This is a genomic window from Hoeflea sp. 108, from assembly GCF_000372965.1.
In the GTDB taxonomy this organism is placed as follows: Bacteria; Pseudomonadota; Alphaproteobacteria; order Rhizobiales; family Rhizobiaceae; genus Aminobacter.
Genome location: NZ_KB890024.1, coordinates 1,815,717 through 1,926,869, shown reverse-complemented (window position 1 = coordinate 1,926,869; position 111,153 = coordinate 1,815,717). Strand labels below are relative to the sequence as shown.

Below are 111,153 nucleotides of genomic sequence, written 5' to 3'. Positions count from 1 at the left end.
CCAAGCTGGCATAGGTCATGCGGCCGAGGATCTCCCTGCCGGCATGGCCGGGATTGACGGGAAAGACCTCGTAACCCTTGTCGATCAGGTACTTAGTGACGAAGTAGCTCGGCCTGACGTCGTTGGCCGAGGCCCCCACCACCGCGATCGTCCTGACCGTGTTCAATATCTCGGCGACATAGGCATCGTCATAGGCATCGTGGTTCATAGCCGTCCTCGCTCGACGGTTCCGGATACCGCCTTTCAGGCTGTCGCGCAAACCGACGCGTCAGGCGGCAAGCGTCTGGCCGCCGTCGGCGAGCAGGGTCTGGCCAGTGATCCAGCCGCTCAGCGGCGACGCCAGGAAGAGGATGACGCGGGCGATGTCCTCTGGGGTGCCGAAGCGTCCGAAGGGGAAGCTTGCCTGCGTCCTGGTGTAGAGGTCGGGATTGTCGACGCGGCATTTGTTCCACCAGCCACCTGGGAATTCGAGCGAACTGGGGGCGACGCAGTTGGCGCGAATTCCTTTCCTGGCCAGCGCCGCTGCCTGCGAGCGGGTGAAATGCATGATTGCAGCTTTGGCCGCCGCATAGGCTGGCGTCATCGGTGCTGCGGCGAAGGCGGTGCGCGACGAGATGTTGACGATTACCGGATTGGTGCCCTTTTCAAGATGAGGTTGGGCGGAGCGGGAAACACGCACGGTGGCAAGCACATCGATGCCGAGGCTCGCGGCCCAATCGTCCTCCGCGCCGGAACTCGCCTTGCCGGTGGCGTTGTTGACCAGGATGTCGATGCCGCCAAGGGCTGTGGCGGCATCGGCGACATAGGCCTCTATCGAGCCGAGGTCGGCGAGGTCGCACAGCCCGGCATGGGCGGTGACACCATGCGCGGCAATGCGGCCTCGGGCCATTTCCAGGTCGGCCGCGCCGCGTGCACAGATCGAGACCGAAGCGCCGACCGCAGCGAAAGCGAGTGCGGTGTGCAGGCCTAACCCCCTGCTGCCGCCGGCAACGACCACACGGCGCCCCTTCAGACCGAGATCGAACATTTTTTAGGCTCCCTGAAAATCCTCGCGGGCAAACCTATCCGCAAAAATTTCATGCTCAAGCAGAAAATTACCTTGCACTGACAGTCCGCGTCGCCATGGTACCGAATCTGAATGCCCGACGAAGCCGCATTCCATTGCCGGTCCTGCGACAGCAGGAGGCGGCGCCGGATGGCAAGCCACGGATGGGAAAGCTGTGGTTTGAAGGCACGGAGGCACGTTACAAATGACTGGGAATAGCGAAGATAGGCCGGGCGAACAGGCAGGCTCGGATGTGCGGAAGATGACATCGAACGAACCGGAAGAACTGGCGATGCCGGAGGCCGAAGGTGCGGTGCGCGAGCTCAACCGCACTGCTCGCAACGCTTCGGGCCGTAAGCCGAGCCGCAAGACCGAAGGCGTGCAGGAAAAGATCCTCGACGCCGCTGCCAAGGTGTTTGCCCAGAAGGGCTACCAGCTGACCAAGCTCAGCGATATCTCGGACGAAATCGGCCTGCATGTGACGGCGCTTCGCTATCACTTCCCGACCAAAGACGTGCTGGTCGAGGAGATGATCAACAGCCTGACCCGGCAACTGCACATCAGGCTTCTGGCAACGCTGCAGCAGATGCCGCCCGAGGCGCGCTATCGCGAGCGTATCGAGGCGGCCGCGATCACCTATCTCAACACGACGCTTACGAAGCTCGACTACATCGCCGCCCATGGCAACGTCATCAACCAGATCCCTCAGGACGTGCGCGACAGGCATTTCGGCCTGCTGAACGAGACCAACAAGATCTGGCGCGACCTGATGGCGGCGGCGGCCGAGGCGGGTGAATTGAGGTCGGGCATAAATGTGTCGCTCGCCAACCAGGTGCTTCAGGGCACCCTGATCTGGACCCGCGAATGGTACCGGCCGGGTGCACTGACGCCGACAGACCTGGCGGTGCAGATCCTCGACATCCTGTTCGACGGCATGTCCCCACGCGGCCAACCGACGTCATAACGGTCAGCGCGCTGCCGCCTTCGGCGAGAAATGAGTCTCGAGCTTTCCTTCGAGGCCCTTGAACGCATCGGCATCTTCAGGCGGCGGCAGCTGGGCCGAGATGACAGGCCATTTGGCCGCATAATCCTTGTTCATCTTCAGCCACTTCGCGGCGCGTGGGTCGGTGTCGGCGAGAATGGCGTCGGCCGGGCACTCGGGTTCGCAGACACCGCAGTCGATGCACACCTCGGGATCGATCACCAGCATGTTCTCGCCCTCATGGAAGCAATCGACCGGGCAGACCGCCACGCAGTCGGTGAATTTGCAGCGCACACAGGCGTCGGTCACCACATAGGCCATTTGTCATCCCTCCAAAGCGGTGGCCGGAAGCTAGCGAACATTTTTTACACTTCAACAGGAAATTTCTTGTTGGAGTAGAAAAAATGTCTTGCGCCCGGGACCGGATGCCCGTAGCTCTAGGGCCACGAGTAACCGGGAGGGGTTAGTTGGAACTCGACCTTTTCATTTCTGGCATCGGCGGCCAGGGCATCCAGCTTGTCGGCAAGTCGCTGGCGCTTGCTGCCATCAGGGACGGCAGACATGTGATGCTTGCCGGCGAGTATGGCGGCCATATGCGTGGCGGCAGTTCGGTAGGCACTGTTGTCATTGGCGCCAAACCGCTGAAGGCGCTGCCGATCCTGCCGCATGCCGGCTCAGCCATCGCCATGTCGCACCTGTTCTGGGAGCGTGTCGGCTCGCGGCTGCGGCCCGGCTCGCTGGTGCTCGCCGAAGAGACAATCGCCGCCGACCTGCCCGACATGCAAAGGCACCGGATGGTCAAGCTGCCGGCCACAGCGATTGCCACCGAACAGGGCAGCCGCATGGCCGCCGGCATGGTGATGCTGGGCGCCTTCGCGGCCCTGACCGGCGCGGTGAAGATCGACAGCGCCGTGGCTGCCATGGCCGAGCAGATCCCGTCCTATCGCCGCCAGCACATCGACGCCAATGAGCGGGCGATCCGCGCAGGGGCGGCCGCTGTCACGCCGTTGGCCTTCGCCGTCGACTTCGACGCACGGGAGGTCGCATGAGACAGGTCACGCGCGGCACACTCGTCATCGATGCCGATCGCTGCAAGGGCTGCGAACTCTGCATCGTCGCCTGCCCTCCCCGGGTGCTGACCATGTCCAGGACAGGCAATGCGACAGGTTATCTCTATCCCGAACTCTCGCCCGGCTGCACCGGTTGCACTGCCTGCCAGCAGGTCTGCCCCGACTTCGTCTTCGAAGTCTACAAGTACCACGAGCCGATCGTTTCGGGCTCGGACGCCGAAAGGATGCAGTGATGACGATGCGCTTGATGGACGGCAGCGAAGCGATCGTCGAGGCAGCGATCCAGGCGGGCCTGCGGTTCTATGCCGGATATCCGATGTCGCCGGCGACCGAGCTTCTCGAATACATGGCCGAGAAGCTGCCGCACCATGACGGTGTTTGCATCAACGCGGCGACCGAGATCGAGGGCGTCAACATGGCGCTGGGTGCCGCAGCGGGGGGCTTCCGCGCCGCCAGCGGCTCCTGCGGCCAGGGCCTGGCGCTGATGCAGGAGGCGATTGCCGAAGCCGCGCTCAACGAGACGCCTGTCGTCATCTTCAACATGGCGCGCAACCAGCAGGACTATTTCCAGGCGACCCGCGGTGGCGGCTGGGGAGACTACCGCACCATCACGCTGGCGCCCAAAGACCTGCACGAGGCGGTCGAACACGCCCAGCTCGCCTTCCACCTCGCCGACAAATACCGGGTACCGGTCATCTTCATGGGCGACAATCTGCTTGCCCGCACGCAGATGGGAACGACGCTGCCCCAGCTTGACCTCGAGCCGCTGCCACCCAAGGACTGGCAGCTCGACGGCACCTCTGGCGGCACCGGCAAGTCGCGGCAGATCTGGACCTTCGGCTGCGGCAAGACCAACGACCCCGGCCCCGGCCCGAGCAAGCACTGGGAGCGGATCGCCGCGAAGTTCGACGCCATCGCCGAAGTCGAGGCGCGTCATGAGCAGGGTTTCGTCGAGGACGCAGAGACGCTTGTCGTGGCCTTCGGCTCCGGCGGCAAGTTCGTCGAACATGTGGTGCGAGAGATGCGCGCCGACGGCCACAAGGTTGGCTATTTCAGGCCGATCACTCTGTGGCCTTTCCCGGGTGACGCGCTGGAAGCGGCATCGCAGGACTGCAAGCGCGTGCTGGTGTTCGAACTCAACGCCGGCCAGATGATCGACGACGTCAGGCTCAACGTGCGCGACCGCAAGCTGGTCAAGGCCATCGGCGGTGTCAGCTTCGACGAGTCCGGCCTGAACCTCGGCCCCCTCATGGATGCGACGGTGATCCGCGAACGCATCGAGCTAGCCGTCAATGGAGCCAGCCAATGAGCATCGTGATGACCACGCGCCCGCCCGAGGCGCCGAGCAACAAGGTGGCTGCGTTCAAGCCGACTTTGCTGCAGACGGAAGAACACCACCTCTGCCCCGGTTGCGGCGAACCGGTGGCCATCCGCCTCGTGCTTGAAGTGATCGAGGAGCTCGGCCTAGCTCAAAAGAACGTATCGATCATCGGGCACGGTTGTTACGGCTCCTTCATCATGACGATGGACGTCGACTCCACGCTCTGCCTTCACGGACGCGCCCCAGCTGTTGCCACCGGCCTCAAGCGCATGCGCCCGGAGGTTGCCGTTTGGACATTGCAGGGCGATGGCGACATGACCAGCGAGGGCCTGGCTGAGATCCTGCACGCCACGGCGCGCGGCGAAAACATCACCTGCATCCTGCTCAACAATGGCGTTTTCGGCGACACAGGCGGCCAGATGACCGCATCTTCAGTCATCGGCCAGCGCACCAAGAACACGCTGGAAGGTCGTGACGCCGCCTATCACGGCCATCCGATCGTCATCGGCGACATGGTGGCTGCCATGCCCGGCTCGGCCTATGTGGCGCGCGGCTCAGTGCATAACGCGGCTTCCATCGCCGCCACGCGGCGGCTGATCCGCAAAGGCTTCCAGCGGCAGATGGAAAAGAAAGGGCTCAGCCTTGTCGAGATCCTGACCATGTGCCCGACCGGTTGGTTCGTGCCCGCCTCTGGTGGAGCCGACTACATGATGGAATCGCTCGGCAAAACCTATCCGCTGGGCGAGATCAAGGACATTTCGGCTGCGGAATGAAGCAATGCTGCGTCTGACCCATCGCATCCTCGACCTCGCCGTCAGCTCGACGCCCAACGCGCTGGCTGCGTCGCTGGACGAACACACGGTGACCTTCGCCGAGGTCGACAAGGCAGCAAACGCGATGGCGCGGGCGCTGCAGTCGCTCGGCATCAAGCGCGGCAGCCGCGTCCTATTCCAGGCGGAGATGGCGCTCGACCATCTCGCCTTCTATTTCGCCACCCAACGGCTCGGGGCTGCCTTCGTGCCGCTGAACCCGGCGCTGTCGCGCGAGGAAATCAGGCCCATCGCCGCATATATTCGCCCCGACCTTCTGGTGCTCGATCCGGCGCGCCAGAACGCCGGCAATTTCGGGACGTCGCTCGCCGACATCGCGGTCGCCATCCTTGGAGCAGGTGAAACGGCAACAGCAGGCGTCAATCTCGATGCCCTCGCGGTCAAGGCGAGCGCGGCCCCCTTGCCCGAGTTCGGTGTCTCGGAAGAAGACACCCACGCCATTTTCCTCACCAGCGGCAGCACCGGCCTGCCAAAGGGTGTGGTTGTTTCGCACAAGGCGAGCTGGCTGCGCTCGTATCTCGGCGCCTCGCGTTTCGTCACCTCGGGTGGCCGCGGCGAGCTGATGACCTTTCCGATGTTCCACTGGGCCGGCTGGAACTATCTGATGGAAAACTGGGCGCACCGGCGTGCCGCCCATTTCGTCAGCCGCCCCGACGGCGACATGCTCGCCCGCGCCATCGACCGCTGGAAACCGGCGTTCCTTTACTGCATCCCGGCGATCTGGGAACGGTTGCTCGCCTCCAACGTCGCCTTCGACGGATCTGTCGTGCGCTCAGCGGCGTCGGGCACGTCGCGGTTCGATCCGGTGCTGATGGACCGTATCCGCGAACGCTTCCCCCGCGCCTATCGGGCGGCGATGTACGGCTCGACCGAATTTGGCGCGGCACTTGGCCTCAACGATTCCGACATAGACCGCAAGCCGGGCTGCGTCGGCCTGCCATTGCCCGGCAACGAGACGCGTATCGTCGACGGCGAACTGCAACTGCGCTCGCTAAGCATGATGGACGGCTATTTCGAGCTGCCGGAGCAGACGGCCGAAGTGTTCGTCGACGGCTGGTACCGCAGCGGCGATCTCGCCGAAGCCGACGAGGAAGGTTTCCTGACGATCACCGGCCGTCGACGCGAGGTCATCCGCTCGGGCGGCGAGACGGTGGCGCCTGCCGAGGTCGAGCTGGCGCTCGCCGGCTGTCCGGGCATCCGCTCCGTCGCAGTCGTCGGCCTGCCGGATCCTGTGTGGGGGGAATTGGTCTGCGCTGCCGTCGTGCTCGACCAGCCCGGCCAATGCCCAAGCCTCGACGCCGTCCGCAACCATCTCGGCCAATCGCTGGCGGCCTTCAAACATCCGCGCCGCATCGTCGCCGTCGACGAGCTGCCGAAGACGCCGGCAACCGGACAGATCATGCGCTCGCGGGTCAGGGAGTTGGTCCTGCAAATGCACTGACACGGATTTTCAACCCGGGGAGGAGGAAGCCCCGGTCTTTTGGGAGGAAGACATGAAATTGAACAGAAGACATTTTCTAGCGACTTCGGCCGCCGGCATCGGCGCGCTCGCCATGCCCGGCGTCCTGCGGGCACAGCAGGGCGAGACGGTTCGCATCGGCCTGATCACCACGCTGAGCGGTCCGGGCCAGCTCTATGGCAACTACATCAAGGACGGCTGCGAGATCGCCGTCGAACGGCTGAACGCAGCCGGTGGCGTCAACGGCGCCAAGATCGAACTGGTGGTGCGCGACGACAAGAATTCGCCCGAAGGTGCTGTGACCGCATTCCGCGAACTGACCGGCAACGGCATCAAGCTGTTCGCCCAAGGCACGTTCACGGCCAATCTGCTCGGCACACTACCGCTGCTCGAGGAGGCTGATGTCACCATGGTGATGGTCGGCGCATCAGCGCTGGCGCTGACGCACGAGGCCTTCAATCCGCGCGCCTTCCGTCTCGGCTTCTCGTCGCCTATGTGCTTCGGCGGCTACGGCAACCTCATGGCCCAGAAACATCCGGAGATCGAGAAGTGGGCGATGCTGCGGTCCGACGTGACCGCGCTGGCCGACATCACCAACGCCTTTTCGAACGGCCTCAAGGCCGGAACGGAAAAGGCCGGCCGCAAGGTCGAGGTCCTCGATCCGGTGCTGGTGCCCTATGGCGGCGCCGACTTCCGCAACCAGATCTCCAACATCATCGGCTCCGGCGCGCCGGGCCTGTTCAACGTGCTGCAAGGCGCCGACGCCATCAGCTACTACAAGCAGGCGCGCACCTTCAGCCTCGACGAGAAGTTCAAGGTGCTGTGCGACTCCGCCAACGAGTTCGCCATCGCCAAGGCGATGGGCGCCAACACGCCGGCGTCGCTGTGGAGCTGGACCGGCTGGTATCCGGCGGCCAACAAGGACAACGCCGTCAGCGACGAAGTTCACAAGGCCTATATCAAGCTGCGCGGCGACGAATATCCGAACTGGTACATCGGCGTTTCGCACGACAGCATCCTGACGATTGCCAACGCGGTGGCCAAGGCAGGCTCGCTGGATGCAGCCAAGCTGGTGCCGACGATCGAGGCCGAGACGCCGCAGGGCGCGCTGGGCAAGATCCATTTCCGCAAGGAAGACCACGCCTTCGCCGGCGACCTCACCTACATCCGCTTCGGCCGCGACGACAAGAATGCCAATGGCTGGAGTGTGTTCGAGACGGCACAGCTTCCGGGCGCCGAGTTCCTGGAGCGGGCAACCCCCGGCTCCAAGCTCAACTAAAGGGCGGAAAAGTCAGATGTTCACGCTGGTCAACGGTCTCACGACCGGGATGGCGGTGTTTCTCGTTGCCGCGGGGCTGACCCTCGTCTTCGGGATCATGCGCATCCTCAACTTCGCCCATGGTGCCTTCTTCATGATCGGCGCCTATGTCGCAAGCACGCTCGTCGGCTCGGCGCCGCGTTCGGTCCTGGCGCTCATTGCCGCGGCCGTCGTTGCAGCGCTCGTGGTCGGCGTGCTTGGGATCGTTGTCCAGCGTTTCGTCCTCCGGCGCATTCAGCATGTCGACGAGCACTACATGCTGATCGCCACCTTCGCGGTGATGCTTGTCTGCGTCGGCTTCGTCAAACTGATCTGGGGGCTGGAATTCCTTTCGGTCGACCCGCCCCCCGGCATTGACACAGGCGTCGACATATTCGGCCTGTTCGTCCCCTCCTTCTCCTTGTTCATCATCGGTTCGGGCGTCGTCGTCTTCCTCGTGCTCGACTTCGTCATCCACCGCGCCTGGACCGGCAAGATGATCACAGCCATTGCCCGCGACGGCTGGATGGCTGAGCTCTTGGGCATCAACGTGCCGGCCGGCATCATGGCGGCCGTCGGCGGCAGCTTCGCGCTGGCCGGACTGGCCGGCGGGCTGCTGCTGCCCAACCAGACGCTGTCGCCGGCACTCGGCGACACCTTCCTGCTGCTCGCCTTCATCACCGTGGTCATCGGCGGCCTGGGCAATGTGCGCGGCGCCTTCATCGCCGCCATCCTGCTTGGCCTCATCGACGGCCTCAACACCATGTTCCTGCCGGCCTATCCGGGCGTTGCCATCTATGTCGGCATGGTCGCCTTCCTCTTGATGTGGCCAAACGGTATTCTGGGGGAAAGCCGGCTATGAATCGCACACTTTCCGGCCTGCTGCTGGGCCTTGTTGGCGCCGTCCTGATTCTGCTCCCGCTATGGGCCAATTCCGGACTGGTCTTCCTCGCCGGCACGACCATGGTGGTCGGCGTCTTCGCACTCTCCTGGAACCTCCTGTTCGGCTATGCCGGCCTCGCCAGCTTCGGCAGCGGCGGCCTGTTTTCCATCGGCGCCTACACGATGGCAGTGATGCTGCGCGGCGGGTTTGAAGGGCAGTTCCTGCTGCTGATCGCGCTGTCGACGCTGGTCGGCGGGGCTGTGGCATTCGCCATCGGCTTTGTTGCACTCCGGCGCTCGACCGGCATCTTCCTCGCCATCCTGACGCTGGCACTGGCCGAACTGCTGCGCATCACGCTCGCCAAGATCCACTGGCTCGGCGCCGAAGACGGCATACCAAGCATCGTGCGGCCGAACTTCTCCGTCGGTCTTGCCACGGTCGATCTCTCCAGCGGCAACCACTACTACTGGTTCATGTGCTTCGCCTGCGCTTTGCTGGTTGGCCTTTGCTGGTGGATCGCACATGGCCGTTTCGGCCGGACGTTGCGAACCATCCGCCTCGACATCGAACGCGCCGCCTTCATGGGCGTGGACACGCATCGCTACCGGCTGGTCGCCTTCACCATCTCGGGTGCGATTGCCGCCTGCGCCGGTGCTCTGTTTGCCCCCTGGGCGCAGATCGTCACACCCGACATCGGCAACATGATGCGCTCGACCCAGCCGATCCTGTTTACCCTGCTCGGCGGCGCCTCATCCTTCTGGGGCCCGATGATCGGCGCGTTCCTGTTCTCGGCCATCGAGTTCTCGACCCGCACGCTGGTCGGCATCCAGGAAATCATCACAGGCGCCATCCTGCTCGGCGTGGTGCTGCTGTTCCCGACTGGCGTTGCCGGCGCCTGGAACGCGCTTGTCGCCCGCCTGACCCGGCGCGAGGAGGCCAAGATCGCCGCACCCGCCCTCCAGACGGTCAAGGAGTGAGCCCATGGCAATGATCCGACTGCGCTCCGTCGACAAGAGCTATGGCGCGCTCAAGGTGCTGCATGGCGTCGACGCCGAAATCTCGGAGGGCGAGACCTTCGCCATCATCGGCCCCAATGGAGCCGGCAAGACCACGCTGTTCAAAGTGATGACCGGCGAAGTCGGCTGCGAGGCCGGCACGGTCGAATTCCTCGGCAAGGACGTGACGAGAGACCCCGCCTACAAGCGTACGCGCGCCGGCATGGGCCGCACATTCCAGGTCGCGCGCGTGTTCAAGGAGATGACGGCGGAGGAAAACATCGTCGTCGCCATCGAGGCGCGGCTGAAGAACGCCGGCCAGTCCGACGCGCCGTGGTATCAGGTCAGGCCGTCGCGGGCAGCGCGGGACGAAGCCCGTGACCTGCTTGCGAGGCTATCTCTCGACCGCAAGGCTGGAACGCATGCCGCCGAACTGTCGCATGGCGACAAGAAACGGCTCGAACTCGGCATCACGCTTGCCGGACGCCCCAAGGTGCTGATGCTGGACGAGCCGACCGCCGGCATGTCGCCGAGCGAGCGCGTCGGGGTCACCGAACTGATCCGCAGCATCAGCGGCAAGGACAGCGGACTGACCGTCGTCATGACCGAGCACGACATGGGCGTCATCTTCGGTCTGGCCGACCGGATCATGGTGATGAACCAGGGTCGTAAGATCGCCGAAGGCAGCATCGACGACATCCGCGCCGATCCCGTCGTGCGCGACGTCTATCTCGGCAAGGAAGCGCATCATGCTTGAGGCAAGTCGCATCAACGCTTTCTATGGCGGCAGCCATATCCTGCACGGCGTCGATCTCGACGTCCCTGCTCTCGGCAGAGTGGCCGTCATCGGCCGCAACGGCGCAGGCAAGTCGACATTGCTGAAGTCGATCATGAACGCCGGCCCGACCGTCAGCGGCGAGGTTCGCTGGGAGGGCCAGTCGATTGCGGGCCTACCCACCTTCAAGCGGGCGCGGCTCGGGCTGCAGCTGGTGCCGGAGGACCGCCGCATCTACCAGCATCTCAGCGTGCGCGAGAACATCAAGATGGCCGCCTATGCCACGGCGCCAGGGCGCACGCCCATTCCGGCGCAGCAGATCGTCGACCGGTTTCCGATGCTGCAGCCGATCGCCGAACGCGGCGGCGGCCAGATCAGCGGCGGCCAGCAGCAGATGGTGGCGATTGCGCGGGCGATTGCCTGCCGGCCGCGCCTGCTGCTGCTCGACGAGCCGACCGAGGGGCTGGCCCCTGCCATCGTCGAGCAATTGGCGGTAAGCGTGCGCGAGATGTGCGAGGCCGAGCAGGCAGCACTGCTGCTCTGCGAGCAGAACATCTGGTTCGCGCGCCAGACCACCGACACCGTACTGGTGATGGACACCGGCCGCATCGCCTTCCGCGGCAGCTGGCAGGATTTCGACGCCGACCCCGATATCAAGCAGCGCCATTTGGCGGTCTAGCGCTCCTCCCACCAAGACAAGAAGCCAAGCCCGTGCGGGCCCCACCCCTAAGCCAAGGAGCACAGGGAATGAGCAACCTTACCCAACAGCAAGTGCTGAGCGTGCATCATTGGACCGACACGCTGTTTTCTTTCACGACGACGCGCGATCCCTCGTTCCGTTTCGAGAACGGGCAGTTCGCGATGATCGGGCTGGAGGTTGACGGCAAGCCGCTGCTGCGCGCCTACAGCGTCGTCAGTCCCAACTACGACGAAACGCTCGAGTTCCTGTCGATCAAGGTTCCCGACGGCCCGCTGACCTCGCGGCTCCAGCATCTTGCTGTCGGCGACAGCATCGTGGTGGGACGCAAGGCTACGGGCACGCTTTTGCTCGCCAACGTGCGGCCTGGCCGCAATCTCTATCTGTTCAGCACCGGAACCGGCCTCGCTCCCTTCATGAGCCTGATCCGCGACCCCGAGACCTTCGAGCGCTACGAACGCGTCGTGCTCGTCCATGGCTGCCGACAGGCCAGCGAACTGGCCTATAAGGAGCAGATCACCGGCGAATTCCCCGAAAACGAATATTTCGGCGCGTTGCTGTCCAAGAAGCTGATCTATTATCCAACAGTCACCCGTGAGCCCTTCCGCAACCGCGGTCGCACGACGGACCTGGTTCGCTCCGGCGCGCTGTTCAGCGACATAGGCCTGCCGACGATGAGCCCGGCCGAAGATCGCGCCATGCTCTGCGGCAGCCCCGCCTTCATCGCCGACATGCGCGAGATCCTGGAAGGCCTCGGCATGAGCGAAGGCAACAATGCAGCCCCTGGCGAATATGTGGTCGAAAAGGCCTTCGCCGAGCGGGGCTAACCGCTGCCGCCACCTCAACACCTCACGGCAGCGAGATGGTGCCGTCGTCGGCCAGGTGGAAATCGGGATTGTGGGCGACCTCCCAGAGATGGCCTTCAGTGTCGGCGAAATAGCCGTACCAGCCGCCCCAGAAGGCGCGCTGGGCTGGCTTGACGATGCGACCGCCGGCCTTTTCGGCTGCGGCCAGGACTTCGTCGACCTCGGTGTCGGAGCGTGTGTTGTAGGCGAGCGATACACCGGAAAAGCTGCCCTTGCCGGCAGCTATGCCGGCATCGTCGGCCAGATGCTCGTGACCCCACAGTCCGAGCACCAACCCGCCCATCTGGAAGAAGGCGACGCCATCGGTTATGGCTTGGTTCCGCTTGAGCCCCATCGCCTCATAGAAACGCACGGCGCGGTCGAGGTTCTCGACGCCAAGGGTGACAAGCGAAATCCTTGGTTCCATGTCCAGCGACCTCCTCTATGCGCGTAAGTCCGGCCATCTTGCGAGATGACGCCAAGCGCGCCTTGATCCCTTGATCAGGGTCAACCCAGCGACCCGTGCCTATTCTCCTGTCCAGAGCGGATCACGCTTTTCTATGAAGGCGCCGATTCCTTCCTCGGCGTCCTTTGCCAGCATGTTCTCGACCATCACGCGCGCCGCGTGGTCATAGGCCTCGGCAAGGCCCATCTCGGCTTGCGCATAGAACGCTTCCTTGCCAAGCTTAAGCGTCAAAGACGATTTAGAAACAATGGTTTGGGCGTATTTGCCGACAATGTGATTCAGGTATTCGCGTGGCACGACACGATTGACCAGGCCGAAATCGCGCGCGGTGGTCGCGTCGATCGTCTCGCCGGTCAACAGCATCTCCATCGCCTGCTTGCGCGAAACGTTGCGTGACAGCGCCACCATCGGCGTGGAGCAGAACAGGCCGATGTTGACGCCCGGCGTGCAGAAGGCGGCCTGATCGGTGGCGATGGCAAGGTCGCAGCTGGCGACAAGCTGCAGGCCCGCGGCGGTGGCGAGACCGTCGACTTCAGCAATGACCGGCTTGGGGTGGCGAACGATCGACTGCATCAGCTCAGAGCATCTGGACATGGTCAGCTCGAAGAAGGCGCGGCCGTGGTCGGTGTCCTTGCGGTGCGCTGTCATCTCCTTGAGGTCGTGGCCGGCGCAGAACACCTTGCCCGACGCCGCGAGCATGATGACGCGCACGGCCTTGTCGTCACGAGCACGGTCGAGCTGGGCCTGAAGGGCAGCCATTGTGTCGAGCGACAGGGCATTGGCAGGCGGGTTGGCGAGCACGAGGCGCAGCACGCCCTTGTCGAGGCTGGACCAAACAGGCCCGTCGGAAGTGGTGCGCGCCAGGGTGACGATTTCTGCCATAGTGTCCCTCTTAGGATTCGAGCAGCCTAGAATCGCCTGCATCGGATCCTACGCATATACGCATGCGCTCGAATTTTGGTTCCCAACTATGTGACTGGAGCGGCGCCAAAGGTTCGAATGCAACCAGACGTTTACGCCGGCCAAGCGTGCCGGCCCGGAAGATGGGTCCGCAAATGCCGGAACAGAACGGATTGAAGCCTGTGATGACCGCGACCGAGGTCAACGCGCTGTTGCGGAGCGCCTATCCCCAACTCAACGATCAATATGACTTCTACCAGGTGACCGAGGTGTTTCCGGGCGGCTGCACGGTGCGGCTCAATGCCGACGAGCGCCATCTCAGGCCCGGCGGCACGGTTTCGGGGCCGTCGCTGTTCACACTTGCCGACATCGGCGGCTATGTCTGCGTGCTCAGCCATTCCGGTCCCGACGCGTTGTCGGTGACGACCAATCTCAACATCAACTTCATGCGCAAGGCGGAAGCCGGGCCGATCGACGGCCATTGCCGTATTCTCAAGCTCGGCAAGAGCCTGATGGTGTTCGACATCGACATCGTCGCCGGACCCGACCGCCACACTGTGGCGCATGCAACAGGCACCTATTCGATCCCGCCGAAGCGCTGAGCCTAAAGGCGGGACCCTCGTTACGCTGCGACCTGGGCCGTGATGCGAGCGGCAATATCGCCGGCAGACTGCTTCAGCGACCGCGGCGCCCTGCCCGCTAGCAATTCGACGTCGCCGGTGACAGATGACGTCCATCCTTGCGCAACCGGATGGAAGATCGCCGCCAACAATTCGGCGTAGCCTTGCGTCAGGCCGTTTGCGACCGCTTCCATAACGAAGCTGCGATCGTCGACGGGACTATATCGGATCGGCCGCCCCAAGGCTTCGGACAAGAGCGCCGCTGCGTCGGCATAACCGTATGCCGCAGGCCCCGTCAGCGCGAAGGCCTTGCCGTCAAAACGGTCGGTGGTCAGCGCACCGGCAGCGGCTGTTGCAACATCGACGGCATCGATGAAGCTCGTCTTGCCCTCGCCTGCCGGCACGCGGATTTCGCCGCGTCGCAGGTCATTTGCCCAGTAGGTGGCGAAGTTGTCGCTGAACCAGTTGGGGCGCAGGATGACAAAAGGCGCACCGGAACGCTCGAGCTTCAGCTCCAGCTGGCGGAGCGGGATGGCATCGCTTGCGTCGACACCAAGCGCTGTCTGCAACACGATCTTGATGTTGCGCGCCGCTGCCGCTTCCACCACGGGCCCGAGCAGGCCGACCGGATCGAGATAGCCGGTCGGCGACAGGGCAAAGATGCGGTCTACCCCTTCAAGGGCGGAAGCAAGCTTGTGCGGGTCGGCAAGATCGAGTTGCACGACCTCGGCGCCAGCTACGAGTTGGGGCGTGGCGTGGCGGCTGGCAGCCTTCACCTTCTCTCCCCTGCGCAGCAGTTCGGCCACCAGCAGCGCCCCGACATTGCCGGTTGCGGCCAGAACCAGGATTTTTCCTTCAGACATTTCAAACTCCATCCAGTTTCCATTGGAAAGCGACTTTCCAATGGATGGTTGATAGCCAGATGATACAGAGGTAGAAAGAAGGCACTTTCCGGTAATGAGGTGCCCGAGCTCGCCACCAGGTTACCTCCAGGAAATCGCCCCAGGGATGCCGCGATGCCCGTCTATGACGTCTACGCCAAGAACTGCCCGACCAGGATGCTGCTCGACCACATCGCCGACAAATGGACAGCGCTGGTGCTGTGGAAGATCGCCGAAGGCCCGGTGCGCTTCAACCAGTTGCGCCGCGACGTCGAGGGCATTTCGACCAAGGTGCTGTCGCAAACACTGAAACGGCTCGGCCGCGACGGGCTGATTTCGCGCGAGGTCTTCGCCACCGTGCCGGTGACGGTGGAGTATTCGATCACACCGCTGGGCCAGACACTTTCCGACAAGATCTCGATCATCGCCGAATGGGCCGAAACCAACATCGAGGCAGTGCTGGCGGCCCAGGAACGCTTTGACAAGGACACTGACGACGAGTCAGCGGCCACCGCTGCCGGAAGCGCCAGGCGCGGCTTGATTCAGGCCGCCGGCATGCGGTAAAATAATACCACTCTTCTATTTAATTGTTTTCACTTATCTTTTCGCCTTTGGGATCCAATCTCATCGGCTTGACGATGCGAAACCCCTCGCCTATAAGCCCATTCGAAACAGCGGCCCGCAATGGTCGCCGTTTTGTTATTGGCTGATGGCTCCGGCTTCTTGCCAATGAAAGCAACAAGAAACGCCTTCTCCGGAAGGTCCCAAACGAAAGCATGTAACCATGGCAACCTTTTCGCAGAAGCCTGCGGACGTGGTGAAGAAGTGGGTGCTGATCGACGCCGAGGGTCTCGTCGTCGGCCGTCTCGCCACCATCGTCGCCAACATCCTCCGCGGCAAGAACAAGCCCACCTTCACGCCTCACGTCGACGACGGTGACAATGTCATCATCATCAACGCCGACAAGGTCGTGTTCACCGGCAAGAAGTACACCGACAAGGTGTATTACTGGCACACCGGCCACCCCGGCGGCATCAAGGAGCGTACCGCTCGCCAGCTGATCGAGGGCCGTTTCCCCGAGCGCGTGCTCGAGAAGGCCGTCGAGCGCATGATCCCGCGCGGTCCGCTTGGCCGTCGCCAGATGAAGAATCTCCGCGTCTATGCAGGCGCAGAACATCCGCATGTCGCCCAGCAGCCCGAGACGCTCGACGTCGGCGCGCTGAACGCGAAGAACAAGAGGGCTTGATAATGGCTGATCTTTCCTCGCTCGCAGAGCTCGGCACCGTCGCCGCCGCCCAGCCGGCTGCTCCGGTCCACGTCCAGAAGCTCGACAAGAGCGGCCGCGCCTATGCCACCGGCAAGCGCAAGGACGCCATCGCCCGCGTCTGGGTGAAGCCCGGCTCCGGCAAGATCATCGTCAACGGCAAGGAATTCGCGGCATACTTTGCCCGTCCGGTGCTGCAGATGATCCTGAACCAGCCGATCGTCGCGGCCAACCGCGTCGGCCAGTACGACATCATCGCCACCGTTGTCGGCGGCGGTCTGTCGGGCCAGGCCGGTGCTGTTCGTCACGGCATCTCGAAAGCACTGACCTACTACGAGCCGGCGCTGCGCGGCGTGCTCAAGAAGGGCGGCTTCCTGACCCGCGACAGCCGTACGGTCGAGCGTAAGAAGTACGGTAAGGCCAAGGCCCGCCGTTCGTTCCAGTTCTCGAAGCGCTAAGCTTCCCGGAACCAGAATTTGGAAAGGCCGCCTCCGGGCGGCCTTTTCTTTTTGGCGTGCCGTCCCGACCGTGCGGCCCTATGATGTGCCCTGCTGGCGCCTGAACGCCCTATGGGAGACATCCATGGCCCGCATGCTCGCATTGGCGACCGCCCTGGCCATCGCCTTTCCCGCCGCAACGGCGGATGCCGCCACGAACAGGTTTCTGAAACGGGCGACGACGTTCGACAGCTGTTGGATGCGCGCGCATGAAAAGGCGCTGGAAAAAGGCGCCGACGAGCACAAAGCTGCCAAGAAGGCAGACAACCACTGCCGCAAGCAGGGCAAGCGACTGCTCAAGGAAGGTGGGTCGAAGTACTCGCTCAAGGAGAGGCGCAAGAACCTCCGGCAATCGGCTGAGTAACGCAGGCCGTCAGTTGGTCGGCGGCAGCACCGCCTGCCCCACAACCGAGGCGACCGGCTCCTCGATATCGGAGTAAGGCACACGATAGCCGTTGGCGGCCAGCCAATTGATGGCAGCGCGGGGCTCGTCGGTCTGGATCATGGTGGCACCACGCTCCGCCCAGAAGCCGAAGACCTCGCTTGGAAAGCCTGCCGCCACCGCCAGTTCATCGCCGCGACCGCCGGAGAGATAGCCACCGGGCTTGTTGACGATGGCGTGCGTGTCGACCCAGATGTGCCAGTTGCCGCGGACGGACGCGGCCTTCACGCGCGCCGAAAACAACGGGCCGCCGGTGTCCGTCATACCAACTGCGTCACCGCGCCAGGCGATCATCTCCACGGCGCTGGCGGCGAAGGCCTTGCCAGCCGCCTCGACGAAGGCGGGATCGCGCACGGCATCGTCGGCCATGACCGGCATGAACTGAAAGCCATTTCCCACCTTAGCCATGATCGCCTTGACGGAGGCGACCCGCTCGGCGTTCCAGAGGTTGGCCTTGACCACCACCTGCGCTTCCATGGCCATGGCGCGCGCCAGCGCCACCATGTCGACCAGGTCGGCGGTTTCGAGCTTGTTGTCGAGATTGACCAGGATCTTGCCTTTGGCGACCGCCAGATACTCCTGCAGCGTCGGCACCGGCTCGGCGGTGACAGCTCCGGTGCCTTCGACGACGAGGCGGCATTTCCTCAGTTCAGCCATCCTGTAGGCGAGCACCTCGCCCTTACAATCGGTGGTGCGGTCGAGCCAGCTGTCATGCATGACGACCAGTTCGCCGTCGCTTGAACGCCTGATGTCGATCTCGACCATCTCGGCGCCCAGCGAGATCGCGTCGCGCAAGGCGGCAATCGAGTTCTCGGCGAAGCGGCGTTTGCCGTCCTGCAGGCCGCCGGCCCTGTGGGCCACAACCATGACGTGGTCGCGCCACTGGTTGGCATTTTCGAAGCGCTCGAGAATCTGGTCGACGCGAGTGTCGGCATGGCCCGGTGTCGCCAGCCCCAAGGTCAGCAAGAACGAGACTACGCCTGCCAGAACTGCCCGCATGGGAATCGCTCCATCGCTGAAGATGCCGGAAACGACCTAGGCGGCGGCGATGACACGGGCGTGAAAGGCGCATGACAGGGGGATGAATGCGGGCTGTCACATGCTTTTCGCCATGGGGCTGGCATGTTGGGCCGGGCTTCTGTAGTTCTTGCGCCTCGAAATTGCGAAAGCCGAGAAAGGAGATTGCCCATGCCCTCTTCGTCGATCGATCACGCCTTCACCGCGCGAACCCAGAAGGGGCGCTCGGGTGATCCGACCTATGCAGGGGCATTGTCCTTCATGCGCCGCAAATATTCGAAGAACGTTGCTGGGGCCGACGCGGTCGTCTGGGGTATCCCCTTCGACGCAGCCGTTACCAACCGGCCGGGCGCGCGTTTCGGCCCGCAGGCCATCCGCCGCGCCTCGGCGATCTTCGACTGCGACCCGCAATACCCGTTCAACCGCGACCTGTTCGAAGACCTCTCGGTCATCGACTATGGCGATTGCCTGCTCGACAGCGGCAACCACCAGAAGACGCCTGGCGCCATCGAGCGCGAGGCCGCCAAGATCCTGAAGTCCGGCGCTTTCCTGCTGACGCTCGGCGGCGACCATTTCGTCACCTGGCCGGTCCTGAAGGCGCATGCGGCGATCCACGGCCCCATGGCGCTCGTGCAGTTCGACGCTCATCAGGACACCTGGCCTGACGACGGCAAGCGCATCGACCACGGCTCGTTCGTGGCGCGCGCGGTCAAGGACGGCATCATCGATCCCGACCGCTCTATCCAGATCGGCATCCGCACGCACGCGCCCGACGATTGCGGCATCAAGATCCTCTACGGCCACGATGTCGAGGAGATGCGCGCCGCCGACATCGCCTATGCCATCGTCGAACGCACTGGCGGCCGGAAGACCTACGTGACCTTCGACATCGACTGCCTCGACCCGGCCTATGCGCCCGGAACCGGCACGCCCGTGGCGGGCGGCCCATCCTCGGCCAAGATCCTCTCGGTGCTGCGCCAGCTGAACCAGATCGATATTGTCGGCGCCGACATCGTCGAGGTTGCACCGGCCTACGACCATGCCGATATTACGGCCATCGCCGGCTCGACTGTCGCCATGCACTATCTTGGCCTGCTGGCCGAAAAGAAGGCACGCGAAAGCGCCTGACAAAGCGATTCAACTGGTTCGGACAATGAGTCCGAATTTGGCCACAAGCCTCTGACACTGCTTATTTTTCGACGGAACGACAGGCACATGAAACCGAAAATCTTCATCGACGGCGAACACGGCACGACAGGTCTTCAGATCAGGGCGCTGCTTGCCGGACGAAACGACCTCGAAGTGATTTCGGTGCCTGTCGAGCGCCGCAAGGACCTGGCCGCGCGCAAGGAATTCCTCAACGCCGCCGACGTCGCGATCCTGTGCCTGCCTGACGATGCGGCCAAGGAGAGCGTGGCCTTGATCGAAAACGACACCACGCGCGTGATCGACGCATCCACGGCCCATCGCGTCGCCGAAGGCTGGACCTACGGCTTCCCCGAGATGGACGCTGCGCAGATGAAGGCGATCGCCGTCTCCAAGCGTGTCGCCAATCCCGGCTGCTGGCCACAGGGCCCGATCGCCGGCCTGCGCCCGCTGATTTCGGCCGGCCTGCTGCCGGCCGACTTGCCCGTCAGCGTCAGCGGCATTTCGGGCTATTCCGGCGGTGGCCGGCAGATGATCGAGGATTACGAAGCGCAGGGCGAGGAGTCGCCCGAGTTCCTGCCCTATGGGCTGATGCTCAAGCACAAGCACGTGCCGGAGCTGCGCGCCTACGCCAAGCTGGCGCATGACCCGATCATGCAGCCGGCCGTCGGCAACTTCGCCCAGGGCATGATCACCGTGGTGCCGCTGCAGCTCGGCCGCCTCGCCAAGGTGCCGACAGGTGCACAGATGCACGCAGCGCTGGCCGATCACTATGCCGGCCTGAAGGGCGGTGTGGTCGAGGTCGCGCCGCTGGTCGATTTCGAGCGCAGCGGCGACATCCAGCCCGAGATCTACAACGGCACCAACAAGATGAAGCTCTATGTCAGTGCCAATGACAGCCGCGCTCAGGCCTTGCTGATCGCCGTCTACGACAATCTCGGCAAAGGTGCCTCAGGGGCTGCGGTGCAGAACCTCGACCTGATGCTCGGCCTGCATCACTGAATGGATCAGGCGGTCTTTCCTGCTCACTGGGACGTCAGCGACCCGGAACTGATCGCCGAAACGTTCTCCAGCCGCATCTGGAAGGTGCTGACGGCCAATGGCGAGCCGGTGATCGTCAAGGCGCTGAAGCCGTTCGACGATGTCGGCGACGAACTGCGCGGCGCGCATTATCTCGACTGGCGCGACGGCATCGGCGCGGTCCGGCTGCTCGGTTTCGAGGGGCAGGACATGCTGCTCGAATATGCCGGCGACCGGTTGCTGGCAGACGAATTGAACGAGCACGGCGACCGCCACGCTACGGACATTGCCAACGAGGTGATGGTGCGGCTGTTCTCGCCGTCCGATACCCCGCCGCCCGCCGACCTGCAGCCGCTGAGGGAGCGCTACGCCAGCCTGTTCGGCAAGGCCAATGCCGATCGCAATGCCGGGGCAAAAGGCCTCTATGTCGAGGCCGCAACGATTGCCGAGCGCCTGCTTTCAGATCCGCACGACGTGCGTGTTCTGCACGGCGACCTGCATCATGACAACATCCTGCTCGGCGCACGCGGCTGGCTTGCGATCGACCCCAAGGGCCTGCTCGGCGATCCCGCTTTCGACGCTGCGAACCTGTTTTACAATCCGCTTGACCGCCACGACCTCAGCCTCGATCCCGAGCGCATCGCCTACATGGCTGAGACATTCGCAAAAACGCTGGGCCAGCGCCCCGACGCCATTCTCGACCACGCAATTGCCTGGGGCTGCCTGTCGTCGTCCTGGCATGCCGAGGACAACAACGACAAGGACGAGCAGAGCGAACTCGCTGTCGTGGCGGCGATCCGTTCGGTGCGGTCTAGGTTCTGAACTCGACTTCGTTTTCGAGAGGATAGGCGCCCTTGGTGGCGCGCCAGTGCGCCGTCGCGAAGATCAGCACCAAAAGCGCAAAACCCTGATGCAACAGCGCCCAGTGCATGTGCGCCTGCATCAGCAAGGTGCCGACGCCGATGGCCGCCTGCCCCACCACCAGCAGCGCCAGCACCCAGGCACGGCGGGCATGGGTTGTCTGCGGCGCGATGCGCATGGTGGCAAACGTATGCCAGAAGGCAGCAACCAGCAGCGTGTAGGCGAACATGCGATGCACGAACTGGACCGTTTTGGGGCTTTCGAAGAAATTGCGCCACATCGGTTCTATGACGAGCAGGTCGCCAGGGACAATGGCGCCGTCCATAAGCGGCCACGTGTTGTAGCTGAGGCCTGCATGCAGGCCGGCGACCAGCGCGCCGAGATAGATCTGGAACAGCACCAGCAGCACCATGATGCCTGCGAAGCGTTGGACGCGCCTGTCTGCCGGCTTGGCCGAATAGACCGCCAGCCCGCGCGCTATGTAGGCGACGGCAATGACGATGATGCAAGCGAAGGTCAGGTGGATCGCCAGACGATACTGGCTGACAGATACGCGCTCCGAAAGGCCGGACGCCACCATCCACCAGCCGATCGCGCCCTGCAGGCCGCCCAATGCGAGCAGCCCAACGAGCTTGGGCTTGAGACGGCTTTCAAGCCGGCCCGACAGCCAGAAGAAAACAAGCGGAATGGCGACGAGGAAGCCCACACCGCGGGCCAGCAGGCGGTGAGCCCATTCCCACCAGAAGATGCCCTTGAACTCGTCGACGGTCATGCCCTTGTTGACCTGCTCGTATTGCGGGATCTGCTGGTACTTCTCGAACTCTTCCTGCCATTCGGCCTGGTTGAGCGGCGGGATAACGCCGTGGATGGGCTTCCACTCGGTGATCGACAGGCCTGAACCAGTCATGCGCGTGGCGCCACCGACCATGACGAGCGCGAAGAGCACCAGGAGCACTATGTAGAGCCAGCCGCGCACCAGCGTGCGGTTGCGCAGGTCCCTGCTACGAGCGGCAAGCGGTGCGGCAGTGTTTGTCATGGCGGTCATGGCGATCGTTCCCGGCACTTCTGAACCGCGGACTGGTGGACCATAGCGGCCCGGCTGGCAAGTTCGGGCCACGCGACACGCGGTCGCGCCGCCGGCCCGCCAGCCCTCCCCGGTTGCGCAGGCAACCAGGAGAGACTATGCCCTTCGCCGACAGAGGATGAACAAATGCCCGTGCGCGTCAAGAAGCTGATCGGAACCGTGCTGCTGGTGCTGCTGGTGACCGTCTACGCACTCGTTGCGACTATGGTGGCCGTAGCGCAGTTGGCCGAATCCAGCGCGGTCGTCCACCTGATCTATTTCATCCTGACCGGCCTGCTGTGGATCCTTCCGGCGATGTGGATCATCAAGTGGATGGTCACGCCGCCAAAGAATGCCGGCCGCTGACCTCCCCGCGCATTTCCGAACGGAAATGCCTCTTCCTGGATTGCCCTAGATCGTCACCAGTCGCTTGCCACGATTGGCCATCAGCGTCGTCGCTCCCGTCAGCATGGCACGCATCGCGGCCATATCCTGGTGGCGGCCATTGACCGAAAGGCGCGGCAGCGCATGCAGATGTCCGGCATGGGCAGGTACCAACACGCCGTGCCGGGTGGTCACTGCCGAGAGATAACCTGCCTCACGCGCAAGATGGGTTTCCCGCATGCCGGCGGCAGCGGCATAACCATAGGGATAGGCGAAATGGTGCGGCGCCTCGCCCAACTCGGCCTCGATCAGGCTGCGGGAGCGGTGCATTTCACGCAGCGCCTTGTCGGCGTCGAGCCGCTTCAGGTTGTAGTGGTGCACGGTATGTGCGCCGATGGTGACGAGCGGGTGGCTTGCCGCTTGCCTGATTTCGGCCCAGTCCATCAAGAGTTCGCGGTTCGGGGCGGAGGCATCGACGCCGACCTGTTCGGCCAGACCTCTCAGGATCTGCCGCTGCTTTTCCTCCTGAACGTCGCAAGTGAGAAAGGCCGACAGCTCCGCGAATGCCGCCCTGCGCTCCTGCGCGGTGGCGCAGCCGAATGTACGCTCCTCTCCTGAAATCGTAGCCATCAGCGGCTTGCCCGCCTCGACGACCTCGTCGAGCACCTCCCACCACAAATCGGCATCGCCCGACGTGAGACCCGGCGCGACATAGACGGTGATGGGCGCGCCGTGGCTTTCGAGAACGGGCAAGGCTTCGGTGAGATTGTCACGGTAGGCGTCGTCGGCGGTGAGGACTGCGAACGGCCCTTCCCTGCGACCGGAGCGCAGGCGAGCCACGGCTTCATCCATGGACACGAAGGCATAGCCGAGACGCTTCATCTCGCCGACAAGCAGGTCGAGGAACTCGGGCGTTATCGCCAGATGACGGTTGGGGCTGTCGGGACGCTTCAGCAAGGTGGTCACCCTGTGCAACATCAGAATGACGCCGACGCTGCCGACCAGCGGCCTGGCGAGCGCGCCCAATCCACCATAGCCGATCAGCAGGAAAGCAAGCTTCCGGGCTGTGTCGATCATTCCTTCACCTTTGGTGGTTAGGCTTGGCCGCATCACGCCGAGGCAATGCACATTCACCAAATGCATAGACGGCAAGGATTGAAGTATGGTTGACGCCACCCTTTCGCGCGAAAGCAACACCGTGTTGCATCCGACGGCAGCCGCCGCGGAGACGACGACTGTTGCGGTTGCCCCGGTCTCGCTGGAGGTGTTTGCCACTTACGCGAACTTCGCCCGGAAGTCCGTCTTTGCACCGGCGCAGAGCCCGGAATGGGTTACCGGTTGGGCCGAAGCCGCCAAGGCCGACATGGTTGTCGCCACCATGCGGTCGCGGGATCGGCCTGTGATGTCGTTGGCCCTCGAAATCTGCAGGCAGGGACCTTTCCGCGTTGCCCGCTTTGCCGGCGGCAAGCATGCCAACGGTAATTTTCCCGCTGCCGACGTGCAATGGCTGGCGCAGGCAAACCTGGCCGATCTGCAGAAGATCGTCGCAGCCATCAAGGCGGCGCGATCGGACATCGACATTCTGACGCTCGAACGCCTGGCCACCGACTTCGACGGCCTGCCCAATCCACTGCTCAAGCTGCCATCGTCGCAAAGCCCCAACGTGGCTCTGGCGGTCGATCTCGACGGCGGTTTCGAGGCAGTGCTTGGCCGCACCAGCGGTAAGCGCAAACGCAAGCGCCATCGCAGCCAGGCGCGCAAATACGAGGCGATCGGCGGGGCAAGACGCCTATTGGCCACGACCGAAGCCGAAGTGAACGCCATGCTCGATGCCTTCTTCGCCATGAAGGAACAGCGCTTCGGCGCGATGGGCATCACCGACGTTTTCGGCCCAGCCGAGGTCCGCAGCTTTTTCCGCCGTCTGTTTGCGGATGCGCTTGGCCAGGACAAGCCGGCCTTCGTGCTGCACGGGCTGGAGGTTGCCGGCAAATACCGCGCCGTCACCGGCTCAAGCCGTGCCGGCAGCCGGCTGGTCTGCGAGTTTGGGGCGATCGCCGACGACGAAATCGCCTATGCCAGTCCCGGCGAATATCTGTTTTTCGACAACATCGAGGAAGCCTGCGAACAAGGTTTCGGCATCTACGATTTCAGCGTCGGCGACGAGCCCTACAAGCGCCAGTGGTGCGATCTCGAAATACGCCAGGCAGATGTTTTCGTGCCACTTACGGCCAAGGGCCACATCTATGCCGCCGGCCTCAAGGCAAGCTCGCGCGTCAAGGCGGCGATCAAGAGCAATGCCGCGGCATGGGCCTTCATCAAGCGCCTGCGCACCGGAGCGCGCGGCAAAGCCGCAGCACCGGCCGAAGACGATTGAGCCTAAAACGTTTCCGCTTTTCTTCGAAACGCGGAAACCCTTTATCTCTTTGTTTTGCGCAATTCCGGGCGGAAAACCGCTGCGCACTTTTCCTGAAATTGTTCTAGGCCGCCGAGCGGGTTGGTTGCGGCGTGGTCGGCAGGTCGTGGCCGATAGGCGTGACCAGGATGACATCCTCATAACCACCGGCGCGAAGGCCTGCCGCAGCATCGGCAACCTGCTCGTCATGTTCGAGGAAACTGACCAGCACCTCGGTGCCGTCGCCGACCAGGCGATGAATTTCATCGGCATCGGCCGGCCCGCACTCGACCACCACGAGGTCATAGGCCGTCGTCAGCGACTGCATGATGATCGGCAGGCGGTCGGCCGCGCGCATGGCGCGTGCCGGATCGGCGGTGCCGATCGGCATGACATCGCAGTCCGAATAATGGTCGGCGCGGATGACATCGGTGAACTGCGCCTCTGCGGCGAGCAGATTGGTGATGCCAGGATAACGGCCGCCGTCGAGCATGGGCCGCGAGGCAGCGCCTGAGGCGGTCAGGTCGAGCAGCAGCACCCTAAGGCCGACATCCGCCACCTCGCGCGCCACCAGTACCGCCGTGGCTGCAGCCTCGTCGCCTTCGGGTGAAACGAAGATGGCACGGGCGGCACCGCTGGTGATCAACTTTTCTGCAGCGAATTCGATACCTATGCCGACATGGCCTGCAGTCGCGGCAACGGGCTCAGCCTGGTCGTTGGCATAGGCAGGCACCTCCCCGAGATCGTGGTGAGCCAGGGCCTCGACAGGCTCTTCCTCAGAATGCCATGCCTGCGGCAGCGCTTCGTCGGGAAGGCTGGCAGCGCGCCGCGCCGGCATCGCCACCTGGGCAACCGGGACGACGCGCGAGCCGGCAGCCGGACGCATGGCGCGGCCGGAGAACAACTCCTGCAGAAGCGTGACGATGGCCATGAGCAGCAAGGAACCGACGAAGGCAGCACCCACGATCGGCACGACCTTGGGGAAATATGGCTCCGATGGCACGTTGGCGCGCGAGAAGACACGGGCGTCGACCGGCAGGTAGTTGCGGTCCTGACGCGAGGTCGCCTCGCGGTAGCGGGTGAGATAGGATTCAAGCAGTGCGCGCTGGGCCGCGGCCTCGCGTTCCAAAGCCCGAAGCTCGACCTCCTGCTCGGAAGCGCGGGCTGATTCGACTTTCAGCGTGTTCAGGTCGGCGACGAGCTGCTGTTCGCGCAAGGAGGCGGTGCTCGCCTCGTTGACCAGACCGGTCAAGACCTTCTCGGCCTGCGACCTGATCTGAGCATTGAGATCGGCAAGTTGCGAGTTCAGCGCCTTGATGCGCGGGTGATTGGGCAGGAGGGTCGTCGACAGTTCGGCAATATCGTTGCGCAGTTGAACCTGCCGTTCGCGCAGCCGCTGGATCAGACCCGACGACAGCACCTCAGGCATCGCATCGATCGAGCCGCCCTGCTTCAGCGCCTGGCGCACGCCCTGGGCATTGGCTTCGGCCGCCGAACGGTTGGCGCGAACGCGCGACAACTCGCTCGACAGCTCGGAAAGCTGCTGGGTGGACAGGACCGAATTGTTCTGGCCGACCAGCAGGTCCGACTCGGCGCGGAAGGCGGCAACCTTGCTCTCTGCGTCCTTCACTCGCTTGGTGAGGTCGGCGATCTCAGGCTTCAGCCAATCCGTCGCCTCGGTGTTCGACTCGAGCTTGGCGCCGCGCTGAAACTCCATATAAACGTCGGCGATGGCGTTGGGCACATCGGCGGCGAGCTTGGGGTCCTGGGACGAGAACTGGATGACGATGACGCGCGACTTCTCGACACGATAGACATTCAGGTTTTCGCGAAACGCCTTGAGGACACGCTCCTCAGGCGGCAATTCATTTGGATCGCTCTTCAGGCCGACGAGCACGAGCAGACGCGACAGCGTCGACATCTTGGCTGCCGGATCGAACTCAGGACGGCTGGCAAGATCGAGCTTCTTGGCGACCTGCTTGAGAATGTCTGTCGAGCCGACGAGTTCGACCTGGCTGGTCACCCCCTCCTCGTCCAGATTGGAGCGATCGGTTTCGGTGTTGCCGTCGGGCCGCGTAAACACCGACTCGCGCGTCTCGATCAGAAGCCGTGTCTCGGCCTTGTAATATCGCGTCGCCATCGAGGCGAAGACGAATGCAAGCGCCGTCACAACGACCGCAACGACAACCAAACGCACCCAGTCCCTGAGGAGACTGGCAAAGAGCTGGCCGAGATCGACATCGACATCACCGGTGGTGGACTGAACGCCTGACATGCATTCCTACTCCGAGGCTGAGCGGTTGCACGGTAAACAAACATGGTAACCCAGGCGTTAAGATTGCCGGGCAAGTTGCAGAGCCGAAGTTGAGTTGGGTGCGCAGCCTTTACCGGGCATTAACCCTAACAAGACGATAACTGAGGCGAACCAGTCGCCCGAAGCGGCGGCAAGCAGCCGAGACGCGTCGCCCGATATGAAAAGCTTCTCTCCAGTCCGTCATGCGCTCGTCGCCGTCATGCTCGTCGCAGCCGGCTGCTCGAGCTACAAGCCTGCTCCCGCCGCCTTCCACGAAGCGCTGGACCAGCCCTATCGTCTCGGCGCAGGCGACCGCATCCGTGTCACGGTGTTCGAGCAGGAAGGCCTGACCAACACCTACAGCGTCGACCAGTCCGGCTACATCTCAGTCCCGCTCGTCGGCGCCGTGCCGGCGCGTGGCCAGACGGCCCAGCAGGTCGAGGCAGCGCTGGCCGCAAAGCTGCGCCAGGGCTTCCTGCGTGATCCCGACGTGTCGGTCGAAGTCGACCGCTACCGCCCGATCTTCGTGATGGGCGAAGTCGGCGCCGCCGGGCAATATTCCTATGTGCCGGGCCTCACCGTGCAGAAGGCCATCGCGATGGCCGGCGGGTTCAGCGCCCGCGCCAACCAGGCCAATGTCGACATCACCCGCGACATCAACGGCAAGGTGATGACCGGCCGCGTGGTCACCAGCGACCCGCTGCTGCCCGGCGACACGATCTATATCCGCGAACGGCTGTTCTAAGACGCCGTGCTCCAGATCCCACCCCGCAAGCTCCGGATCGTTCACTGCTTCAGGTCGCCGGTCGGCGGCATCTTCAGGCATGTGCGAGACTTGACCGAGGCCCAGGTGGCCGCCGGCCATTCGGTCGGCCTCATCTGCGATTCAACCACCGGCGGCGAACACGAAGAGCGCCTGTTCGAGGCGATCCGCCCGATGCTGACACTCGGCATCCGGCGCACCTCCATGCAGCGCCATATCGGCCCCGGCGACATCGCCTCGGGTTGGCGCACCTACAGGATCATCAAGGAATTGCAGCCGGACGTGCTGCACGGGCACGGCGCCAAGGGTGGCGTCTATGCGCGTGCGTTCGGCTCACTGTTGCGGGTTTCAAGGTCTCGCGTGGCCCGCTTCTACTCGCCGCATGGCGGCAGTCTGCACTATGACGAGCGGACGTCGACCGGAAAACTGTTCTTTGGGCTGGAACGCCTGATGGAGCGGTTCACCGATCACCTGCTGTTCGTCTCCGATTACGAGCGGCGCACCTTCGTGCGCAAGGTGGGCGCTCCCCTGGTGCCCGACAGCCTGGTCTACAACGGGCTGCGCGACAGCGAGTTCGAGCCCGTTCCTGCAAATGAAAATGCCGCCGACTTTCTCTATATCGGCATGATGCGCGACCTGAAGGGGCCCGACCTCTTCATCGACGCGCTGGCTTCGATCCGCGACAAGGTTGCCGGAAACGTTTCCGCCGCCATGGTCGGCGCCGGCGACGACCTGCCCCGCTACCGCCAGCAGGTCGAACGGCTAGGACTTGCGGGTCAGGTCCGCTTTCACGATCCGATGCCGGCCCGCCAGGCCTTTGCCCTCGCCAGATGCGTGGTGGTACCGTCGCGCGCCGAGGCCATGCCTTACATCGTGCTGGAGGCACTTGCCGCCGGCAAGCCGATGGTGGCGACGTCAGTGGGCGGCATCCCCGAGATTCTCGGCGACAAATCCCCGGCACTGGTCATGCCCGACAGGGACCAGATCGCGGCCAAGATGACGGAAGTCCTGAGCGCACCGGCAGCCTATGCCGCAAGGCTTCCCAACACGGACGAGCTCAAATCCCGCTTCAGCGCCAGGGTCATGGCCGCCGATGTCGAAGGCGCTTATCTTTCCGTGCTCGCGCCGGTTGCGGCCTGATCCCGCTCAAGGGTTTCTTAGGCCATCTGTGTTAGGCCAGTCCTGCTAGACAGGGCTGCCTAAGGGCAGATCGATGACGATGACCGAAAAAGATCCAGCGCATCGCTTCACCGCCGAAGCGGTCAAGGCCGCCAGCGACGACGGCAAGAAGGAAGGCGTGGCCTCGCTGAGCAAGGTCGCCCAGGAAGTGGCGGCGCAGTACCGGCGCGACACCATGTCCCCGGTCATGGTCAGCGGCGGGGTGCGGCTGATCGAATTCGGGCTGCTGCTCGCGTCAGGCTTCCTCATCTACATCTATTATCTCGGCTTCCTCGGCCACCTCGGCTGGCAATACCCCGTCGTCATCCTGACCGCGTCGCTGGCAACGGTGATTTTCCTCGAAATCGCTGACTGCTATCAGTTGCAATCGCTGCTGAAGCCTGGCTCCGCCCTCGGACGGGCGCTGCTGTGCTGGGTTGGCACCTTCGCCATGATGGCCGTTGCCGCCTTCTTCATGAAAGTATCCGAGGACTTTTCGCGCCTGATCTTCGGCGCGTGGTTTGCCGCAGGTATCGTGCTTCTGGTGGGTCTTCGCCTCCTTGTCGCGCGCGTCATCAGACGCTGGGCGCGCAACGGGCGTATGGAGCGCCGCGCCGTCATCGTCGGCGGCGGCCAGGCAGCCGAAGTGCTGATCCGCTCGATCGAGCAGCAGCCGTTCAACGACATCCGAATCTGCGGCATCTTCGACGACCGCGACAACCGCCGCTCACCGCCTATCGTCGCCGGCTATCCCAAGCTCGGCACGGTGTCGGAGCTGCTCGAGTTCGCCCGCATCGCCCGCATCGACATGCTGATCGTATCGCTGCCGCTGACGGCTGAGACCCGGGTGCTGCAGTTGCTGAAGAAACTCTGGGTGCTGCCTGTCGACATCCGGCTTTCAGCGCATTCCAACCAGCTGCAGTTCCGGCCGCGCGCATACTCCTTCATCGGCGCGGTGCCGATGCTCGACATCTTCGACAAACCGATCAACGACTGGGATTCGGTTGCCAAGCGCGCCTTCGACATCCTCTTCAGCCTGCTTGGCATCGTCGCCTTCTCGCCGGTCATGCTGGCGACCGCTATTGCCATCAAGCTCGACAGCAAGGGTCCGGTGCTGTTCAAGCAGAAGCGCCACGGCTTCAACAACGAGGTCATCGAGGTCTACAAGTTCCGCTCGATGTATGCGGACCAGTCCGATCCGACCGCCCGCAAGTCTGTGACCAAGAACGACCCGCGCGTCACCCGCGTCGGCCGCTTCATCCGCAAGACCTCAATCGACGAGCTGCCGCAGTTCTTCAATTCGCTGTTCGGCAGCCTGTCGCTGGTCGGGCCGCGTCCGCATGCGGTGGCGGCGCAGTCGCACAACCTGCTCTACAACGAGGTGGTCGACGGCTATTTCGCCCGCCACAAGGTCAAGCCAGGCGTCACCGGCTGGGCGCAGATCAATGGCTGGCGCGGCGAGATGGACACCGACGAGAAAATCCGTAAGCGCACCGAACTCGACCTCTATTACATCGAGAACTGGTCGCTCTGGTTCGACATCAAAATCCTGTTCCTGACGCCGATCCGGCTGCTCAACACGGAAAACGCCTATTGAGCGCGATCGCTTATGAGCTGCCGCGAGCGGCCGTCAACGCCAAGCTGATCAGCCTGATCTCGACGGGTGCGATTGCCCTTGGCGTGCTGCTGTCCGGCTTCGTCATCCGCGAGCCGGCGCCTTACGAAATCTACATGGCCGTCCTGATCGCCATCTGGGCGCTGTTTGGCCTGCGTATACCGGGCGCCATCGCGCCGCTGGTCGTTCTGCTCGTCACCTTCAATATCGGCGGCATGATTTCCATGACGCAGATGGAAAACCTGATGAGCACGCCGCTCTACCTGGCGGTGTCGCTGTTCCTCGCCTTCACGGCCATCTTCTTCGCCGCGGTCACCGCCGCCGACCCCAGGCTCTATCGCGTCATCTTCCTGTCGTGGATGACGGCGGCCGTAGTGACGTCGCTGCTCGGCATTCTCGGCTATTTCGGCGCGGTGCCGGGCGCGGACATGTTCACCAAGTTCGGGCGCGCCGCCGGCGCCTTCCAGGATCCGAACGTGTTCGGCCCCTATCTCACCTTGCCTGGTGTCTACCTGCTCTATCGCGTCCTGACCGGCAACCCGGCCAAGATGGCATTCTATGCAGTGCCGCTGCTGATCGTCACCGGCGGCATATTCCTGTCTTTCTCGCGCGGCGCATGGGGCCTGTTCGGCGCTTCAGCGATCCTGCTGACCGGCTTCCTCTTCCTGCAGAGCAACAGCGGCAGGTTCCGGCTGCGTGTGGTCATCATGAGCATCGCCGCTGTCGCATTGCTCGCAGTGGCACTGCTGATCGTCCTGCAGATCCCCAGCATCGGCGAGCTGTTCACGACGCGCGCCAAGCTGGTGCAGGACTATGACGGCGCACGCGTCGGCCGTTTTGCCCGCTATGGCATCGGTTTCATGCTCGCCACCGAAAATCCCTTCGGCATCGGCCCGCTCGTTTTCGGCCAGATCTATGGAGAGGACACCCACAACATCTGGCTCAAGGCCCTGATGGATTATGGCTGGCTGGGTTTCGCGTCGTGGCTGACCATGATCGTGTGGACCGTGGCGGCAGGCTTCCGCATCCTTTTGCGTGACCGGCCGTGGCAGCCCTACCTGCTCTCTGCCTATGTCGTCCTCATCGGCCATATCGCACTCGGCTCCGTGATCGACACGGACCACTGGCGCCATTTCTACCTGCTGCTCGGCCTGATCTGGGGCGCGATTGCGCTTGAGACCCGCCATCAGCACAGGCTCGCCCGGCAGGTTGCCTGAGTCTCCGTCGCGCGCGGCCATTGCTCACATCCCGTCCGTTTTGTGAACGGTCCGGCACCGATTTGCCGGCTCACATCGCCGTGACCGTTTTGTGAATCAGAGTGACTGTCCCACCCATGGTAATTCGAAAGATAGGCGCCTATCTAAAACCTGTAAGCGAACAGACGGAATAAAAATCCGGTCGCGCTAACGACCGATGAAAGGAATACTAACATGAAGAAGATCATCCTTGCCGCTGCAGCCATCACCATGATGTCAGGAGCCGCTTTTGCATCTTCTACTGACGGTGTAATTGGCAAATTTAATGCCGACACCCGCGTCATTACTCTCGAAAACGGCAACAGCTACACCGTACCGCGTGACGTTGCTATGCCCTCGATCCGAACTGGCGAGAAGGTCTCGATCCAGCTCAACGGCGAAGGCGACCGCGTGACGGGCGTGCTGAAGTCGCTGTAACGGCTATCAAGCCTCTCTTTCCAGACAGTCTCCCTAACCTCCCAAGTCAAGGGGCCGTGGAACCTCCCACCCCCGGCTCCCAACTACCCGGCACGGATAGACAACTCGCCCCGCAAGGAGCGGGAAAGGTCGAACTCGTGCCGGCATCCCCCAAGAAAGGCGAACAGCAAGACGGCCCATGGCGCCAGGACCTGCCGCAAAGCGGAGGCGAAGCGACCAGACAAAAGACAGCCGCCGCTGTTCGAAAATGAAAGGTACTTTGACATGAAGAAGATCATCCTTGCTGCCACGGCCCTCGCTCTTATGTCGGGCGCCGCCCTGGCTTCGTCCGCCGACGGCATCGTCGCCAAATACAACAGCGATGTCCGCGTCATCACGCTCGAGAATGGCCAGAGCTACACCATCCCGCGCGACGTGGCCGTGCCGTCGATTTCGGCCGGCGAGAAGGTAACGATCCTGCTCAACGGCGAAGGCGACCGCGTCACCACCGTCCTGAAGTCGATGTAAGCCAACCATTTCTCCCCAACGGCAATCGCCCTCCCACGATTGCTGCCCCCCAGAGCGCGTGATGCCTGAACAAGCGACGTCCGCGCTCGACCAAACGAAAGGAATACCAAAATGAAGAAGCTCATCCTCGCCGCTTCGGCCCTCGCCATGATGTCTGGTGCAGCGCTTGCCTCCAACGATGGCATCGTCGCCAAGTACAACAGCGAGGCCCGGGTCATCACCCTCGACAACGGCAAGAGCTACACGGTCCCGCGTGATGTTGCCGTGCCGTCGATCTCGACCGGCGAGAAGGTAACGATCCTGCTCAACGGCGAAGGCGACCGTGTCACCACCGTCCTGAAGTCGCTGTAAGCCATCCGTTTCTTCCCGACGACGATCGCCCTCCCACGATCGTCGCCCCCAGAGCGCGTGACGCCTGAACAAGCGATGTCCGCGCTCCACCAAACAAAGGACTACCAAAATGAAGAAGCTCATCCTCGCTGCCTCAGCCCTCGCCCTGATGTCGGGCGCTGCCCTGGCGTCATCGACCGACGGCACCGTTGCCAAGTACAACAGCGACGTCCGCGTCATCACCCTCGACAACGGCCAGAGCTATACCATTCCGCGTGACGTGGCGGTGCCCTCGATCCAGAACGGCGAGAAGGTATCGATCCAGCTCAACAGCGACGGCGACCGTGTTACGGGCGTTTTGAAGTCGCTCTGATCAACGCCGACCGGCGCAACGCCGGTGACACCGACAAGAAACGCCACGGGGCCTCTCCGTGGCGTTTTTTTAATTCATGCCCCACGGAACATCGCCCCGTTCCCCTCCGGATTCGCCTTTGCACTCCGGTTTGGTTGCATCGCAGCAATCACAATAAAGCGTGAATGAGTTGTGTATCGAGTTTACCGAACAGCATGTAACCATTCGCCCAGCCGCCCGTTTATTTATCGTCAAGCAATGGAAACAATGACCCAACGCTTCGAAGATAAGCAAACAGGAGAAGTACGATGAGAAAGTTTGTTCTTGCAGCCGCCGCTCTCGCCCTTATGTCGGGTGCAGCCATGGCCTCGGAAGTCGACGGTGTCGTCGCCAAGTTCAACCCGCATACCCGCGTCATCACGCTCAAGGACGGCGAAAGCTACACCATCCCGATGGACGTTGCGATCCCGACCAACATTGCCGCCGGCAAGAAGGTGGCGATCTCTGAGCACGATAATGGCGCCAAGATCGACTACGTTCTTGTAGGCCACGCAATGTGATGCCAGGCGACGCGCCGAAGGCGCGCCTTGCCACACCAACAACGCCACGGACGCCCTCCCCGTCCGTGGCGTTCTCTATTTGAGATACCAGCGTTTCAAAGAAGACAGGCCGACATGGCGGCGGCTCTAGCCGCCCGCTCAAGTCGGATTTTCATCAGGAAGAAATCAGGGGAAGGGAAAAATGGTCGGAGTGGCCGGATTCGAACCGACGACCCCTTGACCCCCAGTCAAGTGCGCTACCGGGCTGCGCTACACTCCGGACCGGCCGCGATCTACCTTGATTATGACGTCGCGGTCAACCCAATTCGGCAGCTTTTCCGCCAATCTTGTTCATTGTCGAAACCGGCCTGCGGACAAAGGCCAGGAGCGCTGCGGAAGGCCGCCTCAGCGCACCTGATCGAGCAGGCGCTTGCACTCGAGAAGGTCGAAAAGAGCCTCCTGCAGCAACGCCCTATTGTCGCGCGAAAGCTTGCCCGAATCGGCGGGAACAGGCCCTTCGTCGTCCCCCTTGCCGAGACCGAAGAAACGCCGGCTGGGCTTGGCCCGCGCCTCGCCCACCAGCATTTCCTCGTCGGTGCGCGGCTGGGCGGCCGGGGTGAGCGGCGCTTCGGCTGCCTTGCGCTGGGCAATAGCCTCAACAGCCTTCATGTCGCCGTTGCCGATGGCGACGAGGAACTGGTTGCCATTGTCGCGCAACAGCTTCTGCACGCCCTTGATGGTGTAGCCCTGCTCGTAGAGCATGTGGCGGATGCCCTTGATCAGCTCGACATCCTGCGGGCGATAGTAGCGCCGGCCGCCGCCGCGCTTCATCGGCTTGATCTGGGTGAAACGGGTTTCCCAGAAGCGCAGCACATGCTGCGGCAAGTCCAGATCTTCGGCCACTTCGCTGATGGTGCGGAAGGCGTCGGGGCTCTTGTCCATGGTCGCCACTTTCGCAAACGATTCGTGATTCATTTCAGCGGTTTGCGCAAAAACATTCAAGCCCGGCGCTGCGGAAGCGCCAGGCTGTCAACTGGATAGCATCAGAAACTGCTACTTGCCGCCCTTGGCCTTGGGCCCCTGGTGCGCCCGCAGGATACGGCTTTTCAGCACGTTGGATGCCTTGAACGTCATCACCCGGCGCGGCAGGATCGGCACTTCCTCGCCGGTCTTGGGGTTGCGACCGATACGCTCATTCTTGTCCCGGACATGAAAGGTGGCGAAGGACGACAGTTTCACTGTCTCACCGCGAACAATTGCCTCACAAATCTCGTCAAGAACCGTTTCCACGAGCTGTGCCGACTCGGTACGTGAAAGGCCGACTTTCCGATAAACGGACTCGGCGAGGTCGGCACGCGTAAGTGTCTTTCCCCCCATGCGACGGTCCAATCCCCAAAAACAACGATTTAGCAAACGCGCCGGAGGTTAAGTCGTTGAAACGTCAAGGTCAAGGACCGATGCCATGACCTTCGGGTAGGCGTCAATTTGAGGCGCTTGCGCCCCAAATCACCAGCGGACGAGCACTGCACCCCAGGTGAAGCCGCCGCCCATGGCCTCAAGCATAACAAGGTCGCCCTTCTTGATGCGTCCATCAGCCACCGCAACCGAAAGTGCGAGGGGAACCGACGCCGCCGAAGTGTTGCCGTGCATATGGACGGTGACCACGGCCTTTTCGTCGGCAATGCCGAGCTTCTTGGCCGAGGCGTCGATGATGCGCTTGTTGGCCTGATGCGGAACGAACCAGTCCAGCGTCTCGGCGGAGACGCCGGTCTGGGAGAAAACGTCCTCGATCACGTCGGTGATCATGCCCACGGCATGCTTGAAGACCTCGCGGCCTTCCATCTTCAGATGGCCGACAGTGCCTGTCGTCGACGGGCCGCCGTCGACATAAAGCTTGTCCTTGTGGACGCCGTCCGAGCGCAAGCTGGCCGCCAGCACGCCACGGTCGGCGATGGTGCCCTCGCCCTGCTCGGCCTCGAGCACCAGCGCACCGGCGCCATCGCCGAACAGCACGCAGGTGGAGCGATCGCTCCAGTCGAGGATGCGCGAGAAGGTTTCGGCGCCGATGACCAGCACGCGCTTGGCCAAGCCGCCCTTGATGTAGAGGTCGGCCGTGGTGACGGCATAGACGAAGCCGCTGCACACCGCCTGCATGTCGAAGGCGAAGCCATGGCGCATGCCGAGCCGGTTCTGGATCTCGACGGCGGTGGCCGGGAAGGTGTTGTTGGGCGTGGAGGTGGCGAGTACGATCAGGTCGATGTCGTCGGGCGTCAGGCCGGCATTTTCGAGCGCGGCACGCGCCGCAGCCTCGCCCAGCGATGCCGTCGTTTCGTCATCGGCAGCAATGTGGCGCTGGCGGATGCCCGTGCGCTGGGCGATCCACTCGTCCGAGGTCTCGACCATGCCTTCAAAATCTGCGTTCTTCATGATGCGGCGGGGCAGCGCCGAACCAATGCCGCGCACAACTGATCTGATCACGTTGAAAAAATCCTATTCCTGATCTTCGACCGCAGCGGTGGGACGGCCCATCGCGGCATGCGGGTTGCGTGCGTGAAACAGATCGAGATCTGCCTCGATGCGGTCGAGCAGCCGGTTGCGCACCATATCATAGGCCATTTCGATGGCCGCGGCGAAACCATCCTCGTCGGCGCCGCCATGGCTTTTCACCACGATGCCGTTCAGGCCGAGGAACACGCCGCCATTGGCGCGACGCACGTCCATCTTTTCGCGCAGGCGGTCGAAAGCGCCCTTGGCGAAGATGTAGCCGATCTTGGCCATCAGTGTCCGGCTCATCGCCTCGCGCAGGTAGCCGGCGATCTGCCGCGCCGTGCCTTCGGCGGTCTTGAGCGCGATGTTGCCGGAGAAGCCTTCGGTCACGACGACGTCGGTGACGCCCTTGCCGATGTCGTCGCCTTCGACGAAGCCCTGGTAGCTCATCGAAGCCATGTTGGCCTCACGTAGCATGCGCCCGGCTTCCTTGACCTCTTCCTGGCCCTTGATCTCTTCGACCCCGACATTGAGCAGGCCGACGGTCGGCCGCTCGACGCCGAACAGGGCGCGCGCCATGCCCGTGCCGAGGATGGCGAAATCGATGAGCTGATGCGCGTCGGCACCGATGGTGGCACCTACGTCGAGCACGACGCTCTCGCCGCGTGTCGTCGGCCAAAGGGCCGCAATCGCGGGACGGTCGATGGTCGCCATAGTGCGCAGGCAGAACTTGGACATCGCCATCAGCGCGCCGGTGTTGCCGGCGGAAACGCAGGCGTCAGCGGTTCCCGACTTGACCGCCTCGATGGCCTTCCACATCGACGACTTCCAGCGGCCATGGCGCAGGGCCTGGCTCGGCTTGTCGTCCATGCGCACGGAAACCTCGCAGTGCACGAACTCGCTGACCGCGGCCAGCCTCGGCTGCTTGGCGAGTTCGGGACGGACCAGTTCCTCGCGGCCATAGATGATGAAGCGAATGTCGCTGCGCCTGATGGCAACCTTGGCCAGCGCGGGAATGATCACGGAAGGTCCGTGGTCGCCGCCCATGGCATCAATGGAAATCTTGATCACGCGTCGGTCATCTCACTGTTGGCGTAGGGGCACGCAAAAGTCCGGCGAAAATAGCGGTTTTGAATGACCGCACAACCGGGATTACGCGAAACGCGGGCCGTTTTCAAAGCTTCTTGGATATAAGACGAAGCTTTTTCTGGAATTCGCTCTCGACCGGCTCGATATCGTCGCCGGCGGTCGCCACGGAAGCGCCCGTCTTGCGCGGATAGGGATCGATCGCCAGGCCGAAGAATTCCTCTGCCAGCGCGCCGGCATCGATCGTGTCGCCGGTGAAGGTTTCCGGACTGTCCGGCCCCTCGGCGTCGAGCAGGATCTCGCCTGCGGCATTGAACCCGTGCCTAGCAAGCTTCGAATCCTCAGGCAGGAACACGCCCTCTACCTCTTCGTCGATCACGGCCTCGACCGGATCGAGGGTGACGATGCAGGCCTGGGTGATCCGGGCCTCGACGCGGCCGCGAACCTTGACGCCGTTGCGCTTCCATTTGGTGACGAGCAGTTCGGCATGGTAGCGCTCGACGGAGAGAAGATCGTGCTCTTCGGCAAGTGCGGCGCGCTGCGCCTCAGTTGCTTCGACGATGACGGTCGTGCCCTTTTGCGGCAGGCGTGCGACGTTGACCGGGAAGGACACCGGGCTCTTGATTTCGACATGGTGCATGGGTGGCCTCCTTCAGGCTGCCTGTGGTGCCGGATATATAAGGTTGCCGGCACAAATGTCCTCGGATGGCTGAGCCGAAAGCACGCGATTCGCCTCGAGCACATAGCTCGCCAGCGCAGCCGCTTCGGGCCATTCGGTGGCGTCAGGCCGTACATTGCGCATGAGGGCCGCAGCAAGTGCAGCATGATCGTCGCGCTCCAGCGCATCCTTGTAGGATTGCGTCCGCCCGTAGAACATTTTCGCAAGCTTTTTCATCCGCTTGGGAACGCCGGTGTCGCTGATGCCGAGCTCGCGCAGGGAATGATCGACGTCGAGGAAAAACTCGTCGATCAGCCGCTGGGCGATCTCGGCGGAAGCCCCCGGCTCGCCGCGAAGCCGGTCCTGAAACAGAAACATATGCAGGGAAAGCATCTCAAAACGCCCGAGCGGCGTGTCAGGTACATTCCATGCAGAATAAAATGGTTCCTGCCGCGCAGCCGCCACGATTCGTGTATAGAGCGCGTCGGTGATAGCGCGGTTGGCTTGGCGTTCGCGGCCAAACAGACGCTGGAACATGAGAGGGCGGTCTCCCGGGGACCCGTTTCGTTAGGTGGCCTTGTTGCATCGGCACGCAAGCTGGTTTACCGGTTTTGCGGCTTCGCGCAAGCTAGAGCCCCTGGCACGACAGGATGGAGTTGTTGTTGCACGCGCTGAAATTCAAGATGCCATTTTCGTTGCGCCCGGTCGGCGCGGTCTCGCTTATTGCGGCCGCGGCCATGCTTTCGGCGTGTAATACGTCCAAGACCTTCGGCGACCTGACCCCCAGCGAAACGCTGACCCAGGGCTATGTCATCGACCAGCAGTCGATTGATTCTGTGCCTGTCGGCTCGAGCCGCGAGCAGGTGCTTCTTGCGCTGGGTACGCCGTCGACGACCGCGACCTTCGACAACGAGGTGTTCTATTACATCTCGCAGACGCGCAAGCGCTCTGTCGCTTTCGCCAAGCCGAAGCTGATCGAACAGCGCGTGCTGGCCGTCTATTTCGGCGCCGACGGTCGCGTCACCAACATCGCCAATTACGGCATGCAGGACGGCAAGGTGTTCGACTTCATCTCGCGCACGACGCCGACCGGCGGCAAGGACCAGAACTTCCTGGGACAGCTGCTCGCAGGTGCCGGCAAGATGGGCTCGAGTGCGGCCAGCAGCATCTTCGGCGGCACATAAGCCGCCTGGCAGGCTCCAGAAATCTCAGGCAACAGGACCCGCGGGAGCAATCCCGCGGGTTTTCTCTTTTCCGGAACGGCAAAGAAAAAGCCCCGACCGCTCAACACGGCCAGGGCTTTCCTGGATGGCTTGACCGTCAGATGCCGCTGTGCGCCAGGACGGCGAGCAGCAGCAGTGCGACGATGTTGGTGATCTTGATCGCCGGGTTCACGGCAGGACCGGCCGTATCCTTGTAGGGGTCGCCGACGGTATCGCCGGTCACGGATGCCTTGTGAGCCTCTGACCCCTTCAGATGCTTGACCCCGTCCTTGTCGGTGAAGCCGTCCTCGAACGACTTCTTGGCGTTGTCCCAGGCGCCACCACCCGAAGTCATCGAGATAGCCACGAACAGGCCATTGACGATGACGCCGAGCAGCGAAGCGCCGAGCGCCGCAAAGGCGGATGCCTTGGAGCCCGAGATCAGCAGGACACCGAAATAGACGACGAGCGGAGCCAGCACCGGCAGCAGCGACGGGATGATCATCTCCTTGATCGCGGCCTTGGTGAGCAGATCGACGGCGCGTGCGTAATTCGGCTTGGCGGTGCCCTGCATGATGCCGGGGTTCTCGCGGAACTGCTTGCGCACCTCCTCGACGATCGCGCTGGCCGCCCGCCCCACGGCGGTCATCGCAATGCCGCCGAAGAGGTAGGGGATCAGGCCACCGAAGATCAGGCCGGCGACGACATAGGGGTTGGACAGATCGAACGACACTGTGCCGATGTCGGCAAAATACGGGAACTGTGTTGGGTTCGCCGCGAAATACTGAAGGTCGTAGCTGTAGGCTGCGAACAGAACCAGCGCGCCGAGGCCGGCCGAACCGATGGCATAACCCTTGGTGACGGCCTTGGTGGTATTGCCCACCGCATCGAGCGCGTCGGTCGAATGACGCACTTCCTTGGGCAGGCCCGACATTTCGGCGATGCCGCCGGCATTGTCGGTGACCGGGCCAAAGGCATCAAGCGCCACGATCATGCCAGCAAGGCCAAGCATGGTGGTCACAGCGATGGCAGTGCCGAACAGGCCGGCAAGCTGGAACGTGGCCAGGATACCGCCAACGATGACGATAGCTGGAAGTGCCGTCGATTCGAGCGATACGGCCAGACCCTGGATAACGTTGGTGCCGTGACCGGTGACCGACGCCTGGGCGATCGAATTGACCGGGCGCTTGTTGGTACCGGTGTAGTACTCGGTGATGACAACGATCAGGCCCGTCACCACAAGGCCGATCAGGCCGCAGATGAACAGGTTCTTGCCGCTGACAGCGATGCCGCCGGCCGTGCCGATCTCGCCCCAGCCGATGGTGAGCGAGGTCGCTGCACCGAGGCCAAGGATCGACAGCAGGCCAGTGACGATCAGGCCCTTGTAGAGCGCGCCCATGATCGAGCCGTTGGCGCCGAGCTTGACGAAGAAAGTACCAACGATGGAGGTGATGATACAGGTGCCGCAGATGGCGAGCGGATAGAGCATGACGCTCGACAGCACCGCCGAGCCGCCAAAGAAGATGGCGCCCAGAACCATGGTGGCGACCACGGTCACCGCGTAGGTCTCGAACAGGTCGGCAGCCATGCCGGCGCAGTCGCCGACATTGTCGCCGACGTTGTCGGCGATGGTGGCCGGGTTGCGGGGATCATCCTCGGGGATGCCAGCCTCGACCTTGCCGACGAGATCGCCACCGACGTCGGCACCCTTGGTGAAGATGCCGCCACCGAGGCGGGCGAAGATGGAAATCAGGGAAGCGCCGAAGCCGAGCGCCACAAGCGAATCGATGACTGCACGGTCGGCCGGAGCATGCCCCATCGGGCCGGTCAGGACCCAGTAGTAGACGGAAACGCCAAGCAGGGCCAATCCAGCCACCAGCATGCCGGTGATGGCACCCGACTTGAAGGCGATGTCGAGGCCGGCAGCCAGGCTGTTGGAAGCGGCCTGTGCCGTGCGCACATTGGCGCGAACCGAAACATGCATGCCGATGAAGCCGGCGGCGCCCGAAAGAACTGCACCAATCAAAAAGCCGATCGCCGCGGTTGCGGAAAGCAGCCACCAAGCGAGCAGGAACACGACGACGCCGACGATGGCGATGGTTGTGTATTGGCGCGAGAGGTAGGCTTGCGCACCTTCCCGGATGGCAGCAGAGATTTCCTGCATGCGTGCATTGCCCTGGTCGGATGCGAGCACCGACTGCGTCGCCCAAATGGCGTAAAGGACAGAAAGCAGGCCGCAGGCGATGACCACGTAAAGCATTGTCATTGCCAATTCTCTTCCCTGATTGTGCCCGGAATTCCCCTCCCCGGGCGAGTGAATGAGGCAGGCAAGCCTTGATGTGCGGCTTCCCCGCTCCCGCCAACCATCCGAAACAGGGCAGCGAACGTCAAGACATCGCCAAGCTTTTGTCCCGGCTTTCGCCGCCTGCCCCGAATAAGCTGATCGCAAACAACAAATTCAGTTCAAGCGAGATCGTGATCCGGCTGGTTGACGAAGATCAACACGGCCAACATCGTCATGTAGAACTTGAAGGCGGCCTCCTGGCCGTTCCAGGTGCTCGACTGCCACATGGCGAACCACTCACCGCCGACGACCATGAATCCGAGGAACCAGACCAGAAAGCCCATGGTGGCGCCGATGACGACAAAGCCCTTGGCGTCGTTGAACTCCTTGCCGGTGCCATGGCGCGCCTGCCACAGCCTGAGGGCTGCGATCAGGAACAGCACGCAGGTGAGCGCCTCGCCGAAGATGATCAGCCAGTAGCCGGCGGTCCACAGCGCGGGGCTGGTGATCGAGCGATACATAAGCGCATTGCCCGGGAAGGTGGTGTCCATACTCAGAACGTGCTGGACGAAGGCAAAATTGGAGCCGTAGTCAGTGATGTTGCCGAAGGCTACAAGGAAGGCGAATGCCGCAAGGCAAAGGGACATCACGATCTTAGAGAGACGCAAGGTCATGGCCAGATCTCCTGAAAAGCAAGTATCGGGGCATCCCGCAAATGAAGAAGCGAGTCGCGCCAAAGGCGCAACAGGCCAGGCGGCGACCATTTCCCTGACAGCCTCGGCGAAAACTTACGCCGACAGGCAGGGACTAACCTCATTGCTTGCCAGCGCGGGGATTTCCGGCGATTGCCAGACAGGCGATATCGTTTCAGTCGGAGACGCCGACTTTTACATACTGAGGCGCCGCTGGGTGCTTTCTGCCGGCAGCAGCCGGCTCGAGATTACGCTCGACCATCCGATGCGCGGGCGTTAGGGCAATCTCGTCAAAGAAGGATTTACCTCAGGCTGACGCAGGCACCTGCCCCATGCGCCTGGCAGCCATGCGCTCCAATGCCGACAAGACATCGTAGATCAGCACGGCAAGTGCTGCCACGACCAGGCCGCCCTGCAGCACAAAGGCGAGGTTGTTGGACTGGAGGCCTGCGATGATGACCTCGCCGAGGGTCTTAGCCGCGACGGTCGAACCGATGGTTGCAGTGGCGAGACTGATGACCACCGACAGCCTGATGCCGGCGAGGATGACCGGCAGGCTCAGCGGCAGTTCGATCTGAGTCAGGCGCTGCCAGCCGGTCATGCCGGCGCCACGCGCGGCCTCGACGACATTGGCGGGCGTGGTGGTGAGGCCGGTCAGAGTGTTCTCGAAAATCGGCAGCAATCCGTAGAGGAACAGCGCGATCAGGGTCGGCTTTTCGCCGAAACCGACTGCCGGGACCGCCAGTGCCAGCACCGCAACCGGCGGAAAGGTCTGGCCGATGTTCACCAGGCTGCGCGACAGCGGTAGAAACTCGGCACCGGCGGGACGCGTGACGAGGATGGCGAGCGAAACGGCAACGGCGATAGCCGCGGCGGTGGCAATGGCCACCGTGCGCAGGTGCTGGAGGGCCAGCGACATCAGGCTGCCCTGATTGTAGATGGCCGGCGCGCCGTTCTGCGTCAGCGGCTTGAAAACCGGTTCGAACCATGCCGGATTGACAAGAAACGCCACCAAAACGGCAAGCAGGATGAGCCTGAGAGCAGTGGGAACCCAGGCCTTCATACAGGCCTCGCGGCGCGCTTGAGCAGCTCGTCGACCGTCACGCGGCCGAGCGCCCGGCCGTCCTCGCCGACGACAGGCATTGCCGAGCGGCCGGACCAGAGCAGTTCGGCCAGAGCGTCGCGCTGGGTGGCTTCGGCGTCGATCGCCTTACCGTCAGCCCTGCCCGGCTCGACGACGTCGCGCACTTCACCGAGAGACAAGAGCTTGAACGGACGGTCGGACGCACCGATCAGCGTCTCGACAAAACCATTGGCCGGCCGGGCGAGGATTTCGGCCGGGGTCGCGTATTGCACGAGCTTGCCCGCATCCATGACCGCGATGCGGTCGCCGAGATGCACGGCCTCCTCCATGTCGTGGGTGACGAGCACGATGGTCGTGCCGAAACGTTTCTGAATGGCGAGCAGGTCTTCCTGCGCCTTGGTGCGGATGATGGGGTCGAGCGCGCCGAAGGGCTCGTCCATCAGGAGCACGTTGGGTTCGGCCGCGAGCGCACGGGCGACGCCGACACGCTGTTGCTGTCCGCCCGACAGTTCGTGCGGATAACGCGGACCAAAGGCCAAGGGATCGAGTTGCAGCAGCGACAACAGCTCATCGACGCGGGCTTTGATGCGGGCGGCATCCCAGCCGAGCAGAACCGGCACAGTGGCGATGTTCTGCGCCACCGTGCGGTGCGGAAACAGGCCATTGCCCTGGATGGCGTAGCCGATGCTGCGGCGCAGCTGCGGGCCAGGCAGCGAGCGATTGTCCGTACCGTCGAGCTTGATCGTTCCCGATGTCGGCTCGACCAGGCGGTTGATCATGCGCAGCAGCGTGGTCTTGCCGGAGCCCGACGTGCCGACGATGACCGTGATCGTGCGCGGCTGGATGACCATGGAGACGTCGTCGACGACTGATGTCTCGCCGTAGCGCTTGGTGATGTGTTCGATTTCGATCATGCGGCAGCCACCTCGGTGGATTTGCGGGTCGCAATGGTTTCGACCACCGCGTCGAGAAGGATGGCGGCGGCAAAGGCCAGCGCCACTGTCGGCACAGCACCGAGCAGGACGAGGTCCATCGCCGTCTGGCCGACGCCCTGGAAGACGAAGACACCAAAGCCGCCGCCGCCGATGAGGGCGGCAATCGTGGCAAGACCGATGTTCTGGACGAGCACTATGCGGATGCCGGTCAGGATGACCGGAAAGGCGAGCGGGAATTCAACTCCAGTCAGCCGCTGCCGGCCGGTCATGCCCATGCCGCGAGCCGCATCGTTGGCGGCACTGGGGACGCCAGCAAGGCCGACCACCGTGTTGGCGACGACAGGCAGCAACGAATAGAGGAACAGCGCAACAAAGGCGGGCGCGACGCCGATGCCCCTGATGCCGATGGCGGCAGCGCCCGGAATGTTGGCGGCGACCCAGCCAAGCGGCGCGATCAGGATGCCAAACAGGGCGATCGACGGGATGGTCTGGATGATGTTGAGGGTGTTCAGCACCCCTGCCCGCAACGCTTCGACGCGATGGCAGAAGATACCGAGTGGCAGGCCGACGGCGACGGCACCGATCAATGAACCGAGGGCCAACGTCACATGGCGCCTTGCCTCGCTCCAGAAGCTGTCGGCGCGGTTTCCATATTCCTTTAGGATCGACAGGCTGTCCCATCCACCGGAAGCCAGCAGCGCCCATATGGCCGCAGCAGTGAGCAGAAGCACGGCGACGCGACCTAAAGGAGAAAGCTGCAGCCGGGTCAGGCCGTCGGCAAGCAGCAGCGTGAACGCGAATATTGCGATCCAGAAACCCGAAGCGGGCGAGACGCGGGCGAAGGTGTTACCCTCGGGCGTGAGATAGGCGCCGGCGACGCCGACCAGGACCGCGAGCGCAACAAGAGCCGAGACGCCGGCGGCCAGCCGCAGAACCAGCGGCGTGCGAAACAAGGCGACAAGTGCTGCCGCGACAAGAATACCGAGCAGCAGAAGCCCCAATGGCTGCGGCAAGGCCTCGAGGATTGAGCGGGGCTCACCCGCGACGATGCGGTTGGCCCGGAAAGTGGCAAATGGCGCCACGAAGGCGCCATAACCAGCAATCGCGGCAATCAACACGCCCAGTTTGTCGAACCTGATGCTCACGACTGCGATGCGTCCCCAGTTCCTGAGACGCGCCCCCTGACGCATGCCCCCGAAACCGATTTCGGGGCCATGCACAGATTGCCTTATCCTACAGCGTCCTTAGCGCATCCGAAAAGGACGCGCGGCGCTGTACATGGGGCGCACCAGGGAAGCTTACTTCAGAAAACCGTTCTTCTTCAGGAAATCTTCGGCGACGGCCTTGGCCGGCTCGCCGCCGACCTGAACGCGGCCGTTGAGTTCCTGAAGCGTGACGAGATCGAGCTTCTCGAACACCGGCTTGAGCAGGGTCTCGATCTCCGGATGCTGCTTGAGCACCGCTTCGCGGATGATCGGCGCAGGCTGGTAGACAGGCTGCACGCCCTTGTCGTCGTCGAGCACGACCAGACCAGACGGCGCGATGCCGCCATCGGTGCCGTAGACCATGGCGGCGTTGGCGCCGTTGGTCTGGTTGGCGGCTGCGCCGATGGTGGCAGCGGTGTCGCCACCCGACAGGGTGATCAGCTGTTCTGGCTTGAGCGTGAAGCCGTAGGTCGTCTGGAAGGCCGGCAGAGCTGCCGCCGAATTGACGAACTCGGACGACGCAGCCAGCACGACAGTGCCGCCACCGGCGACATACTTGCCGAAGTCGCTGAGGGTGGCGAGCTTGTTGGTCTCGGCGACGTCCTTGCGCAGCGCGATCGCCCAGGTGTTGTTGGCCGGCGACGGCGACAGCCAGACGATCTTGTTGGCATCATAGTCGAGCTTCTTGGCGGTCTCGAAGCCCTTGGCGGCGTCCTTCCAGACCGGATCGTCAGCCTTTTCGAAGAAGAAGCCAGCGTTGCCGGTGTATTCGGGATAGATGTCGATCTCGCCTGCTGTGATCGCCTTGCGCACCACTGGTGTCGCGCCGAGCTGTATGCGGTCGGTTGTGGCGATGTTGTTGGCGTCGAGCACCGACTTGATGATGTTGCCGAGCACGCTGCCTTCGGTGTCGATCTTGGAAGACACGACCACCTGGGCGTTGGCAACGCCCGTGGCCAGGCCAAGCGCGATGACTGCTGCGGCGATTGATATCTTGTACATGGTGAAGCCCCTTCTCATTCTCGGATTCGGTGGCCGCATATGAGCATGGCGACCCAGCTTCCGTCGGGGCACACGGTTTCACAATGCGCCGGGGCTGCGCAATATTTTTTTGAATATCAAAGAAAATCGGGAGGACATCCTCCCGACAACGTCTTGTCAGGAGCGCCGCCTGTCATGGTCCCGTAGAGCTTGCTACTTGATGGCTATAGCGCCTGTTCAGGGCAGCGGCTTCGCTGCGGCCGGGGGTGCTTAGTCAAGTGCCAGGGTGTCGCATTGGCAGGCTGTTGATCAACTGAGACGGCGGCTAGGAAGCTGTGTGCGCTGGGGCGCGCATCACCCATTTATAGGCCCCGAAGAGCAGTAGAGCGAAGGCCCACACTGCAAAGCCGGCTAGCGCTCCCTTCCCGACCACTTCGGTGACCGTCCAGTAGAACCGACTGTAGTCATCGTCCACACGCGTGCGGAAGTAGCTGTTGCGAAGGTCGAAATCGGCGTCGGACATATCGTCCCGCTGGCATAGAGAGACATCTCGCCAGACTGCGGCCCGGAGTTGAAAACCACCCATTGAGCAGTATTTCCTGACCTCTGCAGGAACGGCCGGGGAAAACATCTCAATGATGACCCGCTTGGTGGGGGACTGATAGTCTAGGCTGTCACTTAGTACGGCCGAATATGCGAGCTCGGTGGGGTGAACAATTCTGATTGTCGCATAGGCGATCCCAGCCCCCGCCACTACGCATATGATCAGCAACAACAAGAAAAACCTACGAGAGCGCGTTCTTTGCATCAGACGCCTTTCGAAGAGGAGCTGCGTGTTGGCAACTACTTATACGGGCCAAGTCAAAGACGCGGAAGCCGGTGCAACGCCGATTGATGCAATCACCGGAGACGGCGAGATGCACCTTCTATCCGATCAACTCTCCCGGCTTCCCTTGGGAAAATTCAGGAGGGCTGGCGGCGCGCCATCGAGAGCGTTGCGAGTGCCGCCAGGCAGATGACGCAGATCGGGAAGACGACCCAGTTGAGCGTCTCCCAGCCATAGGCGTTGTAGACTGCACCCGACATCAGTGAAGCGAGTGCCACCGTCCCGAACAGCACGAAATCGTGGAAACCCTGGACCTTGCTCTTCTCGGACGGGCGATAGGCCGTCGACACAATCGCTGTGGCGCCGATGAAGCCGAAATTCCAGCCGAGGCCGAGCAGGATGAGCGCGGTCCAGAACTGCCAGAGCGCTATGCCCGACAGCGCGACGATGGCGCAGCCGATGAGCAGGAAGAGGCCGAAGGCGACGACGCGCTCAGCACCAAAACGTTGGATGATGCGGCCGGTGAAGAAGCTGGGACCGAACATCGCCATGACGTGCCAGGAGATGCCCAAAGTCGCCTCGTCGGGCGAGAAGCCGCAGCCGACCATGGCGAGCGGCGCACCGGTCATGATGAAGGTCATCAGCGCATAGCTGCCGACGGCACAGGTGAGTGCCGCGGCGAAGCGCGGCTCGGAAATGATTTCCATCAGCGGCCGCGCGCCGGCATCGGATGCGGCCTCATGGCCCTGCGCAGGTTCCTTGACCCGCAGGAAGGAGAGGATGATGGCGCCGACTGCAGCCAGGCCGATGATCGAGGCGAAGGAGCCGGCGAACATGACCGGCGCAAACATCTCGCGCGTGAAAATGACGATCTGCGGCCCGACGATGGCGGTGATGATACCGCCTGCCAGCACGAAGGAGATGGCGTTGGCCTTGAATTCGGGCGGCGCGTTGTCGGCAGCTGCAAAGCGGAACTGCTGGACGAAGGCGCCGCCTGCGCCGAGCAGCAGCAGGCCGAAAACGAACAGCCAGAACTCGGCGCGGAACAGCGCGAGCGTGGCGATGGCGCCGCCAGCTGCCGTGACGGCGGTGCCGAACATGAAGCCGCTGCGCTGCCCGATGGCGCGGATGATGGCGGCTGCCGGCAGGGCGCCGAGCGCCAGGCCGAGGCTGAAGCCGGTGATGGGAAGCGTTGCCAGCGACTTGTCGTCGCCGAGCAGATAGTAGCCGGCGAGACCGCCGATGGAGAAGGAAATGGGAGCAGCTGAGCCGATAATGGCCTGCGATGCGGCGAAGATATAGGCAGTTCGCCGCGCTTCGCGTTCGCCACCGGTCATAATGCGTCTTTGCCCTTTCCTTCGCCGCGCAGCTTGCGAGAGACGCGGTCGAGCACTGCGTTGACGAGCTTGGGCTCGTCATCGACGTAGAAAGCCTTGGCGATGTCGACATATTCCGAGACGATCACCGCAACCGGAACATCCTGGCGCTTCATCAGCTCGAATACACCGGCGCGCAGGATAGCGCGCAAAGTGGAATCGAGGCGCGACAGCGGCCAGTCCTCGGTCAGCGACTCGCGGATGACAGGGTCGACGAACTTCTGATTCTCGACGACGCCGGCAAGGATGGCGCGGAACCACTGGGCATCGGCTTCACGGTAGAGCGCCCCGTCGACTTCCTTGCCGAGGCGGAACGCCTCGTATTCAGCGGTGATTTCGAGCAGGCCGCTGCCGGCCACGTCCATCTGGTAGAGCGCCTGCACGGCGGCAAGACGGGCTGCGCCACGCTTGTTGGCGTGGCGGACGACTGGCTGGTCCTTGCCTTCGGAAGAGGTCACGATCGGGCCGCTCCAAGTTTCTCGCGCAGGGCGATCATGGTGAGTGCGGCGCGCGCGGCAAAGCCGCCCTTGTCGCCTTCGCTGCGGCGCGCGCGCGCCCAGGCCTGCTCTTCGTTCTCGGTTGTCAGGATGCCGTTGCCCACAGCGATCGACTCGGCGACCGAGAGGTCCATCAGGGCGCGGCAGGATTCGTTGGCGACGATGTCGAAATGATAGGTCTCGCCGCGGATGACGGTGCCGAGCGCGACATAGCCGTCATATTCGGTACCTTCGTCGTCAGCTGCGTCGAGCGCGAAGGAAATCACGGCCGGAATCTCCAGAGCGCCGGGCACGGTCACCACATCATAAGAAGCGCCGGCTTCGCTCAACGCGGCCTTGGCGCCGTCCAGAAGGGCGTCGGCGAGGTCGTCGTAGAAGCGCGCCTCGATGATGAGGAGCTTCAGTTGCTTGTCATTGGCCATGTTCGATCTCCGGCAGAGCCGGTCAATTAGGCCGAACCGGGGGAGTTCGCAAGCGAAGTGTTAATGACCACATAAGGAAACTGCTGGTCCATGACCGCGGGGCCGCCCCTGCCCTCAGAGCCCTTCCTTCGCAGCCTCGGCCAGCCGCGCCGCATAGCGAGCCATGGTGTCGATCTCGATGTTCACCCGGTCGCCGACCTTGCGCTCTCCCCAGGTCGTGACCTGGAGCGAATGGTGGATCAACAGTACGTCGAAGCGGGTGCCCTCGACCTTGTTGACGGTCAGCGAGGTGCCGTCGAGTGCCACCGAGCCCTTGGGCGCGATGAACCTGGCCAATTCGCGCGGGGCTTCAAGTCTGAAGCGTACCGCCTCGCCCTCGTCTTCGCGTGAGACGATCTCGGCCATGCCATCGACATGGCCCGAAACAATGTGGCCGCCGAGCTCGTCGCCGATCTTGAGGGCGCGTTCGAGATTGATCTTCCGCCCGGCCTGCCAGTCGCTGGCCGTGGTCAGGCGCAGCGCCTCTTCCCATGCTTCGACCTCGAACCAGCGGGCATTGGAGGTGTCTTCCGGCAGGGTGACGACGGTCAGGCATACGCCGGAGCAGGCGATCGACGCGCCGATATCGATCGTCTTGGGGTCGTAGACGGTGTCGATGCGCAGGCGGACGCCCTGGTCGAGCGGAACGGCGGACGCAACGGTCCCCACATCGGTGACGATACCGGTAAACATCAGATTTCCCTTATCCATTCGGCAAAGATGTCCTCGCCGAAGCGCGCCTCGCGCACCAGGCTGAACCCTGCCGGTATATGGTCTCGCCCGATGGGTGCTGCAATGCCATCGGTGCCGATGGCTTCCGGGCCGTAGAACAGCGCGATGCGGTCGACCAGTCCCTCGTCGAGGAAGGCACGCGCCGTATCGGCGCCGCCTTCGACGATGATGCGTGACATGCCCTTGCTGGCCAGATCCTCGAGCAGCTCGGGCAAGGCGACGCGGCCGTCAAAGCTCTCGGTCGCCAGGAACTTTACGCCCAACCGCTCAAGGGCAGCCTTGTTTGGGGCGTCGCCCTCCGAACAGGCAGCGACGAGCACCGGAACATCCCTTGCCGACATCGCCAGCTTCGAGGTGACCGGCAGGCGAACAAGCCTGTCGAGCACGATGCGTGCAGGCGAGCGCGTGCGCAGGCCAGGCAGGCGGACGGTAAGCTCGGGATTGTCGGCGATGGCAGTGCCGATGCCGATCAGGATCGCATCGCATTCGGCGCGCATGACGTGGACCTGCCGGCGGGCGATCTCGCCCGTTATCGCGATCTGGCCCGCGCCGCGCCTGCCGATCATGCCGTCGGCCGAAAGCGCAAGCTTCAGAATCACTTCCGGGCGCTTGTTGACGGATCGATTCAGATAACCGGCCAGCTGATCGGCAGCCTCGGCGGCCAGGACGCGCTCGCGCACCTCGATGCCGGCGGAGCGCAGGATGGCATAACCCTTGCCGGAAACGCGCGTGTCGGGATCGCTGGCCGCGCCGACGACGCGGGCGATGCCGGCGTCGACTAACGCATTGGCGCAAGGCGGGGTGCGGCCATGATGAGCACAAGGTTCGAGCGTCACATAGGCTGTGGCGCCGCGTGCCAGCTCACCGGCATCGGCAAGCGCCTGCGGCTCGGCATGCGGACGACCGCCGACGGCGGTGACGCCACATCCGACGATGACGGGGCCGTTGCCGTCATCGCGGACGATCAGAGTGCCTACGGAAGGATTCGTTGAGGTCAGGCCGAGATTGCGGCGAGACAAGCGGATCGCGGCGGCCATGAAGCGCCGATCGACGAGATCCTGCTCAGCAGTGACGCTACCGGCCATGGTTCAACCGGCGTCCTCGTCGCCCTTGAGCTCACCAAGCACCTCGTGGAAGTCCTTGGCCTCGCGGAAATTGCGGTAGACGGAGGCAAAACGCACATAGGCGACGTCATCGAGCGACTTCAGCGCCTCCATGACCAGCCGGCCGATCTCGCCCGAGGGAATCTCGCTCTCGCCCGAGCTTTCGAGCTGGCGAACGATGCCGGTGACGGCGCGCTCGATGCGCTCGGGGTCGACATTGCGCTTGCGCACGGCGATCTCGACCGAGCGGGCAAGCTTGTCGCGGTCGAACGGCACCTTGCGGCCGGACTTCTTGAGCACGACGAGATCGCGCAGCTGGACGCGCTCGAATGTGGTGAAGCGCCCTCCGCAGACCGGGCAGATGCGGCGCCTGCGGATCGCGGCCCCATCCTCGGCGGGACGGGAGTCCTTCACCTGCGTGTCTTCAGACTGGCAATAGGGGCAACGCATGTTCGGCCTTGTCTTTCGAATCCTCGACCGGGAAAGGCTTAATGCATGATCCCGAAAAGCAGAAGCCCTATGCCGGGATGACCGGCATAGGGCTTCAAATTGTGAAGGCCTTTGTGGCCTCAGTCGTGCTTTCCGAAAACCGATTCCGATCTTCGGGCCGATGCGTCAGCTTACCCCAGATAGGGATAAAGCGGGAAACGCTCGGTCAGGGCGACAACCTTCTGCTTCACGGCAGCCTCGACGGCGGCGTTGCCTTCATCCGAGTTCGCGACCTTGAGGCCGTCGAGCACTTCGGCAATCAGCTGGCCAATCTCGCGGAATTCGGCCGTGCCGAAGCCGCGGGTCGTGCCGGCCGGCGTGCCGAGGCGAACGCCCGAGGTGACAAAGGGCTTCTCCGGGTCGAAGGGGATGCCGTTCTTGTTGCAGGTGATGTTGGCGCGGCCAAGGGCTGCCTCGGCGCGCTTTCCGGTGGCATTCTTGGGACGCAGGTCGACCAGCATCAGATGGTTGTCGGTACCGCCCGAGACGATGTCGAGGCCGGTGGCCTTGAGGCTCTCGGCAAGCGCCTTCGAGTTGGCGACGATGTTTTCGGCATAAGTCTTGAACTCGGGCTTGAGCGCTTCGCCGAAGGCGACGGCCTTGGCGGCGATGACGTGCATCAGCGGGCCGCCCTGCAAGCCGGGGAACACGGCCGAATTGACCTTCTTGGCGATATCCTCATCGTTGGTGAGGATCATGCCGCCGCGCGGGCCGCGCAGCGACTTGTGTGTGGTTGTGGTGACGACATGCGCATGCGGCAGCGGCGACGGATGCACGCCGGCGGCGACGAGGCCAGCAATGTGGGCCATGTCGACCATCAGATAGGCGCCGATCTCGTCGGCGATCTCGCGGAAGCGCTTCCAGTCCCAGATGCGCGAATAGGCCGTGCCGCCGGCAAGGATCAGCTTCGGCTTGGTTTCGCGGGCCAGGCGCGCAACCTCGTCCATGTCGAGCAGGTGGTCGTCCTTGCGGACGCCGTAGGAGACGACCTTGAACCACTTGCCGGACATGTTGACTGGCGAGCCGTGGGTCAGGTGACCGCCCGAATTGAGGTCGAGACCCATGAAGGTGTCGCCCGGCTGCAGCAGCGCCAGGAACACCGCCTGGTTCATCTGGCTGCCGGAATTCGGCTGGACGTTGGCGAAGTTGCAGCCGAACAGCTTCTTGGCGCGCTCGATGGCGAGCTCCTCGGCAACGTCTACGAACTGGCAGCCGCCGTAGTAGCGCTTGCCCGGATAACCCTCGGCATATTTGTTCGTCATGATCGAGCCCTGAGCCTCGAGCACAGCGCGAGAGACGATGTTCTCAGAAGCGATCAGCTCGATCTCATGGCGCTGGCGACCAAGCTCATTGCGAATCGAGCCGAAGATCTCCGGATCCACCTCCGAAAGCGGGGTTCCAAAGAAGGATTCGAGGTGTTTCGAAGCTGCCATCGGTTCTGATCCTTGCTGGTCCGGACAATGATCCGGAGGGGCATCGGGGAGGTTCGGCGGGCAATTAACATACTTGCCCCAGCGTCGCCACGTAGGCTGCGAAATTTCGTGGTCGCATTTCGGCCAGCAACAAAAAAGGCCGCCCGAAGGCGGCCTTTTTTGCATCTTGTGCGTCGGCTCAGAGCGCCGAAGTGATCTGCAGCTCGTCGACGCCGTCGCGGCCATAGATGTCGTCGCGGAACTGCACGACGCCATCTCCGGTGGACCAGGCAGAGACATAGGTGAAATAAACCGGAACCGGGTTGGTGACGGGAACCGGGGTGTTGGCGCCCGACTTGATGGTCTGCTCGAAGTGCTGGCGGCTCCAGCCCGGCGTGTCGCGCAGGATCCAGGTGACGAGGTCGCGCACGTTCTGGACGCGCACGCAGCCCGAGGAATCGAAGCGCATGAGCTTGTTGAACAGGCTCTGCTGCGGCGTGTCGTGCATGTAGACGCCATCGGGGCTCGGGAAATTGATCTTCACCGAAGCCATGGCGTTGATGGCGCCCGGGTCCTGGCGGAACAGATACTTGGCCGCCTCTTCCGTCGACCAGTCGACAGTCATCGGATCGACCTCGCTGCCATTGGGCGCGATGAGGCGGATCTTGTTGTCGGTGAGGTAGTTCGGGTTCTTGCGCATCAGCGGAATGATGTCGCGGCGAACGATCGACACCGGCGCGTTCCAGTACGGATTGACGACGATCTCGTTGATCTTCGAATTGACGATCGGCGACTGGCGGTCGACCTTGCCGACGATTGCCGTGTGGCGAAGGACGACGCGATCGCCCTCGACGGCCTCGACCTGAGCTGCGGGAATGTTGACGTTGACGTAGCGCTGGCCAAGCGTGCCGGCCTGCGCCTGGATTCGCGTCAAGTTGGTCTCGAGCTGGCCAAGGCGAACCTGGGCGCTGATGTTCATCGCCGCATAGGTGTACTGGCCCATGACGCCATCGGCCGGAAGGCCATGACGTGCCTGGAAGCGCTTGAGGGCGGCATCGACATAGGTGTCGAAGGAATTGGAGATGCCGGCACGCGGCGACAGGTCACCCGACACCATCAGGCGCTTGCGCAGCACGGCAACGTCTGCATCCTCGTCGCCGAGGCGAAGCTTCTTGTTGGCGGGAACGACCGGCCAGCCGCCCTGGGCGACAATGTTCTGGTACTGGGCAATCGCCTGCTGGGTGAAGCCGATTGTCTGGGGCGAGAACACGGGCAGCGTCGAGGCGACCTTGGCGCCCTGGCTTACCTTGGCGTCAAACTCGTCGTCCCAGTTGCCGCGGCGCGAGGAGCCGAGAACTTCATTAACCGCGTCCTGGGCACTGGCAACGCCAGAGATGGCAGCCAGAGCGATCGCGCCGGCACCGGTGAGGAAGAAACGGCGGTTAGTTTTCATGGGCTTCCCAGACATGTTCGTGCAACTCAACCGGCAGGAAAAATTTCCCCGCGACGATACGACGGCCATGCTTAACAATTAGCCAACCATAATCCTGCATCGCCGACGCAGAAGACGTTGCGTCACCGTGCGGATTGCTGACGGCCGAACTGGCAGCATTTGGCGCATCACAGACATTTCGGTTTTCATCCGAATATGGCGGCAAAATGGCTATGAGGCCTTTCATTGCAAGCCCACGGACCAAAAAAGGAAGAGCCGGTGCATTTCTGCAACCGGCCCTGCGACTGGAGGTCGTTTCCTTTTGGGCGGACTTGCGGCGCCGCGCCAGCCGTCAGGCTTACATGCGGTAGGCGATGGTGTCGTTCCAGAAGCGGTCCAAGCGCTGCAGAGCGCGGTTCATCTGCTTGAATTCGTCGGTGTTGATGCCACCGACCTGCTCGATCGAGCCGACGTGGCGGTCATAGAGACCGGCGACGACTTCAGCGACGTCCTGGCCCTTCGGCGTCAGGCTGACGCGGACCGAGCGACGGTCGATGCGCGAGCGCTGGTGGTTGATGAAGCCGAGCTCGACAAGCTTCTTGAGATTGTACGAAACATTGGAGCCGAGATAGTAGCCACGAGAGCGCAATTCACCGGCGGTCAGCTCGGCATTGCCGATGTTGAACAGCAGCAGAGCCTGGATCGCATTGATATCGCTGCGGCCATTGCGGTCGAACTCATCCTTGATAACATCAAGAAGACGGCGATGAAGTCTTTCGACCAGCTGCAGGGATTCCATGTAAAGCGAACGGATCGCTTCGTTGCGATCTTCGGATACCATTGCGGGCTTGGCCGCCTGACGCGAATTGATCATTGTCTTTGCCTCTCTGTTGTCGCCTGGTGACTTTTTTGTTTGTTGTCACCTTGATCGCGAACTTATCGAATACCCATAAAATTCGACTTAAACGTCAGGCTTAACAAGGGCTTACCAAGCACTGGTTTCGAAAGAGGGTTAACGAACCCCCGTCCGAGCAAGAATAATTAACCTTGAATTTTATTGAACGGCCGGCAACGCGTTGAAAGCGCTGGCTACTGCTCTTTGCCGCGCCTTTGCAGGTGCAAAACGACGCGGAATGCAGTGTAGGCGAGCGCCACCACCAGATGGGCGGCGACGATCAACGGCCGGCTGCCGAAGAGATCGGGGAAGCCGACATACATGACGGTCTCGGTTGTCGCGCAGATGAACCAGATCACCGGCCCCCAGGACGACAACATCCACAGGCCGATGGCCGCAAAGGGAAAGAAGACGGACAGGGTGACTGATGCGACCTGCCAATGGATGGGCATCAGATCGAAACGCCAGAGCGGACCCTCATAGATGCCGATGAGCCGGGTCCAGTAAAGAATGCCGAACAGCAGGCAATAGGCAGCGACGACGCGCAGGAAAATCGCAAATGCGCTTTCCACTGCCGAAGGATGCAGTTCGCGGAGCTGGCTGACGCTTCCGTTCACAGGGCGAGTTCCCTGTCATCAAGGGTCTCGAAGTAACGGTCGATGTCGGCCGGGTCGACATCATCCAGACGCGCCGGCTGCCAGACGGGCGTCGAGCCCTTGTCGACCAGGACGGCGCGGATGCCTTCGTAGAAATCGTGGCCTGAAAGCATGCGGTTGAGGATGCGAAACTCCATCCGCATGCAATCGTCCATCGACATGGTGAGGCCGGCGCGCACCTGCCGGAACGTGACAGCAAGGCTGGTCGGCGAGCGCGTCAGGATGGTGGCGAGGGTCTTTGAGGCAAACGCGCTCGACGCTGCTTCAGCTTGCAGGCTTTCGATCACGTCATAAAGCGTCGGCCTGGAGAAGTGCAGCGCGATCGCCTCCAGCGTGTCGCGATCGGTTTCGCGGGTTGCGGTTCGGAAATAATTGCGCAGGATAGCCTCCGCCTCGCCTGTCTCGCACAGGCGTTCGAGCAGGCCTGTCAGGCCCTCGGCGGCAATGGTGTGGGTGGCAAGCCCCGACCAGAGCGCATCGCCATAACGGATGCGGTTGCCGGTGAGCGCCAGATACATGCCGAAATAGCCGCCGAGGTCGGGCAGGATATGGCTGCCACCGACGTCGGGGAAAAAGCCGATGCCGACCTCGGGCATCGCAAACAAGGCGTTCTCGGTCATCACCCGGTGCGACCCATGGCATGAGATGCCGACGCCGCCGCCCATGACAATGCCGTCGATCAGCGAGACATAGGGCTTGGAGTAACGTTCGATATGCGCGTTGAGCCGATACTCGTCGGCGAAGAACTGCACGGGCGGGGAGCCGATGTTGCGGCTTTCGTAAACATTCATGATGTCGCCGCCGGCGCAAAATGCCCTGCCTTCGGCCTTGACTACGACCAGCGCCACGTCGCGGTCGTGCTCCCAGGCCTTGAGCGCGCGAGACAACGCAAGGACCATGTTGTGGGTCAGCGCATTGAGCGCCTGCGGTCGCGTCAGCGTAACGATGCCGGCCCTGCCGGTCCGCTCGAAGCGGATTTCGTCGCCGCCGCCAAAATCCTTGTCCAAGAGATTCCCTCACATCGAAGCCGTCCGCAGAGCTAATGTGCTGCGCGTGGGTGCGTCAATGCCGCAGGCAGCATGCAGCGGCTTGGTCTTCGGCAAAGCGGCATGCTAAAAACCGCACAATCCGGAGACCATCGATGAACAAGTTCACCCCCGCCAAGCCAGCCGGCGCGCGTAGCGTCGACGAGATCACCGGCAGCCGACGCCTGCGCCGCATGCGCAAGGCCGACTGGTCGCGCCGCCTCGTGCAGGAAAGCAAGCTGAGCGTCGACGACCTGATCTGGCCGATCTTCATCATCGACGGCGAGAACCGCCGCGAAGCCATACCGGCCATGCCCGGTGTGTTCCGTCTTTCGGTCGATCTCGCGGTCAAGGAAGCGGAGCGCGCGGCAAAGCTCGGCATTCCCGCACTTGCGACCTTTCCGAATGTCGACATGGGCCTGCGCGACCAGACGGGTTCGCACATCCTGGAGCCCGACAACCTGATCAATCGCACGACCCGCGCCATCAAGGCGGCGGTGCCCGAGATCGGCATCATCACCGATGTCGCGCTCGACCCCTTCACCAGCCATGGCCATGATGGCATCCTGCGCGACGGCATCATCGTCAACGACGAGACGGTCGCCCAGGTGGCGGCCGCAGCCGTGCTGCAGGCCGCCGCCGGCGCTGATATGATCGCCCCCTCCGACATGATGGATGGCCGCATCGGCGCGATCCGCGACGCGCTCGACGACAACGGCTTCCAGGACGTGGCGATCATGTCCTATGCGACCAAGTTCGCCTCGGCCTTCTATGGCCCCTATCGCGAGGCGATCGGCACGCAGGGCCTGCTCAAGGGCGACAAGAAGACCTACTATCTCGACCATGCCAATGCCGACGAGGCCATGCGCGAGGCCGAGCAGGACCTGGCGGAGGGCGCCGACATGCTGATGGTCAAGCCCGGCCTGCCCTATCTCGACATCATCCACCGGCTCAAGCAAGAGTTCCGCGTGCCGACCTTCGCCTACCAGGTGTCGGGCGAGTATTCGATGATCAAGGCCGCCGGTGCCAATGGCTGGATAGACGGTGAGAAGGCGATGCTGGAAAGCCTGCTGGCCTTCAAGCGCGCCGGCTGCGACGGCATCCTGACCTATTTCGCGCCCGAGGTGGCGGAGATGCTGAAGGGCTGAACTCCCTCCAAGCATGACGGATACCCATAGCGTTTCTTGAATCCGTCGTAGCAATTCCCATCTGAATACGTGCGCGGGCACGCTCGCCCGCCATAGAGGAAACAATGACCGCACGCGTTCTGGACGGCGAAATCATCACCAGCAGGCTCGACGACGTCAGGGCCTATGACGGGGTGCGGACGCGGCGGATACTGGCGTTCTGCGTCGACTACTTGATCGTCGGCCTTTTGATGATCCCCTTCGCCATCATCATCTTCTTTCTCGGCATCCTGACGCTTGGCCTTGGCTGGGCGCTTTTCGGTCTCCTATTCCCGCTGGTGGCGATCATGTATGTGTGGTCGACGCTGGGCGGCCCGAACCAGGCGACGACAGGCATGCGCATGATGGGTATCCGGCTCGACCGCCTCGACGGGAGGCCGGTCGACGGCATGCTGGCCGTGGTTCACTCGGTGCTTTTCTGGGCCGGCAACGTGGTGCTGACGCCGCTGATCCTGCTGGTGACGCTGTTTTCGGACCGCAAGCGCACTCTGCACGACCTGCTTCTCGGCACTGTGGTGAGCCGCAGCGACCGCTGAAATGAGCAGAAACCGAGTCAAAACCTGCGCTTGCGCCAAAATGTGAAGGCAAAATACCCACTTGCCTTCACATTCATGTTGAAATTTTCGCCGCCAAGGCCAAGCTAGGGGTGTTCGTGGGGAGTCTTCCTGACGCGCAATGACGCAGCATCCTACCCATTCTCCGCAATTCTTCCTGACGGCGCCGTCTCCCTGCCCCTATCTTGAGGGTCAGTTCGAACGGAAGGTGTTTACCCATCTTGTCGGCGACAAGGCGCCTGAAATGAACGACCTGCTGACGCAGGGCGGTTTCAGGCGGTCGCAGAACATTGCCTACCGACCGGCCTGCGAGACCTGCCGAGCCTGTGTTTCGGTCCGCATCCTGGCGCAGGAGTTCCTGCCGACACGCAACATGCGGCGGGTGATCGATCGAAATTCCGATCTTATCGGCGCCATGCACGACGCAGAGCCGTCGACCGAGCAATATTCGCTGTTCCGCTCCTATCTCGACGCTCGCCACCGCAGGGGCGGCATGTCCGACATGACCGTGCTCGACTATGCCATGATGGTCGAGGACACCCATGTGGACACCAAGGTGATCGAATATCGCCGCCGTGGCCCCGACAGCTTCATCACCGGCAAGGGTCAAGGCGAGTTGATGGCGGTTGCGCTGACCGACAAGATGGCCGACGGCCTGTCGATGGTCTATTCCTATTACAACCCGGAAATGGACGAGCGGTCGCTTGGCACCTTCATGATCCTCGACCATATAGCCCGGGCGCGCGCCATGGGCCTGCCCCACGTCTATCTTGGCTACTGGGTCAACGGTTCGCGCAAGATGAACTATAAGGTGCGCTTCACGCCGCAGGAGCATCTCGGCCCCAAGGGCTGGGAACGTTTCGAAGGCTAGAGCTGAACAGTCCGGCCCGTTTTCCACGCTGCCGTCGACCATCTGGCAGAGGGAAACGTGGCGGGCATGCAATCCAATCATTCCAAGGGACTGTTGCTGACCGGGATTGGCGGGCTGGCGCTGACCGTCGACATTCCTCTGATTAAGCTTGCCGCCGGCAACAGTTGGTCGATCCTGATGACACGCAGCGGCGTGACATTCCTTGCGGCGATCGTGATCTGGTCCATCTGGCGTTCGTTCGATCGCAACGCGCCGAAACTCATTCCCGGCAAGGCTGGCCTTGTGGTGGCGAGCCTCTACGGCATCGGCTCGGTGACGTTCATCACCGCCGTCTACAACACGTCTACGGCAAACCTGGTGTTCATCCTCGCCTTCAACACGGTCTTCGCGGCCGCGCTGTCGTGGATATTCCTGCGTGAGAAGCCACGCCCCGCAACCATGCTGGCAATGCTGTTCATGGTCGGCGGCGTTTTGATCATCGTCGGCGGTTCGATCGGCACCGGCCATCTGTTCGGCGACTTCATGGCGGTCTGCTCGGCGTTCTGCATCGCCTCCGCCATCACCATCTCGCGGGCCAGCGGCAAGGACATGGGCTTCACGGCACTTGTCGGCGTGCTTTTCCCCTGTCTGGTTGCGATGTTCATGGTGTCGAAGACAGGCTTCCAGATCGACGCGCCGTGGTGGATCATCTTCAACGGCGCGGTGATAATGCCGATCTCGTTCTTCTGTCTCGCCAATGGCCCGAAATATCTGTCTGGACCGGAGGTCGCGATGTTCTACCTGCTGGAGACGGTGCTGGCGCCAATCTGGGTGTGGATGATCTTTGCCGAGGTGCCGACGACCAACAGCCTGATCGGCGGCGCGATCCTCATCGTCACGCTGGTTGCCCATTCAATCTGGCAGCTTTCCGAAAGCCGCAAGCGCCGCTTCGGCGCCGCCCTCCAGCAGGCGGCTTAACCCAGGCTCAGCCAGCCTGGGTACGCTTCTGCTGGGTTTCGTCCCGCGGCGGCTCGAGCGCCCGGGGTGCCTCGCCTTCCAGCGGGGCGTTGGCGGCAATCAGGGTCGCCTCGTCGGACAATTCGATCTCACGGATCCATTCGCGCCAGATGGCGACCAGCAGCGCCATCAGCACGGGGCCGATGAACAGCCCCAGGAAACCCATCGTCTTGACGCCGCCGATCAGGCCGAAAAAGGTCGGCAGGAACGGCAACTTGATCGGGCCGCCGACCAGCTTTGGACGCAGGGTCTTGTCGACAATGAAGAGTTCTATCGAGCCCCATGCGAACAGGGCTACGCCTGCCACGGGCGAGCCGCTGGCGACCAGGTAGATCGACACCAGGGTGAAGGCCAGCGGCGCGCCTCCGGGAATCAGAGCCATGAAGCCGGTGAGCACGCCAAGCGTGACTGGCGAGGGTACGCCGGCAATCCAGTATGCGACGCCCAGCACCACGCCTTCGCCGATGGCGATCAGTGTCATTCCCGTGACTGTCGCGCTGATCGTCTTGGGCACGACGCGCGAGATGCGCTCCCAGCGCATCGGCAGGATGCGCTCGCCGAGACGGTCGAGCTGGCCGACGAAATGCTCGCCATCGCGATAGGTGAAAAACAGTGCAATCAACATGAACAGCAACGTCAGCAGAATGCCGAAGGCGCTGCCGCCGGCGGCGAGCACGCCGCGATAGATGGTGCCTATGTTGGCGCCGCTGACGATCTGGATCAGTTCGCCGATCGAGCCGGGATGGCCGATGTAGCGCGTCCACTGCTCGTTCAGCCATTCGCCCGCTATGGGCAAATTGGCGATCCACAGAGGCGTCGGCGCGCCATGCCGGTTGGTGTCTACGGCCCAGCTGAACCATTCGCGGATTTCATTGATGGCGTAGGTCGAGGCGAACGAGATCGGCACCACGAGGAAAGCGATGATGAACAGCAGCGCCAGCGTGGCGCCGATGGTCCTGTTGCCATCAACGGCGACCAGCAAACGCCGATAGAGCGGCCAGCTGGCAAAGGCGATGACGAGCGCCGCAAGCACCGGCACGAGGAAGCCGTGGAAGAAGTAGATGCCCGCCGCAACGATCAGAACCAGAAGCCAGCGCGCCGCCGACAATGGCGGTACAAGGGCTGCCCGCAGAGGCGTCGCCGGGCCGAGCAATCTCGGTTCGCGTTCTGGTTTGCGTGGGTCTTTCGCGTTCAAGGGCCTTGATCTCCTCGGCCCTGCAGTGGACCCGTGTTGCACGCCCGGCGACAGCAAGGTCGCCGGTGCGAGGATCATAGTGCCTTATACATCGCCACGCACGAAAACTTTGTGACCGGGCTTAAGTCCCGTGCCATCAGCCGAAGCGGCCGGTGCGCGGGAAGCCCTTGGGCACCATGCGGCCGGCGGTCGCGCGCGTGCCGATCCATTCCATCAGCTCTTCACGCGTCCGTGTGAAGGTGCGCTCGGCCGAATCCTGCCATGTGAGGCCAGCCTCCATGGCGAAAGTCTTCAGGTCGAGCACCCCGCCATCCTTGTATTTCTGCAGGCGGACACCCTTGCCGCGGGTCATCTCGGGGATTTCCTGCAAGGCAAACACAAGCATCTTGCGGTTTTCGCCGACGATGGCGACGTGATCGCCGGCCAGCGGCACGCACAGCTTGGCTTCATCCGGTGTCTTGATGTTCATCACCTGCTTGCCCTTGCGGGTGTTGGCGACGACCTCTTCCTCTGGCACCACGAACCCATTGCCTTCGTAGCTGGCCAAAAGCAGTTTGCGCTTGGGATCGTGGACAAAGGCAGTGACGATGTCCTGGTCGTTTTCCATGTCGACGATGATGCGGATCGGCTCGCCGTGGCCGCGGCCGCCCGGCAGTCGGTCGGCGCCGATGGTGTAGAATTTTCCGCCCGTGGTGAAGACCAGAATCTTGTCTGTCGTCTGGGCATGGAAGGCGAGCTTGAGGCTGTCGCCCTCCTTGAAGGACAGCTGCGAGAAGTCGGCGAGATGCCCCTTCATCGCTCGCAGCCAGCCTTTTTCGGAGACGACGACCGTCACCGGCTCCTTCTCGATCATCGCGTGCTGGATGTCGGTCAGGTCGTGGTCGGGCGCATCGGTGAACCTGGTGCGTCGGCGGCCAAGCTCGGTCTCAGGTCCGTAATGCTCGCGAACCTGGCTCACTTCCCACTTGATGGTCGCCCACTGCTTGGTGTCGGATGCCAGCAGCGCTTCGATCTGCTTCTTCTCGGTGCTGAGTGCGTCGTGCTCTTTGCGGATCTCGAATTCCTCGAGCTTGCGCAACGCCCTCAGGCGCATGTTGAGGATGGCCTCGGCCTGATTGTCGGTCAGGTCCCAGCGCGCCATCATGGCACGCTTGGGCTCATCCTCCTCGCGGATGATGCGGATGACCTCATCGATGTTGAGATAGGCGATCAGGTAGCCGCCGAGGATTTCCAGCCGCTTCTCGATCTCGCCGAGGCGGAACTTCGAGCGGCGGACCAGCACCTCGCGGCGGTGGTCGAGCCATTCGCGCAGCACGCTCTTCAGCGACAGCACGTTCGGCACCTTGCCGCGCGACAAGACATTCATGTTGAGCGGGAAGCGGCTTTCAAGCTCGGTGAGCTTGTAGAGCGATTCCATCAACAGGCCCGGATCGACCGTTCGGCTCTTGGGCACCAGGACGACGCGGATGTCTTCAGCACTTTCGTCGCGGATGTCTTCAAGCAAGGGCAACTTGCGGGCGATCAGCAGCTCGGCGATCTTTTCGATCAGCCGCGCCTTCTGCACACCATAGGGGATCTGGGTGACGACAATGTTCCAGGTGCCCCTGCCCTGATCCTCCTGCTCCCACATGGCGCGGACGCGGAAGCCGCCGCGACCGGTCTCATAGGCATTGACGATGGTCGCCCAGTCGTCATCGATGCTGCCGCCGGTGGGGAAATCGGGACCGCGCACCTTGCAAGCAAAGCGCTGCTCGGGATCGTCCTTGATACGGTCCCACTCGCCCGGCGAGGTCATCAGGTCGGTGACCGAGGCTTCGGGATTGTCTATGAGGTAGAGGGCAGCACTGCACAGCTCGGCCGCATTGTGCGGCGGGATCGACGTCGCCATGCCAACCGCGATGCCGGACGAGCCATTGGCGAGCAGGTTGGGGAACGCGCCCGGCAGGACGACAGGCTCTTCGTCCTCCTCGTTATAGGTCGGGCGGTAATCGACCGCGTCCTCGGTGATGCCTTCGAGCAGCGAGACCGACACCTCGGTCATGCGCGCTTCGGTGTAGCGCATCGCAGCAGCGCTATCGCCATCGATGTTGCCGAAGTTGCCCTGCCCGTCGACGAGCGGATAGCGGACCGAAAAATCCTGCGCCAGGCGCACCAGCGCGTCATAGATAGACTGGTCGCCATGCGGGTGGAACTTGCCCATGACCTCGCCGACGATGCGGGCGCATTTGGCAAAGCCCTGGTCCGGGTTGAGCCTGAGCAGCCGCATGGCATGCATGATGCGGCGATGAACCGGCTTCAGCCCGTCGCGCACGTCGGGCAGCGCCCGATGCATGATGGTCGACAGCGCATAGGCGAGATAGCGCTCTTCGAGCGCCTTCTTGAGGTCGACCGGTTCGATGTTGTCACTGCCGCCAGCAGGCGGCACAAGCCCTTTTCCCATGGGGTTTGGACTAACGGAACGGGCGATTCGCAGCAAGCCTTGTCGGCAAAAGCAAGGGCGGATGGCGCCCGGATGCGACAAATTTCTCCGCTCGCTAAAGTAGCATTCTCTGGATCAGCGGCTCATTCACCATTTTTACGCGTGTTGCATTGCAGCGATTGCCTTTTTCGCCGAATTGCGGCCATTGTCGCCACGGTGCCTTCTTCCAGTCCAGTTCGTGACGGACGAAAGGCGAAACGATTCCTCACAGTCTCAGGGAACCATGATGACGCAACACCGCTCTGCATTCCGCAAGCTCGCACTTACAACCTTTCTCGTGGCCTTGCCGCTGCATGGCGCATTTGCGCAGGACGCCACGGCGGTCGCCGAGCGGCTGAAAGGCCTGATGGCCCTGCAGAACGTGACCCTCGGCTGGAGCGGCGTGTCCGGCGACGCATCCGAGATGGTGCTCGAAGGCACCACGATCACGGTGGCGGGCGAGGACAAGCCCTTCGAAATCGGTAAGCTGACGCTCAGCGGGGTCACTGAGGAGAATGGCGGCTACAAGATCGAGACGATCAGCACCGAGCCGTACAATCTCAACAAGGACGGTGCGACGGTCGACGTGAGCGAGTTCACGCTCGGCAACGTTTCGCTGCCGGCAGAAGGCTCCACCGAGCCGCTCGGCTCCATCATGATGTACGAGACGGCGGCACTCGAGAATGTCAGCATCAAGGTCGGCGACAAGCAGGCCTTCCAGATGAGCAACTTCGAGGCCCAGATCACGCCGCCGAAGGATGGCAAGGCGATGGACTTCACCGGCGGCGCCGAGAAGTTCACGGCCGATCTCAGTCTCGTCGAGGACCCCAAGTCCAAGGAAGTGATCGACGCTCTCGGCTATCAGGCGATCAGCGGCAGCTTCGACATGGCCGGCACATGGCAGCCGACCGACGGCAACATGGCGCTGACCAAGTACGACATCACCGTCGACAACGCCGGCACGCTGGGCATGACCTTCGACCTCGGCGGCTACACGCTGGCCTTCCTGAAGTCGGTGCAGGACCTGCAGAAGCAGATGGCTGCCCAGCCTGAGGGTGCCGACAATTCGGCCCAGGGCCTGGCCATGCTCGGCCTGATGCAGCAGCTGACCTTCAACGCGGCAACGGTGCGCTTCGACGACGACTCGATCACCAACAAGGTGCTCGACTACGTCGCCAAGCAGCAGGGCATGACGGCCAAGGACATTGCCAACCAGGCCAAGGCGATCGTGCCGTTCATGATGATGGAGCTCAACAACGCCGAGCTGACGAAGCAGGTGACGGACGCCGTGACGGCCTATCTAGACGACCCGAAGTCGCTCGAGATCGCGGCCAAGCCCGGTTCGCCGGTTCCGTTCGCGCTGCTGGCCGCCAACGGCATGGCCAACCCGAAGGAACTGCCGAACACGCTCGGCCTCACGGTCAAGGCCAACCAGGACTGATCCTGGCTGCTCCAGCCTGAAACGAAAAAGCCCGGCAACGATGCCGGGCTTTTTTGTAGTGACTTTATCGAGTCGAAAGAGTCGCTTGCGCTGATGTCTTAAGCTTCTTTCTTGGCCACAGCGACGCGCAGCGACAGCTCGCGCAGCTGCTGCGGCGTGGCTTCGGCCGGAGCGTTCATCAGCAGATCCTGCGCCTGCTGGTTCATCGGGAACAGCGTCACTTCACGCAGGTTCTTTGCCCCGACGAGCAGCATGATGACGCGATCGACACCGGCAGCCATGCCGCCATGCGGCGGCGCGCCGTACTGGAAGGCGCGGTAGAGGCCGCCGAACTGCTCTTCGACCTCTTCGCGCGTCTTGCCGGTCAGTTCGAACGCCTTGACCATCAGCTCGGGCAGCTGGTTGCGGATCGAACCGGATGCGATTTCGAAGCCGTTGCAGACCATGTCGTATTGATAGGCCTTGATGGTCAGCGGGTCCTGGTTGGTCAGCGCATCCAGGCCGCCCTGCGGCATTGAGAACGGGTTGTGGGCGAAGTCGATCTTCTTTTCGTCTTCCAGCCATTCGTAGAACGGGAAGTCGATGATCCAGCAAAGCTCGAAGCGGTCGCGGTCGACGAGGTTCAATTCCTCACCTGCGCGCGTGCGGGCGGCACCTGCAAACGAGACGAACTTCTTGGGGTCGCCAGCAACGAAGAATGCCGCGTCACCATCCGACAGGCCAAGCTGCTGGCGGATCGCCTCAGTGCGCTCTTCGCCGATGTTCTTGGCAATCGGGCCTGCTCCCTCGAGCTTGTCGCCTTCCTTGCGCCAGAAGATATAGCCGAGGCCCGGCTGGCCCTCGCTTTGCGCCCAGGCGTTCATGCGGTCGCAGAATGCGCGGCTGCCGCCTGTTTTGGCCGGGATCGCCCAGACTTCAACCTTCGGGTCCGAGGCGATCATGCCCGCGAACACCTTGAAGCCCGAGCCATCGAAATGCCTGGTGACTTCCTGGAGCTCGATCGGGTTGCGCAGGTCGGGCTTGTCGCTGCCGTAGGTGCGCAGCGCCGTGTCATAAGGAATGCGGCGGAACTTCTGGGTGACCGGCTTGCCATCGGCAAACTTCTCGAACACGCCGCGCATCACCGGCTCCATCGTGTTCCAGACGTCTTCCTGGGTCACGAAGCTCATTTCGAGGTCGAGCTGATAGAATTCGCCCGGCAGGCGGTCGGCGCGCGGGTCTTCGTCGCGGAAGCACGGCGCGATCTGGAAATAGCGGTCAAAGCCAGCGACCATCAACAGCTGCTTGTACTGCTGCGGGGCCTGCGGCAGCGCGAAAAACTTGCCCGGATGGATGCGGGACGGCACCAGGAAGTCGCGAGCGCCTTCCGGCGACGAAGCCGTCAGGATCGGCGTCGAATATTCGGTGAAGCCTTCGGCGCCCATGCGGTTGCGCATTTCGGCGATGATCTTGGTGCGCGCGACAATGTTCTTGTGCAGCGTTTCACGACGCAGGTCGAGGAAGCGGTACTTGAGGCGGATGTCTTCAGGATATTCCGGCTCGCCGAACACCGGCAGCGGCAATTCCTTGGAAACCGACAGCACCTCGATTTCCTTGGCGAAGACTTCGATCTCGCCGGTCGGCAGGTTGCCGTTGACGGCCTCGGCCATGCGCGCCTTGACCTCGCCATCGACGCGGATGACCCACTCGCCGCGCACGGTCTCGGCGACCTTGAAGGCGGGCGAATCAGGATCGGCGACGATCTGCGTCAGGCCATAATGATCGCGCATGTCGATGAACAGCAGGCCGCCGTGGTCGCGGACGCGGTGCACCCAGCCGGACAGGCGGACGGCGGAGCCGACGTCGGATTTCCTCAATTGTGCGCAGGTGTGGCTGCGGTAACGGTGCATGGCAAAGTTCCGGTTCGGGCTATTGTTGCGCGGCGCCGTCAGCGCCTGATGCGCCGGGGCCTAAAATTCGCGCGAAAAGCGCATGCGTACCCGGCTTTGTCAAGGTAAAGCGGTTTTTAGACCGCCTTAGAGTGGGGTCAAAACCGCTTCTTGAGCCACACCCTGGAATGACCGACCGGATAATCGTCGATGCGGCCGAACTCCTCATATCCCTGCCGCTTGTAGAACTCCGGCGCCTGGAACGTATACGAATCGAGATGGACGCCGATGCAGCGGCGCTGGCGGGCTTCTTCCTCTGCTTCGGCAAGAAGCTGCGTGCCGAGGCCACTGCCGCGATGCTGAGGTCCGATCCACAGCCACTCGACGAACAGCCAGGTGTATTCGGACGAGCCCTTGAGGCCGCCTGCGACCATGCCCTGGCCGTCGCGGGCGACGATCCACAGATCCTGGTCGTTGTGCGGCCCGGCCGCCTTGTGGTTGTAGGCATTAAGCCCGTCGCCGATGAGGCTTGCGGTTTCGCTGTCGATGCTCGTGCTGACGGTCAGCGTGGTCATATCAGGCTCCCTGCGCTCTGAGGGCGGGAGCGCAAGCTATCCGCTACCTGAAAGCCAAGGTTGGCGCAGCCGACGAAATATGTCGCACCAGTGACGGTAAGACGTTGACCGGTCGGGGTAACTGTAGCCAAGTCAGGTTTTTGTCGCGCTGTCGAATGTACTCCATACGCCCCCTGATCCCCCTTCTCATCACGGCTGGCATCTTGCTGGGCGGCAACGGCCTGCAGGGTACGCTGATCGCATTGCGCGGCGCCCAGGAAGGCTTCACGCCCGCAACCATCGGGCTGATGGGAACGGCCTATTTCATCGGCTTCCTTTTGGGCTGCATCTTCATCACCCGGATGATGAAGGCCGTCGGCCACGTTCGCGCCTTCGCCACCCTTGCAGCCATCGCCGCGGCCGCGACGCTGACGCTGGTGCTGATCATTGATCCGTTCATGTGGTCGCTGATCCGCTTCACCACAGGTTTCTGCTTTGCCGGACTCTTCACGGTGATGGAAAGCTGGCTCAACTCCGGCGCCTCCAACCACGATCGCGCCCGGGTGCTGGCGATTTACCGCATCATCGACATCGGCTCGGTAACGGGCGCGCAGTTCATGATCCCCGTCTTCGGCGCTGGCGGCTTCACCATCTTCGCCATCATGTCGATCATGATCACGCTGTCGCTGGTGCCGGTGTCGCTCGGCGACCGCTCCAACCCGACACCGCCCGAAGACGTCAAGCTCGACCTCAAGCGCGCCTGGCAGATTTCGCCGCTTGGCGCCGTGGGCTGCATCTTTGTCGGCATAACCAACAGCGCCTTCCGCACGATGAGCCCGATCTATGCCGAGCAGATCGGCATGTCGGTGACCGACGTCGTCACCTTCGTCAGCGTCGGCATCATCGGCGGCGCCCTGATCCAGTACCCGCTCGGCTATCTTTCAGATCTGTGGGATCGGCGGCTTGTGCTGCTCGTCACCACCGCCGGTGCGATGATCTCGGCGCTGATGCTCGTGTTTCTCGCCGGCAACTCGACGATTGCCAACTTCGCGCTCGTCTTCGTCTTCGGCTCGTTTGCGATGCCGCTCTACTCGCTGTCGGCAGCACACGCCAACGACCGGGCCGAGAAAGGCGAGTTCGTACTGGTGAACGCAGCGCTGATGCTGTTCTACTCGGTGGGGGCGATTGCCGGACCGCTGGTCGCCTCGCTGTTCATGGAACGCTATGGGCCGCATTCGCTGTTTGCCTTCGCGGCCAGCATCTACCTCATCTTCATCGTCGTCATCGCCTACCGCATGGGCGCGCGCTCTCCTGTGCCCGCCGGACATCGCAGCCGATTCTTCGCCCTGTTGAGGACATCGCCGATTTTCGCCCGTTTTGCCGGCCGCACGGGCAATGGCAACGATTCAAATGCCGTCTAACCGTTGGACGGCGCGACGAACGCTTGACGAATGGGCGCGTGGCTGAAATGGAAAGACAACGCGTTCTGACCAAAGCAATATTATGCATGTAATAACGACCCAGGAAGAACTCGAAACTGCCGTAGCCGCGCTCGAAAAGTCCAATTTCGTTACGGTCGACACCGAGTTCATTCGCGAAACCACTTTCTGGCCCGAGCTCTGCCTGATCCAGATGGCGGCACCCGGCGTGTCGGCGCTTGTCGACCCCCTGGCGCCCGGCCTCGATCTTGCGCCGTTCTTCCGGCTGATGGGCAACGAAGCGGTGACCAAGGTGTTCCATGCCGCCCGGCAGGACATCGAAATCATCTTCCACCTGGGCAATCTCATTCCGCACCCTGTCTTCGACACCCAGGTGGCGGCGATGGTCTGCGGCTTCGGCGACAGCGTCTCTTACGAGCAGATCGTGCAGAAGGTGACGGGCGGCCGCATCGACAAGTCGTCGCGCTTCACCGACTGGCGACACCGCCCGCTGTCGGAAAAGCAGCTCGACTATGCGCTGGCCGATGTCACCCATCTCATCGGCGTCTACGAGCACCTCAAGACCGAACTGGAGCGCGAGAACCGCGCCCACTGGCTGAACGAGGAAATGGAGGTCCTGACCTCCCGCGATACTTACGACCCGCATCCTGAGGATGCCTGGAAGCGGCTGAAGATGCGGCTGCGCAAGCCGCAGGAGCTCGCCATCGTGCAGGCGGTTGCCGCCTGGCGCGAGCGCGAGGCGCGCGATCGCAACGTGCCGCGCGGCCGCGTGCTCAAGGACGACGCCATCTACGAAATCGCCCAGCAGGCGCCTCGCGATGCCACAGCACTCTCCCGGCTGCGCACCACGCCCAAGGGCTGGGAGCGCTCGTCGCCGGCAGCGTCATTGCTTGCCGTGGTCAATGCGGCACTCGACATTCCGCGCGACCAGATGCCCCGCCTACCCAAGACGTTCCAGCCGCCGGAAGGCTCGAGCGCCGCAGCCGAACTGCTCAAGGTCCTGCTCAGGCTGGTTTCCGAAAAGGAAGGCGTAGCGACCAAAGTGCTTGCTTCGGGCGACGACATCGACCGCATCGCCGCCGAAGGCGAAGCCGCCGACGTGCCTGCCCTGCAGGGCTGGCGCCGTGCCGTGTTCGGCGAATCGGCGCTCCGGCTGGTGCGCGGCGAGATCGCCATCAAGTTCGACAAGCGCCGCATCGCGATCTTCGACATCGAGGGCTGAGGCGCAGAGCCTCGCCCCCTCCTCTTCCTAGACTGCGCCTGCGAGGTGCAGCGCAAACCAGATCCACAACAACGCCAGGAGCGCTGCGCCGAGGATGAATGCCCGGCTGCGGAACTTGACCCTGTTGGTGGTCAGGTGGAACCAGGCATGCGCATAGCGCGTCGTCACGAACAGCCAGGCCAGAACGAGCGCGACATAAGACACGCCTGACGTCATGTAGAGCGACAGGCAGGCGGCGTAGAAGAGCACCGGCAATTCGAACTGGTTGATGATGTTGTTGGCGGCGGTGATGCTCGATTCGGGCTCGGCAGCGCGCGTCTTGAACTGATTGATGCGGGCCTCGCCCGAGCGGACCGCGTTCCGGCGCCGCGCCGAAAGCACGCCATAGACGATATAGACCAGCAAGACTTGCGCAAGCATGGGCCAGAAGATGGCAGTTTGGTTCATCAGCTTTCCTCGGATCAGCGATCTATTTCAGGTTAAGCTCAAGCATTGCATGCCCGCTGTGCTTAATGGAGAATTTACAGGTTTCGGCTGAAGCTTTCCCAACGCAGTTCAATGATCGACCGAACATGATGCTTCCGGCAACTGCCAATCGTTATCAGCCTGCCCTGACTGTCATTCAGTCGGCAACCTACGCACGCGAGCGCGCGATGCGCGAGGACCTTCGGGGTTCGGGTCTGGGCTTGGCGCCGCTCAACGGAATGGCACCGGCAACGCCGGCGCGTCCAAAGGACATGCAGGCGATCAACGAACACTATTTCGGCATCAGTCTGACGCCGATGGAAGCAATGTTCGCAATGGTCGAGAGGGCCGTCGACTATCTCAACGGCAAGATGGGTGTCGGCCGTGACGGCGATCCAAAGGCCGTCGAGGAAGGCAACAGCTGGCGCGACAAGGCTCTGATCAAGAGTATCGGCGTCGGCTCGCAGGACGATTTTTCGATCCCGAAACCCGGCGAGAACGGCGTTACCTTTCGTGCCGTCGCCAAGCTCGTCCTCGAAAAATTCAAGACCGAGTTTCTGGCAAGCGACAGCGGTCTCAGGAAGATGCTTGAGGATGCCATTGGCTTCCGCCTCGGCGGCATGAACGTCGTCGACCTCTTCGAAGCATTCGCCGAACCTGAAGGCGAGTCCGCAAAAAGGGTCTACGAGGCGGTATCGGAAGGGCTTGCCGGCCAGGCCGGCAGCAAGGCGTCGCAACGGTTGGAAGCAGTCACTTGGGGAGCCAAGTCGGTCGAAGAGACGCTCGTTGGCCAGAAGAAATCCTCGATCGACGTCGTTGACGAGGAAACGACCGCCGAGGATTTGAAGGCCATCGAGACCGCCGAAGCCAAGGAAAAGCTCGAGGAAGCGGCAGCCATTCCGGAGAAAGTCCAGAAGGCACTGAAGGAAGCCCAGGCGAGCAAGGAACCGTCGGGCGCGGACGGTTCACAGGCGGCACAGGCCATTGTCCAGGCACTGAGCGGCATAAGTGGAGCCGCATCCTCTTGGCAGACTGCGCCCGTCGAGGATGGCCACGAGCCGGATCTGGACCTGACGGCCATGTCCCTGGACGCCGCCAGGAAGGACCGCAACGAACGCACTAGGGGCGAAACCCTGCGCGGGTTGCTTGCCCACTACCTCGAGTTCATCGACGGATCGGTCTCCGAGAAGAAGCAGAAAATCTCGATACGGCTGTGAGCCGATCAGCTGGCCCCGTGGCTTCCGAGGTCAGCTGAATTCGGCCGCGCTCGCCTCGCCGCCAGGACAAGGGCCGCGATTGTAATGACCGGCACCGCCAGGAATGCAAACTTGACGACGATCAGACCGGATGCGAGCGCCATCGCCTCGGCACCAGCCGATGGCGGGTCGGAGAGGATGCGCGCGACGACGAGGTTCTGGGCGTAATCCGATATCGTGTAAGGCAGCACCAGAACCAGCGCGAGGGTTGCCCGCAGGCGATCCGACAGGGTTGAAAAGCGCGGTAGGCGATCTCCTGACTTGAGGATCAGACTGACCAGCGTGGCCGACAGCAATGTCGGGAAGACCAGATCGAAGGTAAGGTAATGCCAGACCAGGATGGTCTCGGCGCCGGGGCGACCGAGGCCCGCCACCCAGGCAAAGCCCTCGCTCTCGGAAAAACCCGAGAACCGGAGATCGAGCGACGACATGCCGCCGCTCAATCTGCGGAAGTAGAGGAACTCCAGCATCGTCATGGCGGCGAAGACCGCCGCCGAGGCGAAGCTGAGTGCGGCTGCGTGTCGGCGCAGCCTGAGGATCGTTTGGATCACGCGCCGCCCGGGTAATTCGGGCTTTCGCGGGTGATGGTCACGTCATGGGCGTGGCTTTCGCGCAAGCCGGCATTGGAGATGCGCACGAAGGTAGCGCGCTGGCGGAAGTCCTCGAGATCGCGGCCGCCGACATAACCCATGGCCGCCTTGAGGCCACCGGCGAGCTGGTGCAGCACGCCTGCAACCGGGCCCTTGTAGGGGACCTGGCCCTCGATCCCCTCGGGCACGAGCTTGAGCGTGTCGCGCACCTCGGCCTGGAAGTAGCGGTCGGCCGAACCGCGCGCCATGGCGCCCACCGAACCCATGCCGCGATAGGCCTTGAAGGAGCGGCCCTGGTGTAGATAGACCTCGCCCGGGCTCTCGTCGGTGCCGGCCAGCAGCGAGCCGATCATGGCCGCTCCAGCGCCGGCGGCGAGCGCCTTGGCGAGATCGCCCGAGAACTTGATGCCGCCGTCGGCCACCACAGTGACATTCGACTTCTGCGCCGCTTCCACCGCCGACATGATTGCCGAAAGCTGCGGCACGCCGACGCCGGCGACGATGCGGGTGGTGCAGATCGAGCCGGGGCCGATGCCAACCTTGACCGCATCGGCGCCCGCGTCGATCAGCGCCTGGGCGCCCTCGGCGGTTGCGACGTTGCCGGCCATGATGCGGACCGAATTCGAGATCTTCTTGGCGCGGGCAACGGCGTCGAGGACGCGCTGCGAATGGCCGTGGGCGGTGTCGATGACCAGAAGGTCGACGCCTGCATCGATCAGGCGCTCGGCACGCTCGAAGCCGTCATCGCCGACGCTGGTGGCGGCGGCAGCGCGCAGGCGGCCCTGCGAATCCTTGGTGGCATTGGGGTTGAGCTGCGACTTCTCGATGTCCTTGACAGTGATGAGACCGACGCAATTGCCCTGCTTGTCTACGACCAGCAGCTTTTCGATGCGGTGCTTATGCAGGAGGCGCTTCGCCTCTTCCTGATCGACGTTCTCCTTGACCGTGATCAGGTTCTCGCGCGTCATCAGCTCGTAGACCTTCTGGGCGGGGTCCGAAGCGAAACGCACGTCGCGATTGGTGAGGATGCCGACCAGACGGCCGGTCTTCTGACCGCCGGTGCCACCGTTCTCGACGACCGGAATGCCCGAAATCGTATAGTGGCGCATCAAGGACAGCGCGTCGGCGAGCGTGGCATCCGGCCCGATGGTGACCGGGTTGATGACCATGCCCGATTCGAACTTCTTGACCTGGCGGACCTGCTCGGCCTGCTCGGCCGGCGTGAAATTGCGATGGATGACGCCGATGCCGCCGGCCTGGGCCATGGCAATGGCGAGGCGCGCCTCGGTGACCGTGTCCATGGCGGCCGAGATGATCGGCACGTTGAGGTCGATATCACCGGCGATGCGGGTGCGGATATCTGTCTCGCCGGGCATGACTTCCGAATGACCGGGCTGCAGCAGCACGTCGTCAAAAGTGAGCGCCAGCGCGCCGGTGGAGGATTCGATGATTTTCGCCATGGCCACTCCTTACATATGTGCAGAAAAGGGAATGCGAAAAAGGGCGCTGGAACCAAAGGTATGCAGCGCCGACTCCTCAATTTCCCTTTCAGGATTGGCGCTGGCTGGTAACACGTCTTCGCGCCAATGAAAAGCGCGCGTTGCAGGCCAATCGACGCAGCAGGGATCGCCACCGCTTGCGCCGACTCACTTTTTTGGCAAGGTGCTCAGAGTGGCATTCAGCCTGGAATTGCAGGGGACAAAGCAACATGAACGACATGTCAGGCCCGCTGCCGGCTGCCGTGCCAAGTCTCGCAATGCACCGTGAGCCATTCAGCTTCACGGGTACCCCACGCGAATATTTCGGTATCTGGATCGTCAACGTGCTTTTGACGATCCTCACACTTGGCATCTACTCGGCATGGGCCAAGGTGCGCCGCCAGCGTTACTTCTATGGCAACACGCATCTTGCCGGTGCCACCTTCGACTATCACGCGTTGCCATGGCGCATCCTTGTCGGGCGCATCATCGTCGTTGCGATGCTGGTCAGTTACAACGTCGTCGTGAACTTCTTCCCTGTGTTCGGCCTGCTCGTGTTCGCGATCTTCTTGTTTGCGATCCCCTGGTTCATCATGCGCGGGCTGCGCTTCAACGCGCGCGTGACGAGCTATCGCAATGTCCGCTTCGATTTCACCGGCGGATATTGGGGGGCTTTCATGGCCTATATTGTCGGCGGCCTGCTTATCTATCTCTCCGCCGGGCTGCTCACGCCCATCTCTTCGCGCTGGATGTGGCACTACATGCTCGGCAACCTGCGTTATGGCGGGCGGCCAATCGAGTGCGATCCCCGGCTGAACAAGCTCTACGGCCAGATGTGGCTGCCGGCGTTCATTCTGATCGGCGGAGGCATAATCGGCTTCGGCATCGTGATGGCGATCCTGATGTCGGGAGGACTACCTGAAATCGACAGCGCAAATCCCAGCGGCTGGTCGATCGGGATGATGGTGGTCACCCTGTATGTCGCAATGATCCCGCTGTTCCTGGTGGTCATGCTGGCCGGCCTGATCTATCGCGCCGGCGTCCGCAATGTCGTCTTCAACGAAACCGTCATCGATGGGCGGCACATGCTGGCCTCGTCCATCGGCCGCGGGCGCTTTGCCTGGATCTCGATCAGCAATCTCTTCGCCACGTTGTTCACCCTCGGCCTCGCCCGGCCATGGGCGGCGATCAGGATGGCGAGCTACATGGCGACGGTGACCGCACTCGACACGACCGGGTCGCTGGACGCCTATGCCAGCGACCTGCAGAACGCAGGTACAGCGACAGGTTCCGAATTCCTTGATGTAGAGGGGTTCGACCTTGGCTTCTGAACAGGCGCCCGTCGCCGGCCTTTGGCGGAAAGCGGGAGAAGCCCGAGCCGTCGATGCGCGACTGGCGATTGCCGCCGATGGCACGACCTCCGTCACCGACGGCGCGGGCACTGTGCTTGCCTGGGGCGCATTTCAGGGCACCAAGGTGTCCGATCGCGTCGGCTCGATCCCCCGGAAGATCACCTTCCCCGGCAGCGGCGTGTTCGAGACATCAGACAATGACGGCATCGACCGGCTTGTCGGGCGCCACGCGAAAGGTCCTGTCGGTTTCATCCACCAGTTGGAGCGGTTCCGCCCGCGGCTGATCGCCTTCGTGCTTGCAACCGTCCTGCTTGGTGCCGCAGTCTATCGCTACGCCGTGCCGCTGCTGGTCGAGGTCGCCGTTGCGGTCACCCCACCTGCGGTCAGCACCCTGATGAGCAAGGGCACGCTGGCCTCGCTCGACCAGGCGATCTTCGAGCGGAGCAAGCTCAGCCCTGAACGCCAGAAGTCACTCAGCGACGGCTTTGCCGAACTCGTCGCGCTGACGGACGAGCCGGCGTCGAAGCGTCCCGCCTATTCGCTCAACTTTCGCGCCGGCGGTCCCATCGGGCCAAATGCCTTTGCCCTGCCCGATGGAACCGTGGTCCTGACCGATGAGCTGGTGGAGCTGGCGGGCGCGGACAACGACATGATCCTTGGTGTGCTCGGACACGAGATCGGCCATGTCGACCACAGGCACAGCCTGCGTCAGCTTTATCGTGCGGCAGGCGTTACGGCACTTATCATGCTGATCGGCGGCGACATCGGTTCGGGAACCGAAGACATCATGGTCCAGGGCGCGGCCTTGCTCAGCCTGTCTTACTCGCGCGACGCCGAGACCGACGCCGACCGTTTCAGCGTGGAGCTCATGCACAAGGCCGGCAAGGACCCCGCCGCCATTGCCCGCTTCTTCGAACTTTTGCGTAACAAGCTCGGCGATCACGCCGAAGGCAACTTTCTGTCAACACACCCTGCAACCCCGGAACGCATCGCCGAAACACAACGTTATGCCCGCGAGATTACCGCCTCGAACTGACTGGCCCGAGCAGCAACCGGCCCTGGCAGCGGACAGGTTGGCATTTCCGTGATAGCCCACCAATCGGCCAGCCAGCCGTTGCCCAGAGTAGCTCAATGTCGAGTGCATCCATAAACCGAACCACCCCGCTCATTCTCGCGGTTGCATTGTTCATGGAGAACATGGACTCGACCGTGATCTCCACGTCGCTGCCGGCGATCGCCACCGACATCGGCACAAGCCCGATTGCGCTGAAGCTGGCACTCACCGCCTATCTCGTCTCGCTCGCCATCTTCATTCCGATCAGTTCGTGGATGGCCGACCGCTTCGGCGCCAAGCGTGTGTTCCGCGTGGCAATCGGCGTGTTCATGGTCGGCTCGATCGCCTGTGCGCTGTCAAACTCGCTGGGCGCCTTCGTGCTGGCGCGCTTCCTGCAAGGAATGGGCGGCTCGATGATGACGCCGGTGGCGCGTCTGGTGCTCGTGCGGACGACCGAAAAGAGCGGACTTGTCTCGGCGATGGCGACGCTGACGATCCCTGCTCTCATCGGCCCGTTGGTCGGGCCGCCCGTGGGCGGCTTCATCACCACCTTCTTCGCCTGGCACTGGATCTTCTTGATCAATATCCCGATCGGCATCGTCGGCATCTGGCTGTCGGGGCGCTTCCTGCCTGAAATTCCGCCGGAGCCGACGCAGCCCGTCGATGTCAAAGGCTTCTTCCTGTCGGCGATTGCGGCATCGGGCATCGTCTTCGGCCTTTCGGTCGTCAGCCTGCCGGCGCTGCCGCCCGTCGTGGGAGCCATGACCATCAGCGTCGGCGTGGTCTGCGCCCTGCTCTACATCCAGCACGCGCGGCAGACGGCCTATCCGCTGCTCGATCTCAAGCTGTTCTCCAACCCGGTCTTCAGGACCGCCATCGTCGGCGGCTCGCTGTTTCGCATCGGCGTCGGTGCAACGCCCTTCCTGCTGCCGCTGCTGTTCCAGCTGGGCTTCGGGCTGACGCCATTCCAATCGGGCATGATCACCTTCGCCACCGCCGCGGGCGCGCTGTCGATGAAGTTCGTGGCGCCACGCATCCTACGCTTGATCGGCTTTCGCACCGTGCTGCTCGTCGCCTCGGGAGCGTCGGCCTGCCTGATTGCGATCAACGGCTTCTTCACCGCGCAGACGCCTTATCTGGTGGTGCTGTCGGTGCTGTTCCTGGCGGGCTTCCTGCGCTCGCTGTTCTTCACCTCGTCCAACGCCTTGGTATTCGCCGACGTGGAACCGGCCCAGAGCGGACAGGCAACGGCGATTTCGGCGGCGGCACAGCAGATCACGGTTGCCCTCGGCGTCGCCGTTGGCGGTGGCGCGCTGGAACTTTGGAGCCTGTTCACCGACCAGGCCATCGGCGGCGCCGGCTTCACCTTCGCCTTCCTGGTCATTGCCGTGATCACGGCAATGCCGATCCTGATGTTCGCGCGGATGGCGCCCGATGCCGGCGGCGCCATCTCAGGCCACCGCAAGTCCGAAATGCCGGCGGAAGAGCCGCAGCAGCTATGACTGTTCGGGTTCGCTGCGGCCCTTGAAGTCCTTGGCGAGCAGATAGAGTTCGGCCGATTCGTCACGCGATGCCGGCGGCTTGACGTGATGGACGGTGCGGAAGTTTTTCTTGAGCAAGGTCAGAAGATCGGCCTCGGTTCCGCCCTGGAACGTCTTGGCGAGGAAATGGCCACCTGGCTTAAGCACCGAAATGGCAAAATCGGCCGCCACTTCGCACAGATGCATCGTGCGGATGTGATCAGTGCGACGATGACCGGTCGTCGGCGCCGCCATATCTGACAATACCAGGTCGGGTGCGCCACCAAGCGCCTCCGACAGGCGAGCCGGAGCATCGTCGTCGAGGAAATCCATCAACAGGACGGGCGCGCCTGGAACGGCGTCCATCTCGAGATAATCGATGCCAACGACATGCGGGTTTTCGGCCGTCGAACTTGTGCGGGCTGCCGCCACCTGGCACCAGCCGCCGGGTGCGGCCCCGAGATCGATAACCTTCTGGCCCGGCTTGAGCAGATGGTGCTTGTCGTCGATCTCAATCAGCTTGTAGGCCGCGCGAGACCGATAACCATCCGCCTTCGAGCGCTGCACGTAAGGGTCGTTCATGTGGCGTTCGAGCCAGCGGCGCGACGATTCCTTGAGCCCGCTCTTCTTCTTGATCTTGGTCCGGAGAACGCGGGTCGCGCCTGCAGAAGTGCCTGACTTGGTCGGTTTCTTGGTCATCCGCGCTGTCCGCTCCGCCAGTTGCGCCGCCACACGCCGTCATCGGCCATCAGTTCGCTCAATATGCCCTCGCGCAGGCCGCGGTCGGCAACCCTGAGCCGCTCGGACGGCCATACGGCGCGAATGGCCTCAAGTATAGCGCAGCCTGCCAGCACAAGGTCAGCCCTGTCGGCGCCGATGCAGGGGTTGGCCACGCGCTCGTGAAAATCCCAGCCGAGCACCTTCTCGATCATGCGATCGACACTGGTGCCGTCCATCCACAGACCGTCGACACGTCGACGGTCGTAGCGTTCGAGTTCCAGATGCACGCCAGCCAGCGTGGTGACCGTGCCCGACGTGCCGAGCAGGTGGAATTTCGGGCTCGCGACGATGTGGCTGAGCCGGTCGCGCCCGTCGAAGGCATGCAGGCGGGCTGCAACATCGTCGACCATGGCGGCAAAAATCTCGCGCGTCACCGTGCGGCCGCCGAAACGCTCGGCGAGCGAGACGACGCCCACCGGCAGCGATGTCCAGGAGACGATGTGATTCGCAAGTCGCGGCGAGCGGTGCCGCGAGACGTCGATCAGCGCGATCTCGGACGATCCGCCGCCGATGTCGAACAGCACGACGCCATCGGTGTCGCGCTCGACCAGCGAGCCACAGCCGGAGACGGCAAGCCGCGCCTCGGTCTGGCGGTCGATGATCTCGAGTTTCAGCCCGGCTTCGCGCTCGACGCGGTCGATGAACTCCTCACCATTCTCGGCCGAGCGGCAGGCCTCGGTGGCGATCAGGCGCGCCCGCCTGATCTTGCGGTTGCGCAGCTTGTCGCCGCAGATCTTGAGCGCCTCGATGGCCCGGTCCATGGCCGGCTTGCCCAGCCGCCCCGACGCCGAAAGTCCTTCGCCCAGCCGGACGATGCGCGAAAAGGCATCGATGACGCGGAATTGACCGGGTCGGCCAGGCACTGCCACCAGCAGGCGGCAATTGTTGGTACCGAGGTCGAGCGCGGCAAAGACAGGCAGGTCCGAGACCGCAGGCCGTCGCGGCAAATCGGATTGGGCGGGCTTTGCCGCAGGTTTCGGCTGAGTGGCCGGTGCTGTCGCAGACTTGCTCGGCACGGCATGTGCGGCCGCCGCGGCACCATCTCCAGCTGCCTGCGGCTGCGCGCCGTCGCGCGCAAAAACCTTGCGTCCGCGGCGGCGCTTACGCCTCTTCCTGGTCTTTTGCTGCGTGACATCCCCGTTGGCCTGGCCATTCTGCGGCCGCGCCGTGGCTTTGCGGCCACGTTGGAACCGCCCCGTGCCTTGCGGCGACGGACCATCCCCTGGGACACCCGCATCCGACGCGCCAGCGTCAGCTTCGCGGTCCTTCACCTTGCAATTTCCTTCCGGCGCCGCGCGAACCTTTCGGACGCTGCACGCGCATTTCATCTTGTGTTGAAAATGAGACTATCAGTGCCGGCCACGATCACCAAGGCCACGCCTGCGTATTTTTGCCGGCGCACCCTGTACTGCCCCTTTCCGCACAGAAAGCAACGCCTTGGGTTGAATAGCCGGCGTCGATCAGGCAAACCTCATACATGGGTCGCCCAAAGCGAGCGGCGATGCGGCCCAACGAGGGGAAGAAACGCAGGAGCGAAAGGAGCGGGCAAGCTCAACCGCATGAGAATCAAAGATTATATCTGGCCCGTCGTCGGGCTCGGCGCTGTCGCCGTATCTGCTTGGCTGCTCTATCACGAGTGGCGCGAAATCTCCCTCGAAGATGTCTGGAGCGGGCTTGAGGCCATCCCTGCGCATGGCTGGTTGTTGGCGGCGCTCAGTTCCATCGTCGCCTATGCTGCCCTTGCAGGCTACGACCACATCGCGCTGCTGCATATCGGCAAGCGCGTCTCCTGGTTCTTCGTCACCGTCTGTTCCTTCACCACCTATGCCCTGTCGCACAACATCGGCGGCTCGGTCTTTTCGGGGGCGGTCATCCGCTACCGGGCCTATGGCACAAAGGGGCTGACCGGCCAGGATGTCGGTGTGCTGGTGGCGATCTGCTGGTTCACCTTCGTCTTGTCCTCGGTGCTCGTCGGCGGCGTGGTGATCCTGATCGAACCCGGACTGCTCGACCGCTATACCGAAGGCAGCCACGAAGCCTGGTGGATCGCGCTCGGCATCGCCATGCTGGTGTTCGTCGCTGCCTATGTGTTCGGCAGCTGGCTGCATCTCAAGCCGCTGGCGATCGGCAAGTTCCGTCTGCACTACCCTGCCCTGCCGATCGTCGCGCGCCAGCTGATCATCGGCCCGCTCGAGATCGTCGCTGCCGCTGCGATCATCTATTTCGCCCTGCCGGCAGAAAACAATCCGGGCTTCCTGATCGTGCTCGGCATTTTCCTGTTCTCGTTTGCGGTGGCGCAGGCTTCGCATGCGCCAGGCGGCCTTGGCGTGCTCGAGGTCGTGTTCCTCACCGGCCTGTCGGAAATGGATCCGGCAGCTGTGCTTGCCGCCCTGCTCGTCTTCCGGCTGTTCTACCTCATCATTCCGCTGATCCTGGGCGTGATTGCGGTGCTCGGCTTCGAGCATTCGCAGTTCGGCCGGCGCGGCCGCGAGGGCGATGTGTGAAAATCAAAAATTGGCGCGTCTTGCGGGGTTGACTATTTTCCGGCTCCGGTTACAAGGCGCGCACCGGCGGCGTTGTTGATGACTGCGTCGCGGCCGAACTGAAGATCGGCCTCGTTGGGGAATAGGTTAACGGTAGACCCACGGACTCTGACTCCGTTAGTCCTGGTTCGAATCCAGGTTCCCCAGCCACTATTTCTCGTGACCAGCGCATTTTCTTGCAGGACAAGCCAGCGTCCCGCACTGTGTTGCAATCAAGTTTCCTTGATTTCGAGCCTCTTCGCCCGCGCACCGCTCCCAAACAGCAAGAAAGCCCTGGCAAGCAATTGCCGCGATAGCAGCTTACCGACCTTGTTCGCAGGCCTCAGCCTGATTGCCATTCCTTCCAGGAATGCAGTTGGTCACAGTCGCTATACGTAATGCCTTCACGGTGCTGATAGCGTCTCATCAATCCCGTTGACCGACGTAATCAAATGCCATCGCTTCAAAAACTGTTCGTCCTTATGAGGACCGTTACCGAATTGTTGGGCACCGGCACGCGTGAACGATATCATCCGGAGAAGCACTACATGCGTGGCCCTGGGCCTGCCGCCTTGCGCAAGACAAGGCCGGACGACACGCCGGTCCAACGCGGCACGACATCACGCCGGCAGGCATAAGAACCGCAAGAATTGCGGATTGCCAGCTGAGACTTTAGCAGCTTTCTGGGAAGTACTGACGGGTGGGCATTTATCTCCCGATAGCTGAGATGTCGGTCAATGTGTTCGTGCTGCTGGCGATGGGCGCGGCGGTCGGCTTCCTGTCGGGCATGTTCGGGGTCGGCGGCGGCTTCCTGATCACCCCGCTGCTGATCTTCTACAACATCCCGCCCGCCATTGCGGTTGCCACCGGCGCCAACCAGGTCATCGCCTCGTCGTTCTCCGGCGCGCTCGCCCATCTCAAGCGCGGCACGCTCGACTTCAAGCTCGGCACGGTGCTGCTCATCGGCGGCATCGCCGGCTCCGCTGCCGGCGGCGTCGTCTTTGCGCTGTTGCGCTCCATCGGCCAGCTCGACCTGTTCATCTCGCTGCTCTACGTCGTCTTCCTGGGCACCGTCGGCGGCCTGATGCTGGTCGAAAGCGTCAATGCGCTGCGCCTGACCAAGGGCGGCGTGCCGCCGGCGCTGAAGAAGTCGGGCCAGCACAACTGGATCCACCGCCTGCCCTTCAAGATGCGCTTCCGCACCTCCAAGCTGTTCGTCTCGGTCATCCCGGTGCTCGGCATCGGCGCCGGCATCGGCTTCCTCTCCGCCATCATGGGCGTCGGCGGCGGCTTCATCATGGTGCCGGCGCTGATCTATTTGCTCAAGGTGCCGACCAACATCGTCGTCGGCACCTCGCTGTTCCAGATCGTCGTCGTCTCGGCTTTCACCACTTTGGTGCATTCGACCACCAACCAGACCGTCGACATCATCCTGGCGCTGGTCTTGATGATCGGCGGCGTGGCGGGTGCACAATACGGCGCCAAGGCCGGCCAGAAACTGCGCGGCGAACAGTTGCGCGCGCTCCTGGCGCTTCTGGTGCTGGCCGTTGCCCTGCGCCTCGGCTTCGACCTGTTCGTCAAGCCGCAGAACCTCTATTCGCTGACCGCCCCGAGCGGAGGCACGCTGTGAGGCGCCTGGCTGCCCTTGCCGCGGCAACCCTGTTGGTCGTCCTGCCCGCAACAGCGCAAGACGCGGTGCCGCTGCCCGAAGGCATCCAGATCGGCCTGTCCACCGACCGCGTCGCCATCACTGCCGACTTCTCCGGCGCCGACCTCACCATCTTCGGCGCGCTCGAAAATCCCGACCCGCTGGTCAGCCGCCAGGGCCGCTACGACGTCATCGTCGTACTCGAAGGCCCGGCCCGCCAGGTCGTCGTGCGCCGCAAGGACCGCATCCTCGGCATGTGGATCAACACCCGCTCGGAAACCTTCGTCAACGTGCCGGTGTCCTACTCCATGGCCACCACCCGGCCACCGCAGGACGTCACCACCCCCGACAGCTACCGGCAGCTGTCGCTCGGTCCGGCCAACATCTATCTCGAACCCGAGGAGAAGCGCGCCAGCCCGCTGACCATCCAGGAGTTCACCGACGCCCTGCGCGAGCGCAAGGAAGGGCTGGGCCTCTACTCCGACAACATCGGCGGCGTCCAGTTCCTGTCGGCCAACCTGTTCCGCGCCACCCTGCACCTCGCCCCCAACGTACCCGTCGGCACCCACAAGGCGCGCGCCTTCCTGTTCCGCAACGGCCTGTTCATCAAGGAAACCTCGACCCAGCTCGCCATCGTCAAGTCCGGCTTCGAGCAGACCATCTTCCGCTTCGCCTCCGACCACGGCTTCGGCTACGGCCTCTTTGCCATCGGGCTGGCAATGTTCACCGGATGGCTCGGAAGGATCATCTTCAGGAAGGATTGACGCGGCGGCGATCCAGCCGCACGTCCTTGGCCCTGTCGACCTCAGCCGTTGGCGCGGATGAAGGCGTCGATATCGGCCCGTATCGGCATGGAAGGTGCGGTGCCCGGCTTCTGCACCGAAAGGGCTGCAACCGCTGCACCAAAACGGACTGCATCGACCGGGCTGCGGCCTTCGGATATGGCTACGGCGAAACCGCCGTTGAACGCATCTCCCGCTCCCGTCGTGTCGACGACCCTGGTTACCTTGAAGGCCGGGACAAAATGCGTGCCGGCCTCGCCGTGCAGCAACGCACCCTTTGCGCCCAATGTGATCAGCGCATTGCGCGCGCCGCGCCTGACCAGGCTGGCTGCCGCCTGCAGGGCGCCCTCGTCTGTTGCCGTATCGATCCCGGTCAATGCCGCGGCTTCAGTCTCGTTCGGGGTGACGAAATCGCAATTGACGTAGATGGCATCGTCGACAGGCAGCGCGGGCGCCGGATTGAGGATGGTGATGACGCCGTGGCTGCGCGCCAGGCGAAGGCCTTCGATGGCCGTTTCGATGGGCTGCTCGAACTGGGTGACGAAGACCTTGGCGCGGCTGATCAGCCCTTCCGCGGCACGGACATCGGCGGGGCTCAGATTGGCCGCAGCGCCACTCTCGATGATGATCGCATTGTCGCCCGTTTCCGAAGAGACGAAGATGAACGCCGCCCCCGTCGGCGCGACCGTGTCGATCAGCACGTGTGACGTGTTCACCCCATCCCGCGACCAGGTCTGTCTGGCCATCTCGCCGAAAGAATCCTGCCCGACACGGGTGATCATCGCAGACCGCGCGCCGGCGCGTGCGGCTGAAATGACCTGGTTGGAGCCCTTGCCGCCCGGCCCCATAGCAAAACCCTGGCCAAGCAGCGTCTCGCCGACGACGGGCAGCCGCTCGGCCTTGAATGCCAGGTCGGCGACAAAGGTTCCAAGGACGACGATATCGGCACGATCCATCAACATATCTCCCTTTCCGTGAATGTCAGCGCAGGAACCTGGCCGCCGCCAGCCGCAGGCATTGTTCGAATGCCTGATGGTCGGTGTACAGCGCCTCGACTGCCACCTCGCGCGTGACGATCGTGCCGCCCCGCGCCTCGATGCCGCCGTCGAGCATGAGATTGTCGATCATCTCGAAATCTTCGACGGCCAGTCCGTCCGGCCCGCGCGGCCTGCCCTGCGCGTCGGCCTCGATGCGCCCGGCATAGAGCCCCGCGACACGGGCATAGTGATCACCAACCATGTTGGAAAACGCATAGGCCGGGCAGCCGCGGGCGCACATGAAGCCAAGCTCGAAGGCCGTGCCGATATCTGCCGCGATGCCGCGGAACGGCGTCAGATTGGCGATGATCATGTCGGCGCTCGTCATCAGGCGCTCGTTGATCGAGCTGATGGCAAGTCCCTTCGCCCGCTTGGTGTCGGTCGCCGGCACTTCGAGATCGCCGGGAGAGACCGGGACGAAGCAGTAGCGCCTGGTCAACTCGATCTTGCGATCAAGCACCTCGCGCGCGTTGGGCAGGAAGACTTCGGGGCCGGCAAGATAGATTTTCATGAATGCGTGCTCTCGTGATTTGCGGGATTAGGGCAGTAGGGGAATAAGGCAGTAAGGCAGAGTTTTTGCTCCACTCCCCTACTCCCTACTGCCTCCCTCCCCTCAGTCCCCGTATGGGACCCAGACGTTTTTGACCTCGATGGCGCGGCGGAGGAAGGCTTCGCCCTGGGCGGTTGGCCAGTCGAGGCAACGACCGTGGCCGGTCCAGACGCGCTTGAGATTGCCCGTCGATTCCGCTTCCGCCCTGGCGCAGATCTCGGCTTCGGCGACGACCCAGAGGCCGTCGACGTCATCGTGTTTGGCAAGGACCGCTGTGAGTTCCGCCGTGTGCCCGGTGACGATGTTGATCGCACCGGCCGGAATGTCGGAATATTCGAACAGCTGGTAAAGGTCGGTGGCAACCAGCGGGGCCGTGGTCGATGGGACCACGACTGTGGTGTTGCCCATGGCAAGTGCCGGGGCGAGCAGCGAGACCAGGCCGAGCAGCGGCGCTTCATCAGGGGCGATGATGCCGATGACGCCGACGGGCTCATGCAGCGCCAATGTCACCGTGCGTGCCGGCGGCTGGTGCACCCTGCCCTCGAACTTGTCGGCCATGCCGGCATACCAGAACAGCCGTTCGATGGATTGTTCGACTTCGGCCTTGGCAGCCTTGTGGCTGGCACCGGTCAGTTCGACGATGCGGGCCGCAAACTCTTCGGTGCGGCCGGAGAGGTTTTCGGCGAGGTAATAAAGAACCTGGGCCCGGTTGTAGGCGGTCGCTTCCGGCCAGGCCTTGCAGGCGCGTGCGGCCGAGACCGCGTCGCGGATGTCCTTGCGGCTGCCGAGACCGACCTCGCCCGCTAGCTTGCCCTTGGAGGTCAGCACCGGCAGCGCATAGTTGCCGTCGGGGCGCACCTGCTTGCCACCAATGAACAGCTTGGCGGTGCGGTCGATGCCTGGCGTCTCGCCATTGTCGCGGGCGGCCTGCTTCGGCGCTGAAGCCGGCTTGATGACCGGGCCATGCACCTCGCTCGGCGCGAGATATTCCTCCAGCCCTTCCCTGCCGCCCTCGCGGCCGAAGCCGCTTTCGCGATAGCCGCCGAAGCCGCAGGCGGCGTCGAACATGTTGGTGCCGTTGACCCAGACCACGCCGGCCTTGAGCTGCGGGGCGACATGCAGCGCCAGATTGACGTTCTCGCTCCACACCGAGGCGGCAAGGCCGTAACGCGTGTTGTTGGCGAGTTCGACCGCTTCTTCGGTGTTGCGGAAGCTCATGGTGGCGAGCACCGGCCCGAACACCTCTTCCTGGGCCAGAATGTTGGCAGGCGCCACACCGGTCGCCAGCGTCGGCAGGTGATAGTAGCCAGTCGTGGGCACGTCCTGGTCGGGCTGCCAGCAGACCGCGCCCTGTCTGGCGCCTTCCTCGACCAGGCGCCTGACCCGGTCGAGCTGGGTCCTGTCGACCAGCGGGCCGATGTCGGTGTTCTTGTCGAGCGGCGAACCGACACGCAGCCGGCTCATGCGTGTCTTGACCTTGGCGATGAAGGCGTCGGCCACGCTCTCCTGCACCAGGAGGCGCGAACCGGCGCAGCAGACCTGACCCTGGTTGAACCAGATACCGTCGACGAGCCCCTCGACCGCGCTGTCGAGATCGGCGTCCTCAAAAACGATGAAGGCCGATTTACCGCCGAGCTCCAGCGACAGCTTTTTGCCTGAGCCCGCAGTCGCCTTGCGGATGATCTTGCCGACCTCCGACGAGCCGGTGAAGGCGATCTTGTCGATGCCGGGATGGTTGACGATCGCCGCCCCCGCCTCGGGGCCACCCTGGACGATGTTGACCACACCCTTGGGCACACCAGCGCGCTCGCAGATCTCGGCAAACAGGATCGCGGTGAGCGGCGTGAACTCGGCCGGCTTCAGCACCACCGTGCAGCCGGTGGCGAGAGCGGGAGCGATCTTCCAGGCCAGCATCAGAAGCGGAAAGTTCCACGGGATGATCTGGCCGACGACACCCACTGCCTTGCGGCCGGGAAATTCCTTGTCCAGCGCCTGGGCCCAGCCGGCATGGTGGATGAAGTGGCGGATCGCCAGGGGCACGTCGATGTCGCGGCTTTCGCGGATCGGCTTGCCATTGTCGAGGCTTTCCAGCACCGCAAACAGCCGCTGGTGGCGCTGCATGGCGCGGCCGATGGCATAAAGCACTTTTGCACGCTCGTAGCCCGAGGCAGCGCTCCATTTGGGCAGCGCCTTGCGGGCGGCAGCCACAGCTGCCTCGATGTCGGCGGCAGAGGCGTCAGATACCTTTGCCAGCAGCTTGCCGGTGGAGGGATCCGACGTGTCAAAGCTCTTGCCGTCGATGCCGGCGCGCCAGTCGCCCGCGATGAACAGCGACTTCGAGAAGTCGCGGCCAGCGAGCCAGGCATCGGCTTCCGTGCGGGCCTCGGGGGCTGGGGCGTAATCCATGGCGTGATATCGTTCGAGGATGTTCATGAGAGGCTCCGGACTCTGCGGCGCGAGGATCGGGCGGGGAGCGCTTTACGTTGCCCCCCTCTGGCCTGCCGGCCATCTCCCCCACAAGGGGGGAGATCAGCTGTGCTTGCGGCCTTCGCCAAATTGAGATGCTGTCGGTTCAGAAAAGACAAAATCGGTGCTGCCGAATGGCTGCCGACCGCCGAACTGCTGATCTCCCCCCTTGTGGGGGAGATGGCCGGCAGGCCAGAGGGGGGCAACGTAGAACTCGGCATGGCCAGGTCTAGCTGCTCACGCCATAGCGTGGCGGTGGTTGGCCGAGTAGCGGCCGCTGACATGGTGCTCGAGCTGGCGTTCGATGTCGGTCAGAAGGCTCGACGCGCCGAAGCGGAACAGTTCGGGTTCGAGCCACGGCCGGCCGAGTTCTTCCTTCATCAGGATAAGCCAGTCGAGCGAGACCTTGGCCGTCGAGATGCCGCCGGCCGGCTTGAAGCCGATGAGATAACCGGTCTGCTCGTGATAGGCGCGGATGGCCCTGACCATGGCGAGGCCGACGGGCAGCGTCGCATTGACGCTTTCCTTGCCGGTCGAGGTCTTGATGAAGTCGGCGCCCGCCATCATCGCCACCATCGAAGCGAGCGTCACATTGCGCAAGGTCGCCAGATCGCCGGTGCCGAGGATGACCTTCAGATGCGCCTCGCCGCAGGCGGCGCGCATCTGCTTGATCTCGTCATAGAGTTCCTGCCACCTGGCACCGAATACCAGCCCACGCGGAATGACGACGTCGATCTCGTCGGCGCCGTCGGCGACCGACGCCTCGATCTCGGCGAGACGGCTCGACAAGGGCGCCAGGCCATGCGGGAAAGCCGTCGACACCGCCGCGACATGGATGCCCGAACCCTTCACCGCCTCGACGGCCGTCGCCACAAACGGATGGTAGACGCAGACCGCCGCCGGGCGGATCACCACCTCGCCCAGCCCGAGCGCCTCGACAAGATCGCGCCGCAGCGGGTTCAGCGCCTTGGCGCAGAGCCGGCGCACACGCTCGTCGGTGTCGTTGGAGTTGAGCGTCGTCAGGTCCATCAGCGAGATCGACCGCAAAAGCCACGCCGCCTGGTTGTCGGCCTTGATCGAACGCCGTTTGGTCAGTGTGCCGACCCGTCGCTCCAGCGCCGAGCGGTTGACGCTGCGCATCGATTCCAGAAAGCCAAGATCCAGCGCCATGCCGGGATTGCGGGCAATGGCGTGCGTCTCGGCCGCGTTCGCAGCCAGGCGCGAAGGCAAGGACATGACAGTGGCCGACATAGAAGCTTCTCCAACCATCTCAGTGTCAGCCTTCCAGGATCGTGCGGCGGAACAGCTGGGCAAAACGGGCGCCATCGACCGCGAGCGCGACATCGACAGGCTGCCCCAAGCTGGCGCCATTCAATTCGGATTCGCCGCGATGGGAACGACGGTCGACGATGGTCTGGCCGCGTGAGCGCGCCCCATCCGTGCAGACACTGACCGGGAACCGCCGCGTCGTCAGTCCTGCTGGGTCGACAACCGCGCAGACCGTGCCGGCATCGCCCAGGGCTGCGATGGTGCCGTCAGGGATGCGTTTCTGGTCGGAATCCTTGACGGCCATGTGCCGGAGCAGCTTGGCGCATAATTGCGCCACCGGCCGGCTCGACCTTTCAAGGGTCGCGACATCATCCTCCGACACGGCCGCGCTGTAGAAGACGTCGAGCCCGTACATCATCGTCGGGATGCCGCTGTCGACGACGATCGCCACGGCTTCGGGATCGGCCCAGCTGTTGAATTCGGCGACCGGCGTGGCGTTGCCGATGCTGGCGCTGCCGCCCATGAAGACGATCCTGCCGAGCCGGGCCGCCACGTCGGGATACATGCGCAGCAAAAGCGCCACATTGGTCAGTGGCGCCAGCGCAATCAGCGTCGGCGGCGTCGGGCTGGCCAGTATCTCCCGCCGCATCAGTTCGACGGCATGGATGTCGCTGCCGCCGTCAGGAACGGCGAGCTCCAGCCCGGCGAGACCGTTATGGCCGTGGACATGGGCGGCGTCGCGTGGCGCGGCGATCAGCGGGCGCGAGGCGCCGCGGGCGACGGGAACATGCCCAGCGCCGGCAACGGCAAGGACGGCACGGGTGTTGCGGTAGACATTGTCGAGCGAGGTGTTGCCGGCAACGCAGGTCACCGCCCGCAGGTTGATGGCAGGATGCAGCGCGGCAAATGACAGCGCCAGCGCGTCATCGACGCCGGTATCGACATCGATCAGGATTTCGATTGCTGGTGCCATGTCACTCGGTGCTTTCCATTGCTTCTGCGACGTCCTCGATCAGCGGCTGGTCGAGGAAATCGATGGTCAGGGTCTCGAACGACCGCTTGGGGTAAGCGAAGTCGGCGGGATAGGCTGCAGAAACCCGGTCTGCCGCATCCGTGCCGACATCGATGCCCCAGAACGACAGATGTGTCGCGGTCACGGGGATACGTGCCGAACCTACTCTCTGGCGGCCGTGCAGCAAGACGATTTCGGCAGAATGACCGTTCCTGTTGTGCAGGGCAAATCCGACCTCGCAGTTCCCCGTAGGCAGGACGGCATCGGCGACGCAGACGACGCGGTGGCCGAGTTGCACATGTTCAAAGGTGAGCCGCCCGTCCTTGACGTAAAGCACGTAGCCGCCGCGCCTGTCGCCGCTCGAAATCAGCACGCCGTCTTCGGCGGCAGCGCGGTCGCGGAACGAGGCCGTGACCACCATCGACCGCTCCGAACCCGCGATCATGCTGCTGATCGGCACATGGCTCTGGCCTGGACGGAAGATCAGCCTGTTGCGTGACATCAGCCCGATGGGCGGCCGCGCGCGCAGCAGTTGCACCAGCGTGCGGTCGTCGAGCGGCAGCACATTGTTGGCTTCGGCTTCCTGCCACCAGCGGCCGATCATTTCCTTGAGCAGGTCGGGCTCCTGGGCGGCGCAATCCTGCGATTCCGAAAAATCACCCTCGGTGTCGTAGAGCCGCCAGTCGTCGTCTTCATAGGCATCGCCCTGGCGATGTTCAGTGACCGCCCGCCAGCCCTCGTGCCAGATCGCGCGATGACCGAGGTTCTCCCAATATTGCGTCGCCCTCGGCGCCGGTGCGTCGGCATCGGCAAAGGTCGATGCGAGGCTGCGGCCGTCGCAGGGCAGCGGATGGTCGAGGCCTGCCAGGGACATGATTGTCGGCGCAAGGTCGATGACATGGGAGAACTGCGTCCTGACTTCGCCTGTCGCGGCGATGCCGCCAGGCCAGGACACCACCATGGGCGAGCGCACGCCGCCGAGATCGACATGCTGCTTGTAGCGGCGGAAGGGCGTGTTGCCGGCCATCGCCCAGCCTTGCGGATAATGCGCGCCGCCGTGACGGGTGCCGATATGGTCGAGGCGCTCGAGCTGTTCGTCGACGCTCTGCGGCAGGCCGCTATAGGGCGCGTTGGTGTCGACCGCGCCATCCTTGCCGCCTTCGCGGCTGGCACCATTGTCGGAAAGCACGATGATCAGCGTATTGTCGAGTTCGCCGAGCCGTTCGAGCTCGTCGACAAGGCGACCGAGATGCAGGTCGGTGTGCTCGAGGAAGCCGGCATAGGCCGCCTGGAGATGGGTGTAGAGTAGTTTCTGATTGCTGGAGAGCGTGTTCCAGGCTGAAACCTCCTCGTTGCGCGGCGCAAGTTCGGTCTCGACAGGCGCGATGCCGAGCGCCTTCTGGCGCAGCAATCGGTCTTCCCGCGTCGCGTCCCAGCCCTTGGCGAAGACATCGACATACGGTTCGATGAAGCTGCGCGGCGCCTGGAACGGCGCATGGGTGGCACCGAAGGCCAGCTGCAGGAAGAAGGGTTCCTCGTCGCGGAAGACGGTGTGGTCACGGACATAGGAGATCGCCCGGTCGACCAAATCCTCGGTGAGGTGGTAATTCTCAGGGAATTCGCGGTCGACCTGATGGTTGTCTTCGCACAGCTCCGGCGTCATCTGGTCGGTGCAGCCGGGCAGGAAGCCGTAGAACCGGTCGAAGCCGCGGCCGAGCGGCCAGTTGTGATAGGGCCCGGCCGGCGAAATCTCGTGCGACGGCGTCAGGTGCCACTTGCCGACGAGATAGCTGCCATAACCCTGCTCGCGCAGCATGGCCGGCAGCAGCGCCACGTCGCGGTCGATGCAGCCGCGCGAATTGGGAAAACCGGTGTCGGTGTCGGACAGAAAGCGCATGCCGACGGCATGATGGTTGCGCCCGGTCAGCAGGCAGGTGCGCGTCGGCGAGCAGAGCGGCGTGACGTGGAAATTGGTGTAGCGCAGCCCGCGCGCCGCCAGCCGGTCGATTGTCGGCGTGCTGATCTCCGAGCCGAAGCAGCCGAAATCGGCCCAGCCGGTATCGTCAAGGACGACAACCACGATGTTGGGCTTCTGTTGCTTGTGGTTGCAGCTCGTCGGCCACCAGGGCGTCGACTCGGCGACGGTGCGGCCGACATGGCCCGGGAATTTGTCGTGTTTCATTGCAGTTCCTCGAAATCAGAAAGATCCGGCTGACTGTGCCGGCATGTCGGCCACGCATCGAAAGCCAAGGTGGCTCGAGGCGGCATCGACTGCGTTGAACGTGCGCGCCGAGACGCGATAGCGGTTGCAGTGGCTGCGATGGCAGAGATAGGAGCCGCCGCGCATGGCCTTCAGCTCAGGCTGGCTCTCAGACCAGCCCTCCGACGTCCATTCCCAGACATTGCCGACCATGTTGAACAGGCCGTAGCCATTGGGCTCGAACGCGTCGGCGGGCGCGGTCGAGAGGAAGCCGTCCTCCGCCGTGTTCTCCCGGGGGAAACGCCCCTGCCAGATGTTGCAGCGGTACCTGCCCTGCTCCAAAAGTTCGTTGCCCCAGGGATAGATCTTGTCTTCCAGCCCGCCCCTGGCGGCGATCTCCCATTCGCTCTCGGTCGGCAGCCGCTTGCCGCTCCAGGCGGCATAGGCCCTGGCATCGTTCCAGGAGATGTGGACGACCGGATGGTCGTCGCGGTCGCGCCAGTCGGTGCCGGCGCCGTCGGGCTTCGACCAGCTTGCGCCGCGCACCGGCAGCCACCATTCCGGCGATCCAGTCTTGAGATCGAGCACGTCGCTTTCGGCGCGGGGATGAAGCTGGGCGTAGAATACGAAGGACCAGCCGATCCGTTCCGCCTCGGAGACATAGTTGGTCGCCGCCACGAAACAGGCGAAAGCGCGGTTGGTCACGGCGGTCCTGTCGATCAGGAAGCCGGGGCTCGCGACCATCCGCCGGGGCCCCTCGCCGTCCTCGGCATAGGCCTCGGGGCCGTCATAGCCGATGCGCCGGATGCCGGCGGGAACAGCAGCCATGCCTGACAAGTCGGCCTTGCCAGCGCCTGGTGTGACCTCGTGCGAAGGGGCCAGCTGCGGCTCGCTTTCCCGGACGGGTGAACAACACGACATCGCGGCGTTTCCTGGTGATAGCAGGAGCTTCAGCTGGTGACTTCAACTCCAGACGATGGCTGGATTATTTGACAAAGCTCCATCAGGGGCCAATACATTTAGGCTTGAAGGTAATTCCAATAGGTTATGAGGCAGGCACCCAGCATGTCGTTCGAAGTTCCCAACCTGACGCTGCTCAAGCACTTCGTCACGGTCGCCGAGGACAAGGGAATATCGAAGGCGGCCAAGCGCTTGCGCATCTCGCAGCCGGCGCTTTCCAAGAACATCAAGCGGCTCGAGGAGCTGCTCGGCACGCGCCTGTTCGAGCGCCATTCCGGCGGCGCCGACCTGACGCCGACCGGGCAGGCTTTTTTCAACAGGGCGCAGATCATCGGGCTCGAATACGAGCATGCGGTGCAGGAGATCCGTAATCTTCTGTCCGAGCAGGACGCCACGATCAGGGTGGCGGCGGGCCCGGTCTGGTCGTCGACGATCCTGCCGCCGGCAGCGTCGCGCTTTCACCGGCGTTTTCCCAGGCATCGGCTGTCGGTGCAGACCGGACCGGTCGACCAGCTGATCGAGGATCTGCGGCTTGGGCGGGTCGACATCTTTGCCGGCGCGGTGATTGCCAAGAGCCGGCTGCCGGGCTTCACCTCGCGTCGAGTCGCCAAGGCACAGATCGGCATCATGTGCGCCGAGCATCACCCGCTCGCCAAAGTGGAAGGCCCGGTCGACCCGATGGAACTGGTCAAATACCCGTTCGTCTCGTTCAACCTGAACCGGGACGTGCTGAAGATGCTATCCGACTGGCTGAAGGAACGAGGCGCGCCCCCTGCCCGCTACCTGCTCGAGACCAGCTCGCTCTTCACCTGCGCCGAGCTGGCACGCTCTGGCGACTATCTGTTTTTCGAGTCAACGATGGTGGCCGGCAGCCCGATCGGACAGGGCCTGAAGGTGCTCAAGACCGACAAGGAAATCTTCCAGTACGATCTCGGCTTCGTCTTCCGCCAGGGCATGGACCGGCTGCCCGCCCATAGCGGCCTGATGAAGGCGATGGTCGAGGTGTTCGAAAGCAGAGGCCTGCGCAGCCTGCCGGGCGCCGCCGAATAGGCGGCGCGTCGGGCAACTCAAGGGATAGCGCGCAACGCGTTTCCCTTGAGAACCTTCGCAAGAACAAGAAGATAGAGCGTTTCCGCGTTTTCGAGGAAAAGCGGAAACTCTCGTCAAGCGTCAGTCGATGTCACCGTTGGGCGGCACGATCTCGCGATCGTCGCCAAGTTCGATCACCAGCCGGTGCAAGGTGCCGGTGAAGCGGAAGTCGCCGTCGATGCCGTCGCAGACCGGCGGCAGGCCGCTGCGGCCGATGAACATCGGCGCCAGCGCGACGCGCAGCAGGGTCTGGTGCTCACGCTCGCCGGCCTGCACCTGGCCGTTGACGAGAAGCGCGCCGACACCCTTGAGCAGACCTGTCTTGCGGTACTCGAAGCCGAGGGAAACGGCGCCAGAAATGGTCAGCGGCGCCGACACCAGGCGGGTGATCTCGCCGACATGGTTGTAGCTGTAATGGAGCCTGCCGTCCTTGAGGTAGAGCACATAGCCGCTGCCATTGTTGCCGTAGCTGACCAGCGTACCCTCAGACTGCGGATCGATGGTCACCTCGGCGGTGATCCGGTGCGAGGTGTCCTGGGTCAGCGGTGCTGCCGAAGACGGGATCGATTCGAGCTGCGGATAAAAGACGTAGCGGCTGCGCGAGCGGATGGAATCAGGTTTCGCCTTGGCGCGGAAACGGACCTCGCGGTCGTCGAGCGGCATGACGTCGTAGCGGCCGGCTTCCGCCCACCAGCGTTCCGTCATCTCGCGGAGTTTGGCAGGGTTCTCCTTGGCCAGGTCGCGGGTCTCGTTGAAATCCTCGTCGAGCTTGTAGAGCTCCCAGTCGTCGAGCTCGAAATCGTCGCCGCGCCGGTGCTTGGTGACGGCCTTCCAGCCCTTGTGCCAGATGCCGCGGTGGCCGAACATCTCGAAATACTGCACGTCCTTGCGCGTTGCCGCGTCAGGCGCGTCGAAGGTGTAGGCAAAGCTGGTGCCGTGCACCGGCATCTGGCCGACGCCCCGGTAGATTTCAGGGGCGGTGACGCCGCAGACCTCGAGCACCGTCGGCGTGATGTCGACGACATGGTGGAACTGATGGCGGATGGCGCCCTTGTCGGCGATGCGCCTGGGCCACGACACGATCATCGGGTCGCGCACACCGCCGCCATGGGTGAAGGATTTGAACAGGCGCAGCGGCGTGTTGCTGGCCTGGGCCCAGCCCCAGGGGTAGTTGCTGTTGCTCCTCGGCCCGCCGATCTCGTCGATCTCCGCCAGATTGCGTTCGAACGATTCCGGGATCTGGTTGAAGCGCCTGAGCACGTTGGTCGTGCCCTCCGGGCCGCAATCGATCGATGCGCCATTGTCGGAGATGACGACGATCAGCGTGTCATTGAGCTTGCCTGTCGTCTCGAGGAAATCGAGCAGCCGGCCCAGTTGCTCGTCGGTGTATTCGAGGAAGCCGGCATAGGCCTGCTGCAGCCTGACGGCGACGCGCTGCCGGTCGGCAGAGAGTTGGTCCCAGTTTTCGACGCCGGGGGCGTCGGGCGGCAGTTCGGTATTTTCAGGCACCAGGCCCATCGCCTTCTGCCGGTCGAGCCGCCTTTGCCGGATGACGTCCCAGCCGCAGTCCCAGACGCCGTCGTAGCGGTCCATATAGGCCCTGGGGACCTGATGCGGGAAATGCCCTGCCGAAAAGGCGAGGTTGAGGAAGAACGGCGTGTCCGGGGCGAGCGAGATATGGGCGCCGAGCATCGCCATCGCCTTGTCCACCAGGTCGGCGGTCAGGTGGTAACCTTCCTCAGGCGATTTCGGCTGGGCGACTGAGTGATTGTCCTCGACCAGCTCGGGATAATACTGATCGGTGCTGCCGTTCATGAAGCCATAGAAGCGGTTGAAGCCGCGGCCGAGCGGCCATTGGTCGAAGGGTCCGACCGCGGTGATCTCGTCAGTCTGCGCGACATGCCACTTGCCGACGGCGAAACTGGCGTAGCCGGCGCTGCCCAGCATTTCGGCGACCGTCGCTGCCCGATGCGAGATCGAGCCGCGGCCGTTGCGGTAGCCGAAGTCGAAATTGGCGAGGCAGCGCATGCCGACCGAATGATGGTTGCGCCCGGTCAGCAGGCTGGCCCGCGTCGGCGAGCACATGGTGGTGGTGTGGAAATTGCTGTAGCGCAGCCCCTGTTCGGCAAGCCGGTCGAAATTGGGCGTGCGGATTTCCGAACCGAAGCAGCCCAGGTCGGCGAAACCGACATCGTCGAGAATGACATAGATGACATTGGGGCTGCCGGACGCCGGCCTGGGCCTGGTCTCAAACCAGTTGTCCGACTCGTGATAGGTGCGGCCGATACGGCCTGGATTGCTGTCGGTTGACATTGGGGCGCCTCGGAATTCGGACAAACCGGAGATGCCGCATCGCATTCACAGACCATGCCGCATCGATCGAAACCCGGCCGGCCCTGGGGCAGGCCGGGTCCATGGACTTTCTGCTGCAGCGATTACATCGCCGCGCCGGGATCCCAGCGGATGACCCACTTCTCCAGCATCGAGACGATGGCAAAGCCGGTAATGGCGATGACAGACGCCGTCAGGATCGTCGCAAACAGCCGCGGCGCATTGAAGTCGAACATGCTCTGCAGCAGGAGATAACCGATGCCCTGGTTGGCGCCGATCCACTCGCCGACGATCGCGCCGAGCACACACATCGTCACCGAAATCTTCAGCGCCGAGAAAATGTAGGGCAGCGCGCTGTAGATGCGGATCCTGAGGAACACCTCGGTCTTGGACGCCGACAGGACATGCATGAGTTCGAGCAGCTGCGGATTGACGGCGCGGAAGCCGCGAACCGAATTGACCAACGTCGGGAAGAAGCAGATCAGCGCTGCGATCACGATCTTCGGCTCGATGCCGTTGCCGAGGATGATCTTGAGCACCGGCGCGATCGCCACGATCGGGATCGTCTTCACCAGGATCGCGACGGGATAGAACATCTCCTCGATGACCTTGTTGTAGACGAAGGACACCGCCACCAGCAGGGCCACGGTGTTGCCGAGGAGAAAGCCGAGAAAGGCTTCGGTGATCGTCGGCACGGCTGCCTCAATGAGCAGCGGCAGGTCACGCGACAGCGCCCCGGCAACGTCGGTCGGCGCCGGCACCAGATAGGACGGCACGCCGAACAGCGTGACGATCAGCTGCCACAGGATCAGCGTCAGCGAGAGCCCGAGCATGGCCATGCCGAGCGCACGCATCACTTCGGGGCTTGGGAGGATGCTCCAGATGCGGGGCAAGGGGGCGGCGGTTTCGATGGAACGATCAACGCTCATGACTTATCCAGCTCCCAGCATGTCGCGCAGCCTGGCGACGTGATGGCCCAGTTCAGGGGCGTCCTTCAGGGCGAGGTCGCGCTCTTCCGGCAGGTCGATTTCAAGAATTCCGCCGATCCGCGAGGGACGTCGGCTCATCACCACGACACGCTGCGACAGGAAAACCGCCTCGTGCAGCGAATGGGTGACGAAGACGATGGTCATCCCGCTCTGCTTCCAGATCCGCAACAGCTCGACGTTCAGCGTGTCGCGCACCAGCTCGTCGAGCGCGCCGAAAGGCTCGTCCATGAGCAGGACCTTCGGCCGGGTGACGAGCGCACGCGCGATCGAGACGCGCTGGCGCATGCCGCCCGACAGTTCCGACGGCAGCGCGTCCTCGAAGCCTTCCAGCTCGACAAGCTTCAGCGCCTCATACGGGTCCATGAAGTTGCCGGCCTTCGGATTGGCCCCGCCCACCTCGAACGGCAGGCGGACATTGTCGATCACCTTGGCCCAGGGCATCAGCACCGATTGCTGGAACACCATCGAAAATGTGCGCGAGGCGCGCGCCGCCGCTGGCGTTCCACCGAATATCGCAACCTTGCCTTCGGTCGGCGCGATGATGTCTGCGATGGTGCGCAGCAAGGTGGACTTGCCGCAGCCGGAATGGCCGATCAGCGAGACGAACTCGCCCTCGCGAACGGTCAGCGAGACATTGTCGATGGCTCGCACCGCCCGCGAGCTGCCGCCGAACGTCACGGCGACATTGTCGATCTCGATAGCGTTGCGCGCCTGGGAGAGACCAACGTCGCCAGCGTGGGCGTCGCCGGAATGGGCGGACATCGTCGCCATCATGTTCACCGCTTCGTCCTCTGTGCTGCAGCAAGAATGCTGCCATCGAAGACGTCGTCCGCCGTCAGTTCGGACTTGATCTCGCCGATCTTGGCGTAGGTCTGCAGCGTCGCGTTCCAGCGGTCCTTGCTGATGTTGGCAAAGCCGTGCTCGCGGGTTTCGTCGGTATAGATGAAGTCCGATACGATGACCTTGAGCGAGGCGAGCTCCTTGTCCTTCTCGATCGCGCTCGACATCGAGGCAACCATGTCGATGGCCTCTTCGGGATGGTCGGCGGCATAGGCCCAGCCCTTGTCGCAGGCCTCGAGGAACTTCACCAGCATGTCGCTGTCGGAGCCGATCAGGTCGGTGCGGGCGATGTAGTAGTTGGACTGGAACTGCAGCCCGTTGTCCCAGATGCTCTGGGTGTTGTAGCCGCCCGGGTTCTGCACGATCGGCACGTTCTGGGCGACGTTTGTCGGCCATGAGGCAACGACATCGACCTGCCCCTGGAGCAGGCCGGGGATCTGGGCCTGGATGAAGGTGATGTCGTCGAGCTTCATTCCGTTATGGTCGAGCATGACCTTGATCTGCGCGGTCGCGCCTTGGCTCGCCCCGACGCGCTTGCCCTTCCAGTCGGCCACCGACTTAATGTTGGATTCGCCGAGTGAATAGAAGGTCAGCGGCGCTTTCTGGAAGGCCGCGCCGAAGGTCTTGATCGGCAGCCCCTGGTTTGCGGCATACATGATCTCGGGCGCATAGGCGGTGGCGATCTGCGCCACCCCGGAGAGCGTCTCCTGCACCGTGTTGGAATTCGGGCCACCGGGAAGGATCTCGACGTCGAGGCCCTTTTCAGCGAAGAACCCCTTCTTCAAGGCGACGATTTCGCCGGCGGCGGCGCCATTGTAGAGCCAGGCGAGTTGCAGTTTGACCTGCTTCTGCTCCGCTTGCGCAGGAGCCGCGCCTGCAAGCCCTATCGCGGCAAGCGAGATCATGCTGGCAGCTGCCAGAAGTGAACGTCGGCTGATCATCTATATCCTCCAATCAGACAAAACCAACGACCTAGTTTCCGTGAGGATAGACCGCGTTCCGCGGCTCCACACCATAACATGCTTCTGCGAACTCATTCCATGTGGTTATGGATCCCCATTCACAACAGGCATGGTCTGCAACTGGCTTTTTAGGTCGCCGGCGCAGCGAAAGCCGAGATGGCTCGAGCTGGCGCCATGGTGGTTGCCGGTCCGGGCCGCAACCCTGTAGCGATTGCAGTAGCTGGCGTGGCACAGATAGGAGCCCCCGCGCATGGCCATCAATCCTGCCGGGGCACCCGACCAGGGTGAAGCGGTCCATTCCCAGACATTGCCGAGCATGTTGTAGAGGCCGAAGCCATTGGGCGGAAAGCTCCGCGCCGGTGCGGTTGCGAGATAGCCGTCTTCGGCGCTGTTGGTGAGCGGAAACCTGCCCTGCCAGATGTTGCACATGTGGCGGCCGCCGGGAGTGAGCTCGTCGCCCCAGGCATAGATCGCCCGCTCGAGCCCGCCGCGCGCCGCGGCTTCCCATTCGGCTTCCGTGGGCAGTCGCTTGCCGGCGAAATTTGCGAAGGCAACGGCGTCGTTCCATGAGACATGGACGACCGGATGGTCGCGGCGGTCCCGCCAGCTGGAGCCGTTGCCGTCGGGCCGATGCCAGCAGGCGCCGCGAACCGGCGCCCACCAGTCCGGCGCGCTGGCATCGGAGTCGGTAACAATCACCGCGTCGGGATGGATCTGTGCGATGAAGACGAAAGACCATCCCATGCGCTCGGCCTCGGTCACATAGCCGGTGGCAGCGACGAAGGCCGCAAAGGCCTGGTTGGTCACCGCGGTCTTGTCGAGCAGGAACGCCGGCAGCTCGACCGGTCGCACCGGTCCTTCGCCGTCCCCAGGATTGGCGATCGCACGATCCTCGCCGAGAAGCCAGCGCCCGGCCGGTACCAGCGCCATGTCAGGATGATTGCCAGCCTCGAGCGCTGCAGGCACCGCAACCGGTTCGGCAACATGATCGCATGGGGATCGGCCCGGAGAACAACACGACATGGCGCCTTCCCTTTGAAAAATGGATCGACCGAGTTTGACTCTTTCACGATCCTGCGTAAAGGTAGGACGTCCTACCTCTTGGAGGAGAGAGCGATGTCGGGAACTGCCACCGAACGTGTCCTGCAGTATATTCGCCAGCAAAAGCTGGTTGCCGGCGACCGTCTGCCGGCGGAAATCGACATTTCCCGGATACTCGGCCTCAGCCGCAATTCGCTGCGCGAAGCCTATGCCGACCTGATGGCCAAGGGCCTGCTCAAGAACAAGCATGGCGTCGGCACCTTCATCGCCAATCCGCCCATTCTCAACGCCCTGACCGGCTCCGCCGGCTTCTGGAACCTGATCGAAAAAGCGGGCATGAAAGCGTCCTTTCGCGAGATCCGGCGCGACCAGGTCGCAGCACCCAAAGAGATCGCGGTCATCTTCGGCCAGGCGGAGGAAAAGTCGACCCACCGCCTGCGCTGGCTGTTTCTGGCCAACGGCCAGCCCTGCATTCTGGTCGACCATTATCTCGCCCGCAGCGTGCCGCCGAGCGCCTTCAATGAGAGCACAGAGCATGACGCGCTCGCCGCCATAGCCCCGTACACCGTCATCGACGGCGCATCGCTGTCGACGCGCACGTCGGCGATCAACGCCACATCAGACGTCGCCGAACTGCTGGAGGTCAGCGAGGGCGACGCGCTTTTGTGGAGCACCGCACTCGTGCATTCGGGCGACGGCAGCGTGCCGCTCGCCTCGCGCTCCTGGATGGTCCCGCATCTTCTCGCCAGCCATCAGGTGATGGCGCTGGCCCCCAATCAATTCCAGGGCAGTTCAGCCCTTTCGCCGGAGGACGAACCGAAATGACCCGCTTCAAAAAGATTGTCCTGAGCCTCGCATCAGGCCTCATGCTCTTCTCGGCTGGAATGGCCGGGGCACAGGCCCTCGAGCCAGTGCGTTTCGGCGTCGACGCCTACACGACAGGGTCCCAGATCTGGGTCGCCAAGGAAAAAGGCTTCTTCGAAAAGGAAGGCATCGACGCTCAGATCACCACTTTCGCCACCGGCGTCGAGGCGATCGATGCGCTGCTGATCGGCCGCGCCGACATGGCGGTCGGGCTCGATTTCCCGATCGTCTCGCGCATCCAGGGTGGCAAGCTGACCGTGCTTGCCGGCATCTTCCATTCCAAGCCCGGCTTCCACAAATTGGTGGTCAGCAGCGACATCAAGGATGCCAAGGATCTGGTCGGCAAGAAGATCGGTATTGCCACCGGCACCGCCCAGCACCTGATCACCATGAAATATCTCGACGAGAACGGCATAAGCGAAGACAAGGTCGAGATCGTCGGCTTCACCAGCCTGCTCGAGATCGTCGCCTCGCTCCGCTCCGGCCGCATCGATGCCGCCTTCGTCTGGGCCGACGGCACCGAGAAGTCGACCGACGGCGGCAACCACTATGTCCTGACCGATGACGCGGCCGCCAAGCGCAACAGCAGCGCCTACATCGCCGCGCAGACGGAGTTCGTGGAAAAGCATCCGGACCTGACCGTTGCAACGCTGCGCGCGCTCAATGCGGCAAGCCAGTTCATCGCGGCCAACAAGGACGAGGCCGCCGCCCTGATCGCCAAGAATACCCGCGCGCCGCGCGACACCGTGCGCGACCTGCTCAACTACAACGAATTTGCCCTGGCGCTGACCGACTATGAGCGCGCCGGTTTCAAGGAAGTCGCCGACTTCCTTGCCAAGACGAAGTCCCAGGCTGTGACCTTCGACACCGGCGTCAATCCGAAATACCTCAAGGAAGCCGCCCCCGACCTGGTCAAGCTGGGCAACTGAGCGGACCTGCGATGACAAACATTCAAACAAGCGGGATCGCACCTGGTGCCATGCCTGCGGTCGTCTTCGACAAGGTCGGCATGGCCTATCCCGGCCAGAAGGCAGGCAGCGAGCTGATCCTGGCCGACCTCTCCGTGACAGTCGGACAAGGCGAGTTCTTCGTGCTTGTCGGCCCCAGCGGCTCGGGCAAGTCGACCTTGCTCAAGATCGTCGCCGGCACCGAGAAGCAGACCGAAGGCCGCGTGCTCGCCAATGGCGAGACGATAACAGGCCCCGACCGGCGGCGCGGCATGGTGTTCCAGTCGATCGAGGAGCCGCTGTTCCAGTGGCTGACGGTCGCCGAGAATGTCGGCTTCGGCCCGAGCGTCGCCGGTAAGCCGCGCGCCGAATGCCTCGACATGGCGCAACGCTACATCGATCTCGTCGGCCTGCGCGGCCATGAGCAAAAATTTCCGCATGAGCTGTCAGGCGGCATGAAGCAGCGCGTGCAGATCGCGCGTACGCTGGCCGCCCAACCTGAGCTCATCCTGTTCGACGAACCTTTCGCCGCCCTCGACGCATTGACGCGCCGTGTGCTGCAGAAGGAGCTGACGCGGATCTGGCGCGAAACCGGCTGCACCATGGTCTATGTCACCCACGACATTCGCGAGGCCGTGCTGCTTGGGCAGCGCGTTGCCGTGATGAGCCGGGGCCCGCGCGCCAACATCACCCGCATCTACGACATCGACCTGCACTATCCGCGCGACGACCTCGACAGCCGCTTCGCCGATGCGGTCAAGGCGATCGAGGGCGACATCGAAAGGGAGGCGGCTTCGCAATGGGAGCAAAACTGATGCCATCCTTTGCCTGGTCGGCGCTCAGCGTCGCAATCGTCGTGATCTTCTGGCAGATGGCCTCGACCTGGCTGGTCGACCCGATGTTCCTGCCCGCACCGCTCGCCGTGCTCAAGGGCGCCGGGCAGATGCTGGCCGAGGGCGCGCTCACCCAGTCCATCCTGGTGTCGATGATGCGCATTCTCTCGGGCTGGTTACTGGGCAGCGCCATCGCCATTCCGATCGGGCTGGCCGTCGGCGTCTCGCCGGTGGCGCGCCATCTCGTCGACCCGTTCATCCACTTCTTCCGCTTCGTTCCGGCGATTGCGCTGGTGACCTTGTTCATCATCTGGTTCGGCGTCGGCGAAATGTCGAAGATCATTCTGATCGCTTACGCGACGGCCTTCATCGTCATGGTCAACACGGCCAGCGGCGTGTCCTCGGTCTCGCAGGACAAGCTGAATGCCGCGCGCTGCCTCGGCGCCAATGAAAGGCAGGTGTTCTTCAAGGTGATGATCCCGGCCTCGCTGCCCTCGATCTATGTCGGCATGCGGCTGGCGCTCGCCTCGTCCTTCCTGGTCATAGCGGCCGCCGAAATGCTCGCCGCCGATGCCGGGCTCGGCTACATCATCTGGACCTCGCGCCTCTACTTCCAGGTCGACTGGATGTTCGCCGCCATCATCGCGCTCGGCCTTCTCGGCTTTGCCACCGATCGCCTCTGGCGGCTGCTCGGGCGCACGCTGCTCAAGCGCTATCTGCGCAGCGTCACCGGCTATTGATCCAAGCGGCCGGGTCGCCCTCCTGTTGGGGCCCCGGCGACCATCTCAAAAGATCGGGACAGAGCATGACTTCCGAATTTCGCGGCCATATCGGCCGCACGCACCACGAATCCGAGCGCGACTATGCCGACATCCCCAGCGGCCCGGCCGGCAAGCCGAACGTCATCTATGTCGTGCTCGACGACGTCGGCTACTCCGACCTCGGCTGTTTCGGCTCGTCCATCGACACGCCGAACTTCGATTCGCTTGCCGACAACGGCCTGCGCTACAGCAATTTCCACACCACCACATTGTGCTCGCCGACACGCGCCTGCCTGCTGACCGGACGCAACCACCACTCGGTAGGTATGCGCTACCTCGCCAATGCCGACATGGGCTGGCCCTCCGGTCGCGGCGCGATCAGCCACCGCGCCGGCACGCTCGCCGAAATGCTCAAGCTGCAGGGTTACGCGACCTATGCGGTCGGCAAATGGCACCTTGCGCCGACCGAAAACGCCAATGCCGCCGGCCCCTTCGACCAATGGCCGCTCGGCCGCGGCTTCGAACGGTTCTATGGCTTCATGAACGGCAGCACCGACCAGTTCCACCCGGAACTATGCCAGGACAACCAGCAGGTTCCGCCGCCGGCGACGCCCGAGCAGGGCTATCACCTCTCCGACGACCTGTCGGACCGCGCGGTGCGCTACATCGCCGACAAGATGGCGATCTGGCCGAACAAGCCGTTCTTCCTCTATCTCTGTTATGGTGCGGGGCATTTCCCGCACCAGGCGCCCGCATCGGCGCTGGCCGGCTATCGCGGCCGCTTTGCCCATGGCTGGGACGAGGAACGCGTTCGGAGGCTGGCCAAACAAAAGGCGATGGGCCTGGTGCCTGAGAATACTGAGCTGCCGCCGCCGAACCCCGGCGTGCGCGCCTGGGCCGAGCTCTCCCAGGAAGAGCGCGAGGTGTCGGAACATATGCAGGAGGCTTATGCAGCACTTCTCGGCCACACCGACGCCGCCTTCGGCAGGCTGCTCGACTTCCTCGACCGCACCGGCATTCGCGACAACACCATCATCGTGCTGATCTCGGACAATGGCGCCTCCACCGACTGCGATCCCGACGGCACGACCAACGTGCTCCGCTGGTTCAACCGCCTGCCGGAAGACTATGCCGTGTCGCGCGAGCGCCTCGCCGAAATCGGCACGGCGCGCAGCTCGGGCAACTATCCCTGGGGCTGGGCGCAGGCCTCGAACACGCCGCTCAAGCTTTACAAGAGCTTCACCCATGGCGGCGGCGTGCGTGACCCGATGATCTTTTCCTGGCCGGCAGGCATATCGGACAAGGGCGAGGTGCGTTGCCAGTTCACCCATGTCACCGACATCACGCCGACAATCATGCAGCTCTGCGGCGTCACAGCACCCGAGAGCATCAACGGCGTGGCGCAGATGCCGATCCATGGCGAGAGTTTCGCCTATTCCTTCGACGCTCCCGATGCGGCAACCGCCAAGCAGTCGCAATATTTCGAGATGTACGGCCATCGCAGCATCTGGCATCGCGGCTGGAAGGCGGTGACCCAGCACAAGGCCGGCGATGATTTCGACAGCGAGCGCTGGGAGCTCTACCATCTCGACGAGGACTTTTCCGAGCTGCGCGACCTCTCCGGGGAAAAGCCGGAAAAGCTCGCCGAGATGAAGGAACGCTGGTGGGCGGAGGCCGGCCGCTACGGTGTCATGCCGCTCGACGACAGCGACGTGCTGTTCAAACCGCCCTACCGGCCCGGCGCACCACGCTGGCGCAACGAGTGCAGCTACTTCCCGCCAATTTCCTCGATACCGGCAGAGGCGGCACCGATGACGCAGGACGTCTCGCACCGCATATCGATCGAGATCGAGCGCAGCAATGCGAGCCAGGGCGGCGCGCTCGTCTGCTTCGGTAGCTGCCATGGCGGCTATGCGCTCGACATCATCGGGAACCGGCTGGTCTACACCTACAACTATGCCGGCTTCGAGGTCAGCCGCCTCGTCTCGGGCCGGGAGATCCCACTCGGCAAGACGACAGTCGTCTTCGACTTCGAAAAGACCGCAACACTCAAGGGACGCGGCCGCCTCACGGTCGACGGCCAGCCGGCCGGCGAACATGTGTTCGAACGCACCCTGCTCAGGTTGTCGCTGTCGCCCCTTACCTTCGGACGCAGCAATGCCGAACCGGTCGACCCCGACAGACAGACTAACCCGGATTTTTCAGGCCGGATCCTGCGCATCGACTACGCCATCGCAGACGATCGCGAAGCGGTACCGGCAAGCCTGGATGTGGACTAGAAAGGTTGGCGCCGGGGACCGGATTGCTGATCCCAGCCGGTCATCGTTCCATCTGCTTCACTATGTGCATCTGCGGGGATAATAGCCGAAAACATGGCGGCTGATGTCGCGGAGTTGGCGGGCCGCCATTTTGCGCGCTCCAGAACTATGGTCAGTTCTCGATCGAGAGCGCCCTGCCGTCCCATCTTAAGAGAAACACCTCGTTACGCGCCTTGGCTTCGCTGTCTTCGCCGCCGACAACGAGCACGCCTCCAGGTACCGAGAACGAAGCGCCATAGCCTAGCCCCGTCTGCTTGCCCATTGCTGACAACAACAGCAACATAATGGCCTCGCTTCAAATGCTGAGTAGCGCTAGGCCAATCCCGACTTTAGTCTGATAATCGTCCAGCGCAATACAGCCAAGGTGGGCCGCCTCATAGACGAAAAGCAGGCCCCTAGAGAAGCCCTTCATGCACGGCAGCATCGCAAGGGTGGCAGCTTCAATCGGCTTCGGTACTCACTACACCAGCCTCGGCACTCCACTTTTTAGGCATCGTGACGATGGTGACAGTTTCGGAGAGATTCCGGGCTACGGTGCCGTGCGACATCTCTGGCTGCGGGCCTACCCTAAGTCGCCGGCCTTTCCACTGTTTCTGGATTTCGCGCCCATACCGTGCCTGCTGCCAGCCCCTGCAACGGGAGATGTTCCGGACAGGCGTTACCGGGCGGTAGCGTTATGCCGAACAGACCACTCTGCAGCGGCACCTTCCCAATTCCCAGTTGCGCCGATCCAATCCCAGAAACGGGCGAAGTCCTCGCCACTTGTCTCCAAGCGCACCTGCATCGAGCTTGTCTTATTTCGCAGGAACGCCTCAATGTTGCAGGTGACCGTGTCGATCATGTCGCGAGCAATCGAAATTGGGGCCGCGTTGCCCGCCTCCATCAGAATCGCGTCGCGGTAGCCCTTCATGATGCCGTGCGCGCTTCTTAAGGCAAAGCTCTCAGCGACGGCATCTGGGTCCCGGGTCAGATGCACGTAGTGCGCGTTGTCGCCATATTTCTTTTCTAGCCGGCCTAGTAGCCAAGACAGCCGATTGTCGGCCTCAATGTGTCTAACAGGGTACGCAAGTCGGTCTGCACCGACCAGTCGCGACCTAGTCTCATGTCCTGAGGTGAAATTGTCGATATGACCGCAGGCTTTGGCAAAAGTCGTCGAACCGCAGCGTCCGGTGCAAAGCACGAAAACATTCATACGTTGGTCTCAAATGGCAGTCGCAAGATGCCATAGGACCTCTCCCGGTCAGCGTCACCACCTATTTACGGATCGCTCTGCCACAAATCGAAAGAAATCTCCTTGGACGCAAGTTCTATGCGGCCTTAAACCCGCAGTTTGAAGGACCGCTCTATTGACGGCGTTCGCGTCGCTGCCCTTGCGAGCACTCAGTGGCGATTGAACGACAACGCTGGTAACTCCTCCAGTGAGGCCAGCCATTGCCTGGCCGGTGTCGGCCAGTGCAGTGCCGTCGCGAGAGCTGAAAGAAAGCGCCACGCATATTCGAGTGCCGGATAATGGCACAAAGCTCAATTCTCTACGTGGCGCGCCCCTTCAGATCGACAAGAGCCCCCCGACCGACTGGCATCGACCTATGGTGTCAGTCCCGGCTTTCTGTCACCGCACTTGCCACGCTTGCACGCATCCAGGTCACAGTCCAGACGATCGAATCCAAGGAGGACTAAGGTAATCACCAGGCCTTAGCCTTGCGAAAGTGGCAGTCGGCCCCTGGCAAGCTTGAGCGTGTGTCAGCTCTAGGACAGGAGTGGTTCATCAGGTGGACATCAACCAGTCATCCGCGGGCCCGATCGACGCGACTTCCAGACCAAGGATGAGGCTTGGGGGTCATCCGACACATTTGGCTTTGCACGACGTCAGATAAGGGGCGCTGCCGAGAACGACGGTTATGGCGAGCAGCTCCCCAATCCGACAATTGCGCCGTGCGAGTTGCCTGCCACGCCAATATCTTTGCACCTGGCGCATCTGAAGGGAGTTTGGGACGCGACACGAATGAGCCGCATCCCTCTAGTGCTCCTACTTGAGAACCTTGGCCGTAACGACCGCCTGCTGAAATCGAGAAAGGTCATCCAGGTACTCCTGGATTGCAAATTTCGCACCCCAAACACGTTTCACGTAGGCTTCAGTCAAAATCATGTCGCCGTATGTTTTTCCGTTGTTTGTTGGAAGGAAAACAAACCCAGACTGGTCAAGCTCTCCAGGGGCGTCGTCTTTCTTCGAAAGCTCGGACTGGAGTTGTTGGAGCCAAGCGCTCTTTACGACCCTCTCCTGTGGCGCTTCCCTAATGAAATCGAGGAAACGTGGAGGTTGCACCGTCGCGACAAAAATCCCGCCTGGCCTGAGGGTGCGCGCTATCTCCGCCAGCCAGATCTTCTGAATGTGCTCTGGAAGATGCGTAAACACCGAGTAAGCATACACAACGTCGAAAGAATTGTCGGCAAACGGCAGCTTTCCGTCCGGCTGGATCAGCCTGAGATCACCCGGGACCCCGGTCTGTTGGGCAGCAGACAGAAAACGATCACTGATATCCACGCCGAAGAGACCCGCGGGAGCTACTTCACGCAGCAGACAGCGTATTATCCTGCCCCAGCTGACCCCGAAATCCAGGACGCGGGACTTGAGCCCCACATTCACGCCATTGGCTCGGGCCGCTTCCAGTACGAACGAGTAAAAGCGGAATCCTTCCGCGATAGTCCCCTTGCCAGCTGAACCAACCGTGCCGATTTGCAATTGCGCATCCGGAAAGCCAGGGTATTCGATGCCGTCGACAGTCGTGTCATCCACGCTAGCCTGGAGCGCCTGAAGCCACTGTTGATCGTTCAACTCAGACAACAAATAGGGATGCGCTTTGCGCGCGCCCCTGCCACGCCCGGCGACTGGCGCCTTTGTCTTCTCGTACAAATTCTGCGCAAGGGCCCGCATAGACGAGAGACCAAGGTCCCGTTCGAGCGTGCGAATGGCCGCATTGAAAGCATCCCGCCCATAACGCCGGTAAAGCACATTTTGCGCTTTTTCCGACAGATGATGTCGGCGCTCTTCTGTGTAACTCGACGACTTCACGTGGTAGACATAGGTGTGAGTTGCGACGGCCATGCTGAACCCCGCCGCAGACAGCCGGAAGCAGTAGTCGTTCTCCTCGCCATAGCCTTCCGGAAAGGCCGCCTCATCAAATTTTCCAACCGTGTCGAGAGCTCTACGCGTGATGCCGAAACAAAACCCATGGATCAATGGAACAGTTGGAACCATTGACGTGCTGTTTCTCTCACACCAGTCATTCATGTCGTCAGCCGACATGTTTGGCGGCAAATCATTGATAGCCGTCTGCTTGTCTGTGCCTAAGGTGCCGGGGATTGACTGATACGAAGCCGCATTCGAAAGCGGGCCGACTGCGCCAATGTCAGGTCTGGAAAACGCCGCATCTGCTAGCTTTTCAGCCCAGTTCCTAGTCACAACAGTGTCACTGTTCAAAAGGATGACCAGATCTGCATTCGATAGTTCCAACCCAAGGTTGGCGGCTTTAGTATAGCCTTGGGCTTGCTCGT

The 111,153-nt window shown here is 63.0% G+C and carries 110 protein-coding genes, 2 tRNA genes and 1 pseudogene (2 of these 113 running past the window's edge); 54 read left to right on the top strand and 59 right to left on the bottom strand.

The features are described 5' to 3' along the window. Both B015_RS0109285 and B015_RS0109280 read right to left on the bottom strand, forming a co-directional pair. Window positions 1-208: the 5' portion of a CoA-binding protein gene (locus B015_RS0109285; protein WP_018427416.1), read on the bottom strand. Its footprint begins 314 nt before the window's first position; only the first 208 of its 522 coding nucleotides appear in the window; the start codon lies at window positions 206-208; its stop codon lies off the left edge, out of view. Between the two features lie 60 nt (window positions 209-268). Continuing rightward, window positions 269-1,027 (bottom strand): SDR family oxidoreductase, encoded by a 759-nt coding sequence (locus B015_RS0109280; RefSeq protein ID WP_018427415.1) that lies wholly within the window; start codon window positions 1,025-1,027, stop codon window positions 269-271. A 280-nt stretch (window positions 1,028-1,307) separates the two neighbouring features. Between B015_RS0109280 and B015_RS0109275 the strand changes: the two genes are divergently transcribed. Then, the gene (locus tag B015_RS0109275) at window positions 1,308-2,009 is read left to right on the top strand and encodes a TetR/AcrR family transcriptional regulator (RefSeq protein WP_018427414.1); all 702 of its coding nucleotides are present in this window, start codon (window positions 1,308-1,310) and stop codon (window positions 2,007-2,009) included. Window positions 2,010-2,012: 3 nt separating this feature from the next. On the opposite strand, the gene fdxA is transcribed toward B015_RS0109275, so the two are convergent. Further along, the gene (fdxA, locus tag B015_RS0109270; protein ID WP_018427413.1) at window positions 2,013-2,348 is read right to left on the bottom strand and encodes a ferredoxin FdxA; all 336 of its coding nucleotides are present in this window, start codon (window positions 2,346-2,348) and stop codon (window positions 2,013-2,015) included. 146 nt (window positions 2,349-2,494) lie between these two features. Between fdxA and B015_RS0109265 the strand changes: the two genes are divergently transcribed. From B015_RS0109265 to B015_RS0109215, 11 genes are all read left to right on the top strand, one after another. Next, window positions 2,495-3,076, top strand: coding sequence for a 2-oxoacid:acceptor oxidoreductase family protein (locus B015_RS0109265; protein WP_018427412.1), 582 nt, complete (start codon window positions 2,495-2,497; stop codon window positions 3,074-3,076). Next, complete coding sequence (locus B015_RS0109260) at window positions 3,073-3,330, top strand: 4Fe-4S dicluster domain-containing protein (RefSeq protein ID WP_018427411.1); 258 nt, start codon at window positions 3,073-3,075, stop codon at window positions 3,328-3,330. The genes B015_RS0109265 and B015_RS0109260 overlap by 4 nt, the downstream gene beginning before the upstream one ends. Continuing rightward, a complete protein-coding gene (locus B015_RS0109255; RefSeq protein WP_018427410.1) occupies window positions 3,330-4,406 on the top strand; it encodes a thiamine pyrophosphate-binding protein in 1,077 nt (358 codons plus the stop codon). The genes B015_RS0109260 and B015_RS0109255 overlap by 1 nt, the downstream gene beginning before the upstream one ends. Beyond that, the gene (locus B015_RS0109250; RefSeq protein WP_018427409.1) at window positions 4,403-5,191 is read left to right on the top strand and encodes a thiamine pyrophosphate-dependent enzyme; all 789 of its coding nucleotides are present in this window, start codon (window positions 4,403-4,405) and stop codon (window positions 5,189-5,191) included. Before B015_RS0109255 ends, B015_RS0109250 begins: the two co-directional genes overlap by 4 nt. 4 nt (window positions 5,192-5,195) lie before the next feature. After that, the gene (locus tag B015_RS0109245; protein WP_018427408.1) at window positions 5,196-6,689 is read left to right on the top strand and encodes a class I adenylate-forming enzyme family protein; all 1,494 of its coding nucleotides are present in this window, start codon (window positions 5,196-5,198) and stop codon (window positions 6,687-6,689) included. 52 nt (window positions 6,690-6,741) lie between these two features. Beyond that, complete coding sequence (locus tag B015_RS0109240) at window positions 6,742-7,986, top strand: ABC transporter substrate-binding protein (RefSeq protein ID WP_026227066.1); 1,245 nt, start codon at window positions 6,742-6,744, stop codon at window positions 7,984-7,986. Window positions 7,987-8,002: 16 nt separating this feature from the next. Then, window positions 8,003-8,866 carry a branched-chain amino acid ABC transporter permease gene (locus B015_RS0109235; RefSeq protein ID WP_018427406.1) on the top strand — a complete coding sequence of 288 codons (864 nt, stop codon included), beginning with the start codon at window positions 8,003-8,005 and terminating at the stop codon, window positions 8,864-8,866. Then, window positions 8,863-9,864: a branched-chain amino acid ABC transporter permease gene (locus tag B015_RS0109230; protein ID WP_018427405.1), complete on the top strand. Its 1,002-nt coding sequence runs from the start codon at window positions 8,863-8,865 to the stop codon at window positions 9,862-9,864. Before B015_RS0109235 ends, B015_RS0109230 begins: the two co-directional genes overlap by 4 nt. Window positions 9,865-9,868: 4 nt before the next feature. Further along, window positions 9,869-10,639: an ABC transporter ATP-binding protein gene (locus tag B015_RS0109225; RefSeq protein WP_026227065.1), complete on the top strand. Its 771-nt coding sequence runs from the start codon at window positions 9,869-9,871 to the stop codon at window positions 10,637-10,639. Next, complete coding sequence (locus B015_RS0109220; protein ID WP_018427403.1) at window positions 10,632-11,336, top strand: ABC transporter ATP-binding protein; 705 nt, start codon at window positions 10,632-10,634, stop codon at window positions 11,334-11,336. Before B015_RS0109225 ends, B015_RS0109220 begins: the two co-directional genes overlap by 8 nt. A gap of 68 nt (window positions 11,337-11,404) precedes the next feature. Next, the gene (locus B015_RS0109215; RefSeq protein WP_026227064.1) at window positions 11,405-12,181 is read left to right on the top strand and encodes a ferredoxin--NADP reductase; all 777 of its coding nucleotides are present in this window, start codon (window positions 11,405-11,407) and stop codon (window positions 12,179-12,181) included. Between the two features lie 22 nt (window positions 12,182-12,203). On the opposite strand, the gene B015_RS0109210 is transcribed toward B015_RS0109215, so the two are convergent. Together B015_RS0109210 and B015_RS0109205 are read right to left on the bottom strand one after the other, a co-directional pair. Then, window positions 12,204-12,626, bottom strand: a complete 423-nt coding sequence (locus B015_RS0109210) for a VOC family protein (protein ID WP_018427401.1) — start codon at window positions 12,624-12,626, stop codon at window positions 12,204-12,206. Between the two features lie 99 nt (window positions 12,627-12,725). After that, window positions 12,726-13,547 (bottom strand): enoyl-CoA hydratase, encoded by an 822-nt coding sequence (locus B015_RS0109205; RefSeq protein WP_018427400.1) that lies wholly within the window; start codon window positions 13,545-13,547, stop codon window positions 12,726-12,728. Between the two features lie 173 nt (window positions 13,548-13,720). On the opposite strand from B015_RS0109205, the gene B015_RS0109200 reads away from it, so the two are divergent. After that, window positions 13,721-14,167: a PaaI family thioesterase gene (locus B015_RS0109200; protein ID WP_026227063.1), complete on the top strand. Its 447-nt coding sequence runs from the start codon at window positions 13,721-13,723 to the stop codon at window positions 14,165-14,167. A gap of 20 nt (window positions 14,168-14,187) precedes the next feature. On the opposite strand, the gene B015_RS0109195 is transcribed toward B015_RS0109200, so the two are convergent. Beyond that, window positions 14,188-15,048: an NAD(P)H-binding protein gene (locus tag B015_RS0109195; protein WP_040456629.1), complete on the bottom strand. Its 861-nt coding sequence runs from the start codon at window positions 15,046-15,048 to the stop codon at window positions 14,188-14,190. Window positions 15,049-15,201: 153 nt separating this feature from the next. Between B015_RS0109195 and B015_RS30695 the strand changes: the two genes are divergently transcribed. The 4 genes from B015_RS30695 to B015_RS0109175 all read left to right on the top strand — a co-directional run bounded on the left by B015_RS30695 (window position 15,202) and on the right by B015_RS0109175 (window position 17,191). Beyond that, window positions 15,202-15,630 carry a helix-turn-helix domain-containing protein gene (locus B015_RS30695; RefSeq protein ID WP_018427397.1) on the top strand — a complete coding sequence of 143 codons (429 nt, stop codon included), beginning with the start codon at window positions 15,202-15,204 and terminating at the stop codon, window positions 15,628-15,630. Window positions 15,631-15,850: 220 nt separating this feature from the next. After that, window positions 15,851-16,312 (top strand): 50S ribosomal protein L13, encoded by a 462-nt coding sequence (rplM, locus tag B015_RS0109185; RefSeq protein ID WP_018427396.1) that lies wholly within the window; start codon window positions 15,851-15,853, stop codon window positions 16,310-16,312. A 2-nt stretch (window positions 16,313-16,314) separates the two neighbouring features. Then, window positions 16,315-16,788 (top strand): 30S ribosomal protein S9, encoded by a 474-nt coding sequence (gene rpsI, locus B015_RS0109180; RefSeq protein ID WP_018427395.1) that lies wholly within the window; start codon window positions 16,315-16,317, stop codon window positions 16,786-16,788. A gap of 124 nt (window positions 16,789-16,912) precedes the next feature. Continuing rightward, entirely contained in the window at window positions 16,913-17,191 is a 279-nt protein-coding gene (locus B015_RS0109175) for a hypothetical protein (RefSeq protein WP_018427394.1), read from the top strand. 9 nt (window positions 17,192-17,200) lie between these two features. On the opposite strand, the gene B015_RS30690 is transcribed toward B015_RS0109175, so the two are convergent. Then, window positions 17,201-18,268, bottom strand: a complete 1,068-nt coding sequence (locus B015_RS30690; RefSeq protein WP_018427393.1) for a glycerophosphodiester phosphodiesterase family protein — start codon at window positions 18,266-18,268, stop codon at window positions 17,201-17,203. Between the two features lie 189 nt (window positions 18,269-18,457). On the opposite strand from B015_RS30690, the gene speB reads away from it, so the two are divergent. The 3 genes from speB (at window position 18,458) to B015_RS0109155 (ending at window position 21,274) form a co-directional block, all read left to right on the top strand. Then, complete coding sequence (gene speB / locus B015_RS30685; RefSeq protein WP_018427392.1) at window positions 18,458-19,414, top strand: agmatinase; 957 nt, start codon at window positions 18,458-18,460, stop codon at window positions 19,412-19,414. 87 nt (window positions 19,415-19,501) lie between these two features. Further along, the gene (argC, locus tag B015_RS0109160) at window positions 19,502-20,434 is read left to right on the top strand and encodes an N-acetyl-gamma-glutamyl-phosphate reductase (protein ID WP_018427391.1); all 933 of its coding nucleotides are present in this window, start codon (window positions 19,502-19,504) and stop codon (window positions 20,432-20,434) included. After that, the gene (locus B015_RS0109155; RefSeq protein WP_018427390.1) at window positions 20,435-21,274 is read left to right on the top strand and encodes an aminoglycoside phosphotransferase family protein; all 840 of its coding nucleotides are present in this window, start codon (window positions 20,435-20,437) and stop codon (window positions 21,272-21,274) included. Here B015_RS0109155 and B015_RS0109150 read toward each other — a convergent pair. After that, a complete protein-coding gene (locus B015_RS0109150; protein ID WP_018427389.1) occupies window positions 21,264-22,358 on the bottom strand; it encodes a COX15/CtaA family protein in 1,095 nt (364 codons plus the stop codon). The two genes, B015_RS0109155 and B015_RS0109150, sit on opposite strands and share 11 nt — an antisense overlap. Window positions 22,359-22,523: 165 nt before the next feature. Between B015_RS0109150 and B015_RS0109145 the strand changes: the two genes are divergently transcribed. Beyond that, window positions 22,524-22,742: a DUF2842 domain-containing protein gene (locus B015_RS0109145; protein ID WP_018427388.1), complete on the top strand. Its 219-nt coding sequence runs from the start codon at window positions 22,524-22,526 to the stop codon at window positions 22,740-22,742. A 45-nt stretch (window positions 22,743-22,787) separates the two neighbouring features. Here the strand turns inward: B015_RS0109145 and B015_RS0109140 are convergent, their stop codons facing one another. Next, window positions 22,788-23,837 (bottom strand): polysaccharide deacetylase family protein, encoded by a 1,050-nt coding sequence (locus B015_RS0109140; RefSeq protein WP_018427387.1) that lies wholly within the window; start codon window positions 23,835-23,837, stop codon window positions 22,788-22,790. A gap of 85 nt (window positions 23,838-23,922) precedes the next feature. Between B015_RS0109140 and B015_RS0109135 the strand changes: the two genes are divergently transcribed. Beyond that, window positions 23,923-25,134: a GNAT family N-acetyltransferase gene (locus B015_RS0109135; protein WP_018427386.1), complete on the top strand. Its 1,212-nt coding sequence runs from the start codon at window positions 23,923-23,925 to the stop codon at window positions 25,132-25,134. Between the two features lie 103 nt (window positions 25,135-25,237). Here B015_RS0109135 and B015_RS0109130 read toward each other — a convergent pair whose 3' ends face one another. Continuing rightward, on the bottom strand, window positions 25,238-27,427 hold the full coding sequence (locus B015_RS0109130; protein WP_018427385.1) for an exopolysaccharide transport family protein: 2,190 nt from the start codon (window positions 27,425-27,427) through the stop codon (window positions 25,238-25,240). A gap of 196 nt (window positions 27,428-27,623) precedes the next feature. Here B015_RS0109130 and B015_RS0109125 point away from each other — a divergent pair, with 196 nt between their 5' ends. The 9 genes from B015_RS0109125 (at window position 27,624) to B015_RS0109085 (ending at window position 34,403) form a co-directional block, all read left to right on the top strand. Continuing rightward, complete coding sequence (locus B015_RS0109125; protein ID WP_018427384.1) at window positions 27,624-28,190, top strand: polysaccharide biosynthesis/export family protein; 567 nt, start codon at window positions 27,624-27,626, stop codon at window positions 28,188-28,190. A 36-nt stretch (window positions 28,191-28,226) separates the two neighbouring features. Next, on the top strand, window positions 28,227-29,348 hold the full coding sequence (locus B015_RS0109120) for a glycosyltransferase family 4 protein (protein ID WP_280657812.1): 1,122 nt from the start codon (window positions 28,227-28,229) through the stop codon (window positions 29,346-29,348). 79 nt (window positions 29,349-29,427) lie between these two features. Further along, window positions 29,428-30,963 (top strand): undecaprenyl-phosphate glucose phosphotransferase, encoded by a 1,536-nt coding sequence (locus B015_RS0109115; protein ID WP_026227061.1) that lies wholly within the window; start codon window positions 29,428-29,430, stop codon window positions 30,961-30,963. Further along, window positions 30,960-32,198, top strand: coding sequence for an O-antigen ligase family protein (locus B015_RS0109110; RefSeq protein ID WP_018427381.1), 1,239 nt, complete (start codon window positions 30,960-30,962; stop codon window positions 32,196-32,198). Before B015_RS0109115 ends, B015_RS0109110 begins: the two co-directional genes overlap by 4 nt. 213 nt (window positions 32,199-32,411) lie before the next feature. Next, entirely contained in the window at window positions 32,412-32,654 is a 243-nt protein-coding gene (locus tag B015_RS0109105) for a DUF1344 domain-containing protein (RefSeq protein WP_018427380.1), read from the top strand. Between the two features lie 264 nt (window positions 32,655-32,918). After that, window positions 32,919-33,161, top strand: a complete 243-nt coding sequence (locus tag B015_RS0109100) for a DUF1344 domain-containing protein (protein ID WP_018427379.1) — start codon at window positions 32,919-32,921, stop codon at window positions 33,159-33,161. Between the two features lie 111 nt (window positions 33,162-33,272). After that, on the top strand, window positions 33,273-33,512 hold the full coding sequence (locus B015_RS0109095) for a DUF1344 domain-containing protein (protein ID WP_018427378.1): 240 nt from the start codon (window positions 33,273-33,275) through the stop codon (window positions 33,510-33,512). 109 nt (window positions 33,513-33,621) lie between these two features. Continuing rightward, entirely contained in the window at window positions 33,622-33,864 is a 243-nt protein-coding gene (locus B015_RS30680) for a DUF1344 domain-containing protein (protein WP_018427377.1), read from the top strand. Between the two features lie 287 nt (window positions 33,865-34,151). Next, complete coding sequence (locus B015_RS0109085) at window positions 34,152-34,403, top strand: DUF1344 domain-containing protein (protein WP_157632703.1); 252 nt, start codon at window positions 34,152-34,154, stop codon at window positions 34,401-34,403. A gap of 182 nt (window positions 34,404-34,585) precedes the next feature. On the opposite strand, the gene B015_RS0109080 is transcribed toward B015_RS0109085, so the two are convergent. From B015_RS0109080 to B015_RS0109050, 7 genes are all read right to left on the bottom strand, one after another. Next, window positions 34,586-34,662, bottom strand: a tRNA-Pro gene (locus B015_RS0109080). A 125-nt stretch (window positions 34,663-34,787) separates the two neighbouring features. After that, entirely contained in the window at window positions 34,788-35,324 is a 537-nt protein-coding gene (locus B015_RS0109075) for a MerR family transcriptional regulator (RefSeq protein WP_026227060.1), read from the bottom strand. 111 nt (window positions 35,325-35,435) lie between these two features. Then, window positions 35,436-35,759 carry an integration host factor subunit alpha gene (locus B015_RS0109070; protein WP_018427374.1) on the bottom strand — a complete coding sequence of 108 codons (324 nt, stop codon included), beginning with the start codon at window positions 35,757-35,759 and terminating at the stop codon, window positions 35,436-35,438. Window positions 35,760-35,888: 129 nt separating this feature from the next. Next, window positions 35,889-36,860, bottom strand: a complete 972-nt coding sequence (locus B015_RS0109065; RefSeq protein ID WP_026227059.1) for a beta-ketoacyl-ACP synthase III — start codon at window positions 36,858-36,860, stop codon at window positions 35,889-35,891. Window positions 36,861-36,872: 12 nt separating this feature from the next. After that, on the bottom strand, window positions 36,873-37,940 hold the full coding sequence (gene plsX / locus B015_RS0109060; RefSeq protein ID WP_018427372.1) for a phosphate acyltransferase PlsX: 1,068 nt from the start codon (window positions 37,938-37,940) through the stop codon (window positions 36,873-36,875). 103 nt (window positions 37,941-38,043) lie between these two features. Then, the gene (locus B015_RS0109055) at window positions 38,044-38,595 is read right to left on the bottom strand and encodes a DUF177 domain-containing protein (protein WP_018427371.1); all 552 of its coding nucleotides are present in this window, start codon (window positions 38,593-38,595) and stop codon (window positions 38,044-38,046) included. 12 nt (window positions 38,596-38,607) lie between these two features. Then, window positions 38,608-39,150 carry a ubiquinol-cytochrome C chaperone family protein gene (locus tag B015_RS0109050; RefSeq protein WP_018427370.1) on the bottom strand — a complete coding sequence of 181 codons (543 nt, stop codon included), beginning with the start codon at window positions 39,148-39,150 and terminating at the stop codon, window positions 38,608-38,610. Window positions 39,151-39,296: 146 nt separating this feature from the next. Here B015_RS0109050 and B015_RS0109045 point away from each other — a divergent pair, with 146 nt between their 5' ends. Continuing rightward, entirely contained in the window at window positions 39,297-39,797 is a 501-nt protein-coding gene (locus tag B015_RS0109045; protein WP_245262142.1) for an outer membrane protein assembly factor BamE, read from the top strand. Window positions 39,798-39,933: 136 nt separating this feature from the next. Here the strand turns inward: B015_RS0109045 and B015_RS0109040 are convergent, their stop codons facing one another. Then, a complete protein-coding gene (locus B015_RS0109040) occupies window positions 39,934-42,081 on the bottom strand; it encodes a sodium-translocating pyrophosphatase (RefSeq protein ID WP_018427368.1) in 2,148 nt (715 codons plus the stop codon). A gap of 197 nt (window positions 42,082-42,278) precedes the next feature. After that, on the bottom strand, window positions 42,279-42,773 hold the full coding sequence (locus tag B015_RS0109035) for a DUF2165 domain-containing protein (RefSeq protein ID WP_018427367.1): 495 nt from the start codon (window positions 42,771-42,773) through the stop codon (window positions 42,279-42,281). On the opposite strand from B015_RS0109035, the gene B015_RS30675 reads away from it, so the two are divergent. After that, the gene (locus B015_RS30675) at window positions 42,772-43,071 is read left to right on the top strand and encodes a hypothetical protein (RefSeq protein ID WP_018427366.1); all 300 of its coding nucleotides are present in this window, start codon (window positions 42,772-42,774) and stop codon (window positions 43,069-43,071) included. The two genes, B015_RS0109035 and B015_RS30675, sit on opposite strands and share 2 nt — an antisense overlap. Before the next feature lie 27 nt (window positions 43,072-43,098). Here B015_RS30675 and B015_RS0109030 read toward each other — a convergent pair whose 3' ends face one another. From B015_RS0109030 to B015_RS0108955, 16 genes are all read right to left on the bottom strand, one after another. Further along, window positions 43,099-43,854, bottom strand: a complete 756-nt coding sequence (locus B015_RS0109030; protein ID WP_018427365.1) for an ABC transporter permease — start codon at window positions 43,852-43,854, stop codon at window positions 43,099-43,101. Next, window positions 43,851-44,789, bottom strand: a complete 939-nt coding sequence (locus B015_RS0109025; protein WP_018427364.1) for an ABC transporter ATP-binding protein — start codon at window positions 44,787-44,789, stop codon at window positions 43,851-43,853. Before B015_RS0109025 ends, B015_RS0109030 begins: the two co-directional genes overlap by 4 nt. Beyond that, entirely contained in the window at window positions 44,786-46,000 is a 1,215-nt protein-coding gene (locus B015_RS0109020; protein ID WP_018427363.1) for an ABC transporter permease, read from the bottom strand. Before B015_RS0109020 ends, B015_RS0109025 begins: the two co-directional genes overlap by 4 nt. 108 nt (window positions 46,001-46,108) lie before the next feature. Beyond that, window positions 46,109-47,017, bottom strand: coding sequence for an ABC transporter substrate-binding protein (locus tag B015_RS0109015; protein WP_018427362.1), 909 nt, complete (start codon window positions 47,015-47,017; stop codon window positions 46,109-46,111). A 942-nt stretch (window positions 47,018-47,959) separates the two neighbouring features. Beyond that, the gene (locus tag B015_RS0109005) at window positions 47,960-49,159 is read right to left on the bottom strand and encodes an MFS transporter (protein ID WP_018427360.1); all 1,200 of its coding nucleotides are present in this window, start codon (window positions 49,157-49,159) and stop codon (window positions 47,960-47,962) included. Then, entirely contained in the window at window positions 49,156-49,656 is a 501-nt protein-coding gene (gene nusB / locus B015_RS0109000) for a transcription antitermination factor NusB (protein WP_018427359.1), read from the bottom strand. Before nusB ends, B015_RS0109005 begins: the two co-directional genes overlap by 4 nt. Further along, window positions 49,653-50,117 carry a 6,7-dimethyl-8-ribityllumazine synthase gene (locus tag B015_RS0108995; RefSeq protein WP_018427358.1) on the bottom strand — a complete coding sequence of 155 codons (465 nt, stop codon included), beginning with the start codon at window positions 50,115-50,117 and terminating at the stop codon, window positions 49,653-49,655. Before B015_RS0108995 ends, nusB begins: the two co-directional genes overlap by 4 nt. Before the next feature lie 114 nt (window positions 50,118-50,231). After that, window positions 50,232-50,849: a riboflavin synthase gene (locus tag B015_RS0108990; protein ID WP_018427357.1), complete on the bottom strand. Its 618-nt coding sequence runs from the start codon at window positions 50,847-50,849 to the stop codon at window positions 50,232-50,234. Next, complete coding sequence (ribD, locus tag B015_RS0108985) at window positions 50,849-51,973, bottom strand: bifunctional diaminohydroxyphosphoribosylaminopyrimidine deaminase/5-amino-6-(5-phosphoribosylamino)uracil reductase RibD (RefSeq protein WP_018427356.1); 1,125 nt, start codon at window positions 51,971-51,973, stop codon at window positions 50,849-50,851. The genes B015_RS0108990 and ribD overlap by 1 nt, the downstream gene beginning before the upstream one ends. 3 nt (window positions 51,974-51,976) lie before the next feature. Continuing rightward, window positions 51,977-52,441 (bottom strand): transcriptional regulator NrdR, encoded by a 465-nt coding sequence (gene nrdR, locus B015_RS0108980; protein ID WP_018427355.1) that lies wholly within the window; start codon window positions 52,439-52,441, stop codon window positions 51,977-51,979. Window positions 52,442-52,611: 170 nt separating this feature from the next. Further along, window positions 52,612-53,913, bottom strand: a complete 1,302-nt coding sequence (gene glyA / locus B015_RS0108975; protein ID WP_018427354.1) for a serine hydroxymethyltransferase — start codon at window positions 53,911-53,913, stop codon at window positions 52,612-52,614. Window positions 53,914-54,091: 178 nt separating this feature from the next. Further along, window positions 54,092-55,345, bottom strand: coding sequence for a L,D-transpeptidase family protein (locus B015_RS0108970; protein WP_018427353.1), 1,254 nt, complete (start codon window positions 55,343-55,345; stop codon window positions 54,092-54,094). Further along, window positions 55,335-55,571: a hypothetical protein gene (locus B015_RS33230; RefSeq protein ID WP_157632702.1), complete on the bottom strand. Its 237-nt coding sequence runs from the start codon at window positions 55,569-55,571 to the stop codon at window positions 55,335-55,337. Before B015_RS33230 ends, B015_RS0108970 begins: the two co-directional genes overlap by 11 nt. 111 nt (window positions 55,572-55,682) lie before the next feature. Continuing rightward, window positions 55,683-56,198: a winged helix DNA-binding protein gene (locus B015_RS0108965; protein ID WP_018427352.1), complete on the bottom strand. Its 516-nt coding sequence runs from the start codon at window positions 56,196-56,198 to the stop codon at window positions 55,683-55,685. 215 nt (window positions 56,199-56,413) lie between these two features. Next, a complete protein-coding gene (locus tag B015_RS0108960; RefSeq protein ID WP_018427351.1) occupies window positions 56,414-56,836 on the bottom strand; it encodes a DUF6163 family protein in 423 nt (140 codons plus the stop codon). Further along, window positions 56,833-57,882, bottom strand: coding sequence for an enoyl-CoA hydratase/isomerase family protein (locus B015_RS0108955; protein ID WP_018427350.1), 1,050 nt, complete (start codon window positions 57,880-57,882; stop codon window positions 56,833-56,835). Before B015_RS0108955 ends, B015_RS0108960 begins: the two co-directional genes overlap by 4 nt. Before the next feature lie 134 nt (window positions 57,883-58,016). Here B015_RS0108955 and hemB point away from each other — a divergent pair, with 134 nt between their 5' ends. The 4 genes from hemB (at window position 58,017) to B015_RS0108935 (ending at window position 61,469) form a co-directional block, all read left to right on the top strand. Then, window positions 58,017-59,048 (top strand): porphobilinogen synthase, encoded by a 1,032-nt coding sequence (gene hemB / locus B015_RS0108950; RefSeq protein WP_018427349.1) that lies wholly within the window; start codon window positions 58,017-58,019, stop codon window positions 59,046-59,048. A gap of 104 nt (window positions 59,049-59,152) precedes the next feature. After that, window positions 59,153-59,623, top strand: a complete 471-nt coding sequence (locus tag B015_RS0108945; RefSeq protein ID WP_018427348.1) for an RDD family protein — start codon at window positions 59,153-59,155, stop codon at window positions 59,621-59,623. A 139-nt stretch (window positions 59,624-59,762) separates the two neighbouring features. Next, the gene (locus tag B015_RS0108940; protein WP_018427347.1) at window positions 59,763-60,512 is read left to right on the top strand and encodes an arginyltransferase; all 750 of its coding nucleotides are present in this window, start codon (window positions 59,763-59,765) and stop codon (window positions 60,510-60,512) included. 66 nt (window positions 60,513-60,578) lie between these two features. Then, window positions 60,579-61,469 carry a DMT family transporter gene (locus tag B015_RS0108935; protein WP_018427346.1) on the top strand — a complete coding sequence of 297 codons (891 nt, stop codon included), beginning with the start codon at window positions 60,579-60,581 and terminating at the stop codon, window positions 61,467-61,469. A gap of 7 nt (window positions 61,470-61,476) precedes the next feature. Here B015_RS0108935 and B015_RS0108930 read toward each other — a convergent pair whose 3' ends face one another. Together B015_RS0108930 and parC are read right to left on the bottom strand one after the other, a co-directional pair. Next, window positions 61,477-62,703, bottom strand: a complete 1,227-nt coding sequence (locus B015_RS0108930) for an AI-2E family transporter (RefSeq protein ID WP_026227056.1) — start codon at window positions 62,701-62,703, stop codon at window positions 61,477-61,479. Window positions 62,704-62,839: 136 nt separating this feature from the next. Further along, window positions 62,840-65,143, bottom strand: coding sequence for a DNA topoisomerase IV subunit A (gene parC, locus B015_RS0108925; protein ID WP_018427344.1), 2,304 nt, complete (start codon window positions 65,141-65,143; stop codon window positions 62,840-62,842). Window positions 65,144-65,405: 262 nt separating this feature from the next. Here parC and B015_RS0108920 point away from each other — a divergent pair, with 262 nt between their 5' ends. Then, window positions 65,406-66,602, top strand: coding sequence for a hypothetical protein (locus tag B015_RS0108920; RefSeq protein ID WP_018427343.1), 1,197 nt, complete (start codon window positions 65,406-65,408; stop codon window positions 66,600-66,602). 98 nt (window positions 66,603-66,700) lie between these two features. On the opposite strand, the gene aspS is transcribed toward B015_RS0108920, so the two are convergent. Together aspS and B015_RS0108910 are read right to left on the bottom strand one after the other, a co-directional pair. Then, complete coding sequence (aspS, locus tag B015_RS0108915; RefSeq protein ID WP_026227054.1) at window positions 66,701-68,491, bottom strand: aspartate--tRNA ligase; 1,791 nt, start codon at window positions 68,489-68,491, stop codon at window positions 66,701-66,703. A gap of 137 nt (window positions 68,492-68,628) precedes the next feature. Then, window positions 68,629-69,045 carry a GNAT family N-acetyltransferase gene (locus B015_RS0108910; protein ID WP_018427341.1) on the bottom strand — a complete coding sequence of 139 codons (417 nt, stop codon included), beginning with the start codon at window positions 69,043-69,045 and terminating at the stop codon, window positions 68,629-68,631. Between the two features lie 155 nt (window positions 69,046-69,200). Here B015_RS0108910 and B015_RS0108905 point away from each other — a divergent pair, with 155 nt between their 5' ends. Both B015_RS0108905 and rnd read left to right on the top strand, forming a co-directional pair. Beyond that, window positions 69,201-70,445, top strand: a complete 1,245-nt coding sequence (locus B015_RS0108905; RefSeq protein ID WP_018427340.1) for an MFS transporter — start codon at window positions 69,201-69,203, stop codon at window positions 70,443-70,445. A gap of 82 nt (window positions 70,446-70,527) precedes the next feature. Continuing rightward, window positions 70,528-71,685 (top strand): ribonuclease D, encoded by a 1,158-nt coding sequence (gene rnd / locus B015_RS0108900; RefSeq protein ID WP_018427339.1) that lies wholly within the window; start codon window positions 70,528-70,530, stop codon window positions 71,683-71,685. Window positions 71,686-71,712: 27 nt separating this feature from the next. On the opposite strand, the gene B015_RS0108895 is transcribed toward rnd, so the two are convergent. After that, window positions 71,713-72,132: an MAPEG family protein gene (locus tag B015_RS0108895; protein ID WP_018427338.1), complete on the bottom strand. Its 420-nt coding sequence runs from the start codon at window positions 72,130-72,132 to the stop codon at window positions 71,713-71,715. A gap of 125 nt (window positions 72,133-72,257) precedes the next feature. Between B015_RS0108895 and B015_RS0108890 the strand changes: the two genes are divergently transcribed. Further along, a complete protein-coding gene (locus B015_RS0108890) occupies window positions 72,258-73,367 on the top strand; it encodes a hypothetical protein (protein WP_018427337.1) in 1,110 nt (369 codons plus the stop codon). A gap of 5 nt (window positions 73,368-73,372) precedes the next feature. Here the strand turns inward: B015_RS0108890 and B015_RS0108885 are convergent, their stop codons facing one another. Further along, complete coding sequence (locus tag B015_RS0108885) at window positions 73,373-73,957, bottom strand: hypothetical protein (RefSeq protein ID WP_018427336.1); 585 nt, start codon at window positions 73,955-73,957, stop codon at window positions 73,373-73,375. Next, entirely contained in the window at window positions 73,954-75,456 is a 1,503-nt protein-coding gene (gene guaB / locus B015_RS0108880; protein WP_018427335.1) for an IMP dehydrogenase, read from the bottom strand. Before guaB ends, B015_RS0108885 begins: the two co-directional genes overlap by 4 nt. Before the next feature lie 248 nt (window positions 75,457-75,704). Here guaB and B015_RS0108875 point away from each other — a divergent pair, with 248 nt between their 5' ends. The 3 genes from B015_RS0108875 (at window position 75,705) to B015_RS0108865 (ending at window position 79,382) form a co-directional block, all read left to right on the top strand. Beyond that, window positions 75,705-76,805 carry a YjgN family protein gene (locus B015_RS0108875; RefSeq protein WP_018427334.1) on the top strand — a complete coding sequence of 367 codons (1,101 nt, stop codon included), beginning with the start codon at window positions 75,705-75,707 and terminating at the stop codon, window positions 76,803-76,805. After that, window positions 76,795-77,862, top strand: a complete 1,068-nt coding sequence (locus B015_RS0108870) for a M48 family metallopeptidase (RefSeq protein WP_018427333.1) — start codon at window positions 76,795-76,797, stop codon at window positions 77,860-77,862. Before B015_RS0108875 ends, B015_RS0108870 begins: the two co-directional genes overlap by 11 nt. A 110-nt stretch (window positions 77,863-77,972) precedes the next feature. Then, complete coding sequence (locus tag B015_RS0108865) at window positions 77,973-79,382, top strand: MFS transporter (RefSeq protein ID WP_026227052.1); 1,410 nt, start codon at window positions 77,973-77,975, stop codon at window positions 79,380-79,382. Here the strand turns inward: B015_RS0108865 and B015_RS0108860 are convergent. Both B015_RS0108860 and B015_RS0108855 read right to left on the bottom strand, forming a co-directional pair. Continuing rightward, entirely contained in the window at window positions 79,377-80,099 is a 723-nt protein-coding gene (locus B015_RS0108860; protein ID WP_018427331.1) for an RlmE family RNA methyltransferase, read from the bottom strand. The two genes, B015_RS0108865 and B015_RS0108860, sit on opposite strands and share 6 nt — an antisense overlap. Then, window positions 80,096-81,508 (bottom strand): Ppx/GppA phosphatase family protein, encoded by a 1,413-nt coding sequence (locus tag B015_RS0108855; protein WP_245262140.1) that lies wholly within the window; start codon window positions 81,506-81,508, stop codon window positions 80,096-80,098. Before B015_RS0108855 ends, B015_RS0108860 begins: the two co-directional genes overlap by 4 nt. A 231-nt stretch (window positions 81,509-81,739) precedes the next feature. Here B015_RS0108855 and B015_RS0108850 point away from each other — a divergent pair, with 231 nt between their 5' ends. The 4 genes from B015_RS0108850 (at window position 81,740) to B015_RS0108830 (ending at window position 85,114) form a co-directional block, all read left to right on the top strand. Continuing rightward, entirely contained in the window at window positions 81,740-82,684 is a 945-nt protein-coding gene (locus B015_RS0108850; protein WP_018427329.1) for a YbhN family protein, read from the top strand. A 115-nt stretch (window positions 82,685-82,799) separates the two neighbouring features. Beyond that, window positions 82,800-82,873, top strand: a tRNA-Gln gene (locus tag B015_RS0108845). Window positions 82,874-83,402: 529 nt separating this feature from the next. Further along, entirely contained in the window at window positions 83,403-84,332 is a 930-nt protein-coding gene (locus B015_RS0108835) for a sulfite exporter TauE/SafE family protein (protein ID WP_026227051.1), read from the top strand. Continuing rightward, entirely contained in the window at window positions 84,329-85,114 is a 786-nt protein-coding gene (locus B015_RS0108830) for a TIGR02186 family protein (RefSeq protein WP_018426438.1), read from the top strand. The genes B015_RS0108835 and B015_RS0108830 overlap by 4 nt, the downstream gene beginning before the upstream one ends. Window positions 85,115-85,155: 41 nt before the next feature. Here the strand turns inward: B015_RS0108830 and rbsK are convergent, their stop codons facing one another. From rbsK to B015_RS0108795, 7 genes are all read right to left on the bottom strand, one after another. Further along, complete coding sequence (gene rbsK, locus B015_RS0108825) at window positions 85,156-86,088, bottom strand: ribokinase (RefSeq protein ID WP_157632701.1); 933 nt, start codon at window positions 86,086-86,088, stop codon at window positions 85,156-85,158. A gap of 25 nt (window positions 86,089-86,113) precedes the next feature. Then, window positions 86,114-86,680: a nucleoside 2-deoxyribosyltransferase gene (locus B015_RS0108820; protein ID WP_018427325.1), complete on the bottom strand. Its 567-nt coding sequence runs from the start codon at window positions 86,678-86,680 to the stop codon at window positions 86,114-86,116. Between the two features lie 102 nt (window positions 86,681-86,782). Then, complete coding sequence (locus B015_RS0108815) at window positions 86,783-89,152, bottom strand: aldehyde dehydrogenase family protein (RefSeq protein WP_026227050.1); 2,370 nt, start codon at window positions 89,150-89,152, stop codon at window positions 86,783-86,785. Between the two features lie 270 nt (window positions 89,153-89,422). Beyond that, the gene (deoC, locus tag B015_RS0108810; protein WP_085941116.1) at window positions 89,423-90,421 is read right to left on the bottom strand and encodes a deoxyribose-phosphate aldolase; all 999 of its coding nucleotides are present in this window, start codon (window positions 90,419-90,421) and stop codon (window positions 89,423-89,425) included. A gap of 40 nt (window positions 90,422-90,461) precedes the next feature. Next, the gene (locus B015_RS0108805) at window positions 90,462-91,427 is read right to left on the bottom strand and encodes a nucleoside hydrolase (RefSeq protein ID WP_018427322.1); all 966 of its coding nucleotides are present in this window, start codon (window positions 91,425-91,427) and stop codon (window positions 90,462-90,464) included. 1 nt (window position 91,428) lies between these two features. Beyond that, the gene (locus B015_RS0108800; protein WP_018427321.1) at window positions 91,429-93,648 is read right to left on the bottom strand and encodes an arylsulfatase; all 2,220 of its coding nucleotides are present in this window, start codon (window positions 93,646-93,648) and stop codon (window positions 91,429-91,431) included. A gap of 15 nt (window positions 93,649-93,663) precedes the next feature. After that, window positions 93,664-94,494 (bottom strand): formylglycine-generating enzyme family protein, encoded by an 831-nt coding sequence (locus B015_RS0108795; protein ID WP_018427320.1) that lies wholly within the window; start codon window positions 94,492-94,494, stop codon window positions 93,664-93,666. Between the two features lie 237 nt (window positions 94,495-94,731). On the opposite strand from B015_RS0108795, the gene B015_RS32160 reads away from it, so the two are divergent. Then, window positions 94,732-95,676 carry a LysR family transcriptional regulator gene (locus B015_RS32160; protein WP_018427319.1) on the top strand — a complete coding sequence of 315 codons (945 nt, stop codon included), beginning with the start codon at window positions 94,732-94,734 and terminating at the stop codon, window positions 95,674-95,676. Between the two features lie 120 nt (window positions 95,677-95,796). Here B015_RS32160 and B015_RS0108785 read toward each other — a convergent pair whose 3' ends face one another. The 5 genes from B015_RS0108785 to B015_RS30665 form a co-directional block, all read right to left on the bottom strand. After that, complete coding sequence (locus B015_RS0108785; protein ID WP_018427318.1) at window positions 95,797-98,028, bottom strand: arylsulfatase; 2,232 nt, start codon at window positions 98,026-98,028, stop codon at window positions 95,797-95,799. Between the two features lie 122 nt (window positions 98,029-98,150). Next, window positions 98,151-98,975, bottom strand: a complete 825-nt coding sequence (locus B015_RS0108780) for an ABC transporter permease (RefSeq protein WP_018427317.1) — start codon at window positions 98,973-98,975, stop codon at window positions 98,151-98,153. A gap of 3 nt (window positions 98,976-98,978) precedes the next feature. Beyond that, window positions 98,979-99,809: an ABC transporter ATP-binding protein gene (locus B015_RS0108775; protein ID WP_040456109.1), complete on the bottom strand. Its 831-nt coding sequence runs from the start codon at window positions 99,807-99,809 to the stop codon at window positions 98,979-98,981. Window positions 99,810-99,811: 2 nt separating this feature from the next. Continuing rightward, on the bottom strand, window positions 99,812-100,816 hold the full coding sequence (locus tag B015_RS0108770; RefSeq protein ID WP_018427315.1) for an ABC transporter substrate-binding protein: 1,005 nt from the start codon (window positions 100,814-100,816) through the stop codon (window positions 99,812-99,814). A 105-nt stretch (window positions 100,817-100,921) separates the two neighbouring features. Next, entirely contained in the window at window positions 100,922-101,767 is an 846-nt protein-coding gene (locus B015_RS30665) for a formylglycine-generating enzyme family protein (RefSeq protein WP_018427314.1), read from the bottom strand. A gap of 186 nt (window positions 101,768-101,953) precedes the next feature. On the opposite strand from B015_RS30665, the gene B015_RS0108760 reads away from it, so the two are divergent. The 5 genes from B015_RS0108760 (at window position 101,954) to B015_RS0108740 (ending at window position 107,562) form a co-directional block, all read left to right on the top strand. Further along, window positions 101,954-102,703 (top strand): GntR family transcriptional regulator, encoded by a 750-nt coding sequence (locus B015_RS0108760; protein WP_018427313.1) that lies wholly within the window; start codon window positions 101,954-101,956, stop codon window positions 102,701-102,703. Next, complete coding sequence (locus tag B015_RS0108755; protein WP_018427312.1) at window positions 102,700-103,671, top strand: ABC transporter substrate-binding protein; 972 nt, start codon at window positions 102,700-102,702, stop codon at window positions 103,669-103,671. The genes B015_RS0108760 and B015_RS0108755 overlap by 4 nt, the downstream gene beginning before the upstream one ends. A gap of 11 nt (window positions 103,672-103,682) precedes the next feature. Continuing rightward, window positions 103,683-104,504 carry an ABC transporter ATP-binding protein gene (locus B015_RS0108750; RefSeq protein ID WP_198292851.1) on the top strand — a complete coding sequence of 274 codons (822 nt, stop codon included), beginning with the start codon at window positions 103,683-103,685 and terminating at the stop codon, window positions 104,502-104,504. After that, window positions 104,504-105,262 (top strand): ABC transporter permease, encoded by a 759-nt coding sequence (locus B015_RS0108745; protein ID WP_018427310.1) that lies wholly within the window; start codon window positions 104,504-104,506, stop codon window positions 105,260-105,262. The genes B015_RS0108750 and B015_RS0108745 overlap by 1 nt, the downstream gene beginning before the upstream one ends. 65 nt (window positions 105,263-105,327) lie before the next feature. Then, window positions 105,328-107,562, top strand: a complete 2,235-nt coding sequence (locus B015_RS0108740) for an arylsulfatase (RefSeq protein WP_018427309.1) — start codon at window positions 105,328-105,330, stop codon at window positions 107,560-107,562. Between the two features lie 151 nt (window positions 107,563-107,713). On the opposite strand, the pseudogene B015_RS32500 reads toward B015_RS0108740, so the two are convergent. From B015_RS32500 to B015_RS32155, 3 genes and pseudogenes are all read right to left on the bottom strand, one after another. Continuing rightward, a pseudogene (locus B015_RS32500) lies at window positions 107,714-107,848 on the bottom strand (N-acetylneuraminic acid mutarotase); the annotation flags it as partial. Window positions 107,849-108,259: 411 nt separating this feature from the next. Further along, window positions 108,260-108,793 (bottom strand): hypothetical protein, encoded by a 534-nt coding sequence (locus tag B015_RS0108725; protein ID WP_018427306.1) that lies wholly within the window; start codon window positions 108,791-108,793, stop codon window positions 108,260-108,262. 834 nt (window positions 108,794-109,627) lie between these two features. After that, window positions 109,628-111,153, bottom strand: partial view of a glycoside hydrolase family 99-like domain-containing protein gene (locus B015_RS32155; protein ID WP_157632700.1) — the end only. The gene runs 2,800 nt beyond the window's last position; the window shows 1,526 of its 4,326 coding nt (coding positions 2,801-4,326); its start codon lies off the right edge, out of view; the stop codon is at window positions 109,628-109,630.

What these genes read in the sequence shown, in the direction of transcription:
- rbsK (WP_157632701.1), bottom strand. Translation starts at nt 86,088, where the DNA reads ATGGATCGTGCCGATATCGTCGTCCTTGGAACCTTTGTCGCCGACCTG.
- B015_RS0108855 (WP_245262140.1), bottom strand. Translation starts at nt 81,508, where the DNA reads ATGAAATGCGCGTGCAGCGTCCGAAAGGTTCGCGCGGCGCCGGAAGGA.
- B015_RS0108895 (WP_018427338.1), bottom strand. Translation starts at nt 72,132, where the DNA reads ATGAACCAAACTGCCATCTTCTGGCCCATGCTTGCGCAAGTCTTGCTG.
- B015_RS0108800 (WP_018427321.1), bottom strand. Translation starts at nt 93,648, where the DNA reads ATGAAACACGACAAATTCCCGGGCCATGTCGGCCGCACCGTCGCCGAG.
- B015_RS0109215 (WP_026227064.1), top strand. Translation starts at nt 11,405, where the DNA reads ATGAGCAACCTTACCCAACAGCAAGTGCTGAGCGTGCATCATTGGACC.
- B015_RS0109025 (WP_018427364.1), bottom strand. Translation starts at nt 44,789, where the DNA reads ATGATCGAAATCGAACACATCACCAAGCGCTACGGCGAGACATCAGTC.
- B015_RS30680 (WP_018427377.1), top strand. Translation starts at nt 33,622, where the DNA reads ATGAAGAAGCTCATCCTCGCTGCCTCAGCCCTCGCCCTGATGTCGGGC.
- B015_RS0109225 (WP_026227065.1), top strand. Translation starts at nt 9,869, where the DNA reads ATGGCAATGATCCGACTGCGCTCCGTCGACAAGAGCTATGGCGCGCTC.
- nrdR (WP_018427355.1), bottom strand. Translation starts at nt 52,441, where the DNA reads ATGCGTTGCCCCTATTGCCAGTCTGAAGACACGCAGGTGAAGGACTCC.
- B015_RS30690 (WP_018427393.1), bottom strand. Translation starts at nt 18,268, where the DNA reads ATGCGGGCAGTTCTGGCAGGCGTAGTCTCGTTCTTGCTGACCTTGGGG.
- B015_RS0109055 (WP_018427371.1), bottom strand. Translation starts at nt 38,595, where the DNA reads ATGCACCATGTCGAAATCAAGAGCCCGGTGTCCTTCCCGGTCAACGTC.
- B015_RS0109255 (WP_018427410.1), top strand. Translation starts at nt 3,330, where the DNA reads ATGACGATGCGCTTGATGGACGGCAGCGAAGCGATCGTCGAGGCAGCG.
- argC (WP_018427391.1), top strand. Translation starts at nt 19,502, where the DNA reads ATGAAACCGAAAATCTTCATCGACGGCGAACACGGCACGACAGGTCTT.
- hemB (WP_018427349.1), top strand. Translation starts at nt 58,017, where the DNA reads ATGAACAAGTTCACCCCCGCCAAGCCAGCCGGCGCGCGTAGCGTCGAC.
- rplM (WP_018427396.1), top strand. Translation starts at nt 15,851, where the DNA reads ATGGCAACCTTTTCGCAGAAGCCTGCGGACGTGGTGAAGAAGTGGGTG.
- B015_RS0108785 (WP_018427318.1), bottom strand. Translation starts at nt 98,028, where the DNA reads ATGTCAACCGACAGCAATCCAGGCCGTATCGGCCGCACCTATCACGAG.
- parC (WP_018427344.1), bottom strand. Translation starts at nt 65,143, where the DNA reads ATGGGAAAAGGGCTTGTGCCGCCTGCTGGCGGCAGTGACAACATCGAA.
- B015_RS0109175 (WP_018427394.1), top strand. Translation starts at nt 16,913, where the DNA reads ATGGCCCGCATGCTCGCATTGGCGACCGCCCTGGCCATCGCCTTTCCC.
- B015_RS0108970 (WP_018427353.1), bottom strand. Translation starts at nt 55,345, where the DNA reads ATGAAAACTAACCGCCGTTTCTTCCTCACCGGTGCCGGCGCGATCGCT.
- B015_RS0109045 (WP_245262142.1), top strand. Translation starts at nt 39,297, where the DNA reads ATGCCATTTTCGTTGCGCCCGGTCGGCGCGGTCTCGCTTATTGCGGCC.
- B015_RS0109005 (WP_018427360.1), bottom strand. Translation starts at nt 49,159, where the DNA reads ATGACCGGTGGCGAACGCGAAGCGCGGCGAACTGCCTATATCTTCGCC.
- B015_RS0109155 (WP_018427390.1), top strand. Translation starts at nt 20,435, where the DNA reads ATGGATCAGGCGGTCTTTCCTGCTCACTGGGACGTCAGCGACCCGGAA.
- B015_RS0108740 (WP_018427309.1), top strand. Translation starts at nt 105,328, where the DNA reads ATGACTTCCGAATTTCGCGGCCATATCGGCCGCACGCACCACGAATCC.
- B015_RS0108780 (WP_018427317.1), bottom strand. Translation starts at nt 98,975, where the DNA reads ATGAGCGTTGATCGTTCCATCGAAACCGCCGCCCCCTTGCCCCGCATC.
- B015_RS0109030 (WP_018427365.1), bottom strand. Translation starts at nt 43,854, where the DNA reads ATGAAGGCCTGGGTTCCCACTGCTCTCAGGCTCATCCTGCTTGCCGTT.
- B015_RS0108725 (WP_018427306.1), bottom strand. Translation starts at nt 108,793, where the DNA reads ATGAATGTTTTCGTGCTTTGCACCGGACGCTGCGGTTCGACGACTTTT.
- B015_RS0109115 (WP_026227061.1), top strand. Translation starts at nt 29,428, where the DNA reads ATGACCGAAAAAGATCCAGCGCATCGCTTCACCGCCGAAGCGGTCAAG.
- B015_RS0109125 (WP_018427384.1), top strand. Translation starts at nt 27,624, where the DNA reads ATGAAAAGCTTCTCTCCAGTCCGTCATGCGCTCGTCGCCGTCATGCTC.
- B015_RS0109070 (WP_018427374.1), bottom strand. Translation starts at nt 35,759, where the DNA reads ATGGGGGGAAAGACACTTACGCGTGCCGACCTCGCCGAGTCCGTTTAT.
- B015_RS0109235 (WP_018427406.1), top strand. Translation starts at nt 8,003, where the DNA reads ATGTTCACGCTGGTCAACGGTCTCACGACCGGGATGGCGGTGTTTCTC.
- B015_RS0109195 (WP_040456629.1), bottom strand. Translation starts at nt 15,048, where the DNA reads ATGTCTGAAGGAAAAATCCTGGTTCTGGCCGCAACCGGCAATGTCGGG.
- B015_RS30675 (WP_018427366.1), top strand. Translation starts at nt 42,772, where the DNA reads ATGGCCAGATCTCCTGAAAAGCAAGTATCGGGGCATCCCGCAAATGAA.
- B015_RS0109085 (WP_157632703.1), top strand. Translation starts at nt 34,152, where the DNA reads ATGAGAAAGTTTGTTCTTGCAGCCGCCGCTCTCGCCCTTATGTCGGGT.
- B015_RS0108995 (WP_018427358.1), bottom strand. Translation starts at nt 50,117, where the DNA reads ATGGCCAATGACAAGCAACTGAAGCTCCTCATCATCGAGGCGCGCTTC.
- B015_RS0109040 (WP_018427368.1), bottom strand. Translation starts at nt 42,081, where the DNA reads ATGACAATGCTTTACGTGGTCATCGCCTGCGGCCTGCTTTCTGTCCTT.
- B015_RS0109145 (WP_018427388.1), top strand. Translation starts at nt 22,524, where the DNA reads ATGCCCGTGCGCGTCAAGAAGCTGATCGGAACCGTGCTGCTGGTGCTG.
- B015_RS0108775 (WP_040456109.1), bottom strand. Translation starts at nt 99,809, where the DNA reads ATGATGGCGACGATGTCCGCCCATTCCGGCGACGCCCACGCTGGCGAC.
- deoC (WP_085941116.1), bottom strand. Translation starts at nt 90,421, where the DNA reads ATGTCCTTGCCTTCGCGCCTGGCTGCGAACGCGGCCGAGACGCACGCC.
- B015_RS0108940 (WP_018427347.1), top strand. Translation starts at nt 59,763, where the DNA reads ATGACGCAGCATCCTACCCATTCTCCGCAATTCTTCCTGACGGCGCCG.
- ribD (WP_018427356.1), bottom strand. Translation starts at nt 51,973, where the DNA reads ATGGCCGGTAGCGTCACTGCTGAGCAGGATCTCGTCGATCGGCGCTTC.
- B015_RS0108750 (WP_198292851.1), top strand. Translation starts at nt 103,683, where the DNA reads ATGACAAACATTCAAACAAGCGGGATCGCACCTGGTGCCATGCCTGCG.
- B015_RS0109035 (WP_018427367.1), bottom strand. Translation starts at nt 42,773, where the DNA reads ATGACCTTGCGTCTCTCTAAGATCGTGATGTCCCTTTGCCTTGCGGCA.
- B015_RS0108920 (WP_018427343.1), top strand. Translation starts at nt 65,406, where the DNA reads ATGATGACGCAACACCGCTCTGCATTCCGCAAGCTCGCACTTACAACC.
- B015_RS0109205 (WP_018427400.1), bottom strand. Translation starts at nt 13,547, where the DNA reads ATGGCAGAAATCGTCACCCTGGCGCGCACCACTTCCGACGGGCCTGTT.
- B015_RS0108850 (WP_018427329.1), top strand. Translation starts at nt 81,740, where the DNA reads ATGAGAATCAAAGATTATATCTGGCCCGTCGTCGGGCTCGGCGCTGTC.
- B015_RS0109275 (WP_018427414.1), top strand. Translation starts at nt 1,308, where the DNA reads ATGACATCGAACGAACCGGAAGAACTGGCGATGCCGGAGGCCGAAGGT.
- B015_RS0108905 (WP_018427340.1), top strand. Translation starts at nt 69,201, where the DNA reads ATGTACTCCATACGCCCCCTGATCCCCCTTCTCATCACGGCTGGCATC.
- B015_RS0109250 (WP_018427409.1), top strand. Translation starts at nt 4,403, where the DNA reads ATGAGCATCGTGATGACCACGCGCCCGCCCGAGGCGCCGAGCAACAAG.
- B015_RS0109150 (WP_018427389.1), bottom strand. Translation starts at nt 22,358, where the DNA reads ATGACCGCCATGACAAACACTGCCGCACCGCTTGCCGCTCGTAGCAGG.
- guaB (WP_018427335.1), bottom strand. Translation starts at nt 75,456, where the DNA reads ATGGCGAAAATCATCGAATCCTCCACCGGCGCGCTGGCGCTCACTTTT.
- B015_RS0109135 (WP_018427386.1), top strand. Translation starts at nt 23,923, where the DNA reads ATGGTTGACGCCACCCTTTCGCGCGAAAGCAACACCGTGTTGCATCCG.
- B015_RS0108990 (WP_018427357.1), bottom strand. Translation starts at nt 50,849, where the DNA reads ATGTTTACCGGTATCGTCACCGATGTGGGGACCGTTGCGTCCGCCGTT.
- B015_RS0108745 (WP_018427310.1), top strand. Translation starts at nt 104,504, where the DNA reads ATGCCATCCTTTGCCTGGTCGGCGCTCAGCGTCGCAATCGTCGTGATC.
- B015_RS0108875 (WP_018427334.1), top strand. Translation starts at nt 75,705, where the DNA reads ATGAACGACATGTCAGGCCCGCTGCCGGCTGCCGTGCCAAGTCTCGCA.
- B015_RS0109200 (WP_026227063.1), top strand. Translation starts at nt 13,721, where the DNA reads ATGCCGGAACAGAACGGATTGAAGCCTGTGATGACCGCGACCGAGGTC.
- B015_RS0108820 (WP_018427325.1), bottom strand. Translation starts at nt 86,680, where the DNA reads ATGAAAATCTATCTTGCCGGCCCCGAAGTCTTCCTGCCCAACGCGCGC.
- B015_RS0109230 (WP_018427405.1), top strand. Translation starts at nt 8,863, where the DNA reads ATGAATCGCACACTTTCCGGCCTGCTGCTGGGCCTTGTTGGCGCCGTC.
- speB (WP_018427392.1), top strand. Translation starts at nt 18,458, where the DNA reads ATGCCCTCTTCGTCGATCGATCACGCCTTCACCGCGCGAACCCAGAAG.
- B015_RS0109050 (WP_018427370.1), bottom strand. Translation starts at nt 39,150, where the DNA reads ATGTTCCAGCGTCTGTTTGGCCGCGAACGCCAAGCCAACCGCGCTATC.
- B015_RS33230 (WP_157632702.1), bottom strand. Translation starts at nt 55,571, where the DNA reads ATGAAAGGCCTCATAGCCATTTTGCCGCCATATTCGGATGAAAACCGA.
- B015_RS0108860 (WP_018427331.1), bottom strand. Translation starts at nt 80,099, where the DNA reads ATGACCAAGAAACCGACCAAGTCAGGCACTTCTGCAGGCGCGACCCGC.
- fdxA (WP_018427413.1), bottom strand. Translation starts at nt 2,348, where the DNA reads ATGGCCTATGTGGTGACCGACGCCTGTGTGCGCTGCAAATTCACCGAC.
- B015_RS0109140 (WP_018427387.1), bottom strand. Translation starts at nt 23,837, where the DNA reads ATGATCGACACAGCCCGGAAGCTTGCTTTCCTGCTGATCGGCTATGGT.
- aspS (WP_026227054.1), bottom strand. Translation starts at nt 68,491, where the DNA reads ATGCACCGTTACCGCAGCCACACCTGCGCACAATTGAGGAAATCCGAC.
- B015_RS0108815 (WP_026227050.1), bottom strand. Translation starts at nt 89,152, where the DNA reads ATGAACATCCTCGAACGATATCACGCCATGGATTACGCCCCAGCCCCC.
- B015_RS0109105 (WP_018427380.1), top strand. Translation starts at nt 32,412, where the DNA reads ATGAAGAAGATCATCCTTGCCGCTGCAGCCATCACCATGATGTCAGGA.
- rpsI (WP_018427395.1), top strand. Translation starts at nt 16,315, where the DNA reads ATGGCTGATCTTTCCTCGCTCGCAGAGCTCGGCACCGTCGCCGCCGCC.
- B015_RS0108755 (WP_018427312.1), top strand. Translation starts at nt 102,700, where the DNA reads ATGACCCGCTTCAAAAAGATTGTCCTGAGCCTCGCATCAGGCCTCATG.
- B015_RS0108890 (WP_018427337.1), top strand. Translation starts at nt 72,258, where the DNA reads ATGATGCTTCCGGCAACTGCCAATCGTTATCAGCCTGCCCTGACTGTC.
- B015_RS30665 (WP_018427314.1), bottom strand. Translation starts at nt 101,767, where the DNA reads ATGGCGCTGGTACCGGCCGGGCGCTGGCTTCTCGGCGAGGATCGTGCG.
- B015_RS0109220 (WP_018427403.1), top strand. Translation starts at nt 10,632, where the DNA reads ATGCTTGAGGCAAGTCGCATCAACGCTTTCTATGGCGGCAGCCATATC.
- B015_RS0108760 (WP_018427313.1), top strand. Translation starts at nt 101,954, where the DNA reads ATGTCGGGAACTGCCACCGAACGTGTCCTGCAGTATATTCGCCAGCAA.
- B015_RS0108770 (WP_018427315.1), bottom strand. Translation starts at nt 100,816, where the DNA reads ATGATCAGCCGACGTTCACTTCTGGCAGCTGCCAGCATGATCTCGCTT.
- B015_RS0109240 (WP_026227066.1), top strand. Translation starts at nt 6,742, where the DNA reads ATGAAATTGAACAGAAGACATTTTCTAGCGACTTCGGCCGCCGGCATC.
- B015_RS0109100 (WP_018427379.1), top strand. Translation starts at nt 32,919, where the DNA reads ATGAAGAAGATCATCCTTGCTGCCACGGCCCTCGCTCTTATGTCGGGC.
- B015_RS0109075 (WP_026227060.1), bottom strand. Translation starts at nt 35,324, where the DNA reads ATGGACAAGAGCCCCGACGCCTTCCGCACCATCAGCGAAGTGGCCGAA.
- B015_RS0109015 (WP_018427362.1), bottom strand. Translation starts at nt 47,017, where the DNA reads ATGTACAAGATATCAATCGCCGCAGCAGTCATCGCGCTTGGCCTGGCC.
- B015_RS0109130 (WP_018427385.1), bottom strand. Translation starts at nt 27,427, where the DNA reads ATGTCAGGCGTTCAGTCCACCACCGGTGATGTCGATGTCGATCTCGGC.
- B015_RS0109245 (WP_018427408.1), top strand. Translation starts at nt 5,196, where the DNA reads ATGCTGCGTCTGACCCATCGCATCCTCGACCTCGCCGTCAGCTCGACG.
- rnd (WP_018427339.1), top strand. Translation starts at nt 70,528, where the DNA reads ATGCATGTAATAACGACCCAGGAAGAACTCGAAACTGCCGTAGCCGCG.
- B015_RS0109280 (WP_018427415.1), bottom strand. Translation starts at nt 1,027, where the DNA reads ATGTTCGATCTCGGTCTGAAGGGGCGCCGTGTGGTCGTTGCCGGCGGC.
- B015_RS0108965 (WP_018427352.1), bottom strand. Translation starts at nt 56,198, where the DNA reads ATGATCAATTCGCGTCAGGCGGCCAAGCCCGCAATGGTATCCGAAGAT.
- glyA (WP_018427354.1), bottom strand. Translation starts at nt 53,913, where the DNA reads ATGGCAGCTTCGAAACACCTCGAATCCTTCTTTGGAACCCCGCTTTCG.
- B015_RS30695 (WP_018427397.1), top strand. Translation starts at nt 15,202, where the DNA reads ATGCCCGTCTATGACGTCTACGCCAAGAACTGCCCGACCAGGATGCTG.
- B015_RS0108935 (WP_018427346.1), top strand. Translation starts at nt 60,579, where the DNA reads ATGCAATCCAATCATTCCAAGGGACTGTTGCTGACCGGGATTGGCGGG.
- B015_RS0108795 (WP_018427320.1), bottom strand. Translation starts at nt 94,494, where the DNA reads ATGGCTGCTGTTCCCGCCGGCATCCGGCGCATCGGCTATGACGGCCCC.
- B015_RS0108805 (WP_018427322.1), bottom strand. Translation starts at nt 91,427, where the DNA reads ATGGCACCAGCAATCGAAATCCTGATCGATGTCGATACCGGCGTCGAT.
- B015_RS0109210 (WP_018427401.1), bottom strand. Translation starts at nt 12,626, where the DNA reads ATGGAACCAAGGATTTCGCTTGTCACCCTTGGCGTCGAGAACCTCGAC.
- B015_RS0109095 (WP_018427378.1), top strand. Translation starts at nt 33,273, where the DNA reads ATGAAGAAGCTCATCCTCGCCGCTTCGGCCCTCGCCATGATGTCTGGT.
- B015_RS0108945 (WP_018427348.1), top strand. Translation starts at nt 59,153, where the DNA reads ATGACCGCACGCGTTCTGGACGGCGAAATCATCACCAGCAGGCTCGAC.
- B015_RS0109020 (WP_018427363.1), bottom strand. Translation starts at nt 46,000, where the DNA reads ATGCGTCAGGGGGCGCGTCTCAGGAACTGGGGACGCATCGCAGTCGTG.
- B015_RS32160 (WP_018427319.1), top strand. Translation starts at nt 94,732, where the DNA reads ATGTCGTTCGAAGTTCCCAACCTGACGCTGCTCAAGCACTTCGTCACG.
- B015_RS0109260 (WP_018427411.1), top strand. Translation starts at nt 3,073, where the DNA reads ATGAGACAGGTCACGCGCGGCACACTCGTCATCGATGCCGATCGCTGC.
- B015_RS0108910 (WP_018427341.1), bottom strand. Translation starts at nt 69,045, where the DNA reads ATGACCACGCTGACCGTCAGCACGAGCATCGACAGCGAAACCGCAAGC.